The following is a 115,343-nucleotide window of genomic DNA, read 5'->3' on the forward strand; positions in this document are numbered from 1 at the left end:
AAAAAGTTAAACAGCAAGACTCCTTCGAGTTTTTTGTTGATCACTGTTTGATGAGGCCGCGATTTCTCATAAACATCGTAGAAAATGCAATATCCAATGCTGTAAATCGTGGGCATGAAAAAGTTGAAGAAGTAGACTGTATTGATGCTGTAAGGCAACATTCGCTTTATCTGGTCGACGATTTTGGTTACGAAATAAGGGACGTTTCAGGATTGTCAGCTGAGTTGCTCTATTCTCTCGTAGGTGCTGAGAAAAATATGAGTAAACTGGAATTTATTGATAAATTTATTCAATTTGGACTAAGTGAAGAGGATGCAGATCGGGCATTTTCTTTAATGTTGTGGTATGGAATACTAGGCATTCGAAATAAAGAAAGTAAAGATCGTTTTATATACGATTACGAATACAGTATGAAAAGATTGGTTGCAGAAGCGCGCGTCCTTGGCGATGATGCTCGATATGTAACAAATGAAGCCTTGCACGTTGCACTTGCTTCTTAGGCTTTGTAAAAAGCACACCTTAGACGACCCAATACATAGTTTTTAAATGGCAAAGGGCGTTGCCCTCGCCGTGCATGCGCACGGCTCACCCAGGATATTTTAGAGCAACTGCATGTGGTAAGGGGCTTGCGCCAAGTTGGCCGTTGTGCGCCTAATATGAGTGCGGAACAGGCGGGGACGCCGATGACCGTGAGCATAATGCATGATTTCCCCTAAACTCCTGCCCCATTTGAGCGGCGGGAGTTTTTGTTTTTAAGCCTCCCGAACTCGACCGCGTTGCGGCGGTGTCTTCGCAGGAGCTTTCAACGGTCTACTTCCAGTGCCTTTTTTGGCGAACAATGGATTTACTTTAGACTTTGATAAGTCGGTGTCGGACATGGGCTCGATGCGTTGTTGCGCTGCACGTTGAAGCGCTTGAGCGCCAGCCTCGCGCCATTTTCTCAGAGCTTTCAATCGGCCTTTTGTGCATTCTTTTAGCTGCTTTTGCCAGAAATATGGAGCCTCGGCGCTGCCTTCTTGTGGTGCGGTAAGCGTCCAGTATGCATTCAAAAATTGGTCGGAATGGATTGATGTGTCCAGCCCCAACCATTTACACCACGGCATGCCCTGCTGGCGGGTTTTGCGATATGGCAAGGCTTTGGCGACAGCCAAATCTTCGGAAATGTATTGTCCTCCAGATGAACATTCCAGAGTCTGCAAGCCAGCCACCCGGCGATAAAGATAGCGGCGCAAACTATGTGCTTGCGCTGCTTCCGTATCGAGTTGAACCTGGATTTCGTCACTCACGAAAATCATGGTCGCAGTCCTTGCGGCTCGTCATCTGCGAAATCAAAGCCGTCCTCAAAATCTTCATCGAAGTCGTCATTTTCTCCGATTTTGGATTCAAAACTAAATGCATTGTCCTGATCAGCAATGATTATGGATAGAATGTCAGCGCTATGCTCGTAGATATTTTCGCTGAAAACGTGATGATTAATTGCTTTTTCTAGCTCCTTAATGCCACGCTTGTTAGCATCGTGAGGCCACTCACTTCCGTAATTGAACGGATCGATGATCTCGCCGTTTGCCTCCAGCCACCAATGCCCCGCAGCGCCATACAGCCCACCGACTGGCGTAACGTCCCCTGGATAAAATTCGGAAATCGCATGAACAAATGCAAGGTTGTCTTCCTTACCATACAGGTTTGTGAAGAGAGAAAAATGATCGTGAATTTCGTTGTGTAGGTTTGAAGTCATTTGTTTGTCTCCTTATGCTGGCTGTGGTGCCTTGGTTTTCTTTGGCTCTGGCTCTTGCTCAATTGCTGGCGTCGGTGCAGCGCTATCGCGACCGTCATCTGCGATGTCTTTTCCGTAAGCACGGAAACCTTCCAACTGTGGCTCAAGGTCTTCGGGTTTTTGCTGTTTGAAGATTTCGAGCTGCTCGGCGTCGAGATGTTCTGTGAGGAACAAATGCAAATAGGCATCACGCTCGCGCAAATCTGCGAGAGCTTGCTTGTCCCCGGTCGCGGCCTCTTGAAGGAGATTTGACAGCTTTTTTCGGGCTTTCACGCCCTCAAAATTCATTGCTTGCTCGGAGAGTTTTGCTTTGTCGGCTTCAAACTGAGCACGGATTTCAGGGCTTGGCTCGTAAGGCTTGCCGTCTTTGTCAAAAACTTTGATTTCTTGTCGCTGGGCTTCGAGCCATAGGCGGTCTTTGAATTCTTGACGGCCATATATTTCAAGTTCACCGCCCCATTCATCGGATGCTTTCGCGAGAAGTGCGTTGATTGCCGGATCGGATGTCTTGCCGTGAATGCGAACCTCAGTGCCAAGGTCTTGAATCCTTGTCCCGCCCAAGTTGACATAAACTCCATCGGGACCTTCAAGAATGTTCGTGTAGCCTCGGCTACGCCACTTATCAGCAATGCTTTCGATGGCGGATTCAGGCAGTCTGTGGGTTGATGGAATATCGCCTGATGGGGTGGCTTGCTGGCGCTGGCGGAGTTTCTGACCGCGCTTTGTGATGGCGGCAGTTTCTGGAAGGCGCGTTACATCTTCTGCGTGTCCAGCTTTGATTACTGCTTTTGCAAGTGTGTCAGCTTGACCTGAAGGGCCATAAACAGTGGCCTGTCGGGCAGCATGGTCGACTTCAAGCCAGCCCCCATCGCGCATTTGGACGCGGGTGTGACCGGGGATTTTCACGTCCACCATGTAAAGATCATCCGCGTTATAATCTGCGTCTGGCAGATGCTTGCGCATAAGGTCGGCTTTAAAATTCTGCTGATGCCTTGGCTTGATGCCGTTTTCTTTGTTGGATTGCATTCTTGGGAATTCACTCATGATTTCCTCCTCAAGGTTTGTGAGTGCGTTTTGCATGGCGCGGTGCCTGCGGTGTTGCGCGACATCATTGATTACGACGTCGGCTTTCTTACGGGTGTTAGCCGTATGAATTCGTTGTTCGCCCATCGTTGGTTCTGGCTCTTGATCCAGGCCTCGGGCCGAATTTGACAAATGTGATACGCGGCGGGGGGAGCCTGCGCGTTCCAGAAAATCATTCATGACGGTGGCTAGGCGTTCGCGTTCGGATTTCAAAGCGTCGCCGAATTTGCCTTCTGCGCCGTCTTTTCCGCCGCTTTCATGCAGCTTGCGGAGATCGTCGTTTTTCTTTTTTGAGAAGCCTGTATCAGTGTTGGGATCGAGCTTGCGCGTGGTGAGCATGATGTGCGCATGCACATTGATGCCGCCATGCTGGTCGAGAGGCGCATGGATGGCGATGTCTGCAACGGCTCCAGCGTCCACCCATGGTGCAACGGCTTCGCGGGCGAAGAATTCCCATTCGTTTACGGGGATGTCTCTGGGGATGCTGACTTCCCATTCGCGGGCCACGGTCGCGTTGGATTTCCGTTCGCTTGCTTCCACCCGATTAAATAGCTCTTCGCGGTCTTGCGTCCACGCAGGGGCGTCTGATGGTGCCATTATGAAGCTGCTGATTACGTGGCCTTTGTTGCGGTAGTCGTATGTCTCGCCAGTGCGGTGGTCGGTTAGTTTGGTGCCGGAACGATAGGCCGCTGCGGCAACGGAAGAGCGACCTTTCGAGCGCTGAAACACCTTGGCTTGCGCGTGGTAAAGAGCCTGATCGGAAGCGAGAGAGGTTTTCAATGAACCGCCTCGCTTTCGGCATGGACAGGTTTACGGTCGTCGTTAACGAACTTGAAATCGCACCCACCTGCAAAATCGAAGACTAGGCACACTTGACCGAGAAAATCCCGATGATCTTGTTCAGGTCCAAAGCCACCGTTGCGAGAAGTCGCAACCTGCGACATGTCGCAATACAATTCTGGGTGTACGTAACATTTTCCATCCCAGCGCTGAGGTGTCCTTTTCACAGTCAGGCGTGCAGGCCATTCTTTGCCCTCATGAGTGACAATAACTGGAAGATCGTACTTGATTGCGTTCATTTTAGTTTCCCTTCTGGTTAGTTAGCGTTTTCAGCTTTGATGATTTCTTCGATGTCAGCCCATTCGTCGTTGAGCGACGAGGCGTCGTCGCGGGTGGTGACGGGTTCTGGGGTTGCAGCTAGGCGGCGTGTGAGACGAAAAGCCCGCCAAGCCATGAAGCCGCAGTATGCGTAGTAGGCCCACCCAAGAGCGAGGATTGCCACAGTCACTAAGCGGACAAGTATCCCTAGATCGCTGGATAAGAATTCGCTCCAGGCCGAGGGTTGGGCAACAAAATCTGCTGCGGTAATCGGGACATAGGAAGGTGTCATTGCGCACCTCCCAGCTCGTCGATCGCGTCACCTAAAATGCCGTCGAGCAGCGGGCCGATGTGGACGGCATGAAAATAGCTGGCAGCTAAGACGAACATGATCAACGCCGCCATGAAATGGAACGTCGGTAAGCTAATAAAGAAAAGTATGCAGGCGATGGGCGTGAGCCGAATTGCAAACATCAACAACGTTTCAACAAGCATCTGATTGACGGTCATTGCGCACCTCCTTCGCTGCTGTTTGCGGTGTCAGCTTTAGAGCCGTGAACCAGCCTCACGACGTACGCCGAAAGCTTGGAAAGCCCTTTCCCGATCAGCCAGAAAATGAGCGCCATAAGGACAAGTTGGATGCCCATCGCCACCCAGATTTCAGCGGGGATATCTGGGTGGCTATTGATCGGTTGAATCTCGATCATTTGATTTTCAACTAGTGTCATTGCGCACCTCCACCGCAATACCAGGCATCGTCACCAAGCCATGTTTTCGCGGTCGCAGATTCAGGAAGGGTCGCGGGGATTGGCGGGAAAATATCACGAGTACCAACTGACACCCTGATGCGATACCCGACATTCTCTAAAGTAAGAAAAAGAGATATTTTGTGTTTTATTTTCCGCGATATAAATTTCTGTGTCTCGTCCGATGAATTTATAACAAAGAAACCAGCTCTCTTAGCGTAATGTTTTAGCTGTTCCGTCGATAAACCGAATGCGGAAACAGAGAAGTATTTTGTCGGATATTCTGTGTAGTGTAAGTGTATTTGATCCATTTGATTTTCTCCTGTTGCGACATCTCAAAAGCCTTCTGCAAGAACGTGCGGGAAATTTTTCCCTTAAGCGCGCACTTCACAGCAGTGGGCTGTTGTTGATGTCGTAAGAGAATTTTGGTTTCGATACTTGACACAATCAAGGTGTGGTCAAAACATTGTTATAGATATCAAAAATACATATGACGATTTCGTATATTAATACTTAGGTTGTCTACATTTTTTGAATTCTAAAAACTTATTCTGTCGGCGACTTAATTGGCCGATGGAAATTTAAACAGGAGAAAATCGATGTCATTTAGTTTGAAAAGTCAGAATCCGAAATTGCAGAAACTCATGCAACGCAAAGCAAAAATTGAAAGCGAGTTGTCGCGGCTTGAGAAGTCGGAAAAGACGGCTGCGCGCAAATTGGATTCACGCCGTAAAATTGTACTCGGCTCAGCCTTGCTGAAAGCGATTTCTGAGGGACGGATTCAAGACAGTTTTGCGCGGAATCTGATCGCTAGTTTTGCAGCGGAAAGAGACAAAGTGATCTTCGATGATTTCACTTTTGATGTGCCTGGGGTTGGCGTGGCAAACGCGCAAGAGGAGTAAGAGAAAATGGCTCTCGATATCCTCAAAACACCTTCATCTGACGACCTGGTTTGGAAGGCCGTTGACTACGTTTTATCTGTCGATCATCCAACTGGTTTCTCGATCGGGTTGAGATATTTCGCGGGCATCATGGTGATATTCGCTACGGCGAAACTGGCCTACTTTATCATCTCAACAATTGCGATGGCTGCGCGTGAAGGAAAAACCATCAAAGGTTCATACAACGAGATTTGGGGGCCATTAGCTGTAATTCTCGGTTTCGGATTGTTGCTTCCTGTTCCCGGCATGCACGGCCTGACTTCCGCGCATTTTGTGTTACGTCAGTTCGTCGCCGCACCGTCAATTAACACCTTCAACGCCGTAGCCATTGGGGCTGCCGATTTTCTGATCAAAGACGGACATGCGATTACTCCACTTGCAATCTACGGCAAAGAATTCGCTTGGTCGGTAGCTCTGTCAGAGACGTGTTTTTACGTGCTTCCGCCAGCAAAACGAAGAGGTATAGGAGAATACATTCAACCAAAATCTCCGGCATCTGTCGGAAACATAGTAGAAAGCAATGGAAAATATCAAATCACCTGGGACTGGGGCAGCGAATGCGGAGCGATCTCGCTTTCCGACCCACAAGATTTCGGTGCTTTCGGCGCAAAAAGACGTATTGCAGCGAAACAGTTAATTGAAGATGTTCGGGCGCTCAAAGTTCATAAAGGCATTGTTGAACGACTTCGCAAAGTTGGTATGACGCCAGCCGACGTCGAAGGTTATTCAGACGAGCGCAATGTCGAGGCTTATAAGAAGGCGGGCTACCTTGTTGATGACCTTACTCAACAGCTCAACGAAATTGGTGCAAAATATGAGCGAGCTGTAGCAGATGCAGCCGCTGAACAAGCGACAACCGGGCAGATAGAACAGCGACAGAAACTTGTCGATGGCGTTCGAACTTTTGGCGGCGCAGTCTTCTTTTCTTACTTTCGCGTTATTTCCCAACTGAGCGAACAGGCTAGCACTTACGCATCTGAAAAACCTTACCATATCGTTCCATCTGTCGCTTCATGGAGCAATGGAACTGTCGCAGCAGAAGTGCAGTTTGCTCTTCGTATATTGAAAAATCAGCGCACCTTAGAATCCAAAGCCATCAAACTGACCGGAGATGACCTGGCGTTTGCTGGTGAGCAAGAGTCCACCATTTTCGCTGACGCGTTAAATTTCTTCACTCATCCGATCATCGACTATCTGACCGCTTATGATGGGTGGAGGCCGGACCCTGTCGCTGATCTGATTAATGTGGGAAACCGCATGATGACTGGGGCAAAACTTATGTTTGCTGCTGGTCTGACTGCAACGGGTGCAAGCAACTTCTGGTCATCGACAGTCGGTAAAATGGTCGAATATGGCATGACACCTGTCTGGCCGCTGATGATGATTTCCTATGTCGGCGGCATCATGTTTTCAATTGTGTTGCCTAATCTGCTGCTGATTTATGCAATTTTCGGCATTACGGCATTCGTGTTGGAACTCATCATTGCATCCATTGCAGTCATTGTATGGGCTGCGATGCATGCGCGACTTGACCATGAAGGATTAGTTAACCAGCACAATACGCCCGGCTACAAAATCATGTTTGGGCTCTTCCTGCGCTTGCCGATCAACATGCTCGCTTTCTTGGCATCATGGGTCGCAAACGCGGTTGTGCTGAACATTTTCCTGTTCGTCTGGTCGTTCGGTTTCCGTGGCTCGATGGGTGGCGATGCGATGGGCGTTGGCAGCATCATCGCGGCCTTTGCGATTTCGATGTTCGTTCAGTGGAAAATCGCTGTTTTTATGTTCAGCTTGAACATGAATTTGAGCGAAAAAGTTGCGCAATGGTTTGGGCACAATTCGCAGTCGATGGGCGAAGCGACCCAAGGAGCTGCGGTTGTTGCTGGAATTCACAGCAACGCAGGCACTGGCGCTCCCCAGAAGCCACAAAGCAAGGGTGCACCAAAGCCAAAGTCCAAAGATGACAATCCGCAGCCACAGGGCGGCGGGCAGCGCAATCTAAGCACCCCACCTGCCGAGAAGACCAACACTCAGGACGAAAACCAAAACTAACAAGCTCCCTGTCGTCATAGCGGCGGCGACAGGGGAGAATTCAACAAGCCGCTGGGGAACGTTAAAATGTCCAAAAATCTTATTCTAACTGCTGCATTCGCAGCACTCACCATGACGGCGGCGCATGCCGATCCATCTCACTACACTATTTACGGACTAAACGCGGTTGGTAACGGTAATGCTGGAGCAACTTGGACGTCTGCGCCTGACGGCAGAGTTGAGATAGTCATTGCTGCCAATTACACCACGGCGGGATTCGGCGCTAAACCCGTGACTATGTCTTCGCCTATTCAAGTTCGGAACGCTGTTAATGGCGCGAGTATTACGGTTGCTCCGCTGTCATGCATCGATCAAACGATACAACTGCGCTGCACGACGTCCTTCACACCAACACCAGCAGATACGGCGGCAGGCAGAGCCTTTAGGCCTGTTGTAACGATTGCTGATAGCACAGGGACAAAAGATTTCACGTCGTCAACAACCGTCAATTATGAAGCCCCCGCGTTCATTGCGCCTGAAGAGGCCAATGTGTACCCACGATGCGGCATCAATAACCATATCGCGTTCACTAGTTCGTCAACTATTTACTTGAATCCAGCTGATGAACAATATCTTGAGGATGACGGCTACTCGATTATGCAGGCAGGGCAGCACCCTAACAATATCCGGCATCGGAAGAAACTCTTGGACATCAAGTCGGTCTATTGAACTAATTAACTCTGAAGGTGTTCGCAAAACTTACAATGTAATGGCATTGCAGCCTGAATCGACGATTCCATATGGCTCGACACCTGTTCCAACTATCAATTTAACGGTTAAAGCGGGCGAGACAGTCAACATTTCGCCTGCACTGCTAGCTGCGAATGCCTCTGTAGAGGAGTTTCCGGAGTTTGCAGGCGGCTTCTTCACCAAAGTGCTAGAGACAACCATGTCAAACGTTAGTGGCGTTCCATCGAGCTCCTACGCAGATTTAGGACGCATAGTGCAGACTGGTACCGCAGGAGTGGAAGCGGGTAGGCAATATGCTTTCAGTGCTGCTGAAGCCGCTAAATCCGGAGTGGTCAATTTCAATTACTCGATTTTACAGCGAATGGATGCCCCCGTGGGTTCCAATTGCTCGACGCTGACCGCGACAGCTCAAGGCATCGTCCGTGTGTCGGTGGAGGGCGTAGACGACCCGACACCTGTTGATCCAGTTGAACCAGGCACACCAAGCGCGACGTCCAAATTTCTATTCCGGTATCCTAATCCCCCAATGATGCAACAGGCATCATAACGAGAGAACAGTGAAAGCAGAGCGACGCCAGAAACAAAAAAGGCCCCCAATCGGGGGCTTTCTTTTTGCGATGCCTATACCGCGATGGGCTACTGGCTAGAAACCCTTCGCGACGTAGACGATAAGGACGGTTGCGAGGACGCTCCAGAAGCCCATAACCGCGACGGCTTGGATTGCTCCGAATGCTGCACCCTTCAAAACGTTTTTCATGTCGGTTCTCCTATGTGACTGTGAAATCTTGCCAATTGTCTGTTGCTGGCGAAGTGACGTCAAGCTGCATGGTGCGGGCCAGCCCTGAAAGGGCCACTCGGTGCTGCTTTACGGCAACGCCGCTTTGCAACTAAATTCGGCTTAGATTGATCTGACACACTGGGGAATCCGATATGTCGTTTTCAAGGGGTCAGATTTCGACTGCGTGTTGACTATTCCACTTTGCTGCGGAAGCGTCTCGGTACGATTCAAGAAGGTCTTCATCTATGGGATTTTCGCGCAGGTAATCGTTAACAGCACCAATAATGTGACCGTCCACCAATACTAAAAGGCCATCATGGTAGTCGATCCAAGCACCGTCAATAGTCACAATATCGCCGTCTTGGGAATCAAGTTCTCGAACTGTGTAATAGGCATAAAGATCGCCCTCACAATCTACTACGGAAACTTCCTCAACTATAATATTTCTACCTTCTTCTGACATTTTATTTATTCCTTTTAGCAATGGAAAGCATAATTTCTGGCCATAAATAATTATACTTTCTAAAAGTTTCGGCGGCCAGGAAAATAATTGAAGCAATAAATATTTATAGCAAGTCATCTATATTTCATTGATGGTCTTATGATGAATAATGGAAAAGCAAAATTTTGCGTGTGAAGGCCAGTCAATATTTATTTTGAGAAGTGGTGCGGGTGCAGGCTTTAGCCGAACCACGGTTCTTAAAATAAATGTTTACAGGCCGAAGCGCGCTTCATCGTTCCATTATCCCTCCGGGATTTCTTTCTTCAAAGAACATCCCGGAGGGAATGCCCAACGGCGAGTGTCTCTTTCTTTTTGTGGCATCACGAAAAACGGCTTCCGTGTGGGGGTACGGAAGCCGTTTCTCAGGAAAAATCAAATATCGAAAACGCTTGGTGCTGATCCGGGAGGTACAAGCGTCATGTTTATAGTGCTTGTCGTTTCTGTCGGCTGCAAGAAAATATTTGATCGGCGTTTAAGTTTGCCAGATTTGACACTGGGATGAATCCGGGGCGAAATAAAAAACGCTCCGGTCATTGGGCTGGAACCCTGCGGAGCGCTTTTGGAGAATAAGATGAGTCTGATTCAATCCTTAGATATGCGCAAGACCCCTTTTTTTGAGCGGTGAGCCGCTCGCTGGAAACCCGGTTTTCCAGCACACAGAATAGTCTACCTCACGAAGCAAAATTTGTTGACGAAACTACACAGGGGAAGAGTTTTCAGGCTCTCGCGTTGGCGGCTGCGCCAAGGCTTGGCAGTGGGCACTTTCGGAAGGATTTTTTGAATGAATTGTTCGACAGGGAAACTGTCGGCGGAATTGAGCCTTTTGAGCCAGCCCAAGATTGTTTATCTGCGGAAGAGCGTCTGCGTTTTGATATCGCAGAGCTTGAAGAGGAAGAGGCTGGAAACACGCGTGGCAGGATGCTTCCTCGCCATACTGTCGACTTTTCGGTTCCATGCCAGAAAATTCTATCGAAAGAGACGCGCACACATAAAGATGTTGTACGTTTCCTGCCACCAGAGTGGCGCGGTTTTCTGGATAAGCTTTCCGATGTACGGCGTGACGAACGTGAGCAGCTAATTTTAGAGTTGGTGGGATGGGATGGGCTTGAAGTGCTTGGCCTTCGGCCACGAAAACTTCGTGAAATGGCGGCAAACAAGGCATCTGAATATGCACTCGATTGGCCGTGCAAAGATAAAAATGGCAATCTTATTAATCAGCATCCAGACCAAAGACGTCGCCGTGATGAGAAGTGGCATTTGCGGAAAATTGTGAAGTTGCAGCGTAACACAATCTTGCGAGTTGAGGGTGCCTTGAAGGCTGTTGGCGGGCGAAACGCTTTTGCTCGACCAACTTACGTAAGCGACTATTTGCTCGGACTTTTTCGTGAGCATGTCGATTTGACGGAAGAAATACTGGAAGGTTTGCGACTGGTAAAAGTCGATGACCCAAACGTTCAAATTTCCATGGTGGAACTAAACGAAAAGGCTCAAAAACAAGCTGCTGCAAAACGATCCCTGATGATCGACATGATGTTGAAACGTTGGCAAGCGTTAGGTTGGCACGTCTGCTGGATAACAGTGACATTGCCAGGCGAATATGTGTGCCATTCGACAAATGAAGACAAGCGCATAAGTGATCACGATCCGCGAGAATTCGGGCCGTGGCAAGCGCTAGAGAAGATTCAGGATGACATGAAAGTCGTCTTGCAAATTTTACGGAACAAGAAAATTAGACCATCTGGCATGTGGTGCGGGCAGCCCCAACAGTCAGGAAGTCCACACAGACACATCTTGCTGGCCGTGCCAACACTGGAAGAAGCACGGGGGATCTGTGACGAATTTCGCAAGAAATTTTCGACACGTCTGAAAGATGACGGAAAAGGTCAGGATCGTGGCTGTGATGCACGCGTTATTGGTGACAAGGACAAACGATATAGCCCAAAACTCGGCAATAATGGCACGGAAGAAACCGCGATGTCTGCCGCTCGATATGCTGCACGTTATTCGACCAGACAGGAACAGAAGGCCGACAGAGAGCGCATCAAAAAGTTTGAGGCACGAAAGAAGGAAATTGGTGATCGCAAGCTAGCTGGTGACGAATTAAAGGAATTTCAGCGTGAACAGAAGGCAGTGAAAGAGAGCCAAGATTCAGAGCGCTATCGCGCATGGAAATGGATTCGTCGAGCTCGGACTCATACCTGGATTGGTCTCGATTCAAGCCGTGCGCCGAATGAAATTTGGGATGTGTTATGGAAATGTGCGCAGCGTGGCGACCGCGAGCCGGAAGACGCCAGAATGGCGCTGGCTATGCGTCACATGCTTGAAGTGCGTAAGTTTTCGAAACTTGCAGAAGGCATCAGGGCGGAAATTAAGGCGCTCGGCAGCGAGGTTGAAGAGCCTGACGCGCTGCCGACGTCCTTTGAAAATGAGAATGATAATCCACAGCGTGAGCTTCTTAATAAGTTGCTGGAAGGCAAGGCGGTCACAAGGCCCCAGAAAGAGCGGTTGAACGAGAAATTGCGCATGCATTCCGATGCTGCCGCGACTGAGGCATGGCACGCAGCAATTGCAATGGGGATGTGGCCGGATTCAGATTTGGATGAGGTTGAAATAAAATGGTTACGCGAGGCGGTAACCGAATGGGAAATGAGTGGATTTGATGTTGATGAGACTGCGGATTCGGCGACGATTATCAATCGCCAGATGACGGATGTCGACCCGCTACCGCCTATGCCGCTACGCAGGTTGGCCGAAAATGGCTATGGCGAAGAGGTTAGCCAGACTATCGGCGCGGTTGGAGCGGTTTCAAAATTCGTTTTTGAAAATGATGTGCCTCTAGAAGCTGAAATTCAGAAAGTTGCGGATGCTCTTGGACTGGCGAAGGCATTTAAATTTGCCCTTGATACGCTTGTCGAAAAGCGTAACGGGTGTGTATTGACGGTTCGGCAATTTAGAAAGGTTTTTTTTGGTTTAGCCAAGACCGCTGGATTCGGATTGAGTAAGCGTCCATCTGGTCGCTTGGCAATTTTTGATAAGTCTGGCGAAGAGATGATCAAGACGCCTGATGTCTGGCAAATTGTCGATGAAGACACGGCTGCGAAGATGGTTCAGGAATATAATTCAGTTTTCGAATCCGAGAATAATACGTCTCAAGGAGTTGAAAATAATATTGTTTTCAATAACTCATCTCCAGATAATCTACACCTCCCCAAGCGGTTTGGGGCTAACGCCCCGCCCGTGGGGTATGTAAGCCCTCCCGGAGAAATTCCGTTCTGAGAGGCCATATAATCTTTCAAAATTTGCTAACTTAGAGCTTCGTAAAATCGGAGAAGAAAAAAAATCGGATATTGTTTTAACAAAAAGACACAACTTAATTTGTAATTTAAGAATACTGTCAATATTTACTTGACTATAAGAAAATTCATATTTAGCTACCTATTGCTCGCGGATAGATTTTTCTGTCGTGTTTCGCGACGGTTGAACGAACTATGCTGCTCAATGCTACCCGGCAGATGGACAGCGGACCATCACTATGTTGACCACCGACTACCGCCAACGAGTATCCGCGAGCCGTGCTTCCTATCATCACACAATCTCCATCAATATTACGAAATGTTAAAACGCTTGGTCAATTAGCAGCTCTTTTAAAAGAGCAGCCGAAAGTCCTGAGCTATTGGCTTTATAAAGCCCCGCTGAAAAGTAAGTACGTCACATACACTATTCCAAAGAAGAATGGTGGATACAGAACCATAACAGCACCACAAGATGGCCTGAAACGAATCCAGGTAAAACTAGCGCGCCTACTATCTGAAATATATAACGACTTAGAACAGAAACGTATCGACGAAAGTTTTGATGGCGTTAATATATCTAAATGCGTTTTAGCGCATGGATTTAAAGATAAGTATAGCATAGTCACCAATTCTCGTTTGCATATCGGAAAAAAATTTGTATTTAATACAGATTTAGAGAATTTCTTTCCGTCTATTACTTTTGGTCGCGTAAGAGGGTTCTTTATTTCAGACAACAACTTTCGCTTGGATCCATCAATTGCAACGATAATTGCTCAGGTTTCCTGCTACAATAATACACTACCGCAAGGGGCTCCTTGTTCACCAGTAATATCTAACTTCATTGCTCATATGCTTGATATTAAACTAAATAAAATGGCCAAAGCTGGGAACTGTAGTTATACGCGATATGCTGACGATTTGACATTCTCAACAAATGAACAAAATTTTCCTGCCGCTATAGCGCGCTTGGTAGCCGGAACTAATGATCGATGGGTAGCTGGAAGTGGCCTCCTCAGTCGCGTGTATGCTAGTGGTTTTCGCATCAACCATGATAAAAGTCGGATGCAATTACCGCACTCACGGCAAGAGGCAACTGGTTTAACTATCAACCAGAATATTAACGTTCCAAACGAATACTATAAAAATATTCGTAGCCAATGCCATAATTTATTTAAAGAAGGGTATTGCTTCGAGATTGTAAAAGGAAAATGGACTGAAGTCTCGTCACGCAAACTTCAAGGACGCATGGATTTTATACACTACGTCCGTAGGAGCAGATTTGGAGTTAGTCTAGATCATGTTGCAAAAAAAGACCTGCCAATTGCTTATAGGGCGCGAGAACAGAAATTCATAGACAATCAAGTTGCCTTTGGAAGGATTTACAAACAATTACTTAATTACCGGAGTTTCCATGGAATGGAGAAGCCAATTATTATTGGTGAAGGTACAACTGATGCTATTTATATTAACGCAGCCATTAAAACGATAGGAGCCGCATATTCAAAACTATATAATACTCTAGAAGACGAATTGCTTGTCGATTTTTATAAACATACCGAAAAGCGCAAATTCTATCAAATTGGCGAAGGAGCACCACCTTTGAAGGATTTTATCAGATCCTACAAAGATTTGGTTGCCCCATTTGCGCAAAAGCCTAGCCATCCAGTTGTTATCTTAGTTGATAATGACAAAGACGGACGAGAAGTAATAAACGCTGCATGTAACCGTTGGAACAAAACAGCTAATAAAAATGATCCATTTATTCATTTGATTGGGAATTTATATATAACAATGGTCCCTTTACCTGCTGCGAAAACAGATGCTTCCATTGAGGATTTATTTGATCAGCAATGGTTGTATCAAGAGAATATAAATGGGAAACACTTCTCTAAAGACAATAATTACAATACAGCTACACACTTCGGAAAAGTCGATTTAGCTGGTAAAATTGTCAGACCCAAGCGCACAAGCATTGATTGGAGTGGTTTTCTACCACTTTTAAACAATATTCAAGATGCAATAGTTCATTTCGATAATCATAATCCGTAATTTTAACAAAGCGATTCTCTGTCGGCGCGCTCCAGAAATTTGATTTAGGCGTTGCCTGACCCGACAATTCTTGTAACGGAATATTCCGTTACACAAAAAGCGGGAGTGACATGCGGGTAGTTGAATTGTTTTGTGGTGCTGGAGGGATGTCATCAGGCCTTCGCAATGCTGGTTTCGATGTAATCCAAGCATATGATGCATGGGATTCTGCGGTTGCTACGTATCGCGAAAATGTTGGCACGCACGTTTTGCAGCACGATCTCAACGATATTCTCGGTGTTGGGTCAATGATCGCCAGTTTGCAGCCTGATATGATCTGCGGTGGACCGCCGTGCCAAGATTATTCCGCCGCAGGCAGACGCCAGGAAGGCGAAAATGCTTCGATGACGAAGGCCTTCGCAATGCTGGTTGTAATTGCACGGCCTCAATGGTTCTTGATGGAAAATGTTCAACAGGCTGCGAATTCCAAGGCTTGGACTGAGGCACGGGAGATAGTGAAGCGGGCTGGATACGGGCTAACAGAGGCCAAGCTAGATGCTTCATATTTCGGTGTTGCGCAATCACGGAAGCGATTGTTTGTGATTGGACGTCTAGGAGAGCGTGACGGTTTTCTGGCATCGGCATTGGTTGCTGCTAAGTCCGAAAAACAGAAAACTCTCCGAGATTTGTTCGGTGCCGATTGTCCGAAGTCGATTTATTTTCATCCAAGGCTTAAGGGTAAGCGTGCAGTGTGGACATCGAGTGAACCCGCGCCAACGCTCCGAGCATCGTCTTTGCGCCCCATCCCCAAAAGCAGAGATGTACCTGACGGCACGGCAGTGTTAACAGAAGAGCAGATGGCTCAAATCCAGGGATTTCCAGCGAGTTGGAAATGGCTTGGAAAAACCAAGCATGATCGAATGCAGCTTATTGCGAACGCGGTACCTCCGCCATTGGCAAAAGCAATCGGCAATGTGATTTTGCAGCGCGAGGCTGGTGAAAGTCTTCCTGCAACTCAAGGAAATTTCACCCGCTGGCTTATGCAGCGTGAACGGTCGTATCAGTCTGCAAGGAATGTGAAATCGCAATTGTTAAAGGCACGGCGTTTGCTACGCGGTCGAACTTTTAAGGATACGGGAATCGAACTTGGGAGATTGGACGCAGTCGCGGAATTTCGGGCAATCGCGCCAAAAATTAAATCTGATCTTCGCGCTGCTTTGCGGTTGTATGCTGAATTTTTGGATTCAGGTGCGCAGCGCACGCATGCAGCGAAATTGGATTTGGCGGCGTGAAATCCAGTTTTTTGCGAAATAATTAAAAACAACGAAGGTAAGGTTATGCTGAATTATAACGATAATCGCTTCAAATATATATTTGCGCATTCGTTTTTCGCACAGCCTGCTGATACAAATTACCTACTAGCTAGATACACAAAAATAAATTTCATTTTTTCAGAGTTTTACTGGCAATCAGCGCAAGCGATTGAAAAGTACCTTAAGGCTGGCCTTATACTCAATGGTCATTCTTCTAAAAAACTTCAACATGACTTGACCAATATATGGGGTTCCTACAAACGCACTTACAAAAGATGTCCCGTCCCCGAGTTTGAAAAACCTGTACAGCTGAATAGTGATCTCTGGGATAGCGGTTCATTGGATGACTTTATCAATAGAATTAATAAGTATGGAGATATCGATTGTCGCTATGGGCTTGTTTCATACGACACTTTTCCGACCGACCTATTCAAGCTTGATGCTTTAATTTTCGAGCTAAAAAGACGGGTAGTCGGGCTGAACTGGCTCGTAGGCAAAGATTGGGACGTTGATCTCGATATCAGAGACTATGAGGGTATGAAATATTCACATCTAATCCAAAGCAAAAAAGAATATATAGGCACGGAGTTTGAGCCGTTAAAAAAGGGAAATAATGGTACTGCACTTGATATAAGAGATAGCTATTACTCTTGGAATTTTACCCTTCAACCAGAAAAAACACAATTTCCTCCGGCCCCGAAATCTATCAGCAGCCCTATTGGCCATATGAAAAATACAGCGTTACAAATGTTATGGAATTCAATAATTAAAGCAGAAAGTCCAACAGATTATGCGAAAAAGGTAGAATGGATTCTTAATAACGTAAAAATGAAAAGTGATGACGTTATACTGCTAGCGAATAAAGTCGGCTTAGACCCAAAAAGTTTTATAAAAGAGAAAAAAGAGCAGTGTTGTAGACTATTACCACCACAACAAACTGATCGCTAAAACTACGAATTTTTATATCACACAAAATCCGTTTCATTCAAATTCGCGTTGGTAAACAAGCTGAATTCGGCAATTCTGCGAAAATTGAAGGCCCGTAATGGGCCATTTAAAGAGCCTTTTTGAATGCTGGCGGGTGTGAGGTCACGAAGAAAAGACGCGTTACTGACCTTTTGCTTGTGCATAAGAATTTGATTTTAAGTCCTGTTTGGTGTCGTAGATACTGCCAGCCATGGATTTTGAACATATCAAGAACAAAAGGCGATGTCACCTATAGGTGTCAAAGATGATTTATTTCAAATTGAGACGAATTGAGTTGAGTTGCGGGCAACTCGACTTCGTGTTTTCCAAGCCCCGGCGGGGTGGCAACGGAGACTGAGCGCGCAAATCAAACAGTGCTGTAGCGATGTCGGAGATTGTGGGAAACAGGGGGATTAACTGGAGCAATTCTCTTTATGGTAAGCCTCAACCCATTCCGCAAGCTCGGCAGGCGTTTTAATGCCAGTGCGCTTGAATTTTAAGAATGCAGCCGCAAAGGCTTCCTGCTCGTCGGCGGGATTCTCGATGTCAAAATCCTGAATCTCATAATCTTGGGGATGATCTTCGGCAAAGTCTGGGAATGGACCTCCGAAAAAGCGGTCAATAGCTTCGTCGGAAGGGTCTTTGTCGAGAAGAAAGACAGGACCAGAACCGCGAACCGCTTTCATGTGAATCCCAAAATTTCTCGCATGCAATTCGAACGAATGACGTGGAGGGAAATGTAATATTGCTCCGATTTGAGGTTCGCAGACAATCCGTTCGATGGTCGATTTGATGATTTCTCGCAACCTGATGCGCAAATCGCGGGCCTTGTCTTGGTCCGACTCGTCCAGTTGCGCGGACAGGCTAGCAGCTTCGATGATCTTTTGCACAAAATCGGGGTCTGCCGTCGCCTTTGATTGAGCTACTTCTGCGGCCTTGAGCTCAGCAGTCAATTCTTTGATCAATTTAGAGATTGCGCGGTAGCGTTCGGCAAGATCGTCGTCGTCGTCGCCTTCCTCAACCAAAGCGACAAGACGCTTTCGCTTCCGCTTTTCATCGTCCAGCCGTGCTTTGAGCGACGAAATATCATGCTCAAGGCGCGGCGCGCTGTTATCCAGCAATTGAATAGAGCCTGCTTCAATGGTGGCGAAGGTGCGCAACAACTGGTCTTCCAACATTTCGGCTCGCCAACGCCGCGACATAGAACAATCCAAACCACGCAGATTGTTGGAGCAACAAATATATTTCCCGCCCTTTGGCGGTTTTCCTTTATTGAGAAGGTGCATAGGACTTCCGCAGGCACCGCAAACAGCAAGGCCTTGTAAAATATGTGCATGTTTGCCTTTGCGCCCTGCAGAACGCTGTTGTCGCCCTTCGGTCGCGGCCTGAGCTCTCCAGAATGTCACGTCATCAACGATTGGGGGGTAATAATCCTTAATCGGATCGCCTACAGGCTTTCGATTGCGAAGTTTGTGCGTGCCTGTATGAGGTTGATATTCACCAATTACGGCCTTGCTCTGCACGACTTTCGCAACGCTGGACGTCTGCCAACCATCACCGCCGCGCCACGTTGGTACTTTTTCAGCATTGAGCCGACGCACAATTTCGCGACGCCCGTAGCCGTCAATCGTATCTTGGAAGATGCGATGAACGATGGCGACCCGTTCGGGGCGAACATGAAATTTTCCGTCGCGTAGTTCGAGCCATTCGGGGCATCGTGGCGTTAATGGTTTTTTTTCAGCTCTTGCCAGCTCCTTTTTGCGCTCCCACGCGGCGGTGACACGCTTGGATTTCATCAAGCTTTCTTCATGTGCGCGGGCCATGATCATAATTGAGAATGCAAGAGGCATCCAATTATCGCGCAATCCGTCATGCGAATAAACTTGTCCATCACTAAGCGTAACAACTGTGATTCCAGCTCGAATTAGATCAAATAAACGCATTGCGGCATCGGTTGCCACCTCACGAGAAATACGGTCAAGGGATTCAACGATGAGGTAAGAACCGCGTGAAATACGCCCTTCCTCCACGAGCGCAAGAAAGTGTTTTAACGCTCCTTCTGTCCTATTTGTACCGCGAAATGCTGAGACACCAAGATCGCGCATCGTATCATCAAGTTGGATTCCATGGGCAGAGCACCAAGCTTCAGCTGCTGCCGTCTGACGGCGCAGGCTGTCGCCTTTAGCTTGCTCTGGCGTCGAAAAACGGATGTAGGAATAAGCCTTTACCATAAATTACACCATCGTCTGATTCGTTAAAGAAATGTATCATAATCTGCTGCTTGTCGGTCCGCCGGGATCGGGCAAGTCCATGCTGGCGCAGCGCCTGCCGTCGATCTTGCCAAAGCTCAGCCCTCGCGAACTTCTCGATGTTTCGATGATCGCCTCCATCGCAGGCGAATTGTCGGGCGGAAAATTGTCTGATCGCAGGCCGTTTCGCGCGCCGCATCATTCGGCCTCGATGGCGGCTATGGTCGGTGGTGGGCTGCGGGCGAGACCGGGAGAAGTGTCGCTCGCGCATAATGGCGTGTTGTTTCTCGATGAATTTCCCGAGTTTACACCGCAAGTGTTGGATTCCTTGCGACAGCCACTAGAGACAGGCGAATGCATGATTGCGCGTGTCAATCATCGCACAAGCTATCCCGCGCGTTTCCAATTGATTGCGGCAATGAATCCATGTCGTTGCGGCATGGCAGGAGAACCGGGGCGCACATGCGCGCGCGGTCCTCGCTGCCAGAGCGATTATCAGGCGCGGATTTCCGGTCCCTTGCTGGATCGTATCGACTTGCGCGTCGACATGCCTGCGGTTTCCGCAATGGACCTCATTCAGCCTTCACAGTCTGAACGCAGTGAAACTGTCGCCAAGCGCGTGGCGCGGGCGCGGGCAATACAGAGTGCACGTTATACGGCTCTTGGACTCGATGCATCGATGACCAATGCACATTGTTCGGCAAATCTGATTGAAGACGTGGCAAAGCCGGATGCGGCAGGCGTCAAATTACTGCGCGATGCCAGTGAGCAGATGCGCTTTTCCGCGCGTGCCTATCATCGTATTCTGAAAGTGGCACGCACGCTCGCTGATCTCGATGGTGTTGATCAGGTCAGCCGGATTCATTTGGCTGGCGCAATTTCTTATAGGACAGGCGCGGAGAGGCTGATCGCCTCTGCCTGAACTTACTTAACAGAGCCAACCAGCAGGTTGTCCGGGCTCTCGATGGTGACCCAGCGGCCAGTATTGTTGGCAGCCTGACGCTTAAGATAGGTGTATTCGGTTTCGTCCCAGCGCAGAACTTCATCGGTCAGATTGTCGAGAACGAAATCGCCGCGATCTGTGCGAACGGTGAGAACTGCATGGCCTTCACCGTCTGGCTTGCGAACAACGGTGATCAGCAGGTCGGTCATTGGAATGCCAGCCTTGGCCAGTTCGCGCTGCTTAAGAAGAACATAATCTTCACAGTCGCCAACAGTGGTCGGGTAAGCCCAATATTCCTCAACGCCGTAGATTTCCATGTCGGTCATCGGCTTGATGCGTTCATTGGCCGAAAGATTAACGGTCTGGATAAGCTGCCAGTTCTTGTTATTGAGCGAAAGGGCGCGCGTATCGCGGCTTACGATGTTGCATTCAGCAGCCTCACGCTTGCAGAATTCGTAGTGGCCGATTGGCTGTGAGGTGAGTTTGCCGGTCTGCATATAGGCGCCGGTTCCAGCCTGTGCACTGAAGCTTACAATGAGAGCAGCGATGCCAATGCTGGCAGCAGCGATAATCTTCATACCTGAGCGAACTACACACAACATACTCAACGCCCTTTTCACAGCCCGCACAGGGCATTTATTAACGAAAAGTTAAAGTATGAAACATGGTCTGAGTCAATTCGGAGTGCCGCGTATTCGCCCAACTTCTTAATTAATGGTTAACACGGGCATTCGATTATTAATGCATCTTAGGCGTGCAATTAGGCGTACAAAAAACCGCCATGGAAGCCCATAGCGGTTTCAGAACATGTTATTCTTTATCGGGTCAGAGCGGCGTAAAGCACACTTTTGTGTGGCCGGCATTGATAAAGCCGAGACGCTGCGCAGCGCCCTTGGAAAGATCAAGCACACGTCCCTTGATGAACGGACCGCGATCATTGATGCGGACGACGAGCGACTTGCCATTGCGCTGGTTGGTGACTTTAACCTTGCTGCCAAGAGGCAGCGTCTTATGGGCGGCTGTTAAGCCCGCAGGGTTCATGCGTTCGCCCGATGCCGTGCGGGACGTGAGTGCATACCAAGAAGCACCACCACAGCGCGCGGCCTGAGCTTCCATTGCGGTGATCGAGAACAGACCTGTTGTCGCAACGGCGAGCATAGCCATACGGATTTTGAAGTTCATCGTGATTCCAATAGTCGTTTCGAAGAGCCTTCACAGTCATGACTGGTAAAGGCCGGAGCCAATTGGAATCTAAATGTGGCGACGACGTGATGTTATTGGGAGTATAATGAGGTGATTGAATCACATATTTGGGCGGAATATCATCCTATACTGAGCGTTGTTTATTTAAACTTCCAAGAAAAAATCAGGAATATTTTGAATTGAATCGCGTTGTTTCTGTAAATCTATTTGAGAATCTCTGGGATTCGATGACAGACCGCGCTGATCCATGTTTTTAAGCGCGTTTCCTAAGAAAAACTGCTTAAGAGTGGGCGATTGCTTAGCCAGGACAATACAATCTTTATTTGTATCGCTAGTGTTCGCTCCGGATTCACAAGATGACGAAATCCGGCCTTTTTTGGTCAAAATGCAACTTATTCGTGTTTTTTGGGTCGATAAAGTTTGGAGTCTTGTGTGTAACTTTTGTTGAAATCCCGCGTGATGACGCAGTTTTGTCCATGCTGTCTATGCGCGCAAAAGCCAAAACCCTGCTATAAGCGCGCATCTTAAGAATGGATAAACATGCAGGACAATACGCAAAAGCAAGATACGGAAAAGACGCTAACGCCAATTTCGGCGGGAAAGCGCATTCTTTATCTTTGCCTTGGCTTTCTTATGGTGGCACTGGGTATTATCGGTGCCATCCTGCCGGTCATGCCAACAACGATCTTCATTATTCTCGCCGCATGGTTTTTCGCGCGCTCCTCGCCAAAGTTTGAAGCGCGGCTTCTTGCCGATCCACGCTTTGGTCCCATGATCATCAAATGGCGCGCGCGCGGAGCCATCCCGCCAAAAGCTAAACTCTATGCTTGTCTCGGCATGACATTCGGTTATGCCATGTTCTGGTGGGGCGCGCAGCCCGGACCGTTGCTGGCGATCAGTGTCACGATCTTCATGCTTGGCTCCGCAATATATGTTCTCACGCGTCCCAGTGAGTGATGCCTGCTGAGTGATTCATAATATTAGGCAATTTGCATGTGAGCGCACAAAACTGCCATCATCATTGAATGACACAGAGCTGTAACACTACTGTCATATGACTGTTATATAGAGCGCGTAGATGGCTGCTGACGCTTTCACGTCATGTGTCTTTTACAACAGGGACTGGTACTCATGAACAAGATGATTTCCTCGACCGCAGCGCTGGCAATTGCAGCAGTTTTGTCGGTTTCAGCTGCAAACGCACGCGAACAGATTCAGGTTTCCGGTTCCTCGACCGTTCTGCCTTACGCGAAGATCGTTGCCGAAACTTTTGGCGAAACCTACCCGAACTTCAAGACGCCGGTTATTGAATCGGGCGGTTCGGGCGCAGGCATTAAGGAATTCTGTAAGGGCGTTGGTGAAAACACCATCGACATCGCCAATGCATCGCGCGCTATGAAGGGCACAGAGCTGAAGTCCTGCATCGACGCTGGCGTTAAGGATGTTCAGGAAGTTCGCTTCGGGTATGACGGCATCGTGTTTGCGACCGATGTAAATGGCCCGGACTGGAAGCTCAAGCCTGTTGACCTTTACAAGGCGCTTGCTGCCAAGGTTATTGTTGATGGCAAGCTCGTAGACAATCCAAACACCAAGTGGAATCAGGTCAATGCAGACCTGCCAGATTGGGACATTGCTGCTTACATCCCGGGTGAAAAACACGGCACCCGTGAAGTTTTCGAAGAAAAGCTTCTGGCTGACGGTTGCAAGGAATCAGGTGCCCTCGAAGAAATCAAGAAAACCGGTCTCGACGACAAGGCTGCGGCTGCTGCCTGTATCGCTGTTCGTAAAGACGGCAAGGCTGTCGATATCGACGGCGATTACAGCGAAACGCTGGCTCGCATCGACTCGAACAAGCAGGGCGTTGGCGTTTTCGGCCTCTACTTCTTCGAAAACAATGCTGACAAGCTCAAGGTTGCAACTGTTAATGGCGTAACACCATCGGTAGAAACCGTTGCTTCGGGTGAATATCCCGTTTCGCGCCCACTGTTCTTCTACGTGAAGAAGGCTCACCTTGGCGTCATTCCGGGCCTCAAGGAGTATGTTGACTTCTTCCTGTCGGAACAGATGATCGGCCCTGACGGCCCTCTTGCTGAATACGGTCTGGTTCCTGCACCAGATGCAGAACGGGAAGCACAGCGCACTTCCTTCACCGAAGGCAAGGTTCTTGCTGCTAAGTAAGCTTTGAACTGTGGAACGTGGGGATCATGCGCCCCACGTTCTTTCTCTTTAGCGCGGGTCATATAAGACAGGCGCATTCGCGTGGAAGTGGTTTGACGGCATATTTGCGTCAATAAACTGCTTCCGCATTTTTTGGGGCAGCCGGGGAAATTGAATGTCCTTCTTTCTGGTTCTCGTCAGCGTCGTCGCAATCGGGCTGATCGGATTCTTCATAGGCCGACAGCGCGCCGTAGCAATTGACAAAGCGCAGCCTGTCGTCACCACAGGCGTAAGCGCAGAGAAAATGCATTCCCGCCCGCTTTATCATGGCTGGTGGGTTTTCCTCGTTTCCGCATTGCCCGCAATTCTGTTTCTCGCGGTCTGGGCGGTCGGAACATCAGTTTATCTCGACCACACGGCCACAGCGCGTATGCCTGCGGCCGTTGAAGATGGGACTTATTCCGAGCGCAGCTTGCAGCTTGGTATGATCCGCAGTCTCTCTGATGGTTTGCAGAAGCTGACGCCCGCTGAAATCGACAGCCTTCCGCAGACCTACGCGCAAGCACGCGACGTGCTTGGTTCGAAGGGTGTAGCGCTTGCGACCGAAGGTCAGGACTATATGGTCCCGGTTGCAATATTCCTCGATAAAGCCAGCAAGATTTCCCACACTCTGGGCAGCGCAATTGCTCTGGTTATCGCGGTTGCTGGCCTGATTTTTGGCCTTTCCGGCATTCGCCGCCGCACACGCGCCCGCAACAATGTTGAGCGCATCGTTTTGTGGGGACTGATTGCCGCTTCTGGCATCGCAATTCTCACAACCATCGGCATCGTGTTTTCTGTTCTGTTCCAGACCGTGAGCTTCTTCCAGTCGATTTCGCCGATGGACTTCTTCTTTGGTACAGTATGGGATCCACGCTTTGCAGCGGCAGGTTCGGGCGGTGAAGTTGGTCAGTTTGGTCTGATCCCGCTTTTGGCCGGTACTCTCTATATTGCTTTCGTCGCCATGTTGTTTGCAGTGCCGGTTGGCCTGTTCTCGGCAATTTACATGGCTGAATATGCGACGCCAAAAGTCCGCACCGTGATCAAGCCGGTGCTCGAACTTCTGGCCGGTATCCCGACCATTGTTTACGGCTTCTTTGCATTGATTACGGTTGGTCCGTTCCTGCGTGACCTTTCTATGGCCATCGCTGGCGGTCAGGGTTTCATCATGGCGCAGAGCGTGCTGACGGCTGGTCTTGTCATGGGGGTGATGCTGATCCCGTTCGTGTCGTCGCTGTCCGATGACATTATTACGGCGGTGCCGGGATCACTTCGCGACGGCTCGCTCGGTCTTGGTGCAACACGCTCTGAAACAATCAAGCGTGTCGTCCTGCCTGCAGCACTTCCGGGCATTGTCGGTGCACTGCTGATGACGGCCTCGCGTGCGATTGGTGAAACCATGATCGTGGTGCTTGCAGCTGGTGTTGCAGCCCGTCTTTCGGCCAATCCGTTTGAAGCGATGACGACGATCACTGTTAAAATCGTCAGTCAGCTCACAGGCGATCTTGAGTTTGATTCTCCGCAAACGCTTGTTGCCTTTGCGCTGGGTCTTACGCTTTTTGTCCTGACGCTGATCATGAACATCTTTGCGCTCTATATCGTTCGCAAGTACCGGGAGCAGTACGAATAATGACCGATTCAACATTGAATGCCGGCACTGCTGTGGCAAAGCCTGAGCGCCGTGATATCGGTATCAAGCGTCGCTACGCTGCTGAACGTCGCTTCCGTCTCTATGGCATTATTGCCATTGCGATTGGTGTGTTCTTCCTTTGCGCGCTTTTGTTCTCTGTTATTTCCAAGGGCTACACGGCTTTCGGACAGACGACGATCTATCTGCCCGTTAAACTTGAAGCGAGCGTCATCGATCCGGGCAACAAGCTTGCAACGGATCCGAATGTGCTGATCACCGCCAACTATCCGCTTCTGGTGCGTAATGCGCTGGCTGAAAAATTAGGCGTTTCAACAAGTAACCGCGCAGAAATGCGTGAAGTCGGGCGTTTCTTCTCGGACGGTGTGCGCGTTCAGTTGCGCCAGATGGTGATGGATAACCCATCGCTGATCGGAACGACGCAGACGGTTCCTGTTCTTGCCGCTGCTGATATTGATTCTGCCTATAAGGGCCAGATCGATATTTCGGTGCCGGAAGCAAACCGCAAGGTTTCCGATCGCCAGTTTGCCTGGATCAAGACATTGACCGATGAAGGTATTATGCGTGAGGCTTTCAACTGGGGCTTGTTCACCAATGGTGCTTCCAGCCGTCCTGAAACCTCGGGTCTTGGTGTTGCGCTGGTCGGTTCTTTCTACATGATGATGATCGTGCTGGTTCTGGCCCTGCCTATCGGTGTAGCCGCTTCGATTTATCTTGAAGAATATGCCAAGAAGAACCGCCTTACGGATATTATCGAAGTCAACATCAACAATCTTGCTGCTGTTCCGTCGATTGTGTTCGGTTTGCTTGGCCTTGCTGTCTTCATCAACTTCTTCAACCTGCCGCGTTCAGCTTCGCTTGTCGGTGGCCTGGTGCTGACGCTGATGACGCTTCCAACCATCATCATCGCGACACGTTCCGCTCTTCGCGCGGTTCCACCGTCGATCCGGGCAGCAGCACTGGGGCTTGGTGCATCGAAAACACAGATGGTGTTTCATCATGTGTTGCCGCTCGCAGCTCCCGGTATTCTGACCGGAACGATTATCGGTCTTGCGCAGGCATTGGGTGAAACTGCACCGCTGCTTCTGATTGGTATGGTGGCCTTCGTTGCCAATATGCCTGCAACCCCGATGGACCCTGCTACGGCTCTGCCAGTGCAGATTTTCATGTGGGCCAATGAAGCCGAACGTGCCTTTGTGGAACGGACATCAGGCGCTATTATCGTCCTGCTCCTGTTCCTTGCGGTCATGAACATCTTAGCAATTATTCTGCGCCGCCGCTTTGAGCGCCGCTGGTAAACGGGAGAGAAATGATGAATCTCATGACTGAACGATCTCTCGAAAAAGCCGTAGGAGAAAAAATGAACACCAACGCCCCTTCGATTAAAATGCGTGGCGACAAGGTCTGTGTGTTCTATGGCGAAAAACAGGCTCTGTTTGAAGTCGATCTCGACGTGCCGGAAAAGATGGTCACAGCGCTGATCGGCCCTTCTGGTTGTGGCAAGTCGACCTTCCTGCGTTCGTTGAACCGCATGAATGATACGATTGAAGGGTGCCGCATCACCGGCAATATCACACTGGACAACGAAGACATCTACGATCCAAAGATCGATGTTGTTGAACTGCGTGCCCGTGTTGGCATGGTGTTCCAGAAGCCAAATCCGTTTCCGAAGTCGATCTTTGAAAACGTGGCTTATGGCCCGCGCATTCATGGTCTCGCACGTAACAAGACCGATCTCGAAGAAATCGTTGTCACAAGCTTGAAGAAGGCCAGCCTTTTTGAAGAGGTGAAGGATCGTCTGCACGATGCAGGAACCGGTCTTTCCGGTGGTCAGCAGCAGCGTCTGTGCATTGCACGCGCGATTGCTGTCAGCCCGGAAGTGATCCTCATGGACGAGCCTTGCTCGGCACTCGATCCGATTGCAACCGCAAAGGTTGAAGAGCTGATCGACGAGTTGCGCCAGAACTACACCATCGTCATCGTGACCCACTCGATGCAGCAGGCTGCACGCGTTTCACAGCGCACGGCGATGTTCCATCTGGGTAATCTGGTGGAAGTTGGCGATACGGATGTGATGTTCACGGCACCGACCGAGAAGCGCACGCAGGACTATATCACTGGTCGTTTTGGCTAAACACTATTTCAGCAAAAGCCGGAGCCCATTGCGGTTCCGCTTCCTGCATTTTTAATCGAGAGGTCTATTATGGCGTCCCAGCATACTGTTAGCGCATACGACGAAGAACTCCAGTTCCTGACCCACAAGATCGCCGAAATGGGCGGTCATGCGGAACGCATGGTCGAACAGTCGGTTGCAGCCATTGTCAATGCCGATAACGCACTGGCACAGCGCGTTATTTCCGACGATCTCATTCTTGATGCAAGCGAGCGCGAGATTGACGATAAGGCCGTCATGATCATTGCCAAGCGCCAGCCAATGGCTGTTGATCTGCGAGAAATCATCGGCTCGATCCGCATCTCTGCTGATTTGGAGCGCGTGGGAGATCTTGGTAAGAACATTGCCAAGCGCGTTGCGGCTGTTTCGGAATCGCGCCAGCCGGGCAAGCTTTATCGAGGGCTTGAAACACTTGCTGAGCTGGCTCTGACACAGTTGAAAGATGTGCTCGATGCCTATGCAACGCGCTCCGTCCAGCAGATCAATGTTGTTCGTGATCGGGATGATGAAATTGACGCGATGTACACCTCGCTGTTCCGCGAGCTGCTCACTTATATGATGGAAGATCCGCGCAATATTTCGGCCTGCACGCATCTTCTGTTCTGCGCGAAGAACATTGAGCGTATTGGCGATCACGCAACCAACATCGCAGAAACGGTCTATTACATCGTGACCGGCCTGCAGATGCCTGCGGAACGCCCGAAAGAAGACCTGAGCCACGGTATTGTCGTGGACGAGGCGCGTAAATCCTGAAAACATGGCTTGCTGTAAGCATGCAGCGAGCCATTTGCATATGTAAGAAAACGCGGCGGCACGCGGCTGAACGGGGGAGTTGTATGTGTCGCCACGCTTAACTCAATAGGAAACATTGCATGTCACAGGCACCCAAGATTGCTGTGGTTGAAGACGAAGAAGCGCTGAGCGTTTTGTTGCGCTATAATCTCGAAGCCGAGGGCTACCACGTCGATACGATCTTGCGCGGCGACGAAGCCGAAATTGCGCTGCGCGAAAACGTGCCGGATCTTCTTATCCTCGACTGGATGTTGCCGGGTGTATCAGGCATCGAATTGTGCCGACGTCTGCGTCAGTGGCCAGAAACCGAGCGTCTTCCGGTGATCATGCTGACTGCACGCGGCGAAGAAAGCGAACGTGTTCGCGGCTTGAGCGTTGGTGCCGATGATTATGTGGTCAAACCGTTCTCGACCCCGGAATTGCTCGCGCGTGTTAAAGCCATGCTGCGCCGCGCCAATCCAAGTGTTTTGTCGCATGTGCTCAAAGTCGGAGAGCTAGTTCTCGATCGTCAGCAGCACCGCGTTTATCGCAAGGAAAAAGAAATCCGCTTAGGGCCGACAGAGTTTCGCTTGCTAGAATATTTCATGATGTCCCCGGGCCGCGTTTTCTCGCGCAGTCAGCTGTTGGATGGTGTCTGGGGTCCGGATATTTATGTCGATGATCGCACGGTCGATGTGCATGTCGGACGTCTGCGTAAAGCGATCAATATTGGCCGCACGCTTGATCCGATCCGCACGGTGCGCGGCGCTGGCTATTCGTTCGGCTGATCTTCAGGTTTATCGAATAGATTTTGTATGGCTCGTTACCTGAAAGGAAACGGGCCATTTTTGTTAGGAAATGATCCGTTCCGATTCGTGTTGTCGATGATAATTCGTTCCATAATGGACCGTATCACACGATGTTACAGTTCATTTCAAAGATTTGACTCACACAGGACGTTAAGCGCGTGAGAGGCGCACGTTGAGGTTTTTTCAGCGCCGATTTCTATGACTTAGCAGGATTTTACAGCATCCACGAATTAAGGCAGCTCTATGGTGCAAGCTGCACCGCAATTGAATCGCGTGTAATCAATAGCTTATAAGATTTGAATGGTTGCGTTAATGATTTGTTAATAATTTAGAATGGCTTAGCGCTGATTATTGTTTTCAGTTTTGAGCTCTTGAGTCTTTCGGTTTCAATATCAGCTTCAATTTGAAATATGATTTTTTGCCTTGTTTTTGCCGAAAAATTCTTAATCCTTGCACTCTAAGAAGATTAGCAGAACGTTTGAATTTTAATTTTCGTTCGATTTGGCTTGAACGCCAGCCTGATTTTGCAGCGCCTTGAAGGCGCTCTAAAAGTGAAAACAGACTGGATCAGTTAAGGGTCGTAATGATGCGCCTAATTAAGAGATTGAGCCGTTGATGCGCGCTCGTAAATGGAAACTGCCGGTTATTCTTGGTCTGATCGTAGCACCTTTTCTGGTGACGGGCTGCACGACGACTGGCGGTACAAACAAGGCCAAGACCGAAAAGACGGTTGCAACGAGCCATGTCAAAACGGTCAATGGCGTTAAGACGTTCACATACACGGCCAGAGACAGAGAATGCCTTGAGCGTGCTATGTTTTTCGAATCCAATCGGTCGAGTCCAGATGGCTTGATGGCCGTCGGCACAGTTGTGATGAACCGTCTCGCATCGGGCAGCTATCCTGATACGATTTGCGGCGTTGTTGGTCAGAAAAACCAGTTTGCGCCGGGCGTTCTCACCCGCAAGATGAATTCCAAAGCTTTGCCAGATGTACAAGCAGCTGCCGATGCAGTTCTTAAAGGCAAGCGTCATCCATCTTTGAAGAACTCGATGTTCTTCCATACGGCAGGGCTCAAATTCCCTTACAACAATATGCACTATGTGCTGGTTGCAGGTGGAAATTCTTTTTATGAAAAGCGTGGACGTGATGGCGAATTGCAGAACCCGGTTCCGCAGACGCCTTACAATCTCGCTTATGTATCAACACCACAATCGCCATCCATGCCGGAAGGGCCGTTTTACAACGTAACCACACAGCAGGATGGGACTGTTCCGGAAGCACAGCCAACGGTTCAGGTTGCTCTGGCTGAGGCAGCAAAAACGGCAGAGACGCAGCAGAACGGTGGCGTTGGTCCACAGGCGCGCGGTGATCGTCTGGCGACCTTGCCTGTGACGCCCGCTGAAAAGCCAGTTCTGACGCAAGTTGCAAGCTATCAGCCAACATTTGATGAAACCGCACCAGCGGAGCAGAATGCATCCTTGGCATATACCGCTGACAAGAAGCATGTTGATGCAATTGGTGCGATGCTTCTCGCTCAGGATCGTCCGCAATCGCCGCTCTGAAATTGAGCTGATCGCAGAATGAAAAAGCGCCCCGAAGGGCGCTTTTTTATTTTACAGGCACGGCTACCGGAACGGGCTGATAAATTACCATCGGCCTGTCGTAAAAGTTGGCTCTGTTTTGCCATTCGCGCCGATCCGCGCGGCGGTCGAGATCAAGCCGCATCAGACAATTCGCAAAAGCATCCGATTTCTGTTTGAAACCATAGCTGCGGCAGGTCTGTTCATCTGCCGCGCGGCGCTGTTCAGGTGTCATGGTTTGACAGCCTGCAAGCAGCCCTGCAATACCGAGGAAAATAAGCACGCTTTTCTTCATAGCCGTTGCTCTCATTGAATAAAAAATTCGACCGCTTCATCAATATAGCGCAATAACAGTAAAAAGAGTGGTGAAATTATGCCTTCTGATACACTGCCGCTGATTCTATCAAACACAAGGTTTGCAGCCCTATGGCACATGACAATAATACTCCCGTCATCGACCCGGTAAAACTTGAACGTCTGGCCGAAGTCGCCGTGCGCGTTGGCTTGCAATTGCGCGAAGGTCAGGATCTGGTCATAACAGCCCCGGTTGTTGCGTTACCGCTTGTTCGTTTGATTGCGAAACACGCCTATAAAGCGGGTGCAGGTATTGTGACGCCGTTCTTCTCCGATGATGCGATTGCGCTGGCGCGTTATGAAAATGCTTCGGACGAGAGTTTTGATCGTGCAGCCGACTGGCTCTATGAAGGTATGGCAAAGGCTTATGCCAATGGCGCGGCGCGTCTCGCGATCGCAGCCGACAACCCTATGCTCTTGTCCTCACAGGACCCTGCAAAGGTGTCGCGCGCCAACCGTGCCAATTCCAAGGCCTATCAGCCAGCTCTCGAAAAGATCGCGGGCTTCGACATCAACTGGAATATCGTTTCCTATCCGAACCCGGAATGGGCGAAGCTGATGTTCCCGGCTGATGCGGCAGACGATGCGACCCGCAAGCTTGCTGATGCGATTTTTGCAGCCTCCCGCGTTGATGTGAATGACCCTGTTGGTGCATGGGCAGCGCACAATGCGGCATTGCGCACCCGCACGCGTTTGCTCAACGGCAAGGCTTACAGCGCGCTGCATTTCAAGGGTCCGGGCACGGATCTGACGGTTGGTTTGGCCGATGGTCACGAATGGCATGGCGGCGCCTCCACAGCGAAAAACGGCATCACCTGCAATCCGAATATCCCGACCGAAGAAGTGTTTACTACGCCACATGCGCTGCGCGTTGAGGGACACGTATCGAGCACCAAGCCGCTCTCGCATCAGGGTACGCTGATCGATAATATCTCTGTGCGTTTTGAAGGCGGTCGCATTGTTGAAGCCAAAGCCAGCCGTGGCGAAGAAGTGCTTAACAAAGTTCTGGATACGGATGAAGGCGCACGACGCCTGGGCGAAGTTGCGCTCGTTCCGCATTCGTCGCCAATTTCGCAGAGCGGACTTCTGTTTTACAACACCCTGTTTGATGAAAATGCTGCGAGCCACATCGCGCTCGGCCAGTGTTATTCGAAATGTTTTGTTGATGGCGCGAAGCTTACTCAGGAACAGATCAAAGCACAGGGCGGAAATTCAAGCCTCATTCACATCGACTGGATGATCGGTTCCGACAAGATCGATGTTGATGGCGTTAATGCCGACGGCAGCCGCGAGCCTGTCATGCGCGGCGGTGAATGGGCCAACTGATTTAAAAAAGGCCGGGGGTTTCCCGGCCTTTTCTTTGTAGTCAGAGGGCTATCCGTTTTGATGTTATGACGTGCCGAAAATGGTGAATTTCGAGAACCGGAGCGGAATGTACTTAAAGGTACATGAGCACCGGAAACGCAGAAAAATGCCATTTGCAGGCCGTCAGAGCGTCAAAATCAGTTCTTTTCCTGAACGTGGGCTTCCAGGAACCAAAGCGCCTTATCAAGGCTGCGCGATGCAGCTGTGAAAATATCGGCCGTGGTGTCGTCACCGGCTTCATCTGCATCTTTGATGGACTGGCGCACGAGGTTGGCCACATCGCCGTAGCGCTCAATCAGAGCTGCGAGATGGTCGTGCACGGCATATATATCGGTTGGATAGGCTTTAAGTTTGGTGTCTTTTGCGACAACCTGTGTGGTGCCATATGCCGTTCCGCCGAGCTGTACAGCGCGCTCCGCAATGGTATCCACATGATCATCAAGATCTGCACGGAATGTATCAAGCAGTTCGTGGACAGCGATAAACTGAGGACCCTTGAGATTCCAGTGTGCCTGCTTGGTAATAAGAGCAAGGTCAATGGTTGCCGCCAGATTTTCGTTCAGCAGCGCAATCATTGTTGTCTTGGTGTTGGAGGGAAGATCGTTGCGGGTTGCATGCATCGACTTCTTGGACATTTGATCCTCTTATCCTTTGCACGATCCGACTGATGTCACAGTGATCTATATATCGCTGAGTGAAGGCAAATTAGCTTTCTGAAACCGCCCCCGCCGGATCTTTATATAAGGCCGGTTTGGATAGGGTAATTAGATTTAGCCCCGCATCCGATCTTAAAACGCTCTGCACGGCATTTTGTTCCCGAGAACGCTGTTAAATTTGGCACAATTCATGTGTTTTGCTTGTGGCACAACGAATTCTGATTTACCCGATGGCTTATGAAGATACTTGCCCTTGATACCGCTTCCTCCTGGTGTGCTGCCGCAATTTATGATTCCGGCACCGATAGGCTTCTCGCTGAAGTCAGCGAGAATATTGGCAAAGGACATGCCGAAGTCCTGATGGACTATATCGGGCGCGTGACAGTGGATGCCGGAATTGCCATGACCGATCTTGATCGCGTGGCCGTCAATATTGGCCCAGGTTCGTTTACCGGTGTGCGGATTGGTGTTTCGGCAGCGCGTGGTTTCGCGCTGGCGCTTTCGCGTCCGGCAATCGGAGTTAGTGCATTCGATGCGCTTGCATCGGAAGTGACGATCAGTCATCCGGGAAAGCCGGTTCTGGTGCTGCTTGAAGCCCATCGTGGCGAAATCTATGCGCAGAGCTTTGATGCCACGGGTTCGTCTGTCAACAGCCCATTGGTAATCCCACGCGATGAAGCGCTGGCGCTTATTGAGCAGCAATCTTCAGAGACGGTGCTGGCAGGCTCTGCCGCAGATACACTCAATGAAGCGCTGGCGGGAACATTCAGCACCGCACGTGTTGAACCAACCGCACGGATCGGCACTTATGCAAAGCTTGCAGCATTGCGCGAACCGGGCGAAGCACCAAAGCCGCTATACATGCGCGGACCTGATGTGAAGCCGCAGACTGGTTTTGCGCTGCCACGTAAGGCAGGTGGAGAATAAGATGTTGGGCTTTTCGCTCCCACGCTTTGGGCGTAGGCCTGTTTCGGTCGAGCCGCTTGGCGCTAAGGACAGCGGAGAAATTCACCGCGTTCATGCGCTGTCTTTTCATCATAGCTGGAGCTCAGATGATTTCCGCTCGCTGATTGCGCAGGATAACGTGTTTGGCTTTGTGGCTCGGCCAGAGGGCAAACCCGGTAAAGCATGTGGCTTTGTGTTGGCACGGCTGGTTGCAGGTGAGGCAGAAATTTTGACGATTGCGGTTGCTGATGAGGTGCGCAAGCAAGGTGTTGGCCGCTCGTTGATGGATGCAGTGCTGCGTTATCTTTATCAGCAACGGGCGGAAACGCTGTTTCTGGAAGTTGATGAAAACAATGTTGCGGCACTCGCGCTTTATCGCCGGATCGGTTTCAACAAGGTGGGTGATCGTCCGGCCTATTATGAAACAGAAAAAGGTCGTTCATCGGCTTTCATTCTGCGGCGCGATCTGGTGAGGCCGCAATGATCGGTGCAATCCGCATCATTTTAGTGGTTGTGGCGATGGTGGCTCTCAGCCTGTCGCTCATCCCGTTTCAATATGTGTTTCTGAAACTCAAAAACACATGGAAGCGCCGCCTGCCGAATTTCTTTCATCGTATCATTGCCCGCTTGTTCGGTTTCCGCATTACGATTGTCGGTGAGATGCGAGAGGGCAGGCCACTGTTGCTGGTCGCCAATCACACATCATGGAGCGATATTGTCGTTCTGTCGGCGGCGGGTCAGGTTTCGTTCATCGCAAAATCGGAAGTGAAAAGCTGGCCGGTCTTTGGCTTTTTCGCCGTGTTGCAGCGCACGGTCTTTGTCGAGCGCGAACGGCGCGGCAAGACAGGCGAGCAAACCTCCGACATTGCAAGACGTCTGGCCGATGGCGACGCGATGGTTCTGTTCCCGGAGGGGACGACTTCGGATGGCAATCGTGTGTTACCGTTCAAGACCGCACTTTTTGGGGCGGCACATGCCGCCATTCGTGAGGCGGGTGTGCCAGAAGTGATCGTGCAGCCGGTGGCAATTGCCTATACCGGCATGCACGGGATGGCTATGGGCCGTTATCATCGCCCGATTGCCTCATGGCCGGGCGATGTTCAGTTGATGCCACATCTCAAAGGCATCCTGAAAGAAGGCGCGATCGACGTTGAAATACGCTTTGGCGAGCCGATTGTGGTGACTGCTGAAACGGATCGAAAGGCACTTGCCCGCACGATGGAAAATCGGGTGAGGGCGCTTTTGCAGACGTCGTTGCATGGTCGCGAAATCGTTGAGGATTAAGAGCGTAAGTTTGTCGCCTTCCAAAGCGGCGATAAAAACGCTAGATAGCCGCGCATGAGCGAAAATATGACCGATATCAAGACAAACCCGGATGGCAGCAACACACGTAAGGTCTTTGTGAAGACTTATGGTTGCCAGATGAATGTCTATGACAGCCAGCGCATGGCGGATAGCCTAGCCTCCGAAGGCTATGTCACCACTGACACACCTGACGATGCTGATCTGGTTCTGCTAAACACCTGTCATATTCGCGAGAAGGCTTCGGAAAAACTTTATTCAGCGCTGGGTCGCCTGCGCAAGATGAAGGAAAAGCGCGGACCAGACGGCAAGGAACTCACCATCGGCGTTGCTGGTTGCGTGGCGCAGGCCGAAGGTCAGGAAATTTTGCGCCGTGCGCCCAATGTTGACCTCGTTATCGGACCGCAGACCTATCATCGTCTGCCTGATGCGCTGGCGCGGGTGCGTGGCGGCGAAAAGGTTGTCGAAACGGAATATGCGATCGAAGACAAGTTCGAGCATCTGCCGGCACCAAAGCGTGAAGAAACCCGCAAGCGTGGTGTTTCCGCGTTTCTGACGGTTCAGGAAGGCTGCGACAAGTTCTGTACCTTCTGTGTCGTGCCTTACACACGCGGTTCAGAAGTCTCGCGCAGTGTTGCGCAGATTGTTGCGGAAGCCGAACGTCTTGCCGATAGCGGCGTGCGCGAACTCACGCTTTTGGGCCAGAACGTCAATGCATGGCATGGCGCTGGTGATGATGGCCGCGAATGGGGCCTTGGCGAACTTCTGTTCCGCCTCGCACGCATTCCCGGTGTGGCGCGTCTGCGTTATACGACCAGTCATCCACGCGATATGGACGATACGCTGATCGCAGCGCATCGCGATCTGCGCCAGCTGATGCCTTATCTGCATCTGCCGGTTCAGGCGGGTTCGGACCGTATTCTTAAGGCGATGAATCGCCGTCACAAGGCCGATGAATATATCCGTCTTGTCGAGCGTATCCGCGAAGTGCGCCCGGATATGGCGCTATCGGGCGATTTCATTGTCGGCTTCCCCGGCGAAACTGATCAGGATTTTGAAGACACGATGCGGCTGGTGCGCGAAGTGCATTATGCGCAGGCCTATTCGTTCAAATATTCGCCGCGTCCGGGAACGCCGGGTGCTGATCTTCCCGACCATGTGGAAGAAGCGGTCAAGGATGAGCGTTTGCAGCGTCTGCAGGCGCTGCTCAACGAGCAGCAATATGCGTTTCAGGATTCGCTTGTTGGTCGTGAAATGGATGTGCTTCTGGAAAAGAAGGGCCGTTTCGAGTGCCAGATGGTCGGTCGTTCTCCGTGGTTGCTGCCAGCCATTATCGACAATAATGACGATGAGGTCGGCGAGATCATCCGCGTAAAAATTACGGGGACGGGCACAAATAGTCTTATTGCGCAAAAGCTCCGGTGAGAGCATTATAGCTCTCAGGCAGTAGTCGCGGTGAGTAGTCTTTAACCGAACGTTCTGCTGGTACTGCGATTGCAATGCGTGAACCTTTGGGAGATGCGTTTGAGCGCTACGGAAAAACTAAAGCCTGCCAAGCCAACCATCCATACGCAAACAAACACAATTTCAAGCCCGGCTGCGAGTTCTGCTATTAGTGCGCCATCCGGGGCCTCCGATATGGCCCATATCGTTCTCACCTTCGATAATAACCGCCTTGCCAGTGCGCTTTACGGCCAGTTCGATGAGAATCTGGCGCGTATCGAGCAGAAGCTCGGTGTCGATGTGCGTTCACGGGGTAACGAGCTTTCCATTCGCGGAGAGCCAACGGCCACCGAACAGGCCCGCCGCACGCTTGATCAACTTTATGAATATTTGCAAAAGGGAAATGAGCTGACCGCTTCCGATGTCGATGGCGCGATCCGCATTGCCATTGCTGCGGATGATCAGCTGGTCTTACCAACTCTTGAAGCCAAAGGGAAAATGTCGGCTGCGCAAATATCGACGCGCAAGAAGACAATCTTTGCCCGCACACCGACGCAGGACGCCTATATGCGCGCGCTTGATCGTTCGGAACTGGTTATGGGTGTCGGACCAGCGGGTACGGGCAAGACGTATCTGGCCGTTGCCCATGCCGCGATGTTGCTTGAACGCGGTCTGGTCGAGCGTATTATTCTGTCACGTCCTGCTGTTGAAGCTGGCGAGCGTCTTGGCTTTTTGCCGGGTGACATGAAGGAAAAGGTCGATCCTTATCTTCGTCCGCTCTACGATGCGCTTTACGACATGATGCCGGCGGAAAAGGTCGAACGCGCCATTACGGCGGGTGTGATCGAAATTGCACCGCTCGCTTTCATGCGTGGCCGTACACTGGCGCATTCGGCGGTTATTCTCGATGAAGCACAGAACACGACATCAATGCAGATGAAGATGTTCCTGACCCGTCTTGGTGAAGGTTCGCGCATGATGGTCAATGGCGATCCAAGCCAGATCGATCTTCCACCCGGCCAGAAATCGGGTCTCGTCGAAGCGTTGCGTGTGCTTGAAAATGTCGAATCGGTCGTCAAAGTACGCTTCACCGAGAAGGACGTGGTGCGTCATCCGCTGGTCGCAGCAATCGTTACCGCTTACGACACTGACGCAAAAAAGCACGCTCGCTCAGAATAATTCAAAATTATTCTTGTATTCGCGTAGAATAATGACGATTTATAATATTCCGTCCGCTTTTCAGCGGACGGTGTTTTTTTAACAACCGGAAGGATAGAGCGGCTGTTTCATCGCAAGCCGCAGCCGACGTGTCAGACAACGCGATCCAAATCGACATTATGATCGAAGCCGGCAATTGGCCGGAAGAAACGGTCCTGGAAGGACTCGTGCAGCGCTCCGTAGAGGCGGCTTGGAATAATCTCCAGCTTAAGCCTGCCGAGAGCGAACTAAGTCTGGTTTTTACCGACGACGCTTCTATCCGCAAGATCAATGCTGAGTGGCGAAACAAAGACAAGGCAACCAATGTTTTGTCTTTTCCGGCCTATCCTGTAAAGGCTGGCGAGCAGCCGGGCCCGATGCTGGGTGATATCATTATCGCGCGCGAAACGGTGGAGCGTGAGGTTCTCGAAGAGGGCAAGCCGTTCGAGAACCATCTCACGCATCTCGTGGTGCATGGCTTTTTGCATCTTTTGGGTTACGATCACGAGACTGAGGAGGAGGCCGAAGAGATGGAACGTCGCGAACGCGAAATCCTTCATGCCCTTGCCATCCCTGACCCTTATGCTGTATCCGATTGAAACGTTGAAACAGATTGATCATGGCTGACCACAACAATTCCTCGACCGCTGGCGATAGCCGAAGCGACACACAAGACGCCGAAGGGCAAAGTACGCAGCGCTCGCAATCGAGCGAAAAGCGTTCTCTTCTGGCAAATATTTTTCCATTTATGCGTTCGCGCCAATCATCGTCTTTGCGCGAAGATTTGGCTGATGCGCTTTCAAGCACTGAAAGCGAACAGGATTCAGCTTTCTCGCCTGAAGAAAAGGCGATGCTCAACAACATTCTGCGTCTGCGCGAAATTCGCGTCGAAGATGTGATGATCCCACGCGCGGATGTTGTCGCGATTGAAATTTCCACACCGCTCGGGGAAGCGCTGGAACTGTTTGAAAGCTCCGGCCACTCACGCATGCCTGTCTATGCTGAAACGCTGGATGATCCACGCGGCATGATCCATATCCGAGATGTGCTGAATTACATTACGCAGCAATCCCGACAGAAGACCGACGCGACGAGTGCTGCGAAGTTTGACATGGGTCGTATCGACCTCACGAAGACGATCGGTGACCTTAATCTTATTCGCAAAGTGTTGTTCGTGCCGCCATCGATGTTGGCGAGCGGACTGATGGCACGCATGCAGGCGGCGCACATTCAGATGGCTCTGGTCATTGATGAATATGGCGGCACCGATGGTCTTGCCTCGCTCGAAGACATCGTTGAAATGGTTGTCGGCGACATTGAAGACGAGCATGATGACGAAGAGATTATGATCTCTGAAGAAGCCAGCGGCGTTTTTGTCGTCGATGCTCGTGCCGATCTGGAAGAATTGGCTGAGCGGATCGGTCCATCTTTTGAGGCCGGAGAGCATGGCGAGGATGTGGACACTATCGGTGGCCTGATTTTCTCCGTTCTTGGACGCATCCCTGTGCGCGGCGAAGTCGTGCAGGCTATTGCGGGATATGAGTTTCATGTGCTGGAAGTCGATCCCCGCCGCGTGAAGCGGGTTCGCATTGTGCCACTTTCGGAATCAGAAAGTCATCGCGCACATCCAGTTGTCAGCACGGATGATGATACATCCGGAAACACCACGGACACGTCCAAAGAGGTCTGATGATAGAGAGATTTGCGGGGAAGATCTCTTCATTAAGCGGCTGGCGCCGGGCGCTGGTCGCTTTTCTCAGTGGTGCGATTGCGACACTCACCCAACCGCCTTTTGATATTTTTATCGCCGGTTTTGTCACATTCCCACTGCTGGTCTGGCTGATTGACGGTGCAGTACCCGATAAGGAAAAAGGTCCGATCCGTCGCTTTTTCCCGGCTGCTCTGATCGGTTGGTGGTTTGGCTTTGGCTATTTTGTATCCGGCTTGTGGTGGATCGGTACTGCGCTTCTCGTTGATGCGCAACAGTTTGCCTGGGCCATACCGCTTGCCGTTCTGGGGCTTCCCGCCTTTCTGGCGATTTTCTACGCATTGGCCGCGATGGTTGCGCGGCTTTTCTGGTCACAGGGCATCGGGCGCATTTTTGCGATGGCACTCGGCTTCGGTTTGACGGAATGGCTGCGAACATTCGTTTTCACAGGCTTTCCGTGGAATGCGCTGGGCTATGCCGCCATGCCCACGCCAATGATGATGCAGTCGGTCGAGATTGTGGGCCTCATTGGTATGAGCGCATTTGCAGCGCTGGTGTTTTCAGCGCCTGCTTTGCTCAGTGGCGGTCGTTTTGCCAAGACCGGGCTTGGTTTGGCCGTTGTTCTTGTCGCCACACATATCGGTTTTGGCGCATGGGTTTTGTCGAATGCGCCAGCGCTTGATACTGATCGGACAACGCTTTCAATTCGCATCGTTCAGCCGTCCATTTCGCAGAGCCTGAAATGGGACAACAATGAACGGCGGGCGATCTTTGATAAATTTATCGCCATGACTCAGCAGGCACCAGCAGAGGGTGCGCCGAGGCCAGATGTGGTGATTTGGCCTGAAACTGCGGTTCCCTATATTCTTTCGTCAACACCAGAAGCGCTTAAGCGCATTGCCGATGTGGTTGGCGATGACCAGGTGCTGTTGACGGGAGCAGTGCGCGAAGAAATCGTGCCGCGCCGCGATCCGCGTTATTATAATTCTATCCTGACGATCAATGGCGACGGTAAAATCGTCGATTATACCGATAAGGTCCATCTTGTGCCTTTTGGAGAATATCTGCCATTTGAGCGCTATCTGCGCAGTTGGGGAATGCAGGAAGTGGTCGAAATGCCCGGCGGCTTCACCGCTGCAAAGGCGCGTCATGCGATCAACGTGATGGAAGGTCAAACCTTTCTGCCGTTAATTTGCTATGAAGCAATTTTCCCTGATGAGCTTTCGTATACCGGACGAAAGGTGACGGCGATTGTGAACGTCACCAATGATGCGTGGTATGGCGATACGCCCGGACCTTATCAACATTTCAGACAGGCGCAGGTGCGATCCGTCGAGCAAGGCCTCCCCCTCGTTCGTGCTGCCAATAATGGCATATCTGCTGTCGTAGATGCTTATGGACGAATCATTCAGGAGCTACCTCTTGACGCGGTAGGGGTAATTGATGCTTATTTGCCTGAAGAGCGTGTGCCATTTTGGGGCAGTGCGCCCAGTGGCAAACAGGCTCTTGCAATTCTGATTGTGTTATTCGCCGTATGCGTGTGGTTGAGGTTGTCTTTCCGCAACCGTTTTCATTGACATGGCCATTTTGTTAAGTTGTTATATTCGGGCGGTGATGGTTTTTTTCGAAAACCAGTCTGACTACCTCCCACAATGATTATTATCTCTGTTTTTTTGAACAGACCATGAATGAAAGCTCGCGGTCGCGAGGAGTGAAACTGTATGATTGAGAATAAGAAGAAGCCCAACCCCATCGACGTGCATGTGGGCAGCCGCATTCGTCTTCGCCGCAATATGTTGGGCCTCAGTCAGGAAAAATTAGGTGAAAGCCTAGGAATTACTTTCCAGCAGATTCAAAAATATGAAAAAGGCACCAACCGCGTTGGCGCGAGCCGTCTTCAAGCGATTTCGGCCATTCTGACTGTACCAGTATCGTTCTTTTTTGAAGACGCGCCGGGTTCTTCGGTCACGCAGGCGGGTTTCGCGGAAGACAATGAAGCGACTTATGTTGTCGATTTCCTCAACTCGAACGAAGGCGTTCAACTGACCCGTGCATTTACGAAGATTTCTGATCCAAAAGTTCGTCGGAAAATTATTGATCTTGTGAAGTCGCTCGCCGCAGAGGGTGAATAACGCAGTTTTGTTCGCAAACGGGCATGCCGGAAGGATTTTTTCTGTCATCTTGGCCTTGCAACAAGAATATGCATTGACGGTTTAATCCTAACTTCGCTAACACAATGTTGTGCCCGGACCATAGACAGAGGTTCCGGGCGCTACTGTGTTTCCATGGCGGATATTTCATCCGTTGGATTTTCAAGAGGGGTTACCCGTGTCGCGCAGTTCTTATCTCTTCACCAGCGAATCGGTGTCTGAAGGTCATCCGGACAAGGTTTGCGATCGTATTTCCGATGAAATCGTAGACATGATCTATAAGGAAGCGCGCCGTACCGGCGTTGATCCCTGGTCTGTTCGTGTCGCATGCGAAACGCTTGCCACTACCAATCGTGTGGTCATTGCTGGCGAAGTCCGCGTGCCTGAAACTTTCCTGAAGAAGAATAAGGACGGCACAATCGCGCATGACGCGGCGGGCCATCCCCTGATTAATCCATCACGCTTCCGCTCGGCTGCGCGCAAGGCGATCCGCGAAATTGGTTACGAGCAGGATGGCTTTAACTGGCGCACTGTGAAAATCGATGTGTTGCTGCATCCACAATCTGCTGACATTGCGCAGGGTGTGGATAATGCTGCCGACCGTCAGGGCGAAGAAGGTGCAGGCGATCAGGGCATTATGTTCGGCTATGCTTGCCGCGAAACGCCGGATCTTATGCCAGCGCCGATCTATTATTCGCACAAGATTCTCGAAAAGCTTGCCGAAGCCCGTCACAAAGGTGAAGGCGATCCGGGCAAGCTCGGACCTGATGCGAAGAGCCAGGTGACTGTGCGTTACGAAAACGGCAAAGCCGCTGAAGTAACGCAGATTGTGCTTTCCACGCAACATCTCGATGCCAGCTGGGATTCAAAGAAAGTTCGCTCGGTTGTAGAGCCCTACATTCGCGAAGCGCTGGGTGATCTTCCAATTGCAGCCAACTGCAACTGGTACATCAATCCGACCGGCAAGTTTGTTATTGGCGGACCAGATGGTGATGCGGGCCTTACAGGTCGCAAGATCATCGTGGATACATATGGCGGTGCAGCCCCGCATGGTGGCGGCGCATTCTCCGGAAAAGATACGACAAAGGTTGACCGTTCGGCAGCCTATGCCGCGCGCTATCTCGCCAAGAATGTGGTTGCAGCCAATCTTGCAGATCGTTGCACGATCCAGCTTTCTTACGCCATTGGTGTTGCACAACCGCTTTCGGTCTATGTCGATCTCCATGGCACGGGCAAGGTGGATGAAGCAGCTGTCGAGGAAGCGTTGCGCAAGGTCATGGACCTCTCGCCAACCGGCATCCGCAAGCATCTTGATCTCAACAAGCCGATCTATGCCAAGACGTCGTCTTACGGTCACTTTGGCCGCAAGCCGGGTCGTGATGGTTCTTTCTCGTGGGAAAAAACCGATCTCAGCAAGGCGTTGAAGGCAGCACTTTCAGCCTGATTGATCGCATTTCCAGCAAAAGTGCGCAGCGGTTTTGCATAGGACAATGCGAAAATGAAATAGGGAGAGCATTTCCAGCAAAATTGCGAAGCAGTTTTGCATAGGATAATGCGTAAAAAAGAGTTAGAGCGGTTCCTATGTTACCGCTTTAACTGGAACCGCGATAAATGACCGATGAATCTCATCCAGTACGCGCGGCCGGAAACTTCTTCGGTCGCCGCCACGGCAAGCCACTGCGTCCACACCAGAACAATCTGTTTGAGGATTTGCTGCCGCGCCTGAAACTCGATCTCGATACGCCTGCACCACAAGATTTGCGCACATTGTTCGATGCGCCGGTTGAAAATGTGCGCATGGAAATTGGCTTTGGTGGTGGTGAACATCTCCACCACGAGAGCGGGCGCTATCCGCAGTCTGGCTTCATTGGCGTTGAGCCTTTCGTCAACGGCATGGCCAAGATGCTGGCGGCTCTTTATGAAGCACCGCGTGCGAATCTGCGTCTTTATGATGAAGATGCGACCGATGTTCTGGATTGGTTGCCCGATGCATCGCTTGCCGGAATTGATCTTTTCTACCCTGATCCCTGGCACAAGCGCCGTCACTGGAAGCGCCGTTTTGTCAGCGATTCCAATCTCGACCGTTTCGCACGCTTGCTTAAACCCGGTGCGAAGTTCCGCTTTGCTTCCGACATTGAGCATTACGTCAACTGGACGCTGCAACACTGCCGCAGACATCCTGCTTTCGAATGGCAGGCCGAAGGTCCGGATGACTGGAACAATGCCTATGATGGCTGGCCGGGTACGCGTTATGAAGCCAAGGCTTTTCGGGAAGGACGCGTTGCTGCTTATCTTACTTTCATTCGGAAGTGATCTATCTGGGATGCGGGTCTTGAAAAAATCCGTACTGGCTGGTATATAGATTTCAAATTCTTGGTCGTTTGAACAAGAGTGGGCCCTCCCGGACCCGCTCTTTTTTGTTACCTGCGACCCAGTAAAAAAGGTTTATCGAGTGAGCGAACACGAACAGGCAATTGAAACAGTAACCGCAGATGCCGTAACCGCAGATGAGCGTATCATTCGCGAAACGGGAATCGATGCGAAAATTGCATCTATTGTGGAGCCGGTGATCAATACGCTGGGTTTCCGTCTTGTGCGTGTGCGCCTTTCTGGCCTCAATGGTCAGACATTGCAGATCATGGCGGAACGTCCTGATGGAACGATGACTGTTGAAGATTGTGAATTGTTGAGCCGCACCGTGGCTCCGGTTCTTGATGTGGAAGATCCGCTCAGCGGCAAGTATCATCTGGAAATTTCGTCGCCGGGGATTGATCGTCCAATGGTTCGCAAGTCCGATTTTACCGATTGGGTCGGGCATATTGCCAAGGTCGAGACGTCGATTGTGCATGAAGGTCGCAAGAAGTTTCGTGGTCGTATTGTGATTGATGAAGCGGCAGGCGCTGATTCAATCGTGATCGAAAGCGACCAGATTTCTTATGGAAATGAGCCGGTTGTTCGTATTCCATTTGACCTGATTTCTGATGCGCGTCTGGTTCTGACCGATGATCTGATCCGCGATGCGCTGCGCAAGGACAAAGCTCTGCGCGAAGGCCGTATCCCCGGTGATGATCTGGGCGATGGCGTGAGTGAGAATACGGAAGAAACAGGTTCGGCTGAATCCGAAACGGAAAACAAATAAGTTTCAAAGTGAGTTTCAGGCGTCCGGCTCTCAAAGAAGATCGGATGCGCCACCAAGGAGAGACCTATGGCAGTCAGTGCAAACAGGCTGGAACTTCTGCAGATCGCCGATGCGGTCGCACGTGAAAAGTCGATTGACCGTGAGATCGTTCTTGCGGCCATGGCCGACGCGATCCAGAAGGCCGCGCGTTCGCGCTATGGTCAGGAAAGCAACATCCGTGCGGACATCAACGCGAAGTCCGGCGAGATCAAGCTGCAGCGCCTGCTCGAAGTTGTTGAGACTGTCGAAGACTACTCCACGCAGATTTCGCTGTTCACTGCGCGCGACCGTAACCCTGATGCGCAGATTGGTGATTTCATCGCTGATCAGCTGCCGCCGATGGATTTTGGTCGTATTGCTGCCCAGTCGGCCAAGCAGGTTATCGTGCAAAAGGTGCGCGAAGCCGAGCGTGATCGCCAGTATGATGAATTCAAAGACCGCGTTGGCGAAATCGTCAATGGTACTGTCAAGCGCGTTGAATATGGCAATGTGATTGTTGATCTTGGTCGCGGCGAAGCAATTGTACGTCGTGACGAACTGATCCCACGCGAAGCATTCCGCTATGGCGACCGCATCCGCGCCTATGTTTACGATGTTCGTCGTGAACAGCGTGGCCCGCAGGTTTTCCTGTCACGTACGCATCCATCTTTCATGGCGAAGCTTTTCACCATGGAAGTACCGGAAATCTACGACGGCATTATCGAAATCAAGTCGGTCGCCCGTGATCCGGGTTCGCGCGCCAAGATCGCCGTTGTATCGCGTGATGCATCGATTGATCCTGTCGGTGCGTGTGTTGGTATGCGCGGCTCGCGCGTTCAGGCTGTTGTGGCTGAATTGCAGGGCGAAAAAATCGACATTATTCCATGGTCGCCAGATGCGGCTTCCTTTATCGTCAACGCGCTTCAGCCAGCTGAAGTTGCCAAGGTCGTTCTCGATGAAGATGCGGAACGTATTGAAGTTGTCGTTCCCAATGACCAATTATCATTGGCAATTGGTCGTCGCGGTCAGAACGTGCGTCTTGCGTCACAGCTGACCGGCTGGGACATCGACATCCTCACAGAAGATGAAGAGTCCGATCGTCGCCAGAAAGAATTCGCTGAGCGTTCGAACCTCTTCATGGAAGCGCTCAATGTTGACGAGATGGTTGGTCAGGTTCTGGCTTCGGAAGGCTTTGCCTCGGTTGAGGAAATTGCTTACGTCGAACCGGCTGAAATTGCTTCTATCGATGGTTTCGATGATGATACCGCTGGTGAAATTCAGGAACGCGCACGTGAATTCCTGGACCGTATCGAAAACGAACAGGATGACCGTCGTAAGGAATTGGGCGTAGAAGATGAACTTCGTGAGCTTCCAGGCCTGACGACAGCGATGCTTGTTGCTGTTGGCGAAGATGGCGTGAAGAACATCGAAGACTTTGCTGGCTATGCTGTTGACGACCTTGTTGGCTGGCGTGAACGCAAGGACGGCGAAACCGTTAATCATACCGGTATCCTGTCACCGTTTGATGTGTCCCGCGTCGATGCGGAACAGATGATCCTGACTGCACGCCTCAAGGCGGGCTGGATCACCGAAGATGAGCTGGTCGCAGTTGAAAGCGACGAAGTTGAAGAAGCTGGCGAGGAAGAAGCCGCTTCGTAAAGAATGGGAGCCGCATTATGATCGCTCTGATGCAAATCGGGCGTAAATAATGCGGCACCGCGCTCTTGTTAGAGTTTGATATTGTGATGTGGCGTTAGCTCTGCTAGGTCGCTGCCAGTTTTAGAGTTGAAAAAGGCAGTTCATGGCAAAGCCAGCATTGCGTGCGGAGCAGGATATGAATGACAGAACCTGTATCGTCACACGTGAAAGTGGTTCTGCGGATGACCTGATCCGTTTTGTGGCTGGGCCTGATGGTTCAGTTGTGCCGGACTTGAAGCGTAACCTGCCGGGCAGGGGCTGTTGGGTTAAGGCAGAGCGGCGTCTGGTTGATGAAGCTGTCAAGCGCAAGCTGTTTGCGCGGGCGCTGAAAGAAGGTGTTACGCCGCAGGCGGATCTTGGCGCGCTGGTTGACCAGCTGCTGACGAAGTCCGCACTTGGCAGCTTGGCACTGGCACGCAAATCCGGTGCTGTTGCATCTGGTTCGACGAAGGTCGATCAGGCAATTCGCTCCGGACAAGCGGTGTTGGTTTTGCATGCGAAGGAAGCGGCCTCTGATGGGGTTCGCAAGCTGGATCAGGCAAGACGTGTTGTCGTGCATATGGATGGACCTCAAATCCCGGCATTCACTCTTTTCGGAGTTGAAGAAATGGATTTGGCATTTGGGGGCGGAAATGTGATACATGCAGCCGTGCTCGGCGGAAGGGCGTCAGCCGGTGTCGTGCAAAGACTGCTATTATTGCATAGCTATCGTGGCGAAAGCCCACCGATTGAGACGGTGAGTTGAAACGGCGAATTAGAGCAGCAGTCCGACACTGCTGTGTTATAAATTAGTAGAGCGGTTCCCTTAAATCCCGACGATACGGGATCCGCTCTGGAGCATAGACCGGATAATCGGCTTGATTGGCCAAACCGGATTATGCGCTGAAGTGGATGACCGGAGCATTATCCAAAATGATTTGATTGTGTTGGATAATGCTCGGGTAAAGCAGCAGAAGCTGCGAAGGAAACGGAAACGTAATGAGCGATAAAACAAACGACGATAAGACGCTGAGCGTCAATTCCAAGAAGACGCTGACCATCAAGCGGCCAGGGGTTGAGCAGAGCACCGTGCGCCAGAATTTCAGCCACGGTCGCACAAAGGCTGTCGTCGTTGAAACGAAGAAGCGCAAGTTCTCACGACCGGATGAGAAGCCTGAAACGGAAGCAACGGCACCAAAGCCTGCGGCTCCCGCTCCGGTTGCAGCCAAGCCCGTTGAGCCAAAGCCGGCACCTGTCGCTGCAGCTCCTGCGCCTGCCCCAGTTGCAACGCCCACGCCTGCGGCACAACCAGCTCCAGCTGTTGCATCGACGCCAGCTCCGGCGCCTGCGCCTACGCCTGCCGCCCCAGTTGCAGCAGCTCCTGCACCGCAGCAGTCAAAGCCCGCACCAGCAGCGCCAGCGTCCGCACAGCGTCCGCAGGGTTCACAGCAGCAGCGTCCCGGCCAGCAGCAGTTCCGTCCGGGTCAGCAGCGTCCCGGTCAGCAGCGCCCTGGCCAGCAGTCACAGCGTCCACGCCAGTCCGATCGCTCGGGCATGGTGCTGAACACGCTTTCAAGCTCGGAAATGGATGCTCGTCGCCGTGCGCTTGAAGGTGCGTTGGTTCGTGATGCAGAAGAACGCATTCGCGCCGCTGAAGAAGCCAAGCGTCGTGCCGAAGAGGATGCGCGTCGTGCTAAGGAACGTGAAGAATCCGCTCGCCGTCAGGCAGAGGAAGAAGCACGTCTGAAAGCGGAAGCAGAAGCCAAGGCACGCGCCGCAGCTGAAGCTGCAAAGCGCGCTCCACAGGCAGCAGCCCGTCCAGAACAGCGTGGCGATTCCCGTTCTGCACCGCAGGGTGGCCGTCCGCAGCAGTCGGGTCGCCCTCAGCAGGGTGGTCGTCCCGGTCAGGGACAGGGCCAGCGTCAGGCGTCGCCAGCGATTGCAGACGTTATCCCAACGGCGAACAAGCCATTGCCGCAAAGCCAACAGCGCAAGCCGGGTGCAAGTCTGGATGATGATGATCGTCGTGGTCCAGCAGGCGCACGCCGCAGCAGCACACCGGCAAAGGCAGATGCTCGCACACCGAAGGTTGTGAAGGGCGAAGACGACCGCCGTCGCGGTAAACTGACCATCTCCAGCAATCTGGAGGATGAAGGTCGTTCACGCTCGCTGTCGGCAATGCGTCGCCGTCAGGAAAAGTTCAAGCGTTCGCAGATGCAGGAAACGCGCGAGAAAATTTCTCGTGAAGTTATTATTCCTGAAACCATCACGCTTCAGGAACTTGCACAGCGCATGACCGAACGTTCGGTTGATATCATCAAGTACCTGATGAAACAGGGCCAGATGATGAAGCCGGGCGATGTGATTGATGCCGATATGGCGCAGCTGATCGCTGAAGAATTCGGCCATACCGTTAAGCGCGTTGCTGAATCGGACGTTGAAGAAGGTATCTTCGACGTTGCTGACGATCAGGGTGCAATGGTTTCGCGTCCTCCTGTTGTCACCATCATGGGTCACGTCGATCACGGTAAGACATCGTTGCTCGATGCGATCCGTCAGGCCAACGTCGTCTCCGGCGAAGCTGGTGGTATCACTCAGCATATTGGTGCTTATCAGGTCGAACAGAACGGCCATAAGATCACCTTTATCGATACGCCGGGTCACGCTGCGTTTACCGCAATGCGTGCGCGTGGTGCACAGGCGACGGACATCGCCATTCTGGTGGTCGCCGCTGATGACAGCGTGATGCCGCAGACGATTGAATCCATCAGCCATGCCAAGGCTGCTGGCGTGCCGATCATTGTTGCAATCAACAAGATCGATAAGCCGGAAGCTGATGCGCAGAAGGTTCGTACACAGCTGCTCCAGCACGACGTCTTCGTTGAATCGCTCGGCGGTGAAGTGCTCGACGTTGAAGTTTCGGCGAAGAAGAAGCTGAACCTCGACAAGCTGCTTGAAGCAGTTCTGTTGCAGGCTGAAATTCTTGATCTGAAAGCCGATGCGTCCCGTACCGCTGAAGGCGTTGTTATCGAAGCTCAGCTCGACCGCGGTCGTGGTTCTGTTGCAACCGTTCTGGTTCAGAAGGGTACATTGCGTCCGGGCGACATTATCGCTGCTGGTAATGAGTGGGGACGTGTGCGTGCTCTGGTCAACGACCACGGCGAACATGTCAAGGAAGCTGGTCCTGCGATGCCTGTGGAAGTTCTCGGACTTCAGGGCACACCACAGGCTGGTGACCGCTTCGCAGTTGTTGCGAACGAAGCCAAGGCTCGTGAAATTGCTGATTATCGCCAGCGTCTTGCTCGCGATAAGGCTGTTGCACGTCAGACTGGTCAGCGCGGTTCGCTTGAACAGATGATGAGCCAGTTGCAGGTTAATGGCACGAAAGAATTCCCGCTTGTCATCAAGGGTGACGTGCAGGGTTCGGTCGAAGCAATTATCGCAGCACTCGACAAACTTGGCACCGAAGAAGTGCGTGCGCGCATCGTTCACTCGGGCGCTGGCGGTATCACGGAAAGCGACGTGTCACTGGCTGAAGCCTCCAATGCAGCGATCATCGGCTTCAACGTTCGTGCCAACAAGCAGGCACGCGACGCAGCCGATCAGCAAGGCACGGAAATCCGCTACTACAACATCATCTACGATCTGATCGAAGATGTGAAAGCAGCAATGTCGGGTCTTCTGTCGCCAGAACGCCGTGAAACCTTCATCGGTAATGCTGAGATTCTCGAAGTCTTCAACATTACCAAGGTTGGTAAGGTTGCTGGTTGCCGTGTGGTTGATGGCAAGGTTGAACGTGGTGCAGGCGTCCGCCTCATCCGTGACAACGTGGTTATCCACGAAGGCAAGCTCAAGACACTCAAGCGCTTCAAGGACGAAGTTGCAGAAGTGCCGATGGGCCAGGAATGCGGTATGGCATTCGAAAACTACGACGATATTCGCGCAGGCGATACGATCGAAGCGTTCCGCGTCGAACACATTACGCGTACGCTCTAATATCTTGATGCCGGACCGTCCTCGATTGGGTGGTCCGGCTTTTCTTGCCCGGTTCCGAGGGTCTGACTCCCGTCGCAATTGTGGTAGATTGAACCTATAAAGTTGTAGCCATTTTATCGACAGGCACGTTTGCTTGCTCGTCCATGGCTGTTTATCGAGGATAAATAATGGCACGTTCTCCCGATCCGAAAGGCTCAGGCGGTCTTTCTCAGCGTCAGCTTCGCGTGGGCGAGCAGGTACGTCACGCATTGGCACAGGTGCTTCAGCGCGGTGAAATTCGCGATGAATTGCTCGAGCGCACGGTTATTTCCGTTTCAGAAGTGCGCATGTCGCCCGATCTGAAAATCGCAACCTGCTTCATCACGCCACTTGGTAGCACCGATGTGCAGGCGGTGATTAAGGCGCTGGCTTCAAATGCGAAGTTCATTCGCGGTCGGATGGCGCCAAGCCTGAGCCAGATGAAATACATGCCGGAATTCCGTTTCCGGCCTGACACAAGTTTTGACAATTTTTCCAAGATCGATGCGCTTCTGCGCTCGCCGGAAGTCGCACGCGATCTTGGACGTGACAATGACGAAAACGGTGAGGCGGATGACGCTTCCCGCAATGGAGACGCATAAAGCATGGCAAGACGGGGCAAGAAAAAAGGCCGTCCGGTTTCTGGCTGGGTTATTTTTGACAAGCCAAAAGGCATGGGTTCAACGGAAGCCGTTTCAAAGATCAAGTGGCTTTTCAACGCTGAAAAGGCCGGTCACGCTGGGACACTCGATCCGCTTGCATCCGGGATGCTGCCAATTGCGCTCGGCGAAGCCACCAAGACCGTGCCTTATGTCATGGATGGAACCAAGGTTTACCGTTTCACCGTGACCTGGGGTGAAGAACGCTCGACCGACGATCTCGAAGGCGTTGCCACCAGGAACTCCGACAACCGCCCATCGCGCGCAGATGTCGAAGCGCTTTTGCCAAATTATACAGGCGTTATTTCGCAGATCCCGCCGCAGTTCTCGGCGATCAAGATTGGCGGCGAGCGCGCTTATGATCTGGCACGCGAAGGCGAAACCGTAGAAATTCCTGCACGCGAAGTCGAAATCGACCGTCTGGAAATCGTTGAGTTTCCTGATGCGGATCGCACTGAGTTTGAAGTCGAATGCTCTAAGGGCACCTATGTTCGTTCGCTGGCGCGCGATATGGGCCGCGATCTGGGCTGCTTTGGCCACATTTCCGACCTTCGTCGCATTGAAGTGGCTCCCTTCACTGATGAGGATATGGTGACGCTGGCAGAGCTTGAAGAAGCCTGGCCGCCGCTGCCACCCAAGAAGGAAGAAGGCGCAGACGATGCTGAGGCTGACGTTGTCGAACAACCAGCACCGCGCCGCGATTTCTCGGCAATCGACGCGCTCGTGATTGATACGGGAGCAGCGCTTGATTGCTTGCCACAGGTTCCGTTGAGCGATGATCAGGCGCAACGTGTGCGCCTCGGTAATCCTGTGATTATCCGAGGACGCGATGCACCATTGGAAGCAGACGAAGCCTGCGTAACATCAAAAGGCAAGTTGCTTGCAATTGGCTATATTGAGCAGGGTCAGTTCAAGCCCAAGCGGGTGTTCACCGCAGCATAGCCGATAGACGATTTCTCTAGTGTGGTGGATTTAAAGTTCCTCGAAGTGAATACAGTGCGAATGATAGGAACTTTAAATTCACCACACTAGAGGTTCAGCGCGCCGTGGCTCCGAGGGGCCACGGCGCGTATTGTTTTTAGGCAGCTTGAAACTGATCAAAGGCGCGAATAGCGTCAGCCGCATACATAAGTGCCGGGCCACCGCCCATATAGACGCACATGGCCATCACTTCGGCCACTTCCTGCCGTGTCGCGCCTAGATTGTGAAGCGCTTTTGCGTGGAAGCCTATGCAACCATCGCAACGCTGCGTCACGCCGATTGCTAGCGCAATCAACTCTTTCGTTTTCTGATCCAGTTCACCAGAAGCGCCTGCACTTTTAGCTAGCGCGTGGAACGCTTGCATGGTTTCGGGCACCATTTTGCGCAGCTCACCAGTATATTGCGAAATATCCTTGGTGATGTCCTGATAGTTTTTGGTCACGGTCGACTCCTTTTGACTTGCATCTCAATTTATATTTTTATAATATCACAAAAATATAAATCGTAAAGAGGTAACTGTGTCCATCAATCAGGAAATGCCAGCCCGGGCAGATGTCGTATCAAATTTTCTCAAAGGACTGGCGAATCCTCATCGGCTTCTCATTCTTTGTGAGTTGGTGAATGGCGAAAAAAGCGTGACCGATCTCATCAATGCGACAGGTATCGCACAGACGTCGATGTCACAGCACCTCAATAAGCTGAAGGAGGAAGGCATTCTCAGCTATCGCCGAGAACATAGATTGCTTTTCTACAAGATTGAACATCCGGCCGTGATTGAGGTCATGGCCGTACTTTACTCCCATTTTTGCGCAAAGGACCAATGACAATGAATACGATTAAGCCATCTGACGCTGCCCGGATGCTCGCTGATGGAGAGGCAGTACTGATCGACGTTCGTGAGCCTGACGAGTTCCGCGCAGAGCATATTGCCGCCGCAGCCTCAATCCCTTTAGGGAGCTTAAAGGACAACTTCAGCGCCCTGAACCTGTCACCCCAAAGAAAGGTGATATTCCAATGCTTGAGTGGTCGTCGTGGCGAGGCAGCCTGTTTATCGTTAGCGCCAATAGCGACTGATCTGACTATCCTCAATCTCGAAGGCGGCATTGCCGAGTGGAAGAAAGCAGGGTTGCCGGTTGTCTCTAACGGCCGCGCGGCAGCGATACCGCTTTTTCGGCAAGTGCAGATTGCCGTGGGAGCGATCGTAGCAATTTCGGTTGCTATAGGCTTCTCTGGTTGGACGCTCGGTTTTGGTATCGCCGGTTTCATAGGGTGTATGCTGGTATTTGCCGGCATTACAGGCTGGTGCGGAATGGCCATGCTGCTGTCACGTATGCCTTGGAATGCTGCCTGACGGCTGTAGCAGTTGCAGTGATAGGTCTTTCAATTTGTGCGGATTTGCTTTATAGGCTCCCGCAACAATTGGTTATGCCTTTTGTTTTAATGGCCCGCGCTGGACGACATCCCGGCCTGGGCGTCCGTTTTTCCTCTCATCAAGAAAGGGTGTACGATGTCGATTACTGCTGAACGCAAGCAAGCACTTATTAAGGAATACGCCACCAAGGAAGGCGATACCGGTTCTCCTGAAGTTCAGGTTGCCGTTCTTTCCGAGCGTATTGCTAACCTTACCGATCATTTCAAGGGCCACAAGAATGACAATCATTCGCGTCGCGGCCTTCTGAAGCTGGTTTCGCAGCGTCGTCGTCTTCTTGACTATGTCAAGGGCATCGACCAGGCACGTTACCAGGCGCTGGTTTCCCGTCTGGGTCTGCGCCGCTAACGGTAAAGTCGGGCGACGTCTCAAAACGTCGCCCGTTTGATTTAGAGCGCGTCTTTGTGATGCGCACTGAAGGAATACCTTAAAGCATTCTGAGAAGCGGATAGCCGTTTTCCAACAGAGAGTGCGATATTTCGGGCATATGCCCACTGGCATGAGACGGCGCACCGGGTGCATTCCGTCATGCCAACCGAGCCATAAGGCTCATGACCTGGACCAGTCATGGGGCAGGATTGCAGGCAGTTCGTGCCAGCGAACATTCGCAATGAATGTTCCGACACGTAACGAACTTCCCGTTGTCTTGCCCGTGGCGTGTCCGCCAACCCGGACGATGCCTTCAGACGCTTTTGCGCGGCATCTCCAAACAAGGACTAGATATGTTCAACACACACAAAGTTGAAATCGAATGGGGCGGCCGTCCGCTGACGCTCGAAACCGGCAAGATCGCACGTCAGGCTGACGGCGCAGTTCTCGCAACCTATGGTGAAACCGTCGTTCTTGCGACTGTTGTTTCTGCCAAGGAGCCAAAGCCAGGTCAGGATTTCTTCCCGCTGACCGTAAACTATCAGGAAAAGACTTACGCTGCTGGTAAGATTCCAGGCGGTTTCTTCAAGCGTGAAGGTCGTCCAAGCGAAAACGAAACACTCGTTTCGCGTCTGATCGACCGTCCGATCCGTCCGCTTTTCGTTGATGGCTATAAGAATGACACACAGGTTGTTTTGACTGTCATTCAGCATGATCTGGAAAACGATCCCGACATTCTGTCGATGGTTGCAGCATCGGCTGCGCTGACCATTTCGGGCGTTCCATTCATGGGCCCAATCGGTGGCGCACGCGTTGGTTACATCAACGGCGAATACGTACTGAACCCAAATATCGACGAAATGCCGGAATCGAAGCTCGATCTGGTTGTTGCCGGTACTGCTGATGCCGTGCTGATGGTTGAATCAGAAGCACAGGAACTGTCCGAAGAAGTTATGCTCGGCGCCGTTGTTTACGGTCAGAAGGCATTCCAGCCAGTGATCGACGCGATCATCAAGCTCGCTGAAGTTGCTGCAAAGGAGCCACGTGACTTCCAGCCGGAAGACCTGTCGGACATCGAAGCGAAGATGCTTGCAGTTGTCGAAAACGACCTGCGCGACGCTTACAAGATTACCGAAAAGCAGGCCCGTTATGCGGCTGTTGATGCTGCTAAGGCTAAGGCAAAGGCGCATTTCTTCCCAGAAGGCGTTGAAGAGCCAGAATTCTCGGCTGAAAAATTCGCGACTGTCTTCAAGCATTTGCAGGCGAAGATCGTTCGCTGGAACATTCTCGACACTGGCAACCGTATTGACGGTCGCGATCTGTCGACTGTTCGCGCAATCGTTTCCGAAGTTGGCCTTCTGCCACGCACCCATGGTTCGGCTCTGTTCACCCGCGGTGAAACGCAGGCAATCGTTGTTGCCACGCTCGGCACAGGCGAAGATGAACAGATGATCGATTCCTTGACCGGTACGTACAAAGAATCCTTCATGCTGCACTACAACTTCCCACCATATTCGGTTGGTGAAACCGGTCGTATGGGTTCGCCAGGTCGTCGTGAAGTTGGTCATGGTAAGCTCGCTTGGCGCGCAATCCATCCAATGCTGCCTGCCGCAGAACAGTTCCCTTATACGATCCGTGCTGTTTCTGAGATCACCGAATCCAATGGTTCGTCGTCGATGGCAACCGTTTGCGGCACATCGTTGGCTCTGATGGATGCAGGCGTTCCGATCACTCGCCCAGTGGCTGGTATTGCGATGGGCCTGATCAAGGAAGGCGAGCGTTTCGCCGTTCTTTCCGACATTCTCGGTGATGAAGATCATCTTGGCGATATGGATTTCAAGGTTGCCGGTACTGAAAACGGCATCACTGCGCTTCAGATGGACATCAAGATCGACGGTATCACCGAAGAGATCATGAAGGTTGCTCTGGAACAGGCTAAGGGCGGTCGCGTTCACATTCTGGGCGAAATGAGCAAGGCTCTGTCGAGCTCGCGCGCAGAACTCGGTGAATTTGCTCCACGAATTGAAGTCATGAACATCCCAACCGACAAGATCCGTGATGTTATCGGTTCTGGCGGTAAGGTTATTCGTGAAATCGTCGAAAAGACCGGCGCGAAGATCAACATCGAAGACGATGGTACGGTCAAGATCGCTTCGTCAAACGGCAAGGAAATCGAAGCCGCTAAGAAGTGGATTCACTCGATTGTTGCTGAGCCAGAAGTTGGCGAAATCTACGAAGGTACAGTTGTTAAGGCTGCTGACTTCGGCGCATTCGTAAACTTCTTCGGCCCACGCGATGGTCTGGTTCACATTTCGCAGTTGGCTTCCGACCGCGTTGCCAAGACCACTGACGTGGTTAAGGAAGGCCAGAAAGTCTGGGTCAAGCTCATGGGCTTTGACGAACGTGGCAAGGTTCGCCTGTCGATGAAGGTTGTCGATCAGGAAACCGGCAAGGAAATCGTTGCTGAAAAGAAGGCAGAAGCAGACGCTGAATAAGCGTTGAAGCTGTTATAAATTATCGAAAGCGCGCCTCAAAGCTAATTTGGGGCGCGCTTTTTTGTTGCACGTGAATCAATTCAAGACCATGGATGAGCCATGATGACACCAGCACAACAAACACTCTTTCTCCCCTTCTATCAGGACATTCTGGATATGCCTGAAGAAGGCCAGACCTTCCTTGCCTGCGGACTGTCCGCCGACCGGCACCTTGAGGATGAATGGAAACAAGCGCTGACTTTTTTGCAGCCATGGCGTCCTGATTGGCTGGCTCTCAATAAGGAAGGCTTTAAGGCAATCCCTCAGTTGGAGGCAGAGCTTGACGAGGAGAGCTGTTTCTCTGGCGGGCTACTTCTCCTCGGAAAACATCGCGGACGCAATGAGGCGTGGTTTGCGGAGCTTTTGGCGCGTGTTGAGCCGGGTGGCTGGATTGTTGTTTGTGGAGACAAGAAGCTTGGCGTCGATAGTTTCCGCAAATGGGTCGGCAATATTGCTGAAATTAGTGATCGGCTGTCCAAGAATCATGCGGTGGCTTTCTGGCTGCAACGCCCAGCCGACCTGACGATCGACTTCATCAATGCTTTGAAGCCGCTTGCAAGCGATATTGACGATGTGTTCCGCACAGAGCCCGGCATGTTCTCGCATGGTGCGATTGATAAGGGTTCGGCGCTGCTGGTGCCGCATATGGAAAAGATCGTGTTCGGTCAGGTTGCCGATCTTGGCGCTGGCTGGGGCTATCTTGCAGCGCAGAGCCTTAAATATGCAGATCGTCTTAAGGGTATCGATCTGTTTGAGGCGGATTATGAAGCACTGGAGGCCGCCCGCGGCAATCTGGAGCGACTTGGCGCATCGGTACCGATTTCGTTTAACTGGTTCGATGTGACCAGTGAAAAACTCACCGGCATTTACGACACGGTGATTATGAATCCGCCGTTTCACGAGGGACGGGCAACCGAAGTGTCGCTTGGTCAAACCTTTATTGCCGCCGCCGCTTCACGGCTAAAAACTGGTGGGCGTCTGCTGATGGTAGCCAATCGACAATTGCCTTATGAGGCGACATTGAAGGGCCTTTTCAAGAACGTGACTGTTCTTGAGGAGGCGAACGGCTTCAAAATATTCGATGCAAAAAAATGATTGATACAAATTCAATTTGATAAAGTCGTTTTTCATTCAATTAAAAAAGCCGGGCTGTAACCCGGCTTTTTCGACATTTTAGTCAGCTTAGTTTGCTGGTGCAGGCTGTGTCGGGGCTGGCGCTTCTCCGCCGCTGGCTGGTGCCTGTTCCGCTGGCTTTTCAGTTTCGCCAGCAGGAACGGTTTCACCTTCGGGCTTTGCGTTACCGCCTTCAGCAGGGGCTGCATCCGCCGCTGGAAGCGGGGCTGGATTGTCGGACAGTGTGCGCAGAAAGGCAATCAGATCGGCGCGTTCGTTATCTTTCTTATCGCCAGCAAAGCCCATGGCCGTGCCTTTAATGTATCCCTTTGGCGAGGTGAGGAACTTGTTGAGATGTTCATAATCCCATTTGTTCCCTTCGGCACCAAAAGCCTTCATCGCAGCCGAATAGCCAAAGCCATCTACTGAGGCAGCCGGGCGATTGACAACATCCCACAGATGTGGACCGACCTTGTTGGCGCCGCCCTTTTCAGAAGTGTGACATGCTGCACAACGCTTGAAAACGGTTTCGCCGCGCGCAGGATCAGCAGATTGCATCAGAACAGCAATCGACACTTCTTCCTTTGCTGGGGCAGCTGCACCACCGCCAGCCGAACCTTCAGCTGCTTCAATAATGAAACCTGGTTTTTCAGGTGCAGGTGCATGAAACAGTGTGTCGGACAGAATGCCCGTTGTCATGACAACAAAAACTGCGGCCAGAAAAGCCATGATAAATTTGTTCGTCCGGGTTGAATTCATCGCCGGTCAGCGCTCCCTCTACTCAACGCCTCCAAAGGCCGGCATGCAAAACCTATGTGTAAGTCTGGCAAGTCTCTCCCCGGCATTGGCCGGAAACTAGGTCTTTTACGGGGGGGGTGCAACACTTATAAGGGCTGCTACCCCCGTGACTTTTTGACACTTTTGCTGCAATGGGTGGGTAGATAAATGTCTAAAGAAGGCGCAATAAGACCTTTCTGGCTAAACCACACATGACGAGATGATCATGCTTCAGACTTTGAAAACACTGACACTCATTCCTGCTCGAATGGCCTCGGTGCGCCTGCCAAACAAGCCTCTTGCGGATATTTGCGGCAAGCCGATGATCGTGCATGTGGCGGACCGGGCTGTGGCAGCGAAGCTGGGCCGCACGGTGGTGGCGACAGATAGTGAAGAGGTTTTTGCTGCCGTTCAGGCCCATGGTCATGAGGTCATTATGACGCGCAGCGATCATGAGTCGGGGTCGGACCGCATCTATGAAGCGCTGCAAAAAGTCGACCCGAATGGCGAGGTCGAAGCAGTGGTCAATGTGCAGGGCGATCTGCCGACCATTGACCCGGAAACAATTCGCCGCTCTTTGCTGCCGCTTGTTGATGGACCTGCCGATATTGCCACGCTTGGCGTCGAGATCACGGTTGATGAAGAGAAGATCAATCCCAATGTGGTCAAGATCGTCGGCTCACCAATGAATGGCGGCGAACGTCTGCGCGCACTTTATTTTACACGAGCGACCGCCCCTTATGGCGATGGTCCGCTTTATCACCACATCGGTCTTTATGCCTATCGCCGTGCGGCGCTTGAGCGTTTTGTGAAAATTGGCCCATCTGTGCTTGAAAAGCGCGAAAAGCTTGAACAGTTGCGCGCACTTGAAGACGGAATGCGCATAGAAGCCGAGATTGTCCGCACCGTTCCGCTTGGCGTTGATACGCAGGCTGATCTTGACCGGGCACGGGAAATTATCGCAAAGGGTTTGTGATAGATAAGCTTCGATTGTTGCGAAGCGTTTGAGAAAGTACGGACACGATGAAGACCAACCGGATTTCCTTTCAGGGTGAAGCTGGCGCCAATTCCGATACGGCTTGCCGCAACATGTTTCCCGATATGGAGCCTTTGCCGTGCCCAACTTTTGAGGATGCTTTTAACGCAGTCGAAAGTGGCGCTGCAGACCTTGCGATGATTCCGATTGAAAATACGCTCGCAGGTCGGGTTGCAGATATTCATTATCTGCTGCCGCTCGCTGATATGCATATTGTTGGCGAATATTTCCTACCGATCCACTTCCAGCTGATGGTGCTGCCGGGCGTTAAACGCGAAGAAATCAAGACTGTTCACAGCCATATCCATGCGCTCGGTCAGTGCCGCAAGGTTATTCGCAGCAACGGCTGGAAACCAGTGATTGCAGGCGATACGGCGGGTGCTGCGCGTCTCGTTGCCGACATGAAAGATCGCTCAATGGCGGCGCTTGCGCCGCGCTTAGCCTCTGAGCTCTACGGTCTCGATATTCTGGAAGAGAATGTTGAGGATTCGGAAGACAACGTGACCCGCTTCGTCGTTCTGTCCAAGAACAAAAAATGGGAGCCACGTCCGGAAAACGGCGAGCGTATCGTCACGACCTTTGTTTTCCGCGTTCGCAACGTGCCGGCAGCGCTTTACAAGGCACTTGGTGGTTTCGCCACCAATGGCATCAACATGACCAAGCTTGAAAGCTATCAGATCGGTGGCCGTTTCATCGCAACGCAATTCTATGCTGATGTGGAAGGTCACCCGGAAGACCATAATCTTCAGTTAGCCCTCGAAGAATTACGCTTCTTCACAAAGGAAGTGCGTATTCTTGGCGTCTACAAGGGAGCCGATACACGCGGCACGCAATTGTTGGCAGCTGAGTGAGGGATTTCATGGCAGCGGATGTTGTTATACATCGACGAGTTAGTATCCGCTGCACTGCGTTGTTATTTCGTAGCTAGGTTGAACTATAAATTGATTTGAAACAAATGATTTTCCGCCTGTGATGGTGGTATTTGGGAGAATGGCAGGAAATGTACATAACATTTTTTCGTTTGATACATTTCCGATTTTTATAAGATATAAGAAAAAATTACTTATACGTAGTTTATATTCTCCGAATCCTTTTCCATATGATCTTATTCCAATTGCATTGAGTCCTCTACTGTAGTCACCATTTATCACATTCCAAGGATCGGTCGGCCGGTCGCGCCACATTCGGACCTTTACACCGCTGGGAGTGTCAAAGGTCGCGTCAAAAGAAAAAGCGCAATATAACCCCTCGTAAAAGGCTGTCTGGTCGTCATTGTATGGTTGTATATTATGATAATTATGATCTGAATAGTCGTTATCAAACCATCCTGATTCATTCCACAGGTAGAACCCAAGCTGATCTGATTCCCATGGGGGGAATTTATCTATTATTTCAAGCTTTATCTTTGCATATATTCCGTCATCGGTATCGTTATTTACATATATTATCATAACGGTTTTCGCTTTTTCAAATTTATTAATTATTTATAGCGAATAAAACTGCGAATAAAACTGCGAGTATAATCAGGATATAATAAGACGAGTCTTAATTATTTTCGGCCCAGGCTCTGATCAGATGGGTTGCGATGGCACCACTTGCCGGGACACGCAGCCCATTTTCATGGGTGCCTGCAAGCATGGCGCGAACTTCTGCCTTTTCGAACCAGTGGCCGTCTTCGAGTTCCGAACGGTCGATAGTGAAGTCGTCAGATAGCACCTCGGCATGACAGCCGATCATCAGGGAATAGGGGAAAGGCCATGGTTGGCTCGCGTGATAGCCCACGCGCCCGATCTGAAGCCCCATTTCCTCAAAACTTTCACGCCGCACGGCAGCTTCAATTGTCTCGCCGTGCTCGATAAAGCCCGCAAGGCAGGAATAAGAACCTGCGCTAAAATGTGGGCTGCGTGCGAGAATGCACTTCTCACCGCGAACAGGCAGCATGATCGCCACAGGATCGGTGCGCGGAAAATGTTCGGCACTGCACTTGGGGCAAACGCGCTTTGCACCCCCGGCACGCATGTCGCTTTTGGTGCCGCAGCGACCGCAAAAGCGATGATTGTTATGCCATGCGGTGAGTGCTGCGGCTTGTGCCAAAGCGCCGATGATATCGGCAGAAACAAGTCCTTCCATATAGATACTGCGATAATCCTGAGCACGATATGGCGGTTCAAGGGCATCCGGATTAAGCGGCGCCATCAGTGCCACAATCGGCGCGCCATCTTGTAAACCGAGCAGAATAGGCTCATGCAAATCTGGCGAAAATGCTTGTATTTCGCTAAGCGAAAACAAGGCGCGGGGTGCCTGTTCTTCTATGTAATCAAGCAGCAGCTTGTTACCGCCCAAAACCATCACGCGGGTTTCCGGCAATTCCAGCGCAGTAAAAGCCGAATCGTCCTGTCGCTTTTCGGACAGGCGATCGATGCGATTGCCTGCAAAGCCGACAAAACGGCTCGGTTCTGTTTCCGGCAGGTCGTAAAGGCGAAAAGCCATGATGTTCTCGGGAAAATGTTTGTGAGGGGATCAGAGTGCAGCGCGAATGTCTTCAATCAGCTTTTGCGCTTCAGCATCGTTATAAGGCTCGCGTGTGCCATGACCCCAGACCGGTCCGGGCCAGCCAGCATCACCTTCATTACGCGCAATCACATGCATGTGCAGCTGGCGAACCATGTTGCCCAAAGCGCCTGTGTTGATTTTGAGACAATTGGTGGTGCTTTTAAGTGCCTGCGAAACCATTGCCGCTTCAAAGGTCAGGATGGTCTGATCAAGCGGTGTTAGATCGTGAATTTCGGAGAGTTTGGCGCGGCGCGGCACAAGGATCAGCCAAGGCCAGCGCTTGTCATTCATCAAGCGCAGCTCGCAAAGGCCAAGCTTGGCCACTAAAAAAGTGTCGGCATCGAGCCGTTTATCGAGTTCAAACTGTTCCATAGAATAATTCTTATCAGTTTTTTTGTCTCTGCGCTTGCTTTTTGCGTGGTAATTGACGATATGCAGCGTGGGAGGTTGGTGGTGGACGAGCCACTCGCCAACCGGGTCAGGTCCGGAAGGAAGCAGCCCCAACGAGCACGGCACGGGTCATCGTGCCAGCCTCCCACCTTTCTAAAACGATCATGGTTGTTGATGGTTGATAAGCCATCGCCAAAGCCACTTTCGTCTCTGGTCCAAACTGTTTAGAGTTTGTTGATCGGAACAAGCGAACAGAGAACGGAAGGGTCGCAATGGACACAAAATCCGAAACTGGCGCTTATCGCGTTCTCGCCCGCAAGTATCGCCCCCAGAATTTCAATGATCTGATTGGCCAGGAGCCGATGGTCCGTACGCTGAAAAATGCGTTTGAGACTGGCCGTATTGCGCAGGCATGGATGCTGACTGGTGTGCGCGGTGTGGGCAAGACCACGACGGCCCGTATTCTGGCGCGTGCGCTCAATTACAAGACCGATTCTATTGATCAGCCGTCGATTGATCTCTCCGTCATGGGGGAGCATTGTCAGGCGATCATGGAAGGCCGCCATGTCGACGTCATCGAGATGGACGCCGCCTCGCATACGGGTATCGACGATATTCGCGAGATCATCGAGCAGGTGCGCTATCGCCCTGTGTCGGCACGCTACAAAGTCTATATCATCGACGAAGTACACATGCTGTCCAATCAGGCCTTCAACGGTCTGTTGAAGACGCTTGAAGAGCCGCCGCCGCATGTGAAATTTATCTTCGCGACCACCGAAATTCGCAAAGTGCCAATCACGGTTCTGTCGCGCTGTCAGCGTTTTGACTTGCGCCGCATCGAATCGGGAACGCTCGCCGCACATCTGCGTCGCATTGCCGAAGCAGAAGCCATCGAAGTCGATGACACATCGCTTGCGATGATTGCACGCGCGGGCGAAGGCTCGGCACGTGATTCGCTCTCGATTTTCGATCAGGCCATCGCGCATGGTGCGGGTCATGTCTCAGCGGAAGCTGTGCGTTCGATGCTCGGCCTTGCCGACCGTGCACGCATTATCGATCTTTTTGAGATGATTATGCGTGGGGACGTTGCTGGCGCTTTGACTGAATTCCGTGCGCAATATGATGTTGGTGCTGATCCATCGGTCGTGCTGACGGATCTTGCCGATTTCAATCATCTGGTGACACGTCTGCGCTTTACGCCGGATGTGGCGGAAGATGTGTCGCTCTCGGAAGACGAGCGCGTTCGCGGTCGCGAGTTTGCGCAAAAGCTTTCCGTGCGGGTGCTTTCGCGGACATGGCAGATGCTGCTCAAGGGCATTGCGGAAGTGGATACCGCAACGCGACCTGTGCAGGCAGCGGAAATGCTGCTGATCCGTTTGGCTCATGCTGCCGATCTGCCAACGCTGGATGAAGCGTTGCGCGGTTTGGAAAATGGATCAGTCTCAGCACCGCGCCCGCAGCCTTCAGGCGGAGCAAGGCCGAATGGCGGCTCACAGCCGGAAGCGCGCAGCAGTGTTGATGCAGTTGCCGCCTCAACCATGATGCCAGCATCGGGTGGTCCTGCAACGGCCATGCGTCTGGTTGAAACACAGCCACAGCCAGTTCAACCGCCTGCGCCACAGCAGTTTGTCGACAATACGCCGCAGCCCTCGGTTCAAATCAACAGTCTCAATGATATTGTAGCGCTGGCTGATAAGTTCCGCGACATGCAGTTCAAGATTCTGGTCAAGAACTGTGTGCGCATGTCGTCTATTGCGGCAGGGCGGCTTGAAATCGGCCTCACAGATGATGCGCCAAAATCCTTGCCGAGCGATATTTCACAGCGTCTGCACAACTGGACCGGCATCCGTTGGGTTGTAACGGTTGCACGTGATGTTTCAGGCCAAACCGTTGCGGAAGCGGAAACCGAGCGTCGCGATAATCTTGTAACCGATGCCCGTGCTGACCCGGATGTTGCTGCCATTCTGGCGGCTTTTCCGGGTGCAAAGATCACTGACGTCCGCATAGCGGTTGCAGAACAGAGCGACGATGACGATATAGACTTGGATAGTATTGAAGACGTGCCCGGCGCGCCTTCTGACGATGACTGAATTTTAGAGCGCATCCCGAAAAGTGCGAAGCGGTTTTCGGAGTAAGATGCGCGTTCAAAAAAATGATGGAGTGAACCCATGCGTGACATGATGGGCATGATGAAACAGGCGAAGGAATTGCAGGCCAAGATGAAGGTCATGCAGGATGAAATCGCCAATCTTGAAGCAACCGCTTCTTCGGGTGGCGGCCTTGTTACGGTCACGCTTTCGGGCAAGGGCACCTTGTCGTCGCTTAAAATCGACCCTTCGATGATGAAGGAAGAGGACACTGAAATCCTCGAAGATCTGATCATCGCAGCTCATAATGACGCCAAGGCGAAGCTTGAAGCTGAAATGGCTGAAAAGACCCAGTCGCTGACCGCTGGTCTGCCAATCCCTCCGGGCTTCAAACTGCCGTTCTAGGCGATAAGGGGGCGATTAAGCCCCCATTTCATTTTCCCCTAATTTCCAACTTCATAAATCAGCATGTCCAAACGTATCGCCGGTCCTGAAATTGAACGTCTGATCCAGCTTCTGGCCCGTGTACCGGGATTGGGGCCGCGTTCTGCGCGTCGTGCGGCGTTGCACCTGATCAAGAAGAAAGAGGCGCTTCTGGTGCCGCTTGGCGGGGCCATGCAGGAAGCGGCTGAAAAAGTGCGTATCTGCTCGTGCTGCGGCAATGTTGATACCAGCGACCCATGCACGATCTGCACAGACGACCGCCGCGATCCGTCCGTTCTGATCGTCGTGGAAGACGTGTCCGATCTCTGGGCGCTGGAACGCGCTGGCACCATGAATGTGCGCTATCATGTGCTGGGCGGCCGTCTGTCACCGCTGGATGGTCTTGGACCTGATGATCTCAATATCAAAGGGCTGGTCGAGCGCGTTGCAACAGGCGAGATCAGGGAAGTGATTCTCGCAGTCAACGCCACAGTCGAAGGACAGACGACAGCGCATTACATCACCGATCAGCTGACAAATTTTGAAGTCCGTGTAACACGGCTTGCGCATGGCGTGCCGGTTGGTGGCGAGCTTGATTATCTTGATGAAGGAACGCTTGCGGCGGCTCTTCGGGCGCGAACAGCACTCTGACAATCAATTTGGGAGACGTTTATGAAGGCTGCATTCTGGAAACGATGCCTGACAACGGCTCTTTTTATCGCTGCATCGCTTTGCTCAACGTCTTCTTATGCTGCTCCCTCCAAAGCGCAAATCGAAAGCCAGTATCGCAACTGGATTGAAAAGGACCTTTGGCCGGAAGCCAAAGCCGCAGGCGTTTCGCGTCCGGTTTTCGAGCAGGCTTTTGCAGGCGTCACCATTAATTGGAAACTGCCCGATCTGGTTATTCCCGGCGAAAAGCCGTCGGGACCAAAAGAGCAGAAGCAGGCCGAATTCGGCGCCCCTGGCAAATATTTCAATGCGAAGACCGTTGGCAGCGTCACGAGTGGCGGCAAGGTGCGGCTTGGTCAGAATGCAAGTCTGCTCAAAAGCATTGAGCAACGCTATGGCGTTCCGGGCCGCATTGTTGTGGCGATATGGGGCCGTGAGTCGGGCTTTGGTACCGTCAAAATTCCCTACAACGCGTTTGAAGTGCTGGGCACCAAGGCCTTCATGGCAACGCGCAAGGATATGTTTCGCAAGGAGCTGATTGCAGCGCTTCAAATCACATCGCGCGATTACATCGCCAATGGTTCGATGAAAAGTTCGTGGGCGGGTGCGCTGGGCCAGCCGCAGTTCATGCCGACATCTTATCTCAAACATGCTGTCGATTTTGACGGTGATGGCAAGCGCGACATCTGGAATTCGGTTCCCGATACGCTGGCATCGATTGCCAATTATCTCAAAATCCATGGCTGGCAGGCAGGCCGGGACTGGGGCTATGAGGTTAATGTCCCTCAGAATGTCTCATGCTCGCTGGAAGGGCCGGATCAGGGCAAGACCTTCGCTGAATGGTCAAAGCTTGGCATCACTCGCACTAACGGCAAGGCATTTCCTGCCAGTGAGATGCGTGGCGAAGGCTTTCTGCTTATGCCCGCTGGTCGCTATGGCCCGGCCTTTATCGTGACGCCGAATTTCTACGTCATCAAAGATTACAATATGAGCGATCTCTATGCGCTGTTCATCGGCCATATTGGTGACAGCATTGCCTATGGCGCGGGTGATTTTCAGACGCAGTGGGGCAATGTCGGCACCATGTATCGCTCTGATATTCTAGCGATGCAAAAGCGCATGCAGGCGCAGGGCTACGATATTGGCAAGGCTGATGGTTTGCCGGGCTTCAAAACTCGTCGTTCTATTGGTCTTTGGCAATCAAAAAATGGAATGACGCCAACATGCTTTACATCATCTAATTTAATTACTATTATACATTAATAAATTTTATTTCATTTTTATATTATATTATATTTTTATTATAGGTTAATTATGGATAAAGTTATTAATATTTCTGGATACACAGAGTATTTTTTTCATGTAAGAATTATTACAGGTGTATTTGTGAGTCTTTGTATATCTAAGGTGCTTTCATCATTTGTTTTTTATATACAGTCAGTAAGCGAGAAAAGAATAAATATTACGCATTTTTTATGGTTGTTAACATGCAGTATATTTGTTGTAGATTGGTGGTGGGATGTTCTTGCTTGGGGTGAATTGATAAATAATTCTTATTTTTCTTACTTGTTTATTATTTTATATGCATTCAGTTTTTATTTTTTGTCTTCGTTGGTTTCTCCCGACTACGTTCACTTTCACGAAGATTTTGATTCATATTTTCTAAAAATACGTAAGTGGTTTTTTATGATTTTTATCATAAATCAAATATCTTACGATTTACTACATTTTATAATTATAAATAATGCTTACTGGTTTAGCTTAGATATCGTACTAACAGCAATTATGGCTACTATACTTTTTATATCAACTAAATTTTGCAGTTCAATTTCTCAAAAATTTACTGCTGTGTTTATTTTTATAATTCAAGTATTTTTGATTTTTGATGACCTTACCGTCGAACATTATTAATTTCACCAAAGAGTTCGCGGACCATTCCAATGGAAACGCGGATGGCCTGCCTGGTTTCAGAACCCGTTGTTCCACTGGTCTGTGGCAATCCAAAAATGGACTGCCTCTAACCTGTTTCACCCAGCAGGAACTGGCGAAAATCTATTCGCTGAAAATCCGCGCCGGAGTGAGATAATCGCTCCGGCGCACAATTTTAAGCCGCTTTTGTCAGCATGCCATGTGGGTCGAGCACGAATTTCTTCGCCACGCCCTGATCAAAGCTTTCATAGCCTTGCGGCGCATCTTCCAGCGAAATCACCTGCGCATTGACGATGTCTGCAATGTTCAGCCGACCGTGCAGAATAGCCTGCATGAGTTGGCGGTTATATTTCACTACCGGCGTCTGGCCAGTATGGAAAGACTGCGCCTTTGCCCAGCCAAGACCAAAGCGCAGTGACAGGCTTCCCTGTTTGGCGGCGCTGTCAACTGCGCCCGGATCTTCCGTCACATACAATCCGGGAATGCCGATGGAGCCTGCCGGGCGGGTAATTTCCATCATCTGGTTGAGAACGATAGCCGGTTGTTCACCGCCGCTGTGACCACGGGCTTCAAAGCCGACAGCATCGATAGCGCTATCCACTTCGTTGCTGCCGGTCACTTCTGCAATCATGTCACCGAGACGATCACTTGCCGAAAGATCAATCGGCTCGAAACCAACCTTGCGGGCATGTTCCAGCCGTTCCTTGTTGAAATCGCCAACCATGACGACTGCCGCACCTAAAATGCGCGCAGAGGCAGCGGCAGCAAGCCCAACTGGTCCGGCGCCTGCCACATAGACAATGGAGCCGACGCCAACACCCGCTTTCACTGCGCCATGAAAGCCGGTGGGCAGAATATCCGACAGCATGGTGAGGTCGCGGATTTTTTCAATGGCCTGCTCTCGGTCGGGGAACTTCAGCAGATTGAAATCGGCATAAGGCACCATGACATAGCGCGCTTGCCCACCGATCCAGCCGCCCATATCCACATAGCCATAGGCACCGCCCGCGCGTGATGGGTTGACCGTCAGGCACACGCCGGTGTCCTGCGACTTGCAGCAGCGGCAGCGCCCACAGGCGACATTGAACGGCACCGAAACGATGTCGCCCACTTCGAGCATTTCGACATCGCTACCTTTCTCAATCACTTCACCGGTGATTTCGTGGCCAAGCACAAGACCGGGCATGGCAGTGGTGCGACCGCGCACCATGTGCTGATCAGACCCGCAGATATTGGTGGTGATCACTTTCAGGATGACAGCGTGGTCCAGCTTACGCCCGTCGGGTGCGCTCAGCACCGGATCATCAATATCACGAACTTCGACTTTACCCGGGCGCATGTACACAACGCCTCTATTCCTGCTCATGCCTACCTCCTCCAGATGGACAGTGCGGGGATATACCCGTCTGACAAGCCTATCGTGCTTAATGGTCGAGGAGTTGTTCTGTGCGCGACATGTCCGGTTCGCGGATCAGCATGTTAGCGAAAGATGTAAGCGCTTTAGTCTGATAGCGGTCATTATGCGAAAGCATCAAAAACTGGCGTTGAGGCAATGCAAAATTGGCTTTGACCAATGTGCCCGCCGCGAGATGGGGTGCAGCCACCAGTTCCGAGATCGCAGTAACATAATTGCCGGAAAGCACGGCAGAGCAGATCGCTTCATTGGAAGGAAGTTCAAGCGCAATGTTCAGACGCGCCGGATCATAGCCTGCGACGCGTGCCGCATCTTCGAACACGCTGCGCGTGCCTGACCCATGTTCGCGCAATATCCACTGGCCGCTAAACAACGAATCCCAGGTGAGCTTTTCAGCATTGCGCCATGGATGATCAGGCCCTGTGACAACGATAAGCTGGTCTGTACCAACTTTGCGAAGGGAAAGTGCCGGTGCCTGTACCGCACCTTCCACAAGCCCTATATCGGCTAAACCGGCCTCAGTTGCTTGTGTCACGCTTTCGGTATTGCCGAGCGTCAGCCGCAAATAGATCATTGGGTAGGCTGCATGAAACTGTGCCAGATAGGGCGGCAGCCAATAGCTCGCAATCGTCTGGCTGGCATGAATGGTAAGAATGCCACGTTTGCCACTGCCAAGTTCCGACAGCATACGCTCAGCGGATTGCGCCCGGGCAAGTGTCGCGCGGGCTTCATCCAGAAACATGCGGCCATCGCCGGTTAGCTCTATGCGCCGTCCGATCCGGTTGAAAAGCATCGCACTATAGCGATCTTCCAGTGTGCGAATGGCCGAACTCACCGCCGATGGCGTGAGATTGAGCGCCTCCGACGCGCGGGTCAGATGCTCTCGCTCGGCCACTTCGATGAAAATACGCAGTTGTTCCAGTGTCATAGCTTCAATCGTTCGATTTTATCGAATGAATTGTGCCATATTATGCGATGGAATGAACAGAAGAAAAGGCGCATGAGATTGAAAAATATTTCTCCTGATATGAATGTCTATCCCAATGACGACCGCAATAACCACCAAATTCCAGAACATTCTCCCCGGGCTAGCGCTTAGTCTGGCGGTATCGGCAGTCGCTATCGGCTTGGAAAAGGTCGAGGAACATTATACGGGCAAGGCATGGCTGGAAGCGCTTGTCTTGGCAATTCTGCTGGGAACCGCAGTTCGCACCATTTTCCGTCCCGGTAAGCAATTTGCCAAAGGCATCAGCTTTTCGGCAAAGTTGCTACTGGAAATTGCCGTTGTACTGCTTGGCGCGTCGATCAGCGCAAGTGCGGTGATTGATGCCGGGCCGGGCCTTATCCTTGGTATTGCCTGTGTGGTGGCCATCGCGATCTCGCTAAGCTATGGCATTGGACGTTTGTTAAAACTGCCGCATCGCATGGCCGTTCTGGTTGCTTGCGGCAATTCAATCTGTGGTAATTCTGCTATCGCCGCCACTGCCCCTGTTATTGGCGCAGATAGCGAAGATGTCGCTGCTTCTATCGCCTTTACCGCCATCCTTGGTGTCGTTGTTGTGCTGTGTCTGCCGCTGCTGGTACCGCTGCTTGGAATGTCTTTTACGCAGTATGGCGTTCTGGCGGGGCTGACGGTTTATGCCGTGCCACAGGTGCTGGCTGCAACCGCGCCCGTTGCTGCAATCAGCGTACAACTGGGAACCTTGGTCAAGCTCGTTCGTGTGTTGATGCTGGGGCCGGTTATTCTGACGCTATCGGTTCTCGCTGGAAATAGAGATGCGGAGGTAAAACCCGGCTTTCTGCAACTGGTGCCATGGTTCATCATCGGTTTTCTGGGTATGATGGCGCTGCGCTCGCTGCATCTTATTCCCGAAGCAATTCTCCCGATCATCCAGTTTGCGTCGACAGCACTGACGATCATTTCAATGGCAGCACTTGGGCTTGGTGTCGATGTGCGCTCTGTCGCCTCGGCTGGCGGACGGGTCACCTTTGCGGCCATTTTGTCCCTCGTGGCACTTGGGGCGATCAGCTTAGGCTTGATATATTTGTTGGATATAGCTTGATAGCTGGCGTTTAGAATGGAGCGGAGACCTAAAGAAACACCCGCACCATTCGCCTGCTTTATTCCTTAACTACGGAGGGCCAGATTGTTCTAAAACTTATAAGCAACACCAATGCGAATGTCGTTTGTTGACAGTTTGCTGCTTGCCGTGCCGTTTCCATTAAGATCAAAGTTTTGTTTGCCGAAATCTGTATAACGATACTCTAATCGTAGTATTACGTTGTCGGTTGCCGCATAATCAACACCACCTCCAACAGTCCATCCGGTTCGTGTCTTTGTTTTAGATATAGTCTCACCATCCTCAAATTCTTCGTTGATTGTAAGCGTATTTTTAATACTTCCAAAGGCTAAACCACCAGCGAGATATGGCATAACTTTATTCACAGCATATCCCATTCGCGCTCGCATCGCTCCATTCCAAGCTAGTTCCGTGGATGCACTGTGTCCTGAATCATCGTGAAGAAAACTGTTTTTTTGGGATTGAAATCCCTTAATTATATCCACTTCACCGCCAAGAATAAAATTATTCCCTAAATCAAAGTTATATCCGGCATAGACGCCGCCAATAAAGGCACCTTTGTTTTCTGAACCCGCACTATCAAAGTCTTCAAAGTCGTCATTATCTTTTAGAGAATATTTAGTTTTTGCCCATGAGTGACCAACTTGGCCGCCCAAATAGGCTCCACTCCAATTATATGGCGAACTTGAAATTTTTTCAGTAGGTTCTTGCATGACAACAACATCTGCTGAATAGGCAGCGCTTGTTAATGATATAAATAAAATTGATGATGCAGATAAGAAGTAATGACGCATATACTGACTCCGTAGTATTATAATGCTTTTAGATCAATTTACAGTTCGGGTAATTGACATTTAATTTTTTATTTCTCAACCGCAAAATTTTATAAACATCTAGGGTTTTATTTGTTGTTCGTATATGTTTGGGTAGTCAGAAAAAAAGCCCGCCAAATGGCGGGCTTTCTCATATTTATTGAAGTGTCGAAAACTTAGTTGTTTTCCGACTTCTTCATTGCTGCAGCGAGAATGTCGCCGAGCGATGCACCGGAATCGGTCGAGCCGTACTGAGCGACTGCTTCCTTTTCTTCAGCAATTTCCAGAGCCTTGATGGAGACCTGCAGCTTGCGGGTCTTCTTGTCGAATGCGATGACGCGAGCGTCAACTTTCTGGCCAACGCTGAAGCGTTCTGGACGCTGTTCGTCACGGTCACGCGACAGATCCGAGCGCTTGATGAAGCTGTCGAGATCGTGGTCAACGAGACGGACTTCAAGGCCACCATCGGTAACGGCTGTGACTTCACAGGTTACAACGGCGTTCTTGCGCAGTTCACCCGAAGCTGCTGCTTCGCCGACCTTGTCGCCGGAAAGCTGCTTGATGCCGAGCGAGATACGTTCCTTTTCGATGTCAACGTCGAGAACAACGGCCTTAACAACTTCGCCCTTGTTGTATTCTTCGATGACCTGCTCGCCTGGACGGTTCCAGTCGAGATCGGAAAGGTGAACCATGCCGTCAACGTCGCCGTCGAGACCAATGAACAGGCCGAATTCGGTCTTGTTCTTGACTTCGCCTTCAACGATTGTGCCCTGTGGGTACTTGTCAGCAAAAGTCGTCCATGGGTTGTCGAGAGTCTGCTTGAGACCGAGCGAGATACGGCGCTTGACCGGATCAACTTCGAGCACAACAACTTCGACTTCCTGCGTGGTCGACAGGATCTTGCCTGGATGTACGTTCTTCTTGGTCCACGACATTTCTGAAACGTGGATCAGACCTTCGATGCCTGGCTCGATTTCGACAAATGCGCCGTAATCGGTGATGTTGGTTACAGTACCGGTGATCTTTTTGCCGATCGGGTACTTCGCACCAATGCCATCCCAAGGATCGTTCTCGAGCTGCTTCATGCCGAGCGAGATACGATGTGTGTCCTGGTTGATACGGATGATCTGCACCTTGACCGACTGGCCGATGGTGAGGATTTCCGAAGGATGGTTGACGCGGCGCCATGCCATGTCGGTCACGTGCAGGAGGCCGTCAATGCCGCCGAGGTCAACGAACGCACCGTAATCGGTGATGTTCTTGACAACGCCGTCAACAACCTGACCTTCTTCAAGGTTCTGAACGATTTCCGAACGCTGTTCCGCACGGCTTTCTTCAAGAACGGTACGACGCGAAACAACGATGTTGCCGCGGCGCTTGTCCATCTTGAGGATTTCGAAAGGCTGTGGGACGTGCATAAGTGGGGTAACGTCGCGGATCGGACGAATGTCCACCTGCGAACGCGGAAGGAACGCAACTGCGCCGTCCAGATCAACGGTGAAGCCACCCTTAACCTGATTGAAGATGACGCCGTCGACGCGTTCGCTGTTAGCGAACTTCTGCTCGAGCTTGCCCCAGCTTTCTTCACGACGTGCTTTTTCGCGCGACAGAACAGCTTCGCCGAGTGCGTTTTCGATGCGCTCAACGTAAACTTCAACTTCGTCGCCCGGCTTCATCGAGCCGTCTTTGCCCTTCGCGCCGAATTCCTTCAGCGGTACGCGACCTTCGACCTTGAGGCCGGCATCGATGATTGCCATGTCTTTTTCGATGGCAACGATGCGACCCTTTACAACATAACCTTCTGCAAGGTCATTGTTGGCAAAGGATTCAGCCAGCAGCGATTCGAAGTCTGCGAGGGAGGGATTAAATTCAGACATAAATACTCCTGATGCATCCGGTATAAATCAACATCGGATGCGGCGCCGGGGGTTAGAGTTGCGTTGGGCCTGTCCTTCGGTCCCGTCTCGTGAGAGACAACCGGCGCGTGGAACGCGAAGTCAGGTTATAGGTTTGGGTGAGCCCTATATAGGAACAAAACCCGGATTATTCAGTGTTTCAGAGGCATTATTCTATCAGAAAGTTATAAAACTGTCCCAATATTATGCCTTGTGCTGCGCGAGAGCATGATCAATCAGCTTTTTCGCAGCCAGAAATGCCGCTTCTATACTCATTTTGCTCGTATCTAGCAAGTGCGCGTCTTCGGCAGGCTTGAGCGGCGAATCCGTGCGGTTCATGTCGCGTTCGTCGCGCTTTTTGAGATCGGCTAAAATCTCATCAAAATCAGCTGTGCCGCCTTTGGCAATAATTTCGTCAAAGCGACGCTGGGCGCGGACTTCTGGCGATGCCGTTACAAAGAGCTTTATCTGCGCTTGCGGGCAGACCACCGTCCCAATATCTCGTCCGTCAAGCACGCTTGAAGGCAATGCATTGGCAAAACTACGTTGGGCTTCAACAAGTGCACGCCGCACCGCAGGCATGACCGCCACTTTCGATGCCGCTTCGCCGATGGCGTGGGCCGAAAGTACGACCTTATCCATATCATGCAGATTGAGTTGAAGCGCCACATCCGCCGCAATCGCCTCATCATCAAGCGGCAGCCCCTGATCGAGTAGGGCTTTCGCCACTGCACGGTAGGTCAGGCCAGTATCGAGATGGGGCATCCCGTAATGAATGGCGATGCGCCGGGCAAGGGTTCCCTTGCCCGAAGCTGCAGGTCCGTCGATGGCTACGACGAAAGTTGTCATTGCTTCTCGCTGACTTCGATTTTTGCACCAAGGCCCGGCATCATGGTCATGAATTCCGGGAAAGAGGTAGCAATCATCAAACTGTCATCAACAGTAACCGGCTTTTCAGCGGCCAGCCCCATGACAAGGAAGCTCATCGCAATGCGGTGATCAAGATGCGTGGCAACCGTGCCGCCGCCAAGGCCTTTACCGTCAGGACGACCACGAACCGTCAGCGACATTTCGCCTTCGGTGCAATCAACGCCGTTGGCTTCAAGGCCACGAGCGACGGCTGCGAGACGATCTGATTCTTTGACGCGCAACTCATCAAGACCATCCATCACGGTTTCGCCTTCGGCAAAGGAAGCAGCAATCGCCAGAACCGGATACTCGTCGATCATCGACGGAGCGCGTTCCGGTGGAACGACAACGCCCTTGAGCTTCGATGATTTCACACGCAGATCGGCAACATCTTCACCACCAGCAAGACGCGGATCGATGATTTCAATGTCAGCGCCCATTTCCTGTAAGGTCAGGATCAGTCCGGTGCGGGTGGGGTTCATCAGAACATTGCGGATCGTGACATCCGAGCCTTCAACCAGCAGCGCCGCGACAAGCGGGAAAGCGGTTGAGGATGGATCGCCCGGCACGTCGATGGTCTGGCCCGTAAGCTTGCCCTGTCCAACAATGCGAATATGGCGCACGCCATCCTTGTCAGTCTCAACCGTGAGGTCGGCACCAAAGCCTTGCAACATTTTCTCGGTGTGATCACGGGTCATGACAGATTCAATGACCGTCGTAACGCCCGGCGTATTGAGGCCTGCCAGCAGAACGGCGGACTTCACCTGTGCTGATGCCATTGGTACGCGATAGCTGATCGGGTTTGCGGTCTTTGGACCGGTGAGTGTGAGCGGCAGGCGGTCGCCTTCGGCGGCCTTGACCTGAACTCCCATCTCGCGCAGCGGGTTGAGTACGCGCCCCATAGGACGCGACGTCAGCGATGCATCTCCGATAAAGGTTGTTGTCATGTCATAGGTGCCGACAAGGCCCATGGTGAGACGGGCACCGGTTCCGGCATTGCCGAAATCGAGCGGTGATTCTGGCTGCAACAGGCAGCCATTGCCCACACCATTGATGATCCAGATGTCGCCGTCCTTGCGAATCTTGGCACCCATGGCCTGCATTGCGCGGCCTGTATTGATAACGTCCTCACCTTCGAGCAGGCCGGTGATGCGGGTTTCGCCCGCAGCAAGACCACCGAACATGAAAGAACGATGCGATATGGATTTGTCACCCGGAATGCGTATTTCGCCCTTTAAAGCCTCTGAGCGGCGAGCGGTTGCAGGTTTCGGGGTAGCGGAATGGGACATGGATTTTTCACTGTCTCATTTTGGCGTTATGCACGCTGGATTAATCAAAGCGGCAGCTTCCTAACACAGGAACAAGCCTTGGTCATCCGCCAATGCGTATTTTGAAACACAGAACGGGTGCAGAATGCGTCTTTCGCTTTGACAAAAGCTGCAAATTGCGTTTATGCACCAAACAACACCGCCAAATTAAGACTACGGCGCGTCTTCCGCCTTCTCCCGACTGATTGACGGTTGAGGAGATTGATGGCGAGCTGAAAGCATGTAAGCGTCGCAGACGCGACGGAGAAATCAACTCACGAGGCTAAACGTGGCAAAAGCTGAACTTGGTACCAAGCGCATCGATCCGGAAACGGGCAAAAAGTTTTACGATCTCAATCGCGATCCGATTGTGTCGCCTTACACCGGTATTTCATATCCGCGTTCGTATTTCGAAGCGAGCATAGCTGAAAGCCGTGCCGCTGAAGAGGAATCGGAAGAGGAAGAACTGGATACGGCATTGGAAAAGCCGGAATTCGTTTCTCTTGAAGATGCGGATGACGAAGCCAAGGGTGGTGACGACCTGCCAGATCTAGACGACGATGTCGATCTTGGCGATGACGACGACGACACCTTCCTCGAAGAAGAGGAAGATGAAGACGACGACGTTTCGGACATTCTGGGCGGCGGCGTTGGTGATGACGACGAAGAAGTCTGATCTAACTCTTCAGCGTTAGTTTGAAAGCAAGGCGGCCCATTGGGTCGCCTTGTTGTTTTTTACGGCATGGCAAACGGCGGATAGGCATTTGGCAAATTATTTTTGGCCGATGCGATAAGAGTTGTGATTTAGCTCTTGATCTTCTTCCAAACGCCATTTAAGAAGCCGCCACACCGGACAGAAATTTCTGTCTGGCCCACCTCTTAAGAGGTCTGATGGGGCCATAGCTCAGCTGGGAGAGCGCTTGCATGGCATGCAAGAGGTCAGCGGTTCGATCCCGCTTGGCTCCACCAAATTCCCCCAATAATTTTAGCGTCGTAAATAGCTTTTCCTCCCGCGATCATCGATGCAATATTTTCCACCGCGTGGACCAGTACAGATCAAGCCGTCGCGACACGAGCATTCGCTTGTTGACGAGGATTGCATGTTTGACTGAGCCGGGTTGATCAAACCGGCCGCACCTCCAGCTGGACTGTGGGACAAACCCATAAAAGCCTGACACGATTTTTTGCTACCGCTGACAGATCCGTCATTGCAAATGAATATGTCACCCCGACAATGCGATATCCCGCCCTTGCTTCCACTACAGGGCGTATTCGCTGCTTGTGAAGGTGATAGTGTCGTAATTTGCAAACTGGTAATTACCAGTTTGATGACCCAGCCCATGATCCGCATAAGTTCGGATATTAGCGAGTGTTGAAATGCGTGCAACTGATTAAGATCAGGAAAAGCATAGACGCCACGTCGAGTCTCTTTTACAGACTTCTTGGGAGCTGGATGGGAGAACAGCTCAGCTCACATAATTCTGGGAGGAATGATGAACAAGACTGCTTCCGCCAATTATCGGCCACTGTGGCAGCCTGATGCAAATCGCATTGCAGCGAGCGGGCTTGAACATTTTCGCGTGCAGGCAGAGGAGCGCGCAGGGCGGAAGCTTTCCGATTATCAGGCGCTGCATCGTTGGTCGATTGAGGATCGCGCCGCCTTCTGGACGTTGATCTGGGATTTCTGTGACGTGATTGGTGAGCGCGGTGATACGGCGTTGATCGATAGTGGCCACATGCGCGAGGCAAAATTCTTCCCGGAGGCAAAGCTTAATTTCGCAGAAAATCTTCTTCGCCATAAGGGCGAGGGCGAAGCAATCATCTTTCGCGGCGAAGACAAGGTCGAGCGTCGCCTGACTTGGGGTGATCTGCATGCGCTGGTCTCAAAACTCCAGCAATTCATGTTGGCAGAAGGCGTAAAACCCGGTGACCGCATTGCAGGCATGATGCCCAATATACCTGAAGCCATTGCGCTGATGCTGGCGGCGTCTTCTCTGGGTGCAGTGTGGTCTTCCTGCTCGCCGGATTTCGGCGCGCAAGGGGTGCTGGATCGCTTTGGTCAGATCGAGCCAAAACTGTTTTTCGCCTGCGACGGCTATTGGTATAATGGCAAGCGCATCGATGTGAGTGACAAGATTGCTGAAGTTTCAGCCAGGCTGCCGAGCAGCAAACGGACTGTCATTGTCAGCTATCTCGGAGAAGCCGAAGCCGTTGCCAGCAATGCGCGAAATGGCATTGCGCTGGATGCAGCCCTTGCATCATTTGCTGCAAAGGATGTCGCGTTTATGCGACTGCCATTCGACCACCCGCTCTATATTCTCTTTTCGTCGGGTACCACCGGCATTCCAAAATGCATTGTGCATCGCGCTGGCGGCGTGCTGTTGCAGCACCTCAAAGAACATCGTCTTCATGCGGATGTTCGCAAAGGTGACCGCTTTTTCTATTTCACGACCTGTGGCTGGATGATGTGGAACTGGCTGGCATCCGGCATAGCGTCCGGCGCAACGCTTCTGCTTTATGATGGCTCACCATTCTATCCCGATGGCAATGTGCTGTTTGACTATGCGGCAGCAGAAAAAATGACCTATTTCGGCACGTCGGCAAAATTCATCGATGCGGTGCTGAAAGCTGGGTTGAACCCGCGCGAAACCCACGACCTGTCAGCACTTCGTACGATTTCGTCGACTGGCTCGCCGCTGTCGCCAGAAGGCTTTGCTTTCGTCTACGAGTCGATCAAGCCGGATGTACATCTGGCCTCCATTTCCGGCGGTACTGATATTGTCTCTTGTTTCGTGCTCGGTGTTCCAACCGAATCTGTGTGGCAGGGTGAAATTCAAGGCGCTGGTCTTGGCATGGCGGTCGATGTCTGGGACGATGATGGCAAGCCGGTGCGCCGTGAGAAAGGCGAGCTGGTCTGCACGAAGGCTTTCCCCTCCATGCCGCTGGAGTTCTGGAATGATCCGGATGGAGCGAAATATCAGGCTGCCTATTTTGACCGCTTTGACAATATCTGGTGCCATGGCGATTTTGCCGAATGGACGCAACATGATGGCATCGTCATTCACGGTCGTTCAGATGCGACACTTAATCCAGGTGGCGTGCGCATCGGTACGGCGGAAATCTACAATCAGGTTGAGCAGATGGCAGAAGTCGCAGAAGCGCTTTGCATCGGGCAGGATTGGGATCATGACGTGCGGGTGGTGCTGTTTGTTCGGCTTGCTGAGAGCATCTCGCTCGACGACGATCTCCGAACGCGCATCAAGACCAAAATCCGCACCGGCGCGACACCGCGCCATGTGCCTGCAAAGATCGTGGCGGTAAGCGATATTCCGCGCACCAAGTCCGGCAAAATTGTTGAACTTGCCGTGCGTGACATTGTGCATGGGCGCGAGGTGAAAAATCGCGAAGCGCTGGCAAATCCGGAAGCGTTGGAGCTATATCGCGATCTTGCTGAGCTTCAGAGCGATTGAGCACAACCTGAGAAAAACACGAAATAAAATTACGTTAATGGGTAATAAATAGCCACAGAACGCCGCGCAAAGCCATTGCCTATTCCGCCTCCACAAGACACTCTGTTTGAATAACCGGGCAGAACTTGTGGAGGACGAGTATGTTTGCTTCGGGCATGAATTTCGGTCTTGGTGAGGAGATCGAGGCCCTTCGCGATACGGTGCGCCGTTTTGCGGAAAGCCGCATTGCGCCACTTGCCGCCGATACCGATCGCAATAACGCATTTCCCATGCATCTCTGGCGTGAACTGGGTGATCTTGGCGTGCTGGGCATTACCGCATCTGAGGATTTTGGCGGCGCAGATATGGGCTACCTGGCTCATTGCATTGCTATGGAAGAAATCAGCCGTGCGTCAGCCTCGATTGGCCTGAGCTATGGTGCGCATTCCAATCTCTGTATTAATCAGATCATGCGCAATGGTTCACCGGAGCAGCGTGCAAAATACCTGCCAAGGCTCATTTCCGGCGAGCATGTCGGGGCGCTCGCCATGTCTGAGCCGGGCGCTGGCTCCGATGTTGTCTCAATGAAGCTTCATGCTGAAAGGCGGGATGGCCGCTTCGTGCTCAACGGCAACAAGATGTGGATCACCAACGGCCCGGATGCTGATGTGCTGGTGGTCTATGCCAAAACCGATCCGGCTGCCGGTTCGCGCGGGATTAGTGCTTTTCTCGTTGAAAAGACGTTCAGGGGATTTTCCACTGCACAAAAGCTCGACAAGCTTGGCATGCGCGGCTCCAATACATGCGAACTGGTGTTTGAGGATTGTGAAGTGCCTGCCGAAAACCTGCTCGGCGAAGTGGGCAATGGCGTGAATGTGCTGATGTCCGGCCTTGATTATGAGCGTGTGGTGCTGGCAGGCGGCCCGCTCGGCATCATGGCGGCATGCCTCGATATCGTTGTGCCTTATGTGCATGAGCGCAAGCAGTTCGACCAGCCGATTGGCGCGTTCCAGCTGATGCAGGGCAAACTTGCAGATATGTATGTGAGCTTCAACGCATCGCGTGCCTATGTCTATGCGGTGGCAGCCGCCTGTGATCGCGGTGAAACCACGCGCAAGGATGCGGCGGGCTGCATTCTTTATGCCGCGGAAAGTGCCACGCAAATGGCGCTGCAGGCGATACAGGCACTGGGCGGCAATGGATATATCAATGATTATCCGGCAGGACGCTTATTGCGTGACGCGAAGCTTTACGAAATTGGTGCAGGCACATCTGAAATCAGGCGGATGCTGATCGGGCGGCAACTCTTTGAGGAGACCCGCTGATGCCGGTTCTGAAATCCGAAGTTTTGACACGCAGTGCAATCTTTGAAGCCAACCGCAATGCCATGCTTGCGGCGATTGACGTGGTGGCACAAGCATCACGCATCGCCACTGATGGTGGGGGTGAGAAGGCGCGTGAACGTCATGTTTCACGCGGCAAGCTGTTGCCTCGTGACCGGGTTGCGCAACTGCTTGATCCAGGGTCGCCTTTTCTCGAAGTAGGCCAGACGGCAGCACATGAGATGTATGATGGTGCAGCACCGTCAGCTGGCATTATTACAGGCATCGGGCGAGTTTCGGGGCGTGAATGCATGATCGTCTGCAATGATGCCACGGTGAAGGGTGGCACTTATTATCCCATCACGGTGAAAAAGCATCTGCGAGCCCAGGAGATTGCGGGTCAGAACCGCCTGCCATGCATCTATCTCGTTGATTCCGGTGGGGCCAATCTCCCTAATCAGGATGAGGTTTTCCCGGATCGCGATCATTTCGGGCGTATTTTCTACAATCAGGCGCAGATGTCGGCGGCGGGCATTGCGCAGATTGCAGTGGTCATGGGATCGTGTACGGCAGGCGGTGCCTACGTCCCCGCCATGAGCGATGAAACGGTGATTGTGCGCAATCAGGGCACGATTTTTCTGGCTGGTCCGCCGCTGGTCAAAGCTGCAACCGGCGAAGTCGTGAGCGCGGAAGTTCTCGGTGGTGGCGATACGCATACCCGGCTTTCCGGTGTTGCTGATCATTTGGCGAATGATGATGCGCATGCGCTGCAAATCGCCCGCGCCATAGCGGCCAATCTCAACAGCCAAAAGCGCGAGTTTTGTCCAAGGGGGGATGCTGCTGCTCCGCTTTATGACTCCGAAGAAATTCTCGGAATTGTCTCGGCTGATACCCGCATTCCCTACGATGTGCGCGAGCTGATTGCGCGGCTGGTCGATGGCTCGGATTTCGATGAGTTCAAGGCGCGCTTCGGCCCCACATTGGTTTGCGGTTTCGCAAGCCTTTACGGAATGCCGATCGGCATTATCGCCAACAATGGCGTGCTGTTTTCGGAAGCCGCTTTAAAGGGTGCGCATTTCATCGAGCTTTGCTGTCAACGTAATATTCCGCTGGTGTTTTTGCAGAATATTACCGGCTTTATAGTTGGGCAAAAATATGAAGCTGAAGGCATCGCTAAACATGGCGCGAAGCTCGTCATGGCGGTGGCGACGGCCAATGTGCCCAAAATCACGATGCTGATTGGCGCATCCTATGGCGCAGGCAATTACGGCATGGCGGGGCGGGCTTATTCGCCACGTTTTCTCTGGACCTGGCCGAATAGCCGCATTGCGGTAATGGGGGGTGAACAGGCGGCAGGTGTGCTGGCGAGTGTCAAGCGCGACGGGATTGAGCGCACCGGCGGCAAATGGTCTGCGGAAGAGGAGGCGGAGTTCAAGCGCCCAACTTTGGAAATGTTTGAGCGACAGAGCCATCCGCTTTATGCGTCGGCGCGGCTTTGGGATGACGGGATTGTCGATCCGCGCAAGAGCCGTGAGGTCCTGGGCCTGTCGCTTTTTGCAACGCTGAATGCTCCAATAGAGCCGACGCGCTTCGGCTTGTTCAGGATGTAGAGGGCGATCCGATGTTCAAAAAAATCCTGATTGCCAATCGCGGAGAAATCGCCTGTCGGATCATGCGTACGGCGGGCCAATTGGGGATTGCCACTGTCGCGATTTATTCCGACGCGGATGCCAATGCGCTTCATGTCGAAATGGCCGACGAGGCCGTGCGCGTGGGGTCTGCTCAATCTGCGCAAAGCTATTTGAATGTCGATGCGATCATCAAAGCGGCGAAGGATACGGGCGCCCAGGCAATCCATCCGGGCTATGGCTTTCTCTCCGAAAACCCAACCTTTGTGGAAGGGGTTGAAGCAGCCGGACTTATCTTCATAGGCCCATCGGCAAAAGCCATTCGCGCCATGGGGTTAAAAGATGCTGCCAAGGCTTTAATGGAAAAAGCCGGTGTACCTGTTGTGCCGGGTTATCACGGCGATAACCAGGATGAAGCCTTCCTGAAAAGCGAAGCGAGCCAAATCGGCTACCCCGTGCTGATCAAGGCCCGCGCGGGCGGCGGCGGCAAGGGCATGCGCCGCGTCGATGATCCCGCCGATTTTGCCGCAGAATTGGAGAGCGCGAAGCGCGAGGCGGAAGCCTCGTTTGGAGATAGTGCTGTTCTGATCGAAAAATACATGACCAAGCCGCGCCATATTGAGGTGCAGGTCTTTGGTGATAATTTCGGCAATGCCGTGCATCTATTTGAGCGCGATTGCTCGCTGCAACGCCGCCATCAAAAGGTGATTGAGGAAGCGCCAGCGCCCGGTATGACCGCTGACATGCGCGCTGCCATGGGCAATGCAGCGGTGAAGGCCGCACAAGCCATTGGCTATTCCGGCGCAGGCACAGTTGAGTTCATCGCCGACGTTTCAGAAGGGCTTCGCGCTGATCGTTTCTTCTTCATGGAAATGAACACGCGTTTGCAGGTCGAGCATCCCGTGACGGAAGCGATTACCGGCCTTGATCTGGTTGAATGGCAATTGCGCGTGGCAGCCGGTGAAGCTTTACCAAAGCGGCAGGATGAGCTTGCGATTAATGGCTGGGCTTTTGAGGCGCGACTTTACGCGGAAGACCCGGCGCGCGATTTTCTGCCAGCAACGGGAAGGCTTGCACTGTTTGCCCCGCCGGAAAATGCGCGGGTCGATTCGGGCGTGCGCAGCGGCGATGTCATTACGCCTTTTTATGATCCGATGATTGCAAAAATCATCACGCATGGCGCTACCCGCGACGACGGGTTGAACCGCCTTGCTGTGGCACTGAACAACACGCGCATCGCTGGCGTTGTAACCAATCGGCAGTTCTTATCTCAACTCTGCAAGCTTCGATTGTTTCAGGAGGGCGATGTCGATACAGGTCTGATTCCGCGTGAGGCAAATGTGCTGTTTCGCGATCAGCGCCCTTCAGAGATCGCGTTTGCTTTGGCTGCCCTTGGTGCACTCGACCTTCTTGATCTGCCTGGAAAAGATGATCCGTGGAATGTTCTGCGCGGATTCCGTCTATGGGGTGATGCATCGCGCTCTGTCATTCTTGATCATCATGATCAGCGTCAGACAATCAGCTTCAACATTAAAAGTGACAGACTTTTTGGCTTTGCCTTCGGCACACTGGAAATTCGTTCTTTTGAGAACGGTTTGGTACGTTTTTGCATTGGCGGTCGTATTGACCAGGCATCTGTCTTTCGCATCGGCTGTGACGTGACCGTGCAGTTTGAAGGCACGGACACTCTGTTTCACTATTTAGAGACTGCCGCAGCAGTGGATGAGGCTTCGAGCGAAAGCCGCATTCTGTCGCCAATGCCGGGATTAGTTCGGCTCGTTTCTGTGGCGGAGGGGGCCAATGTTGTCAAAGGCGACAGGCTGGTCACGATGGAAGCGATGAAGATGGAGCTTTCACTGATTGCACCCCGCGATGGCAAGGTCGCATCTGTGAGCGTCGCGGCTGGCGATCAGGTCAATGAAGGCGCGCTGTTAGTCCAATTGGAGGAAGATGATGGCTGAACACGTTGAAATCGTCGAAATGGCTGCGCGCGACGGCCTCCAAAACGAAAAGCGTTTTGTGCCAACAGCCGACAAGATTGCCCTGATCGACCGGCTGTCCGATTGCGGCTATTCCCGCATTGAGGCAACCAGTTTTGTCAGCCCGAAATGGGTGCCGCAACTTTTCGATGCGACTGAAGTTATGGCCGGTATCCATCGCTCGCACGCTGTTCGTTATTCAGCCTTGGTACCCAATATGAAGGGCTATGAGCGTGCTGCTAGCGCCGGCGTGGATGAAATTGCGGTTTTCATTTCGGCGTCAGAGGGCTTTTCCAAAGCCAATATCAATTGCACCATTGCGGAGAGTATTGAGCGGCTAGCGCCAGTCATTGGTGCCGCCATCAATGACGGTCTGGCCATTCGCGGTTATGTCAGTTGCGCAGTTGAATGCCCTTATGACGGACCGATTGCTCCGCAGGACGTGGCCAACGTGACCGAGCAACTCTTCTCTCTCGGCTGTCATGAGGTCAGTCTTGGAGACACGATTGGTCGCGGCACACCGGAAACTGTGAGCGCCATGCTTGATGCGGTTTTGACTGTGGCAACAGCGCATAGTCTTGCGGGTCATTATCACGACACCAACGGGCGAGCGCTCGACAATATCCGGATCAGCCTGGAAAAAGGTTTGAGGGTATTTGATGCATCTGTGGGCGGGCTTGGAGGATGTCCGTTCGCGCCCGGCGCCCAAGGCAATGTCGATACGGTGGCCGTCGTGGAAATGCTGCAAAGTCTTGGGTTTGAAACAGGGCTTGATATTGAAAGACTGCGATCAACAGCTTTGTTTGCGCAAGCACTCGCTCAGGATAGGGCGGCATGATGGAATTTGAAACCATCCTCATCGACATTGATGAGCGCGGGGTGGCCACGCTGACGCTCAACAGACCAGAGCAGCATAATGCACTTTCCGGTCTGATGATTCATGAGCTTTTCAGCGCTACGCAGCGCCTTGCCAATGACGATGCGGTGCGGGTCGTCACGCTGACGGGCAGCGGCATAAGTTTTTGTGCGGGCGGTGATCTTGGCTGGATGCGTGAGCAGGTAAACGCGACCCGCACGCAACGCATTGAAGCAGCCCGAGCACTCGCGCTGATGCTCAAGGCATTGCACGATCTGCCGAAGCCATTGATTGGGCGCGTGAACGGGCAGGCCTATGGCGGTGGTGTCGGACTGATCAGCGTTTGCGATACCACAATTGGTGTAACGGATGCGCGTTTCGGATTGACGGAAACCAAGCTTGGATTGATCCCCGCGACGATCAGCCCCTATGTGGTTGCGCGTATCGGTCAGGCCCATGCATTGCGCAATTTCACGTCGGCACGATTGTTTGATGCCGAAGAGGCAAAGCAGATTGGATTGCTGCATCAGGTGGTCGAAGCGGAGCGACTTGATGCTTCGGTCGAGGCTGAAATCAGACCATATCTTTCGACTGCTCCAACTGCGGTTGCGGCCTCCAAGCGGTTGGTACATGCGCTTGGAAGACCCATAGACGATATGACAATCGAAATGACACTGGTCCGCCTTGCGGATGCTTGGGAAACGCCAGAGGCCGCAGAGGGATTCGCGGCCTTTTTTGCGAAGCGATCACCATCTTGGAAGAGAGGAGGATAGTCACTTTATGGGAGGCAGTTTTCGTTGTAGTTGCGGGCACTTGGCCCCTTGCAATCGGAGGCTGGAAATGCATTCTTATTACATCATGAAAGCTCGCTCCCGTTCTGGAGCATGATTTCGAAACCGCAAATGCAGTTTTGGATAATATTATGGCTCTGACACTCAGTAAGCGGGACGGCGCGGCGTGCTTTTGGATTGACCCTTTAAGATCGTATGATTGAAATAAAAGGGAGGGACCGGCAAACCGGTGGCGCAAAGACGCTGCGATTTGACCGGCATGGGTTGTTTGGGGTCATCGGGAAAGCGAGACCTCGCAAAGGAGAAAAAGAATGAATCTCAAGCTTCTGTCCAGCGTGGCTTTTGCCGCTACACTCGGCTTCGCCGGTGCCGCTTATGCGGACATCACCGTTGGTGTTGTTGCACCGCTCACAGGTCCGGTTGCTGCTTATGGCGATCAGGTCAAGAAGGGTGCGGAAACCGCTGTTGAAGTTATCAACGCAAATGGCGGCATCAAGGGCGAAAAGATCGTTCTAAAATTTGCTGATGATGCTGGCGAACCAAAGCAGGGTGTTTCGGCTGCTAACCAGCTGGTCGGCGAAGGCGTCAAGTTTGTCGTCGGTCCTGTCACCACCGGCGTTGCAATTCCTGTTTCCGATGTTTTCGCTGAAAACGGCGTTCTCATGGTGACACCAACGGCAACTGGCCCTGACCTGACCTCTCGCGGTCTGGAAACCGTGTTCCGCACCTGCGGCCGCGATGACCAGCAGGCTGACGTGATGGCCGCTTACTTCCTGAAGAATCTTAAGGACAAGAAGGTTGCTATCGTCCACGATAAGGGCGCATACGGTAAGGGTCTGGCAGATTCTTTCAAGGCTGCCATCAACAAAGACGGCATCACGGAAGTTCAGTATGATTCCGTTACGCCGGGCGACAAGGATTTCAGCGCGCTCGTATCCAAGCTGAAGGCTGCGGGCACCGAAGTCGTTTACTTCGGCGGTTATCATGGTGAAGGCGGCCTTCTGGCCCGTCAGCTTCATGATGCAGGTCTGAATGCGCTGATCCTCGGCGGTGAAGGCCTTTCCAACACTGAATTCTGGGCAATTGGCCAGAAGAATGCTGAAGGCACGCTCTTCACGAACGCTGTTGATGCAACCAAGAACCCAGCTTCCAAGGAAGCCGTCGATGCACTGACTGCAAAGAACATCCCGGTTGAAGCATTCACCATGAATGCATACGCCGCTGTTCAGGTTCTTGCAGATGGCATTGAACGCGCTGGCACAACGGAAGATACCGCAGCTGTTGCTAAGGTTCTTCGCGATGGTCAGCCAATTGAAACAGTCATTGGCAAGCTGACCTATGGCGAAACGGGCGATCTTTCTTCGCCAAGCTTCGACGTGTTTAAATGGTCGGATGGTAAGATCGTCGGTCTCGACTGATATTTAATTTAAGATTAATGAAAACGCCGGGGTTTAACTCCGGCGTTTTTTATTTGTGTATGTCCCGCTCGCTATTTCAGGATCCGGAAAAGCCAAGTTCAGTCTCAATGGCCTCAAAGCTTTCATCCATTGGATAAGCCGGGCTAAATGGAATTCCGAAATGCCCGTAAGCGATTGACATCTGACTTTCTGCTTTGCGTTCGCCGCCTTTGGAAACCGCCGCAATATAGAGAGCCGCAGCAAGTCCAGTTCTGTCCGATCCAGCTTTACAGTGAATGAGAATTGGTTTTTCTGCATTCTTCATCAGAGTAATAAGTGCCCGCATCTGCTCTGCCGTCAGTTGTCGGCTCGATGACATTTCATAGTTCGTAAGATGAATGCCCAGCACTTTTGTTGCTGCAACTTCGTCATCATACCATTTTGAACCGGGCTCGGCACCGCGTAGATTGATGATCGTCTTAATACCGTAAAGCGTCTGAAGCTGGGCGATGCGCAAGGGATCGGGCTGGTTGGAACGATAGGCTTGTCCGGCAACGATCGTATGGATATTGCCTTTATATTGGATCGTTACAAGATAACCGCCAAGAAACCCAACGCCGATCAGTGCGGCCAGTCCTATAAGACGGAGATTAGTCAACAAAAACACATTGTTTATTTTCAATAGACTCATTTGGTTTCTTCAAAATAGGGAGCTATTTAAATATACAAATCTATTTTTTAATTTTATTAAAATAAAGATAAACTAAAATTGTGACTTAATGTTGACAGTTGTTTTTTCAAAAATAGGATTTTTCATGAGTATAAATAACGCTGCTCTATAAGCACTTGTCGTTCTAAAGGAATTCAGTTTTCGTCAAAAAGGCTATCCGATGGTAAGTTTCGGTTAACCATGCTGGTGTAGCATTGCTGTATCAAAAAGGAACATCTGGCGGAGCAGGTTTGATGCAGCGCTATAGATTTGACGACAAAAAAGTTTTGATCGAAGCAATAGTCGAGCTTCTTAATCGTGGCGTCGAGCCGGACGAGTTGGATCTCGTATTGAGCCGGATTGGTCCGGTTGATCTCGATCTGATGCGGCAGTGCTTGATCGAAGTCTGGGAATATAATCATCCAGCGCCGATTGAGGCGCCAATGGCAGCTTGAACGACCGGAACTTTACCGGGAAGTGTCATAAACCTGATATGAACAGATGCTAATTCTGCTCTTGTATCGGGAATTCATTCGATAATGTGTCCACGGATGTACTGGCGCAAAATCAGAATGGAAGCGGAAGGTCGGGTTCAGCCCGGCCTTTTTCGTTTTAAAAATGCGCTTGTTTTGCTGATGCCGGAAGAGTGTTATTTCAGTCTTTCATCATTTGCAGCCGGTGCTTGAAAACCTCTTCTCGGTTTTTCGAATAGGCTTTAATGTCTGGCGGCATTCTGTGAGGAGATAATCAATGCTGCGCCATATCGTTCTTGTGAAGTTCAGGTCTGAGATTCCAGCCGCGGAAATCGATGCAGCGCTCGATCAGGTTGCGGCATTGCGTGAAAAGATTGATGGCATTGTTGCAGTGAGCGTTGGTGCGAATATCAGCCCTGAAGCATTGGAAAAAGGCTTCCGACACGGCTTTGTCGTGGACTTCACCGATGAAGCAGCGCGCAACGCGTATCTCACGCATCCTGACCATGTGGCGGTCGGTGGAAAGCTTGTTGAGCTCGCAGAGGGCGGGATCGATGGGATATTGGTGTTCGACTATAACTGCTAAGTCAGTTTTATAGAACAAGCCCGCCGACGCCCATTCTCCCCAGATCGTTCGCGCTGAGTTGCATTCCTGCCATCAGACGATCCAGTATCCAGTCAAGACTATTCTCGCGTGCGCTTCTTGCTGAGCCCGGGGCTACGACGATATATTTGTCGCCTAGCTTTGCCAGCACAAGAAGATTGCCTGGATCAACCGGAACGCCCATTCGCAGGATTTCGCCCCCGCAATTGATGATTGCGCGTGGAACAATGTCTGCCTCATCAGCAATGGATGATGCGCTGAAGATCAAGATGATATCGCAATCCTTGGCAACTTCACGGATTGAAGAAGACAGCGCCGTTTGCTCATGAGCAACGCGGTGCTCCACTGACACGGAACCCTGATTTCGCTCTACGCGACTGGAAATCAGATTTTTGGTTTTCTCGAATATCGTTTCACGTATCGACGGCAGTCGGGATTGTATAAGGCCGATCCGCGTGGCGCGGAATGGCCTGACATCAATTGCTTTGCTTTGATGTCCCTGTAGCTTTTCAATCAAGACTTTGGGAATGGCAAACGGGATAATTTTGACAGTTGCCACCATTTGACCGCGTTCAACGCGGCAATTATTATGCAATGTCGCAATTGAAATGCGGGGATCAAGCAGATTGATTGCATCAATGTCGCTAACATTGGCGTGGAACAGGCCAGCATGCTGGGCGAAAAGATTGACGCGTCCCGCAATCGACGGACCAGCATTAAGATTTTCTGAAATCAGCAATTTACCGACTGCAAGCGCTGCTTCATTCTCGCCGAGATCATCTTTTTCGAGACGAGCTGCGAAAATATGCGTGAGGCCATGATGTTTCAGAACCGCAATATGATCCGACGTAAGCAGCGTGCCTTTCCGAAAATTGTGACTGCCTGCGGCAATTGCATAGCCAAGCACTGCGCCCTCAGTTTCTTCAATTGGCCAATTACCAAAAATCATGCATGTCCCGTTGGTTTAGAGCCCATCCCGAAAAGTGGGAACCGGTTTTCGGACCAAGATGTGCGTTCAAACAAATGATTAGAGCGCCGATCTGATTTAATCAGATCGAAACGCGCTCTAGTTCCTGAAAGTTGAAACTATAGCATCTAAACGCAGACTGGAATCGTTCTGAGTCCAATTTGCGATGGATTCCATAGAATTATTTGGCGGCGGTGTATATATACGGTATTGTATGTCTTGGATTTTGATATGCTTAATTTACAAGATCCAAAATAAGCATAGATAATATTCATTAGACTTGATGTATTCTTCTTAACAAATTTTCCTATTACCGTTAATCACAGCCAGTTTATCGCTGAATATCGTATTGAAAGTTTCGATTTGAACTTGTAGAGAACCGCCAATCGCAATTGGCTTGTCCAATATGATTCCGAATGGGTCGATTATGACTCTTCAAACCCATGCAGCCGCGACATTTCGATCCAATACATTTTTGGTCTGGCGCGTGACAAACGGGATTATTCGTTATATCGGTACTTTTGAAATTTTCAGAATTTACCGAAATCTAGAAAATGACGCATGCACCAGAGTTGACGCTCTGCGTGCAGGATGGAAAGACAAATGAAACACGGCACCCCCCGGACGATCATTTCGTTCGCCGTCTTGGCCCTCACGGCGTTTCTCGCCGGCTGCGAGAACCAGGTCCTGCTTTCTCCGAAAGGAGAGGTTGGTATGGCAGAGCGCGATCTAATTTTATTTGCGACCGGCCTTATGTTGCTCGTCGTGCTGCCGGTCATTGGTATGACGCTTTACTTCGCATGGAAGTATCGTGCCACCAATGAAAAGGCGGAATATCTGCCTGACTGGCACCATTCAAACAAAATTGAGGCTGCGGTCTGGTTGATCCCTGTGGTCATTATTGTCGTTCTCGGCACAGTGACGTGGATATCAACACACAAGCTTGACCCTTATCGCCCGCTTGTTTCCGATGTGAAGCCGATCAACGTCGAAGTTGTTGCGCTCGACTGGAAATGGCTGTTTATCTATCCGGATCTTGGTGTTGCATCGGTCAATGAAATGGCGATGCCGGTTAATGTGCCTGTCAACTTCAAGCTGACCTCCAGCAGCATCATGAACTCCTTCTTCATTCCAGCACTCGGTAGCCAAGTCTACTCCATGCCGAGTATGCAGACGAAGCTTCATCTTGTTGCTAATCAGGAAGGCGTTTTTGACGGTATTTCCGCCAATTACAGTGGTCAGGGCTTCGCGCAGATGCGCTTTAAGGCGCATTCGCTCAATCAGGCTGATTTTGACAAGTGGATTGCTGATGCAAAGGCTTCCGGTCAGGAACTGTCGCGTGATCGCTATGCTTCGCTGGTTCAGCCAAGTGAAAAGGCTCCTGTTCAGTACTTTGCTTATAACGACAAGGCGCTGTTTCATAACATCGTCAATCGTTGTTGGGATGGCAAGTCGGTCTGTATCGACGATATGATGCATCAGGAACAAATGGTGCGTGAAGCGCGCGCAGATTTGCGCAAGTCTTCTCCCGTCGATTTCAGCCAATGGGCAAACGATATTCTTTGCCTGACGCAGCCGCAGCGTATGACGCAGCTTGAAAACTGATATGTCGATGCAATTTAAGTCCCGGATGAAGTCCCCGGGGCTTGAATTGTCGATCGCACTCCAATCGAAGTAAGAATAGAAATGTTCGGAAAACTTACGCTCGAAGCGATACCCTATCACGAGCCGATCATCATGGTCACACTGACCGCGGTGGCTGGTGGAGCGCTCGCTATTCTCGCAGCCATTACCTACTATAAAAAGTGGGGTCCTCTCTGGAATGACTGGCTGACATCTGTTGATCATAAACGCATCGGCGTGATGTACATTATTTTGGCTTTCGTGATGCTGTTCCGCGGCTTCTCGGATGCTGTGATGATGCGCGCTCAGCAGGCTATCGCCTCCGGTGCCAATGAAGGCTTTCTGCCACCACATCACTACGACCAGATTTTCACGGCTCACGGCGTGATCATGATTTTCTTCGTGGCGATGCCGTTCATTGTTGGTCTCATGAACTTCGCTGTACCGCTTCAGATCGGTGCGCGCGACGTTGCTTTCCCTTACCTCAATTCGTTGAGCTTCTGGCTGACTGTTGCAGGTGCGATTCTGATTAACATTTCGCTCGGTGTCGGTGAATTCGCAAAGACAGGCTGGCTGGCTTATCCGCCGCTTTCCGGTATTGAATTCAGCCCCGATGTCGGTGTTGATTACTATATCTGGGCTTTGCAGATTTCCGGTATGGGTACGCTTTTGTCGGGCGTTAACCTCATCACGACCATCATCAAGATGCGTGCACCGGGCATGGGCATGATGCAGGTTCCTGTCTTCACATGGACCGCACTTTGCTCGAACGTTCTGATCGTGGCTGCGTTCCCGATCCTGACCGTTACGCTCGCGCTGCTTTCACTTGACCGTTATCTGGATTTCCACTTCTTCACCAATGACGCTGGTGGCAATCCGATGATGTATGTGAACCTGATCTGGATCTGGGGACACCCCGAAGTCTATATTCTGGTTCTGCCATGCTTTGGTGTGTTCTCTGAAGTTGTTGCAACTTTCACCGGGAAGCGTCTGTTCGGCTACACATCAATGGTCTACGCCACTGTTGCCATTACCGTTTTGTCGTTCCTCGTCTGGGTGCACCACTTCTTCACCATGGGTGGTGGTGCAAGCGTCAACGCCTTCTTTGGTGTCGCAACCATGATCATCTCGATCCCGACCGGGGCGAAGGTCTTCAACTGGCTGTTTACCATGTATAAGGGACGCATCCAGTTCACGACACCCATGTACTGGACCATCGGCTTTATGTGCACTTTCGTTGTGGGTGGTATGACAGGCGTTCTGCTTGCTGTTCCGCCTGCAGATTTCGTATTGCACAACTCGGTGTTCCTGATCGCTCACTTCCATAACGTAATCATCTCGGGCGTGCTGTTTGGTTGCTTTGCCGGTCTCATCTACTGGTGGCCAAAAGCATTTGGCTTCAAGCTGCACGAAGGACTGGGCCGTAAGGCATTCTGGTGCTGGCTCGTTGGCTTCATTATGGCGTTTATGCCGCTCTACGTGCTCGGTCTGATGGGGATGACCCGTCGTCTCAATCACACAGAAAATCCGGCTTGGCATATCTATCTGATCATTGCCGCTGTTGGTGTTGCGATTATCCTCTGCGGTATCGTCTTCCAGGTTCTCCAGATTATGATCTCCATTCGTGATCGCGAGAAACTACGTGTCGTTGATGGCGATTCCTGGGGTTCGGGACGTACATTGGAATGGTCGATTTCGTCGCCTCCACCATTCTATAACTTCGCTGAAGTTCCACATGTCCGTGACCCTGACAGCTGGTGGGATATGAAGCAGAACGGCTATGTTCGCCGTACTGAAAAGTTTGCACGCATTCACATGCCAAAAAATACTGGTACGGGCTTCATCATTGGTGTGCTCTGCATTCCTCTGGGCTTCGCATTGGTGTGGCATATCTGGTGGTTGGCAATTGCGGCAGCCGTCGGTGTTTTGGCAGTTGCGATCGCCCACTCGTTCAACAATGACAGAGACTATTATGTCTCGGCCGAAGAAGTGCAGCGCGTTGAAGATGCATATACCCGGCAACTGAATGCTCAGGAGGTCTGATCCATGAGCGCTACTTACTACAAAGTTGGCCCGTTCAAGGGTGGCAACGAGCATCCGGCTCACGAAGATCATCATGATGCAGGGTCGACCACACTGGTCGGCTTCTGGATCTACCTGATGAGCGACTGCGTTCTCTTCTCGGGCCTTTTTGCAACCTATGCCGTTTTGGCGCATCAGTTTGCGGGCGGCCCGACCGGCCGCGAGCTGTTCGACCTGTCGTTCGTGCTGACAGAAACGATGATCCTTCTGGCATCGTCGCTGACCTATGGTCTGGCGACCTTGTCGATGTACCGCAACAATCGCGCAGGCGTTTTGTTTTGGCTGGGCGTGACGTTCGTGCTCGGTGCAGCGTTTCTTGTTATGGAAATCTATGAATTCCATCACCTGATCGTTGAAGGCGCGGGCCCAAGCCGCAGTGCATTCCTTTCAGCTTTCTTTGCGTTGGTCGGAACCCACGGTCTGCATATTACTTCGGGTCTGATCTGGATTCTGGTGCTTTCTGCCCAGCTTCTGCGTGATGGCCTGACTGAAAAGAACCGGACGCGCGTGATGTGCTTGAGCCTCTTCTGGCACTTCCTGGACATCATCTGGATTGGCGTCTTTACCCTTGTCTATCTGCTGGGTGTATTGTGATGAGCTCTGGACACGAAACACATGATCAAGCCGCACATGGCAGCCTGAAGTCGTACCTGATTGGTTTGGCTCTTGCGATCGTTCTCACCATCGTTCCGTTTATGCTGGCGATGAATGGTTACTTCACACCGGCGACGACCGCAGCGATTGTTATCGGTATGGCGGCCGTTCAGATCGTGGTGCATCTGGTTTACTTCCTGCATCTTGATCCGAAGTCGGAAAATGGCTGGAACATTCTGGCACTCATTTTCACGGTCATCATTTTGGCCATCGTGCTTGCTGGCTCCATCTGGGTCATGCATCACCTCGATACCAACATGATGCCGATGTATATGACACCGGATGATGCGCGTAATCTGCCATAATTGAATTTCGGAAGGCTGGTTCCGGCTGGCCTTCTGATCGCCTGAAACCTGGTCTGACGGCCCGGTTGCGCGGCTTTTCCTCCCTCTCCCCCCTTAAAAAGCCGCGTAGCGCCCTGGTTCCCTCCAGGGCGCTTTTGTTTGATGTATTAGAGGAAAGTAATTGAGATTCGATTTGAGTAAATTTCTATTAAAATGATTTATACTTCGAAATAAAATTTTAACTGTGACTTTTTTCTATAATGTAAGAAAATAATCTGCCATGATTTTGGCAATATTTGATTTTATTTCTTATCTGTATTAATGTTGTTATTATTGATTTCTTTAATAGCTTTTTGATGGCATTTTTGGAGAAATGTAAATGTATTTTTTGGATTCTCTGCCTCATAATAAAATTGTTGCAGCAGTAATTTTTACTTCCGTATTGGCTGCTCCTGTTGTTGCGTTGGCTGCGCCTGCAATCGTTACTGCAAACGTCAATGTAAGGGCTGGACCAGGAAGTAATTATGGTCGGCTTGCTTTGCTACCCGCTGGTATCGGTGTTGATGCTGGCCCTTGCCGCGGCTCCTGGTGTCAAATCCGATCGAGTGGGATTCGCGGGTGGGTATCAGCGCGCTTTCTAAGTTTCGCTCGTTATGTGCCTGGCCCCAATTATCCAGGATCGCGAAGCACCACCGTTATTATTGATGGTGGCGTCGAAGACGAGTGGGGACCGGGTTGGTATCCTCGTTGGGTGCCGCGTTGGCACCCTCATCGGCGTCCTCCTGTGCGTCCGGGATACGACCCTTACCAGCCAGATCCTGTGCCGGGCTATGATCCTTATCGTGATCCCGGTTCGTCGCCGGTTCCACCGATTGCTCCCCCAATTGGACAAGGTGTGAGTCCTATGAGGCCTTCGTATCTAAAGCGGCCGGATCAATTTGGGGGTGGACATTTGCCGAATACGCGTCCGCCTAATTCTGGGCGTTAAAACCAAAGCGTAAGCAGAGAAGCCTCTTAGTCTTACGCTTTTAGTTAACATTGTTTGTTTTCAGGTCATATCCTCCCCGCCTAAACATGACCTGATCCGCGGCCTGCCAGAGTCCCTCCCTCTGGCGGGCCGCAATTATATTGCGATTTTTTTATATTAATCTTGTCCACTTATTAACGCTCCATTGACTCAATCTATTCAAAATAGGGCATATTTGACTTTAGGGCTTGGATCGCTCTTTGGGTTGGCTGTGAGGGCTTTTTGTTAAGGCTGGTCATGACGCGCAAAGCACTGCATCTGGGTCTGAAATGTCAAAACGCATCGGGTTGAAGCTTGGTCTTCCTGCCGCACTATGTTAATCCCTGAATCGTCCTGGGATTTGGGGGAGGACGAGGCGCTGCCCAAGCGGTCGTGAAATTGCAACCGGACAGTATTGTGTATGACTAGGCGTAACAGGACGATACAGGGAAGAAGTTTGATTGTACTCGCTTTGGCGGTGCAATTTGCTTCCATGACGGTTTCGCCTGCTTTGGCGTTTGAGATTTTTGGAATTCACCTTTGGGGTCAGAAGAAAGAAACCGATCCCGACATTATTGATCCCAAAAGCTACACGGTCGAAGTCACGACTTCAGGCACACGCAAAAATGCTGACGGTAGCGATGCTGATCTGAAATCTGTAATTGATGGCGCATCCGGGCTCGTCTCCGATGAAGGAACGCCTGCATCTGGTTCGGCGGGGCTTTTAGCAAAAGCGCGCGGTGATTATCGCCGCATTCTCGCAGCGCTTTATGGCGATGGTCGCTACGGCGGAACGATTTCCATCAAGGTCAATGGACGTGAAGCAGCGGATATTCCCGCCGACACCGACATTCCGAACAATGCCAAGATTGATATTTCAGTTGATCCGGGCCCGCAGTTCCTGTTTTCCCGCACGGCGATTTCAAATATCGCGCCGCCATATGCGGATAAACGCAACAAAATTCAAACGCCGGAAGAAGCTGGCTTTGCGCCGGGTGAGGTTGCCCGATCGACCACAATCCTCAAGGCTGAGCGACTGGCGGTTGAGGCTTGGCGACAGCAAGGCTATGCAAAAGCGAAAATCACTGGCGAAGACATTGTTGCTAATCATGATGGCGATACGGTTGCCGCGGACGTTTCGCTCGATCCGGGTCGCAAGGCATTTTATGGTCCGGTCAGTGTCGTTGGCACTGCACGTATGGACCCGCAATTTGTGGCCTGGATGACTGGCCTTAAACAAGGCAAGCAATACAGCCCTAAAGACATCGAGGACGCCAAGAAGCGTCTTGGCCGCATGGAGGTTTTCCGTGCGATGAGTTTTGAGGAAGCGGACCAGATTGAGCCGGATGGCAGTCTGCCGATGACCCTTAATGTGCAGGAGCGCGCACCCCGTCGGTTCGGTTTTGGTGCCGAATATTCGACGCTCGATGGTTTCGGTGTGACCGGTTACTGGATGCATCGCAACCTGTTTGGCCGCGGCGAGCGACTGCGCTTCGATGCCAAGGTCAGTGGCGTTGGTGGCTCGCAGGATAACTCGTTCGATCCAGCCAATTACACTTACACCCTCGGTACAAGCTTCGCGAAGCCCGGCATTTATACCCCGGATACGGACTTTGTGGCAGCACTTGATGCGAAGCGTGAAGTGCTTGACGCCTATACGGAAACGTCGGTGAATGCGAAAACCGGCTTTACGCAGATATTCAGCGACGAACTGTCCGGTGCGCTTTATGCAAAAGCCAGCCATGGCCGCTTCGATGACGATTATTTCGGAAAGCGCGAGTTCACGACTGGTGGACTTGAAGGCAACCTTCTTTACGATGGCCGTAACAACAAGCCCGATCCAACGTCCGGACTTTATGCAGAAGGCAATATTCAACCCTTCTATGAATTCCAGCGGGGCAACTTCGCGACGCGTTTCACTGCAGAAGGCCGTGCTTATTACGGCTTTGGCGCGACGGATCGCGTTGTTCTCGCCGGTCGCGTGAAACTCGGTTCTGTCGTGGGTGCGGATATTGCCGATCTTCCGCCAAACCAACTTTTCCTTGCGGGCGGCGGCGGCTCTATCCGTGGCTATTCCTATCGCAGCATTGGTGTCAAAACACCGACCGGCGAAACAATCGCGGGGCGATCACTGGTTGAAACCTCGGGTGAAGTCCGCACACGCGTCACCGACTCCATTGGTGTCGTTGGCTTCGTCGACGCAGGCTACGTTGGTGAACAATCCTATCCTGACTTTTCGGAAGAGATGCGTGTCGGCGCGGGTCTTGGTCTGCGCTATCTGACGGGGCTTGGGCCGATCCGTCTCGATGTCGCTCTTCCGCTTAACCGCCGCTCGGGCGATCCGAGCTATGCATTCTACGTGGGCATAGGACAGGCGTTTTGACCAGATTTCTCGCACTTCTCGCCTTCATCCTTTTCGCAATACCTGCCGTAGCCCAAGAGCAGCAGCAGGAAGAGGAAAAGTCGTATTTTATTTCCTTCGTGGAAAGTAAACTTTCCGCGCCAAACCGCCGTATCCAGTTTTCAGGCTTAAGCGGACTTTTGTCGTCTGAGGCAAGTGTTGCCCAGATTACCATTGCTGACCGCGAAGGCGTGTGGCTGCGCATTGAAAATGCGAAACTTAACTGGAGCCGCACGGCGCTGTTTACAGGTCGCCTGAGCATTCAGTCGCTGGTTGCCGAACGTATTGATCTGATCCGCAAGCCATTACCGGATAACAGTTTGCCGTCGCCAGAATCGTCGAGTTTCAGCCTGCCGGAACTGCCGCTGTCGATCAATATCGATAGCCTTGATGTGGCGCGTCTCAAATTCGGTCCGGATATTTTTGGACTGCAATCGGAAGTATCGCTGAATGGCAATCTGTCGCTTGCCGATGGGTCGCTGACTTCTGCCTTTGACATTAAACGTCTTGATGGTCCGGGCGGTAATTTTGCGCTGCGCGCCGCCTATGCCAATGCTGATCAGAAGCTTGATCTCGATCTGAAAGTCACTGAGCCTGCCAACGGTATTGTTGCCAATGTGCTTAATATTGATGGTCGTCCGCCGGTTGATCTGACGCTGACTGGCAAGGGCACACTGGATGATCTTAAGATCGATTTGGCGCTTGATACCAATGGCAGTCGCACGTTGACGGGTGGTTTTACACTGGTGCGTCAGGCTGATGGCAGGGTGTTTGCGACGCAGATCAATGGTCCTATCGCCGTTCTGGTGCCGCCAGCGTTTCGCGATTTCTTTGGTGCTGAAACAGCGCTTTCCGCTAATGGTCTGCTGAAAGATGGCGGTGGTTTCCGTCTCGATGATCTGTCGCTCAACAGTGCTGCACTGAACGTCAAAGCCTCGGCTGAGGCCGGAACGGATGGCTTTCTGAACAAGCTGCGCGTTGATGCGAATATTCGCGATGACAGCAAGAGTGAGGTGCTTTTGCCGGTCAAGGGTGGTGAGACAACCATCAATAATGCCACATTGCAAATCGCTTACGGCGACCGACCCACCAATGACTGGACCGGCAAGCTTGCTGTTTCTGGTTTCAAGAATGCGACAGTTTCCGCTGCCAGCATTGCGCTTGATATGGGTGGTATTGCTGAAAATCTGAACGACGCGGCCAACCGCCGTGTGACCTTCGATGTGAAGGGCGGTGTCAGCGGAATTGATGCAACCGATGCAAAAGTTGCCGAGGCACTGGGCGATAAAATTGATCTCGCGATTGCAGGTGGCTGGCGCGCTGGAACTGCTGTCGATCTGGCAAAAGCTGCAATCCAAGGCAATGGCCTCAGCCTGGAACTTAACGGCAAGATTGATGACTTCGCGTTCAATGGCGATATCGCAGCCAAGGTCGCAACCCTTGCGCCTTATGCAGCGCTCGCCGACCGCGATCTTGCTGGTAGCATTGATGTGAAAGCATCGGGCACGGTCAGACCGATCAGCGGTGCCTTCGATCTTAATCTTGATGGCAATGCGCAGAACATGCGCACGGGCACGGAAGCGGTCGATAACATTCTCAATGGCGATGTGAAACTGAGCGGCGGGATCGCCCGGAGTACACAGGGTTTCTCAGCGCGTAATTTCCGCATTGGCAATGAGTTGAGCGAAATTACCGCAAATGGCTCTTTTGCGTCCGACAAAGCCGATTTTGATTTCGGCGTCATGCTCTCTGATCTCAAGCTTTTGTCTGACAAAGCTTCGGGCCGCATGACGATCAAGGGGAGTGCGCGCGGCGACGACAAACTGATTGCTCTGGCATTGCGTGCGGATGCGCCACAGGGAACGCTGGCGGATCGCAAGCTCACCGAAGGCGCACTTGATTTCAATGCGCTGCTTGATGGGAATGCCACAACGGGCGCCTCGCTGTCGGGCAAGCTTACCGGGAACGCATTCCTCAATGGCCAGAAGATCGATCTTGCTACGCTGATTGATATTGTGAACGACGAGAAGCATTTGACCGATTTGGTGTTTAACGCAGGTGGTGCGCATCTTTCTGGCAATATTACGCAGAGTGCAAAAGGTCTGCTGGCAGGCCAGTTGAAAGTCGATGCGCCGGATATTTCCACAGCCGCAGCACTTTTCCTTGCCGATGCGACTGGTTCTGCCAACGCCAATATCACGCTTGATGCCACTGGCGAACGCCAGAACGCGAGCGTCAATGCCAAGGCCAATGACCTTAAAATCAACGGCAATCATATTACATCGGCTGATATTGCGCTCACCGCGCAGGATCTATTCGGTGTGCCGGTTGTAGATGGTACAGCGAGTGCGCGTGACATTCTGGTTGGTACGTTCGGCATCGATAATTTTGACGCCAAAGCCAATGCAACCGGCACAAAGACTGATTTTACGGCCAGCACCAAGCTCAAGATTGGCACGCTTGCCAATGCTTCTGGTTCGCTTGAGCCGAAAGATGGTGGATTTGAGCTGGCGCTTACATCTGCCGATGTGAAGCAGGGAAACCTTGCGGCAACGCTTGCTGCACCTGCTACCATTGCCATGAAGGGAAGCAACATCTCCTTTGGCGATATTATCGTCAATACGGGCGACGGACAGGTCAAGGTGAATGGTGCGGTTGGTGACCAACTTGATCTTTCGGTTGCACTCTCCAATTTGCCGCTGGCGCTTGCCAATACATTCAAGCCCGAGCTTGGCCTTGGCGGCACGCTTAATGGAACGGCGCGCGTTACAGGCACCAAAGATAATCCGAATGCAGCATTTGACATCACTGCGCGTGGTGTGACTGCTGCTGAACTGAAAAATCAGGGCATTGCACCGCTTGATGCGGACGCCAAAGGCACCTCGGATAACAATCGTCTCAACGTCGATGCCCGTATAACAGGCGGCGGCGGTATAGATGTCAGCGCCAAGGGTGCTGTGCCGCTTGGCAAGGGCGATCTGGCCGTTGATGTTAATCTCGCCAACCTGCCGCTAACGGCATTGAACGGCGCAGTAAAAGGTCAGGATCTGGCGGGTAACGTGACAGGCACTGCGCGCGTGACTGGCCCGTTGACCAATCCGGCGGCGCAGTTCAATCTGCGCGGAGCGGGTCTTGCGGCTAAGCCTCTGCGCGACAATGGCCTTGCGCCAATAAATGTGCAGACAGCTGGCAATTACGCAGCAAAGACGGTCGATATTTCGTCGCTGACGCTTGAAGGTCCGCAGGGTCTCAATGTCACTGCGAATGGCAAGGTGCCGCTTTCGGGGCAGGGCCTTGGTGTCAATGTTTCAGGCAGCGTTCCGCTGGCTCTCGCCAATCGTTTCCTCGCTGATCGTGGTTCACAAGCAAGCGGGACGCTGTCGCTGACCGCAAGCGTTTCAGGTGGTTTCGACAAGCCACAGCTGCGCGGCATGTTCTCGACATCGGGTGCACAGTTCATTGATCCTGAAACAAACCTTCGTCTGAACAATATCAATGTCATGGGCGCGATGGAGGGTGAAACCATCACGCTTCGTCAGGTCAATGCAGCCTTGGGCGGTGGCGGGTCGGTTTCCGCAACTGGCACAATCTCAACCAATGCGGCTGCCAGCTTCCCCGCGAATATCGATATCAAGTTTGACAATGCGCGTTATGCCGATGGCAAACTGGTAGCAGCGACCGTTAATGGCGGCATTTCCATCACTGGCCCGCTGATGCGTGATCCGTTGATCGCTGGTCGCATTGATGTTGAGCGCGCAGAAATTACCGTGCCGGAAAATCTGGGCGGTGGAGCAACTTACGTTCCTGTGCAGCATATCAATACGCCAAAGAACGTACAGATCACGCTTGATCGCGCCAAGGTCGAAACGCGCAAAAGCAGAGTGCCTGTACCAACCTCTCGTCCAAGTGTTCCGCGTCTCGATGTTCTGGTGAATGCGCCAAATAAGATTTTCGTGCGGGGCCGCGGTCTTGATACAGAACTGGGTGGGCGTGTGCGTCTGACTGGTCCGATCACCAATATCCAGCCAGTGGGTTCTTTTGATCTGATACGCGGCCGTATCAGTATTCTTGGTCAACGCATTACGTTTGATGAAGGTACTGTCACGCTTGTCGGCGATCTTAATCCGCAGATCAATTTTGTTGCGCGCAGTGAAGGCGATAACATCACTGCAATTGTAACGGTCACAGGTACGGTTGATAATCTTAACATCGTCTTCTCGTCTTCGCCGGAACTTCCACAGGATGAAGTGCTGGCGCAGCTGATCTTCAAGCGATCCATTGGCGAGTTGTCGGCTTTCCAGATCGCGCAGCTTGCAGCTGCTGCCGCAGAACTGGCTGGTGGTTCAAATAACTCTCTGATCAGCAAGCTCCGGCAAGGCACGGGGCTGGATGACATTGATGTCGTGACGGACAGCAAGGGGCAGACCGCCGTGCGTGCAGGGCGCTATATTCGCGATAATATTTATCTGGGTGTGGAAGCGGGTTCTGCCGGAGCGACCAAGGGGACCGTCAATCTTGACATTTCGCGTAACCTGAAGATCAAGGGCGCGGTTGGTTCCGATGGGGATTCCAGTGCTGGTATCTTCTATGAAAAGGACTATTGATCCATCATGCGTTTGCAGTTTGAACGGCCGGGAGTGATCCCGGCCTTTGTTTTAACTATAGCACGGTAACCATTTTTCTTAACGTTTGCGCGAGTTGTTTAACGCTTCCTCAACCATAAGGACGCAAATTGTCAAAATGATCAGAAGGCATTTTGCCAGTTGTTTTGAGTTAGGCGATTTGTATGTCCAAGTTGACTGAGAAATTAAGCCGCCGCCATTTTCTGCTTGGCACAGGGGCCGCTATGCTGGGCGGCGTTGCAGGCTGTTCGCAAACCATGGACATGTCGGCGTTTCAGATGAATCTGGACCCGATGTCGACGGGCGGCATCACGCCAATGCGTCCGCAAATCAGCGTTGATAAGAACATCACGACGCCGGATGTGATGTATGCGGCGGTGCAGGAGGGCCAATATTCGCTTCCCGCTATTCCATACCAGAAAGTACCGAAAGAGTTCCGCCGTCAGATTGTCCCTGATCCGACAGGGCAGGCACCGGGAACCATTGTTGTCAGTACCAAGGATCACTTCCTTTATTATGTTCTGCCTGGCGGCGAAGCCTTGCGCTATGGCGTCGGTATCGGCAAGGCAGGTTTTGAATGGTCTGGGCGTGCCAATGTCCAGTACAAGAAGCAATGGCCACGCTGGACGCCTCCGCCGGAAATGATCCAGCGCCGACCTGATCTTGAAAAATACCGCAACGGTCAGGAACCGGGACCACAGAACCCGCTGGGTGCACGAGCGCTTTATATCTTCCAGAATGGTCGCGACACCGGCTATCGTATTCACGGCTCACCGGAATGGTGGTCGATTGGTCAGTCGATGTCGTCGGGCTGTATCCGCCTGATGAATCAGGACATTATCGATCTTTATAATCGTGTTCAGGGACAGGCGCCGATCATCGTTGGATGATCGGTTCGCCCACGTTAAAAAATTAGAGCGCGTGCATTCCACAATGCACGCGCTCTAAAGTTTTCCGGGCTGACTGGAGGCGTTGCGCCCGGCCGGTTCTGTGTATTCTTATTCGTAATGAGCTGGCTTTGTCGCTGTGTCAGCAAAAGCAACCAGGCGCGATAGCTCCAGTTTCACGCTGTCGACCGATGCGTGCATTGAAGCAGGCGCAGTGGTGTCCTGTGCCATTTGTGTGGATATGGCGGGCATGGCGAAGGCTGAAGCTGTGAGTGCAATGGCTGCTACAAAGCCGAGGCGTCGTTCTGTTCTGACCTGCATTTTCGTTCTCCTCGTGCCGCTTTTCGCGGCCTCAATCCAAGTTAATTTCCGTGCTGCGTTTTCGGCTCAGTGAAAAGTCGCGCGACGGGAAATGTTCAAAGCACTGTCGATGGCATGGATGGGTATTGGCAGCAAAGTCTGTCCGAAATCCGCCAAAGTGTCGGCGAAACTGCGGGCCGCATCGGCTACATCAAGGCTGCGGCGTTTACAGGCAATTGCTTCAAGACAGGTATCGAGCAGCAAACCATCCTGATTCTGGATGCCTGAGATCAATCCGAGCGTCAGACACTCTTCGCGGCAGACATGGTGCGAATCGAATGGAAAGGCGCGCAACTGGCAGCTTGCACAATGGTGCAGCACACGGATGAACTGGGAGAGTTCGCCCACGGCCCGCTTTGCTTCTGATGCGCCAAGCAATTCCGAATAGAGGCCCCAGGTCATTTCCCAGGGAATGATCGATCCGGTTTCAAAACCGGCGGTCCAGCGGCGATAGCCTTCAAGCACCAGCTTTTCAGGAAGGCGGTCATAATAGCCGACACTGTTGGCGCCATTCAGCTCAGAAATACGCATATTCATGTGCGCCTCCATTCAGAGGTGCGCGCACGTGCGCAGTCTTTCTGCTTTTGTTTCGCGAGGCGTTCTGTTTCCCCTCGCGCATTACAATATCCGGTCGGCAAAAGATGCAACTGCCACGGCAATCCATCCACATTTGCGGACCGGCACTCATTGAGACCGATCATAAGGTCCTCCAATCGAACGGGTTCAAGGCCCAAACATCAAAGGCTGCACAAAATAACTCTGCTGCATAAAAGCTGTAAATTGATCTGGAGTCAATTACTCAGCTTTTATAAAAGTGAATTATTTCAATAGTGTGGAATTATTCTAGACTATTAAAGTCATGTTTATAGCTATAAACGAAGAACGCAACCGCTACAACGGGGTAGCGGTTGCGGCAAACGGGCGCATAATGCACGGAGAGAGGCGCGTTATCGCCCTAAGTGATCGATTAATGTTTCGAGTGATCTTCCGACTTGCCGCTTTGCGGGGTCACAGGGAATTCCAGATCAACTTTCCCAGCCTTTTCAAATTCCAGCGTCGCCGAAACCTTGTCGCCTTCCTTGTAAGGATGGTCTGGCTGAATGAACATCAGGTGGTAGCCACCGGATTTTAGCTCGACCGTTTCACCGGCCGGAATATCCAGACCATTTTCAAGCTTGCGCATCTTCATGACCTGATTTTCCATGGTCATTTCATGGATTTCAACGCGCTTAACGCCGGTTGTCGTAACGCCAATCAGCTTGTCGGCGTTTTTGCCGTCATTCTTGATCGTGAGGAAACCGCCAGCAACCTTGGCACCCGGAACCATCGCACGGATGGAAGGGCCGCTGATGCTCAGATCGCCCGCTTTGGTTGGTGCCATAGCGTGATCGCCATGCGAGCCATGTCCGGCATGGTCATCAGATTCGGCAGCAACGAGAACGCGAAGCTGCGGGGCAGGGTTTTTCAGATCGTGCGGGTTCTGACCATCTGCTGCAATTTCAGTCCATGCAACGGAAGCGTCCGTGCCACAATATTGTGTGACCGGGAAGGAAAGCGTTGTGTCCTTGTCGAATGTGGCAAGCTGGCCGACAACCACGAATTCATCGTAGAAATCGCTCGGCAATTCGCCTTCGCTGAAGGTCACTTGCTTAACGCCAGAAGTCACATCCTTACCGTGGACTTTGTAGCTCTTTGCGTAATCACCCTTGGCAGTTTCAATTTTCCAACCAGCTTTTGCCTGTGGCTGGGCGGAAACAAAACCTTCTGGCAGTTCGATTTTGACCGAGGTTGTCGCTTTGCTGTCGCAACCGTGGGGAATGCGAACGACTGCCTTATAGCGGCTTCCTGCCGTGGCTTCGCTCTGATCAAGCGATGAATGGGCACTGGCCATGCCTGCAGAAGCGCAAAGGGCAAAGAGCGAAATGGCGGATGTCAAAAGACGAGCATTTTTCATTGTAATAAACCTGAATAATCATGTGTCGGGACGCAGCTTTTCTAAGCGCGTGCAGGAAAAGATTGTTTTCAGGCGAAAGGCGGCGCTTGCGGCGGCGCTTGAGGTGGGTAAGTCTGCTGCCTCAGAATTGGTTGTGACGGCGTGATAATATCAGCCGTTGCAATATTGATTGTGGCTCCTGTCGATGGAGCAGGCGCAGGACACAGAAACGCTGATGAAATGCGGCAGGCATCGCAAGCCGTGCTGTTATGCACATGCTGATTGCGATCATGGCCATCAGCATCAATGGCGTGATCCGTTATGCAGAGCACCGGATAGCTGCCATCCGGCAACACATATTCTGCGAGCAGCAATTGTTCAGGAGAAGCGAGGATGACCGGCTTGTGCGCAAAAGCGACGAGCATCAACGCCAATACGCTCAAAATGCGTATTGCCAATGTTGCCCATAACTGGACTGCGCGCCTGTTCAATCCATTGCTCCTTCAGGATTGACCTTATCTATTCCAAGGCAACCGTCTTTGCCAAGCGTCAAATAGAAGCTGATTTATGAGAAAGCGAGCAGAAATCTGATAAGCTGGTCGCCCAATTGCTTATTGATAGCGTCCGCCGCGCTGAATGACCTCGATCTTGTAACCATCCGGGTCTTCGACAAAGAAGAAACGCGCGACCAGCACGTCACCATTTTTGAAGTCCACCAGCTTGCCGACTTTGAAACCCAGTTCAGTGAAGCGGGCATGCTCCTCGGCTAGATCATCGACGACAACGGCGAGGTGGCCATAGCCATCGCCTAAATTGTAAGCTTCGGTGCGACCCTTGTTGATGGTCAATTCAACTTCGAAGTCCGCATCGTCATTGCGCAGATAAACAAGCGTGAAGCTCTCAAAATCGATGCGCTCGGCGATCTTCAGCCCAAAAGCCTGATCGTAGAAGGAAACGGAACGCTCCTCATCAAGAACGCGTATCATCGTGTGGATGGCTTTGGCCATAATGTCACCTGTCTTTATAAAACTCTTTGCTTGGTTCTATTGGCCTTTTGGCTAAAACTGGCTTATCTCAAGACATGCAAAGCGGGCAAGCGCAATGCGTGTTGCAGACGAGGGCTTGCCGCAGACGAGGTTGGAATAATGTCAGGCGTAACGCGTGAACAGGTACTGGAGCGGCTCAAAGCTGTGACAGGACCAGATTTCGAAAGCGATGTCGTGTCGCTCGGTCTGGTGTCGGATATTTTTATTGCTGATTCTAAAGTATTCTTTTCCATCACGGTTCCTGCGGATCGCGCAAACGGGCTTGAACCGATGCGGCTGGCTGCGGAAAAAGCGGTTAAGGAAATTCCCGGTGTATCGGGTGCGCTGGTTACGCTGACGGCGGAAAAGAAAGGTGGTCGCACAAGTGACGATGCGCCACCACCGCCAAAACCACAGCCGCGTCCCACACCGGCATCTCCCCAGCCGCGTCCGGCAGCCAAGCCCGGTATTCCCGGCGTTGGCGCAATTATTGCAGTTGCGTCGGGCAAGGGTGGCGTCGGTAAATCTACGACGGCGGTTAATCTGGCGCTCGGTATGGCGGCCAATGGCCTGAAGGTCGGCATTCTCGATGCTGATATTTACGGCCCGTCGATGCCACGTCTGCTTGGCCTTTCCGGTCGCCCGGAAACGGTTGAAGGCCGGACACTCCAGCCAATGGAAAACTACGGCGTCAGGGTGATGTCGATGGGGTTCATGGTGGATGAGGACACGCCGATGATCTGGCGCGGGCCGATGGTCATGTCGGCGCTCACACAGATGCTGCGCGAAGTGGCATGGGGCAATCTCGACGTTCTGGTCGTCGATATGCCTCCGGGGACAGGTGACGCTCAGCTTACCATGGCGCAGCAGGTGCCCTTGGCGGGGGCAGTCGTTGTTTCCACGCCGCAGGATCTGGCGCTGATAGACGCACGCAAGGGACTTGCCATGTTCCGAAAGGTCGATGTACCACTTCTGGGCATCGTTGAGAATATGAGCTATTTCATCGCGCCGGATACCGGCAAGCGTTACGACATTTTCGGTCATGGCGGTGCGCGTGCAGAAGCGGAACGTCTGAATGTGCCGTTCTTGGGCGAAGTGCCTTTGCATATGGATGTGCGTGCGCATTCAGACAATGGCACGCCGATCACTGCGGTCGAACCGGATAGCGAACACGCGAAAATCTATCGCGATATCGCGCGTAAGGTCTGGGAAAATATGAAATCAGGTGCAGGCGCTGGAAAGCCCGCTCCGGCGATAGTGTTTGATTAATCCAAATAGAAAAGGGCCCGTAAGGGCCCCAGACTGCTGACAAACCCCTGGCGCGAGCTGGGGGTTTATGATTCTCTGGGCCATGTTGAAGAAACCCGCTCCCGAACAGACGGCTCTCGAGATGGTGACACTAGATAGCCTGGTGCCGAAGGATCACCTGCTTCGCAAGATCGACGCGGTGATCGACTTCTCCTTCATTCATGATCGCGTCGCGAGGCTCTACTGCGCCGACAACGGTCGGCCGCCGCTCGATCCGACGCTGATGTTCAAGGCGCTGTTCATCGGCTACCTGTTCGGGGTGCGCTCGGAGCGTCAGTTGGTGCGCGAGATCGAGGTGAATGTCGCCTATCGGTGGTTCTTGCGCATGAAGCTGACGGACCCGGTCTTCGAGGCCTCGACGCTTTCCCAGAACCGTCGCCGCCGCTTCAACGACACGTCCGTGGCGCAGGACATCTTCGATGCGATCGTGGAGCAGGCGATCCGCCATGGCCTGGTGGATGGCACGGTGCTCTATACGGATTCGACCCATCTGAAGGCCAATGCCAACAAGGGCAAGTACGATCTGGTGATGCTGAAGAAGTCGCGAGCCGACTACTGGGCCGATCTCGACCGGGCGATTGAGGCCGAGCGTGTGGCGCACGGCCAGAAGCCGTTGAAGGACAAGGAACGCGAAGCTGAGGTGAAGGAAACCAAGGTCAGTCGTACCGATCCCGATAGCGGTTACATGGTCCGCGACGGTAAGCCTAAGGGTTTCTTTTATCTCGATCACCGCACGGTCGATGGCCGCCATGCCATAATCACTGATACCTATGTGACGCCAGCCAATGTGCATGACTCCATCGTCTATCTCGAACGATTGGACCGGCAGCGTGAACGCTTCGAATTCACTGTCGGCGCAGTCGGTCTGGATGCCGGCTATGCCACGGCAGGCATTGCTAGAGGTCTGGAGGGGCCAGAGGTCTGGAGGGCAGGCAAATCCTCGGCGTGACCGGCTATCGCAGGCCGACCCCGCCCAAAGAGGGGATGGTCGCCAAATCGAAATTCGTCTACGAGCCCGAGGCGGACGGTTATCGCTGCCCTCAAGGCCAGTTACTCAGCTACGCCACCACCGACCGCAACGGCTACAAGCACTACCGCTCGGACCCGTCAGTGTGCTGCGACTGCCCGCTTCTGGCATCGTGCACCGCAAACGCCAAGGCGGAGCGGACCATTACCCGGCATGTCTGAGCTGATGCCCGAGAGCGCACCGACATGAACCGCAAGACGACGTGGGGCAAGGTGATCTACAAGCGGCGCAAAGAGACGGTCGAACGCTCGTTTGCCGATGCCAAACAGCTACACGGGCACCGCTATGCCTCTTTCGCGGTCTCATCCAGGTCAGATGGCAATGCCTGCTTGCAGCGAGCGCCCAGAATATCCAAAAGATCGCAATGGCGATGACGAAAACCCCAAAACCAGCCTGGGGATGAGGGCTCTCAAGCCCACTTCAAACTCCGCCCACCCAGCCCCGAAAACACCATCTGAACACGCACTCCCAAAACACCAAAAACCCGCCAAAAAAATCGACGGGTTTGTCAGCAGTCTGAAGCGCCCTTTTGGGGAGCATTTGTCTTATCCACACCAACCCACAGATGATCCCGCTTGACTCTTCGCTGACTCGATTCAATACTGGAACATAAAGTGAACAAATTGTAGGTTTCAAACGTGAGCGGCATCGACATCGCGGCGTTGCGGCGCATGGTTACGGCCATTGAAGGCAACGGCACACAAGGCAATTTTAGCAGTGAACCTGCCACAGGTTTCGGGCGTGCGCGCAGTTTTACGCTGGGTTTTGCGCAGGCAGATGATGCTTTCCCGCATGGTTTGGCAGGCGATGCTTTGCATGAAATTTTTGCAGAAAACCCCGGTGTGCATATGGCGGCAACCGGCTTTGCACTGGCGCTTGCGTTGCGGGCGTCCTCTACAAAAAGGCCGATTATCTGGATTGAGGAGGAAAGCACTTCAAGTGAATATGGCGGGCTCTATCCGCCGGGGCTTCATGCCTTTGGTGTTGATCCGGCGCGGCTACTGATCGTGCGCTGCCCCACCGCGCAAGACGTTCTCAAAGCATCCAATGATGCACTTGAGGCGGGAAGTACAAGCAAGGCTTCGCATCTCATCTCCGGCGTCGTTGCTTCGATAATTGCCCAGCCAAAGTGCCTCGACCTAACCGCTTCGCGTCGTCTGCTGCTGGCAACGGAAACAGCGCAACTACCAGTTTTCCTGCTCAGGAGTCATCGAACGGTCGTTCAAAGTGCAGCCGTCAGCCGCTGGCGGGTAGCTCCCGCGCCGTCGCGCTCCAGCGGAGCGAATGCGCCCGGGAAGCCTGCCTTTTCTGCCGTGCTTGAACGCAATCGGCACGGCACATGCGGGCAATGGATCATGGAATGGAACAATGAAAGCCTTGAATTTGGAGCAGCAGAAAGGGTCAGCAGAACGCATGTTCCTCGCCCTATGGTTTCCGTTTCTGCCAACCGACCGGCTTCGCCGCTCCGCTCCGCATGATGGCAAACAGCCCTCACCACTTGTTGTCACCGAGCGCACGGCCAATGCGCTGCGACTGACCGCGGTGGATATTGAAGCCGCAAAGCTTGGTCTTTTTCCCGGCATGGCGCTGACCGATGCACGCGCACGGGTGGAGAAGCTTGACGTGGCAACAGCTGCACCCCAGCGCGACGCAGCGCTGCTCACGCGGCTTGCCCACTGGTGCGAGCGCTATACACCGCTTGTCGCTCTCGATCAGCCCCATGGGCTGATGCTCGACATTACCGGTTGCGCGCATCTTTTTGGCGGGCTGAGCGCCATGCGTGAGGACGCAATCATGCGAATTGAACGGGCAGGTCTCCACATACAGGCGGCGGTTGCCGATGGCAGCTTTGCCGCGCGGCTTCTGGCGCGTGGCACTAGAGGCGGCGTTTTCAGCAAGGCCGGGGCCGACCATTTTTTGCGACGCCTGCCGATCAGCTCTCTTGAACTGAATGAAGCGGCTGAGACCGGTCTTAAACGCGCTGGGCTGAAGCATATCGGCGATGTGATAGCACTCCCACGTGCAACACTGACCGCACGTTTCGGAACCGACCTTGCCACGAAGCTTGAACGGCTAACGCGGCAGGAACGGGCGCCGATTTCGCCCTTGCGCATTATGCCGCTCAGCACGACCGAACGCCGCCTGTCCGAGCCAGTCACGGTGATGGCGCTTGTTGAGCAAATTTTGCAGGAACTGGCGCAGGAATTATTTGCTTTGCTTGAGACCGAAGGCAAAGGCGCGCTGCTGATCGAAGCTTCGTTCTTCCGGGTCGATGGCGAGGTACGTCATATCCGCATCGAAACCGGCCAGCCTTTGCGCGAAGATCAGATTTTTCTGAGACTGGCGCGTGAGCGGCTCAATGCGCTGACCGATCCGCTCGATGCTGGCTTTGGCTTCGATATGATCCGGCTTGCAGCGCTGCGCTCTGCTGCCATTGCCCAGCGTCAGACGGGTCTGGACCAGAACGAGGAAGATCAGGCCGGTTTCAGCCAGTTGATTGACCGCCTTGCCGCCCGACTTGGCGCAAACCGGGTGCTCACCCCGTTTGCGCGCAACACCCATATGCCAGAACGGGCTTTTGGCCTTCGTTCTGCCATGCAGACAGGCCGCAAGAATGACGCCGATTATGAAAGCAGTGGGACGCTTGTCGGTGATCCGCCAGCGCGGCCGATAAAACTGTTTCATCCGCCGCAGCCAATCGAATCGATAGCTGAAGTGCCCGACAGTCCGCCCTCGTTTTTCCTCTGGCGACGTGTACACCATCATGTACGGCTTGCCGAAGGGCCGGAACGAATCGAACCGGAATGGTGGCTTTCCATCGGTCATGATGTGCCGCCGCTGCGCGACTATTATCGGGTGGAGGATGATAATGGCCAGCGCTTCTGGATTTTCCGCGAGGGACTTTATGACGGCGCCAATCATCCGCGCTGGTTCCTGCATGGGTTATTCGCGTGATGGACCGCTATTTTGAAATGGCTGTGGCCAGCAATTTTTCCTTCCTCAGTGGCGCATCGCATCCGCATGAGCTTGTTTTGCAGGCGCATGCGCTGGGGCTTTCCGGCATCGGCATCGCTGATCGCAACACACTGGCGGGTGTGGTGCGTGCGCATGCGGCATGGAAAGAGTTTCGCGACACATGCGACTTCCGGCTTTTTATCGGCTGCCGCCTTTCCTTCATTGATGGCACGCCGGATATGGTCGTCTATCCACGGGACCGCCCTGCCTATGGGCAATTGTGTCGCCTGCTGACAGAGGGCAAGGGCCGTGCTGCCACCAAAGGCGAATGCCATCTTGAATGGGGTGACTTGCTGTTTCGCGCGCGGCAGTTCCAGATTGCCGTCTTTGTGCCAGACGAAGACGAGCCTGATTTTAGCTCACGTCTGACGGAGATTGCAAAGGCCGCTCCCGGTTCAGTCTGGTTGGCGCTGACCATGCCGCATCAGGGCCATGACGGCCGCCGTGCGGAACGCATTGCGCGGTTTGCAGCGGAAGCAAACGTGCCGCTGCTTGCCACCAATGACGTGCTTTATCATCATACCGACCGACGTGCTTTGCAGGACGTGCTGACAGCAACGCGCAATTACACAACCGTTTTTGCCGCCGGGCGAATGCTTGAAAAAAACGCTGAGCGGCATCTCAAGCCACCACATGAAATGATGCGTCTGTTCCGCAATTATCCCGGCGCAATTGAAGCAACTGCCGATTTTGTGGCGCCCATCACTTTCCAGCTTGATGAGCTGAAATATGATTATCCTGATGAGCCGGTGCCGCCCGGCAAGACACCACAGCAACACCTGCATGATCTCGCATGGGACGGCGCGGCCCGATTTTATGGCGCTGACGGCATACCGCAGAAGGTGCGGGAACTGATTAACAAGGAACTGGCATTGATCGATAAGCTGCAATATGCGGCTTACTTTCTCACCGTCCATGACATCGTGCAATTTGCCAAATCAAAGAAAATCCTCTGTCAGGGGAGAGGATCAGCAGCCAATTCGGTTGTGTGTTTTTGCCTTGGCATAACCGGCGTTGACCCGACAGAAGTCAACCTTCTGTTTGAGCGTTTCATTTCCGCCGAACGCAAAGAACCGCCGGATATCGACGTTGATTTCGAGCACGAGCGGCGCGAAGATGTAATGCAATATGTCTATGAGCGCTACACGAGAGACCGTGCGGCGATTGTCGCCACTGTCATCAGCTATCGCTCCCGCAGCGCTATCCGCGATGTCGGCAAGGCACTTGGGTTAACCGAAGATGTGACGGCAGCACTTGCCAACACGGTCTGGGGCATATCGGGCGGCGGGATCGATAAGGAGCATATCAGGCAAGCGGGGCTTGACCCTGACAATCCCATTATCCGGCGAGCTGTGGAACTGGCGTTGGAGCTGATCGGCTTTCCAAGGCATCTGTCGCAACATGTCGGTGGCTTTGTGCTGACGCGTGACCGTCTGGATGAGACCGTGCCGATTGGTCCGGCGGCGATGGACAAACGCTCTTTCATCGAATGGGACAAGGACGACATTGACGAAGTGGGCCTAATGAAAGTGGACGTGCTGTCACTCGGCATGCTCACTTGTATCCGCAAGGCTTTCGATCTTATCCATGCGCACAAACCGCAGCTTTATAACGGCGAAAAACTAACGCTCGCCACTTTGGAGCGTGAGGATAAAGTTGTTTACGACATGCTTTGCAAGGGCGATTCTATCGGTGTATTTCAGGTCGAAAGCCGTGCACAGATGAACATGCTGCCGCGCCTGCAACCTCGCAAATATTATGATCTTGTCATTCAGGTCGCCATCGTCCGTCCCGGCCCTATTCAGGGCGATATGGTGCATCCATATCTGCGAAACAGGAAAAATCCCGAGAACCTGATTTACCCTTCTCCTTCGCCAGAACATGGTGAGCCGGATGAGTTGAAAAACATTCTAGAAAAAACCAAAGGCGTGCCGCTGTTTCAGGAACAGGCCATGCGGATTGCCATTGAAGCGGCAAAATTCACAGCCGATGAAGCCAATCTTTTGCGGCGTGCCATGGCGACTTTCCGCAAGATGGGCACCATTCACACCATGGAAACCAAAATGATCGATGGCATGGTCAACCGTGGCTATGACCGGACCTTTGCCGAGAACTGCTTCAACCAGATCAGAGGTTTTGGTGAATATGGTTTCCCGGAAAGCCACGCGGCGAGCTTTGCGCATCTCGTTTATATTTCCGCATGGATCAAGTGTCATCACCCGGAGGTGTTCGCAGCCGCTCTGCTTAACTCACAGCCGATGGGGTTTTATGCGCCAGCACAGATCGTGCGCGATGCGCATGAACATGGTGTGTGCGTGCTGCCGATCGATGTGAATTTCAGTCATTGGGACAATACCCTGGAAAACAGAACCAATATGCAACCCGCACTTCGACTTGGCTTTCGTCAGATTGATGGATTTTCTAAGCGCAATGCCGACCTTCTTTCTGCTGGTCAGCATGATCCTTATCGCAGCATTGAGGATATGCATCGCCGTCTGCGGCTTGACCGGCGTACTTTCACGCTTCTGGCGGATGCTGATGCTTTTGGCTCGCTGAACATTGACCGCCGTGCAGCACTCTGGGCTGTGCGTCGCCTGCCCAATGATGAAACACTACCGCTCTTTGTGGCTGCTGAGACCAGCGAACTGGCGGAAGAGCCGCGCACGATGCTGCCCGAAATGGCGGCTTCTGAGCACGTGATTGCTGACTATGAGACAACCCGGCTCTCGC

100 protein-coding genes, 1 tRNA gene, 1 other RNA gene and 2 pseudogenes (2 of these 104 only partly in view) are annotated in these 115,343 nt (G+C 52.1%); 74 read left to right on the top strand and 30 right to left on the bottom strand.

What is annotated here, in order from left to right:
- Positions 1-500 carry the 3' portion of a P-loop ATPase, Sll1717 family gene (locus RI570_RS06570; protein ID WP_313827608.1) on the top strand. The gene continues 1,822 nt to the left of window position 1, outside the view, so 500 of the gene's 2,322 nt are visible here — the last part of the coding sequence; its start codon lies beyond the left edge, outside the window; it ends in the stop codon at positions 498-500.
- 252 nt (positions 501-752) lie between these two features.
- On the opposite strand, the gene RI570_RS06575 is transcribed toward RI570_RS06570, so the two are convergent.
- The 7 genes from RI570_RS06575 to RI570_RS06605 are packed head-to-tail and all read right to left on the bottom strand — an operon-like array spanning position 753 to position 4,683.
- Positions 753-1,295 (bottom strand): hypothetical protein, encoded by a 543-nt coding sequence (locus tag RI570_RS06575; protein WP_313827609.1) that lies wholly within the window; start codon positions 1,293-1,295, stop codon positions 753-755.
- Positions 1,292-1,735, bottom strand: coding sequence for a hypothetical protein (locus RI570_RS06580; protein WP_313827610.1), 444 nt, complete (start codon positions 1,733-1,735; stop codon positions 1,292-1,294). Before RI570_RS06580 ends, RI570_RS06575 begins: the two co-directional genes overlap by 4 nt.
- 12 nt (positions 1,736-1,747) lie before the next feature.
- On the bottom strand, positions 1,748-3,637 hold the full coding sequence (locus RI570_RS06585) for a MobA/MobL family protein (RefSeq protein ID WP_313827612.1): 1,890 nt from the start codon (positions 3,635-3,637) through the stop codon (positions 1,748-1,750).
- A complete protein-coding gene (locus RI570_RS06590; protein ID WP_313827613.1) occupies positions 3,634-3,936 on the bottom strand; it encodes a hypothetical protein in 303 nt (100 codons plus the stop codon). Before RI570_RS06590 ends, RI570_RS06585 begins: the two co-directional genes overlap by 4 nt.
- Before the next feature lie 17 nt (positions 3,937-3,953).
- Positions 3,954-4,247, bottom strand: a complete 294-nt coding sequence (locus RI570_RS06595; protein ID WP_313827615.1) for a hypothetical protein — start codon at positions 4,245-4,247, stop codon at positions 3,954-3,956.
- The gene (locus RI570_RS06600; RefSeq protein WP_313827616.1) at positions 4,244-4,465 is read right to left on the bottom strand and encodes a hypothetical protein; all 222 of its coding nucleotides are present in this window, start codon (positions 4,463-4,465) and stop codon (positions 4,244-4,246) included. The genes RI570_RS06595 and RI570_RS06600 overlap by 4 nt, the downstream gene beginning before the upstream one ends.
- On the bottom strand, positions 4,462-4,683 hold the full coding sequence (locus RI570_RS06605; RefSeq protein ID WP_313827617.1) for a hypothetical protein: 222 nt from the start codon (positions 4,681-4,683) through the stop codon (positions 4,462-4,464). The genes RI570_RS06600 and RI570_RS06605 overlap by 4 nt, the downstream gene beginning before the upstream one ends.
- Before the next feature lie 617 nt (positions 4,684-5,300).
- Between RI570_RS06605 and RI570_RS06610 the strand changes: the two genes are divergently transcribed.
- From RI570_RS06610 to RI570_RS06625, 4 genes are all read left to right on the top strand, one after another.
- On the top strand, positions 5,301-5,603 hold the full coding sequence (locus RI570_RS06610) for a hypothetical protein (RefSeq protein ID WP_313827618.1): 303 nt from the start codon (positions 5,301-5,303) through the stop codon (positions 5,601-5,603).
- Positions 5,604-5,609: 6 nt separating this feature from the next.
- Positions 5,610-7,694, top strand: a complete 2,085-nt coding sequence (locus tag RI570_RS06615) for a DotA/TraY family protein (RefSeq protein ID WP_313827620.1) — start codon at positions 5,610-5,612, stop codon at positions 7,692-7,694.
- A gap of 66 nt (positions 7,695-7,760) precedes the next feature.
- A complete protein-coding gene (locus RI570_RS06620; protein ID WP_313827621.1) occupies positions 7,761-8,402 on the top strand; it encodes a hypothetical protein in 642 nt (213 codons plus the stop codon).
- Positions 8,403-8,622: 220 nt separating this feature from the next.
- Complete coding sequence (locus tag RI570_RS06625) at positions 8,623-8,970, top strand: hypothetical protein (RefSeq protein WP_313827622.1); 348 nt, start codon at positions 8,623-8,625, stop codon at positions 8,968-8,970.
- A gap of 400 nt (positions 8,971-9,370) precedes the next feature.
- On the opposite strand, the gene RI570_RS06630 is transcribed toward RI570_RS06625, so the two are convergent.
- Entirely contained in the window at positions 9,371-9,781 is a 411-nt protein-coding gene (locus tag RI570_RS06630; RefSeq protein ID WP_313827624.1) for a hypothetical protein, read from the bottom strand.
- A gap of 31 nt (positions 9,782-9,812) precedes the next feature.
- Between RI570_RS06630 and RI570_RS06635 the strand changes: the two genes are divergently transcribed.
- The 5 genes from RI570_RS06635 to RI570_RS06655 all read left to right on the top strand — a co-directional run bounded on the left by RI570_RS06635 (position 9,813) and on the right by RI570_RS06655 (position 17,285).
- Entirely contained in the window at positions 9,813-10,205 is a 393-nt protein-coding gene (locus tag RI570_RS06635; protein ID WP_313827626.1) for a hypothetical protein, read from the top strand.
- A gap of 275 nt (positions 10,206-10,480) precedes the next feature.
- On the top strand, positions 10,481-12,979 hold the full coding sequence (locus RI570_RS21655) for a replication endonuclease (protein ID WP_409558623.1): 2,499 nt from the start codon (positions 10,481-10,483) through the stop codon (positions 12,977-12,979).
- Positions 12,980-13,275: 296 nt separating this feature from the next.
- The gene (locus RI570_RS06645; RefSeq protein ID WP_313827627.1) at positions 13,276-15,045 is read left to right on the top strand and encodes a retron Ec67 family RNA-directed DNA polymerase/endonuclease; all 1,770 of its coding nucleotides are present in this window, start codon (positions 13,276-13,278) and stop codon (positions 15,043-15,045) included.
- Between the two features lie 110 nt (positions 15,046-15,155).
- Positions 15,156-16,316 (top strand): DNA (cytosine-5-)-methyltransferase, encoded by a 1,161-nt coding sequence (locus tag RI570_RS06650; RefSeq protein WP_313827628.1) that lies wholly within the window; start codon positions 15,156-15,158, stop codon positions 16,314-16,316.
- A gap of 45 nt (positions 16,317-16,361) precedes the next feature.
- The gene (locus RI570_RS06655) at positions 16,362-17,285 is read left to right on the top strand and encodes a hypothetical protein (protein WP_313827630.1); all 924 of its coding nucleotides are present in this window, start codon (positions 16,362-16,364) and stop codon (positions 17,283-17,285) included.
- A gap of 431 nt (positions 17,286-17,716) precedes the next feature.
- On the opposite strand, the gene RI570_RS06660 is transcribed toward RI570_RS06655, so the two are convergent.
- A complete protein-coding gene (locus RI570_RS06660; protein ID WP_313827632.1) occupies positions 17,717-19,534 on the bottom strand; it encodes a recombinase family protein in 1,818 nt (605 codons plus the stop codon).
- A gap of 37 nt (positions 19,535-19,571) precedes the next feature.
- Here RI570_RS06660 and RI570_RS06665 point away from each other — a divergent pair.
- Positions 19,572-20,474 (top strand): annotated as a pseudogene (locus RI570_RS06665) (YifB family Mg chelatase-like AAA ATPase); the annotation flags it as partial.
- Positions 20,475-20,476: 2 nt separating this feature from the next.
- Here RI570_RS06665 and RI570_RS06670 read toward each other — a convergent pair.
- Together RI570_RS06670 and RI570_RS06675 are read right to left on the bottom strand one after the other, a co-directional pair.
- Complete coding sequence (locus RI570_RS06670; protein ID WP_313827633.1) at positions 20,477-21,097, bottom strand: transglutaminase-like cysteine peptidase; 621 nt, start codon at positions 21,095-21,097, stop codon at positions 20,477-20,479.
- Between the two features lie 223 nt (positions 21,098-21,320).
- Complete coding sequence (locus tag RI570_RS06675) at positions 21,321-21,677, bottom strand: septal ring lytic transglycosylase RlpA family protein (protein ID WP_313827634.1); 357 nt, start codon at positions 21,675-21,677, stop codon at positions 21,321-21,323.
- A 561-nt stretch (positions 21,678-22,238) separates the two neighbouring features.
- Here RI570_RS06675 and RI570_RS06680 point away from each other — a divergent pair.
- From RI570_RS06680 to RI570_RS06715, 8 genes are all read left to right on the top strand, one after another.
- A complete protein-coding gene (locus RI570_RS06680) occupies positions 22,239-22,655 on the top strand; it encodes a YbaN family protein (RefSeq protein WP_313827635.1) in 417 nt (138 codons plus the stop codon).
- 174 nt (positions 22,656-22,829) lie between these two features.
- The gene (locus tag RI570_RS06685) at positions 22,830-23,876 is read left to right on the top strand and encodes a PstS family phosphate ABC transporter substrate-binding protein (RefSeq protein WP_313827636.1); all 1,047 of its coding nucleotides are present in this window, start codon (positions 22,830-22,832) and stop codon (positions 23,874-23,876) included.
- A gap of 154 nt (positions 23,877-24,030) precedes the next feature.
- The gene (gene pstC / locus RI570_RS06690) at positions 24,031-25,524 is read left to right on the top strand and encodes a phosphate ABC transporter permease subunit PstC (protein WP_313827638.1); all 1,494 of its coding nucleotides are present in this window, start codon (positions 24,031-24,033) and stop codon (positions 25,522-25,524) included.
- Positions 25,524-26,840, top strand: a complete 1,317-nt coding sequence (gene pstA / locus RI570_RS06695) for a phosphate ABC transporter permease PstA (protein WP_313827639.1) — start codon at positions 25,524-25,526, stop codon at positions 26,838-26,840. Before pstC ends, pstA begins: the two co-directional genes overlap by 1 nt.
- Positions 26,841-26,902: 62 nt before the next feature.
- Positions 26,903-27,676, top strand: coding sequence for a phosphate ABC transporter ATP-binding protein PstB (gene pstB, locus RI570_RS06700; protein WP_313827640.1), 774 nt, complete (start codon positions 26,903-26,905; stop codon positions 27,674-27,676).
- 69 nt (positions 27,677-27,745) lie between these two features.
- Positions 27,746-28,468 (top strand): phosphate signaling complex protein PhoU, encoded by a 723-nt coding sequence (phoU, locus tag RI570_RS06705; RefSeq protein WP_313827641.1) that lies wholly within the window; start codon positions 27,746-27,748, stop codon positions 28,466-28,468.
- A 119-nt stretch (positions 28,469-28,587) separates the two neighbouring features.
- Positions 28,588-29,274, top strand: coding sequence for a phosphate regulon transcriptional regulator PhoB (phoB, locus tag RI570_RS06710; protein ID WP_187543657.1), 687 nt, complete (start codon positions 28,588-28,590; stop codon positions 29,272-29,274).
- Positions 29,275-29,907: 633 nt separating this feature from the next.
- Positions 29,908-30,858, top strand: coding sequence for a cell wall hydrolase (locus RI570_RS06715; protein WP_313827642.1), 951 nt, complete (start codon positions 29,908-29,910; stop codon positions 30,856-30,858).
- A gap of 46 nt (positions 30,859-30,904) precedes the next feature.
- On the opposite strand, the gene RI570_RS06720 is transcribed toward RI570_RS06715, so the two are convergent.
- A complete protein-coding gene (locus RI570_RS06720) occupies positions 30,905-31,171 on the bottom strand; it encodes a hypothetical protein (protein ID WP_313827643.1) in 267 nt (88 codons plus the stop codon).
- 131 nt (positions 31,172-31,302) lie between these two features.
- Between RI570_RS06720 and RI570_RS06725 the strand changes: the two genes are divergently transcribed.
- Positions 31,303-32,556 carry an aminopeptidase gene (locus tag RI570_RS06725; RefSeq protein WP_313827644.1) on the top strand — a complete coding sequence of 418 codons (1,254 nt, stop codon included), beginning with the start codon at positions 31,303-31,305 and terminating at the stop codon, positions 32,554-32,556.
- A 176-nt stretch (positions 32,557-32,732) separates the two neighbouring features.
- Here RI570_RS06725 and dps read toward each other — a convergent pair whose 3' ends face one another.
- Positions 32,733-33,230 carry a DNA starvation/stationary phase protection protein Dps gene (gene dps / locus RI570_RS06730; RefSeq protein ID WP_313827646.1) on the bottom strand — a complete coding sequence of 166 codons (498 nt, stop codon included), beginning with the start codon at positions 33,228-33,230 and terminating at the stop codon, positions 32,733-32,735.
- Between the two features lie 258 nt (positions 33,231-33,488).
- Here dps and tsaB point away from each other — a divergent pair, with 258 nt between their 5' ends.
- The 17 genes from tsaB to truB all read left to right on the top strand — a co-directional run bounded on the left by tsaB (position 33,489) and on the right by truB (position 52,445).
- A complete protein-coding gene (gene tsaB, locus RI570_RS06735) occupies positions 33,489-34,178 on the top strand; it encodes a tRNA (adenosine(37)-N6)-threonylcarbamoyltransferase complex dimerization subunit type 1 TsaB (protein WP_313827647.1) in 690 nt (229 codons plus the stop codon).
- 1 nt (position 34,179) lies between these two features.
- On the top strand, positions 34,180-34,680 hold the full coding sequence (rimI, locus tag RI570_RS06740; RefSeq protein ID WP_313827648.1) for a ribosomal protein S18-alanine N-acetyltransferase: 501 nt from the start codon (positions 34,180-34,182) through the stop codon (positions 34,678-34,680).
- Entirely contained in the window at positions 34,677-35,480 is an 804-nt protein-coding gene (locus RI570_RS06745) for a 1-acyl-sn-glycerol-3-phosphate acyltransferase (RefSeq protein ID WP_313827649.1), read from the top strand. The genes rimI and RI570_RS06745 overlap by 4 nt, the downstream gene beginning before the upstream one ends.
- Before the next feature lie 54 nt (positions 35,481-35,534).
- Positions 35,535-36,923, top strand: a complete 1,389-nt coding sequence (miaB, locus tag RI570_RS06750) for a tRNA (N6-isopentenyl adenosine(37)-C2)-methylthiotransferase MiaB (protein ID WP_313827651.1) — start codon at positions 35,535-35,537, stop codon at positions 36,921-36,923.
- 99 nt (positions 36,924-37,022) lie between these two features.
- Positions 37,023-38,120 (top strand): PhoH family protein, encoded by a 1,098-nt coding sequence (locus RI570_RS06755; protein ID WP_313827652.1) that lies wholly within the window; start codon positions 37,023-37,025, stop codon positions 38,118-38,120.
- Positions 38,121-38,248: 128 nt separating this feature from the next.
- A complete protein-coding gene (ybeY, locus tag RI570_RS06760) occupies positions 38,249-38,737 on the top strand; it encodes an rRNA maturation RNase YbeY (protein ID WP_313827653.1) in 489 nt (162 codons plus the stop codon).
- Positions 38,738-38,757: 20 nt separating this feature from the next.
- Positions 38,758-39,828 (top strand): hemolysin family protein, encoded by a 1,071-nt coding sequence (locus RI570_RS06765; protein WP_313827654.1) that lies wholly within the window; start codon positions 38,758-38,760, stop codon positions 39,826-39,828.
- Positions 39,828-41,423, top strand: a complete 1,596-nt coding sequence (gene lnt / locus RI570_RS06770) for an apolipoprotein N-acyltransferase (protein WP_313827655.1) — start codon at positions 39,828-39,830, stop codon at positions 41,421-41,423. The genes RI570_RS06765 and lnt overlap by 1 nt, the downstream gene beginning before the upstream one ends.
- Before the next feature lie 144 nt (positions 41,424-41,567).
- Complete coding sequence (locus RI570_RS06775; protein WP_313827656.1) at positions 41,568-41,978, top strand: helix-turn-helix domain-containing protein; 411 nt, start codon at positions 41,568-41,570, stop codon at positions 41,976-41,978.
- A gap of 196 nt (positions 41,979-42,174) precedes the next feature.
- Positions 42,175-43,440, top strand: a complete 1,266-nt coding sequence (gene metK / locus RI570_RS06780; protein ID WP_313827657.1) for a methionine adenosyltransferase — start codon at positions 42,175-42,177, stop codon at positions 43,438-43,440.
- A gap of 167 nt (positions 43,441-43,607) precedes the next feature.
- Entirely contained in the window at positions 43,608-44,309 is a 702-nt protein-coding gene (locus tag RI570_RS06785) for a tRNA (guanosine(46)-N(7))-methyltransferase TrmB (protein ID WP_313827658.1), read from the top strand.
- 139 nt (positions 44,310-44,448) lie between these two features.
- Positions 44,449-45,135, top strand: coding sequence for a ribosome maturation factor RimP (gene rimP / locus RI570_RS06790; protein WP_313827659.1), 687 nt, complete (start codon positions 44,449-44,451; stop codon positions 45,133-45,135).
- 66 nt (positions 45,136-45,201) lie between these two features.
- Entirely contained in the window at positions 45,202-46,812 is a 1,611-nt protein-coding gene (gene nusA, locus RI570_RS06795) for a transcription termination factor NusA (protein ID WP_313827661.1), read from the top strand.
- A gap of 142 nt (positions 46,813-46,954) precedes the next feature.
- Entirely contained in the window at positions 46,955-47,596 is a 642-nt protein-coding gene (locus RI570_RS06800) for an RNA-binding protein (RefSeq protein ID WP_313827662.1), read from the top strand.
- Positions 47,597-47,829: 233 nt separating this feature from the next.
- Positions 47,830-50,826, top strand: a complete 2,997-nt coding sequence (gene infB / locus RI570_RS06805; RefSeq protein WP_313827663.1) for a translation initiation factor IF-2 — start codon at positions 47,830-47,832, stop codon at positions 50,824-50,826.
- A 167-nt stretch (positions 50,827-50,993) separates the two neighbouring features.
- Positions 50,994-51,446 (top strand): 30S ribosome-binding factor RbfA, encoded by a 453-nt coding sequence (gene rbfA / locus RI570_RS06810; RefSeq protein ID WP_313827664.1) that lies wholly within the window; start codon positions 50,994-50,996, stop codon positions 51,444-51,446.
- 3 nt (positions 51,447-51,449) lie between these two features.
- Positions 51,450-52,445: a tRNA pseudouridine(55) synthase TruB gene (gene truB / locus RI570_RS06815; protein ID WP_313827665.1), complete on the top strand. Its 996-nt coding sequence runs from the start codon at positions 51,450-51,452 to the stop codon at positions 52,443-52,445.
- A gap of 136 nt (positions 52,446-52,581) precedes the next feature.
- Here truB and RI570_RS06820 read toward each other — a convergent pair whose 3' ends face one another.
- On the bottom strand, positions 52,582-52,926 hold the full coding sequence (locus RI570_RS06820) for a carboxymuconolactone decarboxylase family protein (protein ID WP_313827666.1): 345 nt from the start codon (positions 52,924-52,926) through the stop codon (positions 52,582-52,584).
- A gap of 76 nt (positions 52,927-53,002) precedes the next feature.
- Here RI570_RS06820 and RI570_RS06825 point away from each other — a divergent pair, with 76 nt between their 5' ends.
- From RI570_RS06825 to RI570_RS06845, 5 genes are all read left to right on the top strand, one after another.
- Positions 53,003-53,308: a metalloregulator ArsR/SmtB family transcription factor gene (locus tag RI570_RS06825; RefSeq protein ID WP_313827667.1), complete on the top strand. Its 306-nt coding sequence runs from the start codon at positions 53,003-53,005 to the stop codon at positions 53,306-53,308.
- Positions 53,309-53,310: 2 nt separating this feature from the next.
- A complete protein-coding gene (locus RI570_RS06830) occupies positions 53,311-53,835 on the top strand; it encodes a rhodanese family protein (RefSeq protein WP_313827668.1) in 525 nt (174 codons plus the stop codon).
- 156 nt (positions 53,836-53,991) lie between these two features.
- Positions 53,992-54,261 (top strand): 30S ribosomal protein S15, encoded by a 270-nt coding sequence (gene rpsO, locus RI570_RS06835; RefSeq protein WP_187546493.1) that lies wholly within the window; start codon positions 53,992-53,994, stop codon positions 54,259-54,261.
- Positions 54,262-54,635: 374 nt separating this feature from the next.
- Positions 54,636-56,777, top strand: a complete 2,142-nt coding sequence (pnp, locus tag RI570_RS06840) for a polyribonucleotide nucleotidyltransferase (protein ID WP_313827669.1) — start codon at positions 54,636-54,638, stop codon at positions 56,775-56,777.
- A gap of 99 nt (positions 56,778-56,876) precedes the next feature.
- Entirely contained in the window at positions 56,877-57,911 is a 1,035-nt protein-coding gene (locus RI570_RS06845) for a class I SAM-dependent methyltransferase (RefSeq protein ID WP_313827670.1), read from the top strand.
- 87 nt (positions 57,912-57,998) lie between these two features.
- Here the strand turns inward: RI570_RS06845 and RI570_RS06850 are convergent, their stop codons facing one another.
- The gene (locus RI570_RS06850; RefSeq protein WP_313827671.1) at positions 57,999-58,688 is read right to left on the bottom strand and encodes a cytochrome c family protein; all 690 of its coding nucleotides are present in this window, start codon (positions 58,686-58,688) and stop codon (positions 57,999-58,001) included.
- Between the two features lie 244 nt (positions 58,689-58,932).
- Here RI570_RS06850 and RI570_RS06855 point away from each other — a divergent pair, with 244 nt between their 5' ends.
- Entirely contained in the window at positions 58,933-59,682 is a 750-nt protein-coding gene (locus tag RI570_RS06855) for a 3-deoxy-manno-octulosonate cytidylyltransferase (protein ID WP_313827672.1), read from the top strand.
- Positions 59,683-59,729: 47 nt separating this feature from the next.
- A complete protein-coding gene (locus RI570_RS06860; RefSeq protein WP_313827673.1) occupies positions 59,730-60,593 on the top strand; it encodes a prephenate dehydratase in 864 nt (287 codons plus the stop codon).
- A gap of 694 nt (positions 60,594-61,287) precedes the next feature.
- Here the strand turns inward: RI570_RS06860 and nudC are convergent.
- Complete coding sequence (gene nudC / locus RI570_RS06865; RefSeq protein WP_313827674.1) at positions 61,288-62,232, bottom strand: NAD(+) diphosphatase; 945 nt, start codon at positions 62,230-62,232, stop codon at positions 61,288-61,290.
- Between the two features lie 30 nt (positions 62,233-62,262).
- Entirely contained in the window at positions 62,263-62,667 is a 405-nt protein-coding gene (locus tag RI570_RS06870) for an HIT family protein (RefSeq protein ID WP_313827675.1), read from the bottom strand.
- Positions 62,668-62,737: 70 nt separating this feature from the next.
- Here RI570_RS06870 and ffs point away from each other — a divergent pair.
- The 5 genes from ffs (at position 62,738) to RI570_RS06895 (ending at position 67,127) form a co-directional block, all read left to right on the top strand.
- An RNA gene (gene ffs, locus RI570_RS06875) (signal recognition particle sRNA small type) lies at positions 62,738-62,834 on the top strand.
- A 39-nt stretch (positions 62,835-62,873) separates the two neighbouring features.
- Positions 62,874-64,775, top strand: coding sequence for a DNA polymerase III subunit gamma/tau (locus RI570_RS06880; protein WP_313828577.1), 1,902 nt, complete (start codon positions 62,874-62,876; stop codon positions 64,773-64,775).
- Positions 64,776-64,853: 78 nt separating this feature from the next.
- A complete protein-coding gene (locus RI570_RS06885; RefSeq protein WP_064322329.1) occupies positions 64,854-65,177 on the top strand; it encodes a YbaB/EbfC family nucleoid-associated protein in 324 nt (107 codons plus the stop codon).
- 63 nt (positions 65,178-65,240) lie between these two features.
- Complete coding sequence (recR, locus tag RI570_RS06890) at positions 65,241-65,846, top strand: recombination mediator RecR (protein ID WP_313827676.1); 606 nt, start codon at positions 65,241-65,243, stop codon at positions 65,844-65,846.
- Between the two features lie 21 nt (positions 65,847-65,867).
- Positions 65,868-67,127, top strand: a complete 1,260-nt coding sequence (locus RI570_RS06895) for a lytic murein transglycosylase (protein ID WP_409558624.1) — start codon at positions 65,868-65,870, stop codon at positions 67,125-67,127.
- 841 nt (positions 67,128-67,968) lie between these two features.
- Here the strand turns inward: RI570_RS06895 and fdhA are convergent.
- Positions 67,969-69,159 carry a formaldehyde dehydrogenase, glutathione-independent gene (fdhA, locus tag RI570_RS06900; protein WP_313827677.1) on the bottom strand — a complete coding sequence of 397 codons (1,191 nt, stop codon included), beginning with the start codon at positions 69,157-69,159 and terminating at the stop codon, positions 67,969-67,971.
- Between the two features lie 58 nt (positions 69,160-69,217).
- Positions 69,218-70,135 carry a LysR family transcriptional regulator gene (locus RI570_RS06905; protein ID WP_313827678.1) on the bottom strand — a complete coding sequence of 306 codons (918 nt, stop codon included), beginning with the start codon at positions 70,133-70,135 and terminating at the stop codon, positions 69,218-69,220.
- Between the two features lie 115 nt (positions 70,136-70,250).
- Here RI570_RS06905 and RI570_RS06910 point away from each other — a divergent pair, with 115 nt between their 5' ends.
- Positions 70,251-71,270, top strand: coding sequence for a YeiH family protein (locus RI570_RS06910; RefSeq protein ID WP_313827679.1), 1,020 nt, complete (start codon positions 70,251-70,253; stop codon positions 71,268-71,270).
- Positions 71,271-71,359: 89 nt separating this feature from the next.
- Here RI570_RS06910 and RI570_RS06915 read toward each other — a convergent pair whose 3' ends face one another.
- The 4 genes from RI570_RS06915 to aroA all read right to left on the bottom strand — a co-directional run bounded on the left by RI570_RS06915 (position 71,360) and on the right by aroA (position 76,193).
- Positions 71,360-72,082: a porin family protein gene (locus tag RI570_RS06915; protein WP_313827680.1), complete on the bottom strand. Its 723-nt coding sequence runs from the start codon at positions 72,080-72,082 to the stop codon at positions 71,360-71,362.
- Between the two features lie 194 nt (positions 72,083-72,276).
- Positions 72,277-73,977, bottom strand: coding sequence for a 30S ribosomal protein S1 (rpsA, locus tag RI570_RS06920; protein WP_313827681.1), 1,701 nt, complete (start codon positions 73,975-73,977; stop codon positions 72,277-72,279).
- Between the two features lie 222 nt (positions 73,978-74,199).
- Complete coding sequence (gene cmk / locus RI570_RS06925) at positions 74,200-74,844, bottom strand: (d)CMP kinase (protein ID WP_313827682.1); 645 nt, start codon at positions 74,842-74,844, stop codon at positions 74,200-74,202.
- On the bottom strand, positions 74,841-76,193 hold the full coding sequence (gene aroA / locus RI570_RS06930; RefSeq protein WP_313827683.1) for a 3-phosphoshikimate 1-carboxyvinyltransferase: 1,353 nt from the start codon (positions 76,191-76,193) through the stop codon (positions 74,841-74,843). Before aroA ends, cmk begins: the two co-directional genes overlap by 4 nt.
- Positions 76,194-76,500: 307 nt before the next feature.
- Here aroA and RI570_RS06935 point away from each other — a divergent pair, with 307 nt between their 5' ends.
- From RI570_RS06935 to RI570_RS06975, 9 genes are all read left to right on the top strand, one after another.
- Positions 76,501-76,887, top strand: a complete 387-nt coding sequence (locus tag RI570_RS06935; RefSeq protein WP_313827684.1) for a TIGR02300 family protein — start codon at positions 76,501-76,503, stop codon at positions 76,885-76,887.
- A gap of 217 nt (positions 76,888-77,104) precedes the next feature.
- Positions 77,105-77,180 (top strand) — tRNA-Ala (locus RI570_RS06940).
- 521 nt (positions 77,181-77,701) lie between these two features.
- Complete coding sequence (locus tag RI570_RS06945; RefSeq protein ID WP_313827685.1) at positions 77,702-79,681, top strand: acetoacetate--CoA ligase; 1,980 nt, start codon at positions 77,702-77,704, stop codon at positions 79,679-79,681.
- A 155-nt stretch (positions 79,682-79,836) separates the two neighbouring features.
- The gene (locus RI570_RS06950; protein ID WP_313828579.1) at positions 79,837-80,985 is read left to right on the top strand and encodes an isovaleryl-CoA dehydrogenase; all 1,149 of its coding nucleotides are present in this window, start codon (positions 79,837-79,839) and stop codon (positions 80,983-80,985) included.
- The gene (locus tag RI570_RS06955) at positions 80,985-82,592 is read left to right on the top strand and encodes a carboxyl transferase domain-containing protein (RefSeq protein ID WP_313827686.1); all 1,608 of its coding nucleotides are present in this window, start codon (positions 80,985-80,987) and stop codon (positions 82,590-82,592) included. The genes RI570_RS06950 and RI570_RS06955 overlap by 1 nt, the downstream gene beginning before the upstream one ends.
- Positions 82,593-82,603: 11 nt before the next feature.
- On the top strand, positions 82,604-84,571 hold the full coding sequence (locus tag RI570_RS06960; RefSeq protein WP_313827687.1) for an acetyl/propionyl/methylcrotonyl-CoA carboxylase subunit alpha: 1,968 nt from the start codon (positions 82,604-82,606) through the stop codon (positions 84,569-84,571).
- Positions 84,564-85,427 (top strand): hydroxymethylglutaryl-CoA lyase, encoded by an 864-nt coding sequence (locus RI570_RS06965; protein ID WP_313827688.1) that lies wholly within the window; start codon positions 84,564-84,566, stop codon positions 85,425-85,427. Before RI570_RS06960 ends, RI570_RS06965 begins: the two co-directional genes overlap by 8 nt.
- On the top strand, positions 85,424-86,218 hold the full coding sequence (locus RI570_RS06970) for a crotonase/enoyl-CoA hydratase family protein (RefSeq protein ID WP_313827689.1): 795 nt from the start codon (positions 85,424-85,426) through the stop codon (positions 86,216-86,218). Before RI570_RS06965 ends, RI570_RS06970 begins: the two co-directional genes overlap by 4 nt.
- A gap of 329 nt (positions 86,219-86,547) precedes the next feature.
- Positions 86,548-87,654, top strand: coding sequence for an ABC transporter substrate-binding protein (locus RI570_RS06975; RefSeq protein WP_313827690.1), 1,107 nt, complete (start codon positions 86,548-86,550; stop codon positions 87,652-87,654).
- Positions 87,655-87,730: 76 nt separating this feature from the next.
- Here RI570_RS06975 and RI570_RS06980 read toward each other — a convergent pair whose 3' ends face one another.
- Positions 87,731-88,300 (bottom strand): tyrosine-protein phosphatase, encoded by a 570-nt coding sequence (locus RI570_RS06980; protein WP_313828580.1) that lies wholly within the window; start codon positions 88,298-88,300, stop codon positions 87,731-87,733.
- A gap of 296 nt (positions 88,301-88,596) precedes the next feature.
- On the opposite strand from RI570_RS06980, the gene RI570_RS06985 reads away from it, so the two are divergent.
- Both RI570_RS06985 and RI570_RS06990 read left to right on the top strand, forming a co-directional pair.
- Positions 88,597-88,797, top strand: coding sequence for a hypothetical protein (locus RI570_RS06985; RefSeq protein ID WP_313827691.1), 201 nt, complete (start codon positions 88,597-88,599; stop codon positions 88,795-88,797).
- A 295-nt stretch (positions 88,798-89,092) separates the two neighbouring features.
- Complete coding sequence (locus RI570_RS06990) at positions 89,093-89,401, top strand: Dabb family protein (RefSeq protein ID WP_313827692.1); 309 nt, start codon at positions 89,093-89,095, stop codon at positions 89,399-89,401.
- 7 nt (positions 89,402-89,408) lie between these two features.
- Here the strand turns inward: RI570_RS06990 and RI570_RS06995 are convergent, their stop codons facing one another.
- Positions 89,409-90,368, bottom strand: a complete 960-nt coding sequence (locus tag RI570_RS06995) for a molybdopterin-binding protein (protein WP_313827693.1) — start codon at positions 90,366-90,368, stop codon at positions 89,409-89,411.
- A gap of 621 nt (positions 90,369-90,989) precedes the next feature.
- On the opposite strand from RI570_RS06995, the gene cyoA reads away from it, so the two are divergent.
- From cyoA to RI570_RS07030, 8 genes are all read left to right on the top strand, one after another.
- Positions 90,990-91,991 carry a ubiquinol oxidase subunit II gene (gene cyoA / locus RI570_RS07000; RefSeq protein WP_313827694.1) on the top strand — a complete coding sequence of 334 codons (1,002 nt, stop codon included), beginning with the start codon at positions 90,990-90,992 and terminating at the stop codon, positions 91,989-91,991.
- A gap of 81 nt (positions 91,992-92,072) precedes the next feature.
- Positions 92,073-94,052 carry a cytochrome o ubiquinol oxidase subunit I gene (gene cyoB, locus RI570_RS07005; RefSeq protein WP_313827695.1) on the top strand — a complete coding sequence of 660 codons (1,980 nt, stop codon included), beginning with the start codon at positions 92,073-92,075 and terminating at the stop codon, positions 94,050-94,052.
- 3 nt (positions 94,053-94,055) lie between these two features.
- Complete coding sequence (gene cyoC, locus RI570_RS07010) at positions 94,056-94,685, top strand: cytochrome o ubiquinol oxidase subunit III (protein WP_313827696.1); 630 nt, start codon at positions 94,056-94,058, stop codon at positions 94,683-94,685.
- A complete protein-coding gene (gene cyoD / locus RI570_RS07015; RefSeq protein WP_310012700.1) occupies positions 94,685-95,050 on the top strand; it encodes a cytochrome o ubiquinol oxidase subunit IV in 366 nt (121 codons plus the stop codon). Before cyoC ends, cyoD begins: the two co-directional genes overlap by 1 nt.
- 358 nt (positions 95,051-95,408) lie before the next feature.
- Positions 95,409-96,017 (top strand): SH3 domain-containing protein, encoded by a 609-nt coding sequence (locus RI570_RS21660; protein ID WP_409558625.1) that lies wholly within the window; start codon positions 95,409-95,411, stop codon positions 96,015-96,017.
- 439 nt (positions 96,018-96,456) lie between these two features.
- Positions 96,457-98,418 (top strand): autotransporter assembly complex family protein, encoded by a 1,962-nt coding sequence (locus RI570_RS07020; RefSeq protein ID WP_313827698.1) that lies wholly within the window; start codon positions 96,457-96,459, stop codon positions 98,416-98,418.
- Positions 98,415-103,040: a translocation/assembly module TamB domain-containing protein gene (locus tag RI570_RS07025; RefSeq protein ID WP_313827699.1), complete on the top strand. Its 4,626-nt coding sequence runs from the start codon at positions 98,415-98,417 to the stop codon at positions 103,038-103,040. The genes RI570_RS07020 and RI570_RS07025 overlap by 4 nt, the downstream gene beginning before the upstream one ends.
- Positions 103,041-103,222: 182 nt before the next feature.
- A complete protein-coding gene (locus tag RI570_RS07030; RefSeq protein ID WP_313827700.1) occupies positions 103,223-103,948 on the top strand; it encodes a L,D-transpeptidase in 726 nt (241 codons plus the stop codon).
- Positions 103,949-104,056: 108 nt separating this feature from the next.
- Here RI570_RS07030 and RI570_RS07035 read toward each other — a convergent pair whose 3' ends face one another.
- The 5 genes from RI570_RS07035 to RI570_RS07055 all read right to left on the bottom strand — a co-directional run bounded on the left by RI570_RS07035 (position 104,057) and on the right by RI570_RS07055 (position 107,245).
- Positions 104,057-104,266 (bottom strand): hypothetical protein, encoded by a 210-nt coding sequence (locus RI570_RS07035; RefSeq protein WP_313827701.1) that lies wholly within the window; start codon positions 104,264-104,266, stop codon positions 104,057-104,059.
- Positions 104,267-104,332: 66 nt separating this feature from the next.
- The gene (locus RI570_RS07040; RefSeq protein ID WP_313827702.1) at positions 104,333-104,842 is read right to left on the bottom strand and encodes a hypothetical protein; all 510 of its coding nucleotides are present in this window, start codon (positions 104,840-104,842) and stop codon (positions 104,333-104,335) included.
- A gap of 430 nt (positions 104,843-105,272) precedes the next feature.
- Positions 105,273-106,259 carry a DUF1775 domain-containing protein gene (locus RI570_RS07045; RefSeq protein ID WP_313827703.1) on the bottom strand — a complete coding sequence of 329 codons (987 nt, stop codon included), beginning with the start codon at positions 106,257-106,259 and terminating at the stop codon, positions 105,273-105,275.
- Between the two features lie 68 nt (positions 106,260-106,327).
- On the bottom strand, positions 106,328-106,729 hold the full coding sequence (locus RI570_RS07050; protein WP_409558626.1) for a hypothetical protein: 402 nt from the start codon (positions 106,727-106,729) through the stop codon (positions 106,328-106,330).
- Between the two features lie 120 nt (positions 106,730-106,849).
- On the bottom strand, positions 106,850-107,245 hold the full coding sequence (locus RI570_RS07055) for a VOC family protein (protein WP_313827704.1): 396 nt from the start codon (positions 107,243-107,245) through the stop codon (positions 106,850-106,852).
- A 138-nt stretch (positions 107,246-107,383) separates the two neighbouring features.
- Here RI570_RS07055 and RI570_RS07060 point away from each other — a divergent pair, with 138 nt between their 5' ends.
- From RI570_RS07060 to RI570_RS07080, 5 genes and pseudogenes are all read left to right on the top strand, one after another.
- A complete protein-coding gene (locus RI570_RS07060) occupies positions 107,384-108,532 on the top strand; it encodes an Mrp/NBP35 family ATP-binding protein (RefSeq protein WP_313827706.1) in 1,149 nt (382 codons plus the stop codon).
- Positions 108,533-108,614: 82 nt separating this feature from the next.
- Positions 108,615-110,001: pseudogene (locus tag RI570_RS07065) on the top strand (IS1182 family transposase).
- A gap of 235 nt (positions 110,002-110,236) precedes the next feature.
- Positions 110,237-111,076 (top strand): hypothetical protein, encoded by an 840-nt coding sequence (locus tag RI570_RS07070; protein ID WP_313827707.1) that lies wholly within the window; start codon positions 110,237-110,239, stop codon positions 111,074-111,076.
- A complete protein-coding gene (locus RI570_RS07075; protein ID WP_313828582.1) occupies positions 111,012-112,553 on the top strand; it encodes a DNA polymerase Y family protein in 1,542 nt (513 codons plus the stop codon). Before RI570_RS07070 ends, RI570_RS07075 begins: the two co-directional genes overlap by 65 nt.
- Positions 112,553-115,343, top strand: the 5' portion of a protein-coding gene (locus RI570_RS07080; protein WP_313827708.1) for an error-prone DNA polymerase. Its footprint extends 446 nt past the window's final position; the window shows 2,791 of its 3,237 coding nt (coding positions 1-2,791); the start codon lies at positions 112,553-112,555; its stop codon lies beyond the right edge, outside the window. The genes RI570_RS07075 and RI570_RS07080 overlap by 1 nt, the downstream gene beginning before the upstream one ends.

The sequence above is a fragment of the Brucella pseudogrignonensis genome, assembly GCF_032190615.1.
Lineage (GTDB): Bacteria > Pseudomonadota > Alphaproteobacteria > Rhizobiales > Rhizobiaceae > Brucella > Brucella pseudogrignonensis_B.

What these genes read in the sequence shown, in the direction of transcription:
- RI570_RS06575 (WP_313827609.1), bottom strand. Translation starts at nt 1,295, where the DNA reads ATGATTTTCGTGAGTGACGAAATCCAGGTTCAACTCGATACGGAAGCA.
- RI570_RS06580 (WP_313827610.1), bottom strand. Translation starts at nt 1,735, where the DNA reads ATGACTTCAAACCTACACAACGAAATTCACGATCATTTTTCTCTCTTC.
- RI570_RS06590 (WP_313827613.1), bottom strand. Translation starts at nt 3,936, where the DNA reads ATGAACGCAATCAAGTACGATCTTCCAGTTATTGTCACTCATGAGGGC.
- RI570_RS06595 (WP_313827615.1), bottom strand. Translation starts at nt 4,247, where the DNA reads ATGACACCTTCCTATGTCCCGATTACCGCAGCAGATTTTGTTGCCCAA.
- RI570_RS06600 (WP_313827616.1), bottom strand. Translation starts at nt 4,465, where the DNA reads ATGACCGTCAATCAGATGCTTGTTGAAACGTTGTTGATGTTTGCAATT.
- RI570_RS06605 (WP_313827617.1), bottom strand. Translation starts at nt 4,683, where the DNA reads ATGACACTAGTTGAAAATCAAATGATCGAGATTCAACCGATCAATAGC.
- RI570_RS06610 (WP_313827618.1), top strand. Translation starts at nt 5,301, where the DNA reads ATGTCATTTAGTTTGAAAAGTCAGAATCCGAAATTGCAGAAACTCATG.
- RI570_RS06615 (WP_313827620.1), top strand. Translation starts at nt 5,610, where the DNA reads ATGGCTCTCGATATCCTCAAAACACCTTCATCTGACGACCTGGTTTGG.
- RI570_RS06620 (WP_313827621.1), top strand. Translation starts at nt 7,761, where the DNA reads ATGTCCAAAAATCTTATTCTAACTGCTGCATTCGCAGCACTCACCATG.
- RI570_RS06625 (WP_313827622.1), top strand. Translation starts at nt 8,623, where the DNA reads ATGTCAAACGTTAGTGGCGTTCCATCGAGCTCCTACGCAGATTTAGGA.
- RI570_RS06630 (WP_313827624.1), bottom strand. Translation starts at nt 9,781, where the DNA reads ATGACTTGCTATAAATATTTATTGCTTCAATTATTTTCCTGGCCGCCG.
- RI570_RS06635 (WP_313827626.1), top strand. Translation starts at nt 9,813, where the DNA reads ATGGAAAAGCAAAATTTTGCGTGTGAAGGCCAGTCAATATTTATTTTG.
- RI570_RS06650 (WP_313827628.1), top strand. Translation starts at nt 15,156, where the DNA reads ATGCGGGTAGTTGAATTGTTTTGTGGTGCTGGAGGGATGTCATCAGGC.
- RI570_RS06655 (WP_313827630.1), top strand. Translation starts at nt 16,362, where the DNA reads ATGCTGAATTATAACGATAATCGCTTCAAATATATATTTGCGCATTCG.
- RI570_RS06660 (WP_313827632.1), bottom strand. Translation starts at nt 19,534, where the DNA reads ATGGTAAAGGCTTATTCCTACATCCGTTTTTCGACGCCAGAGCAAGCT.
- RI570_RS06670 (WP_313827633.1), bottom strand. Translation starts at nt 21,097, where the DNA reads ATGTTGTGTGTAGTTCGCTCAGGTATGAAGATTATCGCTGCTGCCAGC.
- RI570_RS06675 (WP_313827634.1), bottom strand. Translation starts at nt 21,677, where the DNA reads ATGAACTTCAAAATCCGTATGGCTATGCTCGCCGTTGCGACAACAGGT.
- RI570_RS06680 (WP_313827635.1), top strand. Translation starts at nt 22,239, where the DNA reads ATGCAGGACAATACGCAAAAGCAAGATACGGAAAAGACGCTAACGCCA.
- RI570_RS06685 (WP_313827636.1), top strand. Translation starts at nt 22,830, where the DNA reads ATGAACAAGATGATTTCCTCGACCGCAGCGCTGGCAATTGCAGCAGTT.
- pstC (WP_313827638.1), top strand. Translation starts at nt 24,031, where the DNA reads ATGTCCTTCTTTCTGGTTCTCGTCAGCGTCGTCGCAATCGGGCTGATC.
- pstA (WP_313827639.1), top strand. Translation starts at nt 25,524, where the DNA reads ATGACCGATTCAACATTGAATGCCGGCACTGCTGTGGCAAAGCCTGAG.
- pstB (WP_313827640.1), top strand. Translation starts at nt 26,903, where the DNA reads ATGAACACCAACGCCCCTTCGATTAAAATGCGTGGCGACAAGGTCTGT.
- phoU (WP_313827641.1), top strand. Translation starts at nt 27,746, where the DNA reads ATGGCGTCCCAGCATACTGTTAGCGCATACGACGAAGAACTCCAGTTC.
- phoB (WP_187543657.1), top strand. Translation starts at nt 28,588, where the DNA reads ATGTCACAGGCACCCAAGATTGCTGTGGTTGAAGACGAAGAAGCGCTG.
- RI570_RS06720 (WP_313827643.1), bottom strand. Translation starts at nt 31,171, where the DNA reads ATGAAGAAAAGCGTGCTTATTTTCCTCGGTATTGCAGGGCTGCTTGCA.
- RI570_RS06725 (WP_313827644.1), top strand. Translation starts at nt 31,303, where the DNA reads ATGGCACATGACAATAATACTCCCGTCATCGACCCGGTAAAACTTGAA.
- dps (WP_313827646.1), bottom strand. Translation starts at nt 33,230, where the DNA reads ATGTCCAAGAAGTCGATGCATGCAACCCGCAACGATCTTCCCTCCAAC.
- tsaB (WP_313827647.1), top strand. Translation starts at nt 33,489, where the DNA reads ATGAAGATACTTGCCCTTGATACCGCTTCCTCCTGGTGTGCTGCCGCA.
- rimI (WP_313827648.1), top strand. Translation starts at nt 34,180, where the DNA reads ATGTTGGGCTTTTCGCTCCCACGCTTTGGGCGTAGGCCTGTTTCGGTC.
- RI570_RS06745 (WP_313827649.1), top strand. Translation starts at nt 34,677, where the DNA reads ATGATCGGTGCAATCCGCATCATTTTAGTGGTTGTGGCGATGGTGGCT.
- miaB (WP_313827651.1), top strand. Translation starts at nt 35,535, where the DNA reads ATGAGCGAAAATATGACCGATATCAAGACAAACCCGGATGGCAGCAAC.
- RI570_RS06765 (WP_313827654.1), top strand. Translation starts at nt 38,758, where the DNA reads ATGGCTGACCACAACAATTCCTCGACCGCTGGCGATAGCCGAAGCGAC.
- lnt (WP_313827655.1), top strand. Translation starts at nt 39,828, where the DNA reads ATGATAGAGAGATTTGCGGGGAAGATCTCTTCATTAAGCGGCTGGCGC.
- RI570_RS06775 (WP_313827656.1), top strand. Translation starts at nt 41,568, where the DNA reads ATGATTGAGAATAAGAAGAAGCCCAACCCCATCGACGTGCATGTGGGC.
- RI570_RS06785 (WP_313827658.1), top strand. Translation starts at nt 43,608, where the DNA reads ATGACCGATGAATCTCATCCAGTACGCGCGGCCGGAAACTTCTTCGGT.
- nusA (WP_313827661.1), top strand. Translation starts at nt 45,202, where the DNA reads ATGGCAGTCAGTGCAAACAGGCTGGAACTTCTGCAGATCGCCGATGCG.
- RI570_RS06800 (WP_313827662.1), top strand. Translation starts at nt 46,955, where the DNA reads ATGGCAAAGCCAGCATTGCGTGCGGAGCAGGATATGAATGACAGAACC.
- infB (WP_313827663.1), top strand. Translation starts at nt 47,830, where the DNA reads ATGAGCGATAAAACAAACGACGATAAGACGCTGAGCGTCAATTCCAAG.
- rbfA (WP_313827664.1), top strand. Translation starts at nt 50,994, where the DNA reads ATGGCACGTTCTCCCGATCCGAAAGGCTCAGGCGGTCTTTCTCAGCGT.
- truB (WP_313827665.1), top strand. Translation starts at nt 51,450, where the DNA reads ATGGCAAGACGGGGCAAGAAAAAAGGCCGTCCGGTTTCTGGCTGGGTT.
- RI570_RS06830 (WP_313827668.1), top strand. Translation starts at nt 53,311, where the DNA reads ATGAATACGATTAAGCCATCTGACGCTGCCCGGATGCTCGCTGATGGA.
- rpsO (WP_187546493.1), top strand. Translation starts at nt 53,992, where the DNA reads ATGTCGATTACTGCTGAACGCAAGCAAGCACTTATTAAGGAATACGCC.
- pnp (WP_313827669.1), top strand. Translation starts at nt 54,636, where the DNA reads ATGTTCAACACACACAAAGTTGAAATCGAATGGGGCGGCCGTCCGCTG.
- RI570_RS06845 (WP_313827670.1), top strand. Translation starts at nt 56,877, where the DNA reads ATGATGACACCAGCACAACAAACACTCTTTCTCCCCTTCTATCAGGAC.
- RI570_RS06850 (WP_313827671.1), bottom strand. Translation starts at nt 58,688, where the DNA reads ATGAATTCAACCCGGACGAACAAATTTATCATGGCTTTTCTGGCCGCA.
- RI570_RS06855 (WP_313827672.1), top strand. Translation starts at nt 58,933, where the DNA reads ATGCTTCAGACTTTGAAAACACTGACACTCATTCCTGCTCGAATGGCC.
- RI570_RS06860 (WP_313827673.1), top strand. Translation starts at nt 59,730, where the DNA reads ATGAAGACCAACCGGATTTCCTTTCAGGGTGAAGCTGGCGCCAATTCC.
- nudC (WP_313827674.1), bottom strand. Translation starts at nt 62,232, where the DNA reads ATGGCTTTTCGCCTTTACGACCTGCCGGAAACAGAACCGAGCCGTTTT.
- RI570_RS06870 (WP_313827675.1), bottom strand. Translation starts at nt 62,667, where the DNA reads ATGGAACAGTTTGAACTCGATAAACGGCTCGATGCCGACACTTTTTTA.
- RI570_RS06885 (WP_064322329.1), top strand. Translation starts at nt 64,854, where the DNA reads ATGCGTGACATGATGGGCATGATGAAACAGGCGAAGGAATTGCAGGCC.
- recR (WP_313827676.1), top strand. Translation starts at nt 65,241, where the DNA reads ATGTCCAAACGTATCGCCGGTCCTGAAATTGAACGTCTGATCCAGCTT.
- RI570_RS06895 (WP_409558624.1), top strand. Translation starts at nt 65,868, where the DNA reads ATGAAGGCTGCATTCTGGAAACGATGCCTGACAACGGCTCTTTTTATC.
- fdhA (WP_313827677.1), bottom strand. Translation starts at nt 69,159, where the DNA reads ATGAGCAGGAATAGAGGCGTTGTGTACATGCGCCCGGGTAAAGTCGAA.
- RI570_RS06905 (WP_313827678.1), bottom strand. Translation starts at nt 70,135, where the DNA reads ATGACACTGGAACAACTGCGTATTTTCATCGAAGTGGCCGAGCGAGAG.
- RI570_RS06910 (WP_313827679.1), top strand. Translation starts at nt 70,251, where the DNA reads ATGACGACCGCAATAACCACCAAATTCCAGAACATTCTCCCCGGGCTA.
- RI570_RS06915 (WP_313827680.1), bottom strand. Translation starts at nt 72,082, where the DNA reads ATGCGTCATTACTTCTTATCTGCATCATCAATTTTATTTATATCATTA.
- rpsA (WP_313827681.1), bottom strand. Translation starts at nt 73,977, where the DNA reads ATGTCTGAATTTAATCCCTCCCTCGCAGACTTCGAATCGCTGCTGGCT.
- cmk (WP_313827682.1), bottom strand. Translation starts at nt 74,844, where the DNA reads ATGACAACTTTCGTCGTAGCCATCGACGGACCTGCAGCTTCGGGCAAG.
- aroA (WP_313827683.1), bottom strand. Translation starts at nt 76,193, where the DNA reads ATGTCCCATTCCGCTACCCCGAAACCTGCAACCGCTCGCCGCTCAGAG.
- RI570_RS06945 (WP_313827685.1), top strand. Translation starts at nt 77,702, where the DNA reads ATGATGAACAAGACTGCTTCCGCCAATTATCGGCCACTGTGGCAGCCT.
- RI570_RS06950 (WP_313828579.1), top strand. Translation starts at nt 79,837, where the DNA reads ATGAATTTCGGTCTTGGTGAGGAGATCGAGGCCCTTCGCGATACGGTG.
- RI570_RS06955 (WP_313827686.1), top strand. Translation starts at nt 80,985, where the DNA reads ATGCCGGTTCTGAAATCCGAAGTTTTGACACGCAGTGCAATCTTTGAA.
- RI570_RS06960 (WP_313827687.1), top strand. Translation starts at nt 82,604, where the DNA reads ATGTTCAAAAAAATCCTGATTGCCAATCGCGGAGAAATCGCCTGTCGG.
- RI570_RS06965 (WP_313827688.1), top strand. Translation starts at nt 84,564, where the DNA reads ATGGCTGAACACGTTGAAATCGTCGAAATGGCTGCGCGCGACGGCCTC.
- RI570_RS06970 (WP_313827689.1), top strand. Translation starts at nt 85,424, where the DNA reads ATGATGGAATTTGAAACCATCCTCATCGACATTGATGAGCGCGGGGTG.
- RI570_RS06975 (WP_313827690.1), top strand. Translation starts at nt 86,548, where the DNA reads ATGAATCTCAAGCTTCTGTCCAGCGTGGCTTTTGCCGCTACACTCGGC.
- RI570_RS06985 (WP_313827691.1), top strand. Translation starts at nt 88,597, where the DNA reads ATGCAGCGCTATAGATTTGACGACAAAAAAGTTTTGATCGAAGCAATA.
- RI570_RS06990 (WP_313827692.1), top strand. Translation starts at nt 89,093, where the DNA reads ATGCTGCGCCATATCGTTCTTGTGAAGTTCAGGTCTGAGATTCCAGCC.
- RI570_RS06995 (WP_313827693.1), bottom strand. Translation starts at nt 90,368, where the DNA reads ATGATTTTTGGTAATTGGCCAATTGAAGAAACTGAGGGCGCAGTGCTT.
- cyoA (WP_313827694.1), top strand. Translation starts at nt 90,990, where the DNA reads ATGAAACACGGCACCCCCCGGACGATCATTTCGTTCGCCGTCTTGGCC.
- cyoB (WP_313827695.1), top strand. Translation starts at nt 92,073, where the DNA reads ATGTTCGGAAAACTTACGCTCGAAGCGATACCCTATCACGAGCCGATC.
- cyoC (WP_313827696.1), top strand. Translation starts at nt 94,056, where the DNA reads ATGAGCGCTACTTACTACAAAGTTGGCCCGTTCAAGGGTGGCAACGAG.
- cyoD (WP_310012700.1), top strand. Translation starts at nt 94,685, where the DNA reads ATGAGCTCTGGACACGAAACACATGATCAAGCCGCACATGGCAGCCTG.
- RI570_RS21660 (WP_409558625.1), top strand. Translation starts at nt 95,409, where the DNA reads ATGTATTTTTTGGATTCTCTGCCTCATAATAAAATTGTTGCAGCAGTA.
- RI570_RS07020 (WP_313827698.1), top strand. Translation starts at nt 96,457, where the DNA reads ATGACTAGGCGTAACAGGACGATACAGGGAAGAAGTTTGATTGTACTC.
- RI570_RS07030 (WP_313827700.1), top strand. Translation starts at nt 103,223, where the DNA reads ATGTCCAAGTTGACTGAGAAATTAAGCCGCCGCCATTTTCTGCTTGGC.
- RI570_RS07035 (WP_313827701.1), bottom strand. Translation starts at nt 104,266, where the DNA reads ATGCAGGTCAGAACAGAACGACGCCTCGGCTTTGTAGCAGCCATTGCA.
- RI570_RS07040 (WP_313827702.1), bottom strand. Translation starts at nt 104,842, where the DNA reads ATGAATATGCGTATTTCTGAGCTGAATGGCGCCAACAGTGTCGGCTAT.
- RI570_RS07045 (WP_313827703.1), bottom strand. Translation starts at nt 106,259, where the DNA reads ATGAAAAATGCTCGTCTTTTGACATCCGCCATTTCGCTCTTTGCCCTT.
- RI570_RS07055 (WP_313827704.1), bottom strand. Translation starts at nt 107,245, where the DNA reads ATGGCCAAAGCCATCCACACGATGATACGCGTTCTTGATGAGGAGCGT.
- RI570_RS07060 (WP_313827706.1), top strand. Translation starts at nt 107,384, where the DNA reads ATGTCAGGCGTAACGCGTGAACAGGTACTGGAGCGGCTCAAAGCTGTG.
- RI570_RS07075 (WP_313828582.1), top strand. Translation starts at nt 111,012, where the DNA reads ATGTTCCTCGCCCTATGGTTTCCGTTTCTGCCAACCGACCGGCTTCGC.